Origin of the sequence: Lagierella massiliensis (genome assembly GCF_001407835.1) — a bacterium.
GTDB classification, from domain to species: Bacteria; Bacillota; Clostridia; order Tissierellales; family Peptoniphilaceae; genus Mediannikoviicoccus; species Mediannikoviicoccus massiliensis.
Map to the genome: position 1 here is coordinate 980,414 of NZ_CYUO01000005.1, position 87,648 is coordinate 1,068,061.

The following is an 87,648-nucleotide window of genomic DNA, read 5'->3' on the forward strand; positions in this document are numbered from 1 at the left end:
ACAATTTTTTTGCATCCTTTTTCCCCATTTCATATAATTTTTCAAGTTTTTCATGATCTTGCGTAAGGGTTTTTAAATCTGATATATCTTTTGGAGCTACTATAATTACTTTATTCTTCTTTTCAAGTTCAATAGCTTCCATTAGCGAATTATTGTAAACCCTTGCCCTATTTTTTAGAGCTTCTTCCGATTTTGGATATTGTCTTTTTAAAAATCTTGCCAATTTTTTATCCCTTTTAGACTTTCTAAAGTAATTCTTTGGTCTTGTAAGGATTATAATCACTTTGTCACATCCAGCTTCAAAAGCTTTTCTAAATGGAATTGGATCACTTAGTCCTCCGTCAAAATATGGAGTTTTATTAATAAAATATGGCTTACATATAACTGGTACACAACAAGAGGCTTTAATAGGATCGTAATGGTCTTGTGAAAGATCTTGCTTATTGAAATATACAGGTTTTCCAGTATTTGCATTGGTGGTAACGATTTCAAATTCCATATCACTTTCAATCACTTTTTCATAGTCAAGAGGATATTCTCCATTCTCTTTACTAAGAGTGTAATAAATATAATCAAGGTCTATGTAAGAACCCTTTTTTATAAAATTTTTCATACTCATATACTCTTTCCTAAAGGCATACTCATTATAAAATACAAAATTTCTTCCCATTTGATTTGCGAGATAAGATGCTCCATTTGCAGACCCTGCAGAGACTCCAATAAAATAGTCTCCTACAATCCCTTCTTCCATCAAATAGTCGAAGACACCTGCCCCATAAATTCCTCTTGTTCCTCCACCCACATCAACAAATCCTAATTTCATATTATCATTCCTATCATAGTTATATCCAGTAAAATAAATTCAGTTTTTAGTACTATATGTAATTTAATTATATAACATTATTTATTATTTTCAATTAAGTAAATGCTATTAACAAATTTTTTCAAATTAAAAAGACACCTAAGCGTCTCCACCTAAGTGTCTCTTTAAAATTTTTTATTTTTGACAAACTATAAGTATTCTTTGAGTAAATTCTTCTATCTCTTCTCCTGTATCAAAATCTTTAATAATAATATTTTTAAATCCTATTTCAGCGAGCATCTCTTTTAAGATTTTAGGAGAATAATATTTTTGATGTTGATACTCAGTAATCCTATTATACCTTCCGTCTTCTTCTACAAAGAAGTCAAGAGTCATATCAACTTCTTTACTTTCATAATCGTATTCGTTTTGCCATGTGTAAAAAATATTTTTGTACTCGTACACATAGCTATTGTCTCCAAGAACATTTTCTATTTTGTCCAAAGAGTTTATATCAAAAGAAAAATATGATCCATATTTCAAGGAGTTATAAACATTTTCAAAACTTTTCTTCACAGTACCATAATCTTTTAAATAGTTTATAGTGTCCAATGTTGAAAATGCAAAATCAAAATACTCATTCACTTCCAAATCTTCTATACCAATGTTTAGGTACTTTATATTTGAGTGTTCAATTAGCTTATTGGAAGCAATTTCTAACATCTCTACGCTTGGGTCCAGTCCAAAATACTCTTTTGAATTTTCTATAAAGTACTTTGTCATATTTCCCGTTCCAATTCCTATTTCAAGGATGCTCATGTTCTCTTTAAAATCTACATTTTGTTTTATTATTTCACTATAGTTTTCATAGTCTATGTCAAAAACAAGTCTGTCATAGACATTTGAAAATTCATTATACATCTATATCTTCCCAACTGAAAATATATGGTATATTTCTGTAATTTTTGCCATAATTTAGTCCATATCCAACTATGAACACGTCTTCAATTTCAAATCCTCTAAATTCTGGTTTTATATGAACTTGTCTTCTGCTTGGCTTATCAAGTAGAACACATACATTAAGAGACTTTGGATTTCTTTTACCAAATAGCTCTTTTAAATTCTTAAGTGTATGACCAGAGTCCATAATATCATCAACAATTAAAACATTTTTACCTTCGATGTCTTCTCTAATGTCACTTATTATATTTACCTGTCCTGAGCTTTCCTCTCTTGACTCATATGATGAAGTTATTGCAAAGTCAACCACAACTGGAATCTCAAGTTCTCTTATAAGATCTGCTGCAAAAACAAATCCTCCCCTTAAAACAGGGATTATTATAACCTCTTCACCATTGTAATGTTGTGATATTTCTCTTCCCAGCTCTTTAACTCTCTTTGATATTTCTTCACGACTAAAAAGTACAACTTCTTTTTTGTTTTCCATATTACTCATCCTTTAAATGTTTTTTAAATTCTCCGATTAAATAAAGGGAACCGGTTATGATAATTTTTTCTCCTGGTAAAATTTCATCTCTAATAAAGCTACAAGCCTCTTCAATGCTATTTGTTATTACGATTTCTTTATTATACTCTCCCAGCTTCTTAGCAAACTCTTTTGGCTCCATTGCCCTTTCATAATCAATTTTAGTAATTATAACTCTCTTTGAAAATTTTATTATATCTTCCAGATGGTCGATAATATTTTTATCCTTCATGGATCCAATAACGAGATTAAAATCTTTTAGGTTAAGCCTTTCAACATTTTCTCTTAAAGCTCTTAAACCTTCAAAGTTATGAGCTCCGTCCACTATTATAAGTGAATTCTTTTTCAAAACTTCCATTCTACCTTCAAAGTAAAGCTCTTTGACTGCAGATTTGATTTTTTGAACATCTGGGTTTTTAATTATTTCATTAAGTGCTAAAATAGCGAGGCAAATATTTGATATTTGGTAAGTTCCTAAAACCTTTGTTTCAAAGTCTATACCCATATACTCAAACTTTGAACCGCTATATGAAATTTCTTTTGCAATATAATCTGTATTTTTCAAAAATTTTAGTTCTGCATTTTTATTTTTTGCTTCCTTTAAAATAACTTCATCTACAGAGTCTTCGTGCTCAAATGAAATCACTTTGCCATTTTCTTTTATTATTCCAGCCTTGTGGTAGGCAATCTCTTCCAAAGTATTTCCAAGCCTATCCTGATGGTCGAAGTCAATTGTAGTAATAATACTTAGTAGATTCGAGTCAAAGATATTTGTAATATCAAATCTTCCACCAATGCCAGTTTCAACTACAAAATAGTCAGGCCTTTCATTATCAAATACCTTTAGGGCAAGGAGAAATGAAACTTCAAAATAATTTAAACTCTTTAGGTCTTCGGTTTCTATTTTTTCTAAAATTTCTTCAACATTTTTGATTAAAACCTCTTCTGAAATTGGTTTTGAATCTATTTTTATTCTCTCCTCGTACTTTTCTAAATGAGGAGATGAAAAATGCATTACTTTATGACCCTGCTCTTTTAAAAGAGTTGATAAAAAAGTTCCAACTGAGCCCTTGCCATTTGTACCGGCGATTTGAATTATTTTACTTTCATCTATGTTAAGTTTGAGCTTTCTAAGGACTCTTTTAAAATTAGAAGAGTCCTCACTATGCCCATAATTAACATTTTCTATTAAATCAAGAGCTTGTTTATATTCCATTTACCTTTTCTTTCACCTTTTGTAGTGCTGTGTCAACTTCTTCTTTCATTGAAATATACTTTTCAAGTTTTTCTCTCTCTTCTGAAACAACTTTTTCTGGAGCTTTGTCCACAAAGTTTTTGTTAGAAAGCTTTCCTTCTGCCCTCTTAATTTCTCCTGCAAGTCTGTCTTGTTCCTTTGTAAGTCTGTCAAGTTCTTTGCTATAGTCTATGAGTTCATCAAGAGGTATAAAGCCCTTAAAACCATTTTGTACTATGGATATAGAGTCTTCTGAAGTCAAATCTTTGTCTGCAAAATGAGTCTCAGAAACTGAAGCAACTGTCTTAAAGTGATGAGCAATATTTTCAAGTTTTGTTTTAATTTCGTCATTTTCAACTAAAATAAACAAATCTGCCTTCTTGCTTGGTGCAATATCAAGCTCTGCCCTTGCATTTCTAATTGCCTTTGTAGTTTCAATTAATATTTCTATCTCTTCAACCTCTTCTTCAAAGTTATATGAACTATCATATTCAGGCCAAGTTTCATTTATTAACATATCATTTTTATTCGGCATAATTGAGTAAATCTCCTCTGTGATATATGGCATAAATGGATGAAGTAGTTTTATAACATTGCCTAACACATGGATTAAGGTTGACTGCGCTGCCACTTCAGACTCTTCGTTGCCACCTTCATATAGTCTTGGCTTTACAAGTTCAATATACCAGTCACAGAATTCATTCCAAATAAAATCATATATCTTATCAGCAGCAAGACCTATTTCGTACTTATCTATATTTTGATCAACATTTTTAATCAAACTATTTAATTCAGATATTATCCACTTATCTTCAACTTCTAACTTAACATCTTTAATATCTTTTATCTTTTCTTCTTTTAGATTCATAAAGATAAATCTTGTTGCATTCCAAAGTTTGTTTGCGAAGTTTCTATTAGCTTCTACCCTCTCCATGTAAAATCTCATGTCATTTCCTGGAGAGTTACCAGTTACAAGGGTAAATCTAAGGGCGTCTGCTCCATAGTTGTCGATAACTTCTAATGGGTCAATACCATTGTTCAGCGACTTAGACATCTTTCTTCCTTGAGAGTCACGAATAAGTCCAGTAAAGTATACATCTTTAAAAGGTAGCTCTCCCATGTTGTATATTGATGAAAATACCATTCTAATAACCCAGAAGAAAATTATGTCATATCCTGTTACAAGTACATTTGTCGGGAAGAAATATTCTAAATCTTCAGTCTCTTGTGGCCAACCTAAAGTTGAGAAAGGCCATAGTGCAGATGAAAACCAAGTGTCTAATGTGTCTGGATCTTGAACAACATTTGCACTTCCGCACTTTGGACAAGTATCAACATGTTCTTTGGATACAATCACTTCTCCACAGTCTTTACAATAATAAACTGGGATTCTGTGGCCCCACCAAAGTTGTCTTGAAATACACCAGTCTCTTGTATTTGTAAGCCAGTTTTCATAGGTTTTACCAAGTCTACTTGGAATTAGGTTAAGCTTTCCATCTTCATAGGCCTCAAGAGCTTCCTTGGCAAATTTTCCCATTTTAACAAACCATTGTTTTGATACAACAGGTTCAATAACTGTTCCACATCTTTCACAGTGTCCTACTGCGTGATTATGGTCTTCTATCTTTTCAATTAGACCAAGTTTTTCCAAGTCCTTAATCATTTCTTTTCTTGCTTCAATTCTCTCCATTCCAGAGTATTTTCCGTAGCCTTCAGATATATGTCCTGTTTCATCTATTACGATACATTGCCCAAGATTATGTCGTTCACCAACTTCAAAGTCGTTAGGGTCGTGGGATGGAGTAATTTTTACCATACCTGTACCAAATTCCATTTCTACATATTCGTCTGCGATTATAGGAATCTCTCTTTCTACAAGAGGCAATAATATTTTTTTCCCAACAATATCTTTATATCTTCCATCTTCAGGATTAACAGCAACAGCCAAGTCACCAAGCATTGTTTCAGGTCTTGTAGTGGCAATTACTATATAGTCATCTTCATCCTTAAAAGGATACTTTATATGCCAAAGCTTTCCGTCTTCATCAACATGTTCAACTTCTGCGTCAGATATAGCTGTACCACATGACACACACCAGTTTACAATACGGTCACCTCTATATATAAGACCTTCCTTATACATCTTTATAAATACTTCTAAAACCGCATCTGAAAGATGTTCGTCAAGTGTAAAGGCCTCTCTTGACCAGTCACATGAAACTCCAAGCTTTTGAAGTTGTTTTTTTATATTTCCACCATAAATTTCAGTCCAGTCCCAAGCCTCTTCTAAAAACTTTTCTCTTCCTAAATCCTTTTTACTTTTTCCTTCAGATTCAATCTTTTGAACAACCTTCATTTCAGTTGAAATACTTGCGTGGTCTGTTCCTGGTATCCAAAGGGCACTATAGCCTTGCATTCTCTTTCTTCTTATAAGAATATCTTGTAATGTATTGTTTAGTGCATGTCCCAAGTGTAGTACACCAGTAACATTTGGTGGTGGCATAACAATTGTAAAAGGCTTTTTATCCTTATCCACTTCTGCTCTAAAATATCCATTATCCTTCCATGTTTTGTAAATTTTTTCTTCAAATGATTTGGGATCATAAGTTTTTTCTAAATTTTTCATTTTTCTCCCCTTCTTCTCAATTTCTTTTATTGTCTATGATTATAATAAAAAAACCTTCCATCCACTTAGGACGAAAGGTTCCGTGTTACCACCTAATTTTCATTATTCAATGACACTCAAATGATTATAAAGTAATCAACTTTACTCCAAAGCAACCTTCAATTATAACATTTAGAAGATTTCACCAAACTCTTCCTCTCTGAAAAATATTTTTAATTTACTCCTCTTCTTCAACGTAAATATCAAATTTATAGAAATATTATCATATTTTAATGGAAATATCAAATTAAAAATTGATTGTATTTCTTTTCATCTCCAATGGTACTGCTTGAGTTATGTCCTGGATAAACTATCAAGTCATCATCCAATAATTTTATTTTTTCAAGTGAATTTTTCATATCTTCAGAACTACTTGTAGGAAGGTCTGTTCTTCCTATGGAGTTTCTAAACAAGGTATCGCCTGTAAAAAGATTTTCCCCAATTTTAATACATTGACTTCCTATGGTGTGACCTGGTGTATATATAAATTCTATTTTGTGTTCGTTAAAATAAGCTTCTGTATCTTCATTTACATAAAAATCCGCCTCTAAACTTATATCTCCATACATTGTAGAACTTAAATTCAAATTTGGATTAAGCAATAATTCTTTTTCTTTTTCGTGGGCATAGATAGGTGTGTTGTACTTAGCTCTAAGTTTTTCACAAGAGGCTATATGATCTCCGTGGCCATGAGTTAAAAGAATCTTTTCAAGTTTTAAATCCCTGTTTTCAATCAGATCCACAAGTGCATCAAATTCATATCCTGGGTCAATAATAATTGCACCATCACCTTCGATTAGAATATAAATATTTTCTATAAGTCTTCTTGTTTCAATCTTTAATACTTCCATATTCACTCCTAATATATTTTGCTACTGTCCAGTTGAATTGTAACAGGTCCGTCATTAATAAGCTCCACCTGCATGTCTGCAGCAAACTCCCCAGTTTCAACCTTTAGACCAGTTGCTTCCCTTAATTCTTTAACAAACTCTTCATAGTATTCATTTGCTTTCTCATGTTTGGCAGATTCTATAAAGCTTGGTCTATTTCCACGTCTTGCATCACCGTAGAGGGTAAACTGGGATACAACCAAAAATTCTCCACCAATGTCTTGAATGGAGAGGTTCATCTTACCTTCTTCATCTTCAAACACACGAAGCTTTGAAACTTTTTTGAGAATATAGTCCATATCCTCTTTTGTATCCTCTTCATGGACCGCAAGAAGAATTAAAAACCCCTTGGAAATTTCGGAAATTTTCTCCTCTTCTACAGTTACAGAAGCTCTTTTTACTCTTTGTATAACTGCTCTCATTATGCTGTCACCCTATAAACATCCAATGTTCCCTTTATACTTCTAAGTGCTTGTAGAATGTCCTTCACCTGTTGAGTGTGACTTACTTCCACAATTATATTTATAGTATATGTCTTATCCTTGTTCTTTATAACATTCATTCCCTTTGTATCTGTACCAAGTTCTGATATCTTAGATGTCAAATTCGCCAAGTATCCAAATCTATCAAATGCAATAATCTGAATTTCAACATTATAAGTTGACTCATCATCAGCATCCCAATACACATCTATAAGTCTATTTGGATCTATGTTTGATATATTGGAGCAATCTTTTCTATGAACTGAAACTCCTCTACCTCTTGTAATATATCCTACAATTTCGTCACCTGGAACAGGGTTACAACACTTTGCAATCTTGATTTGAATATTATCTACACCTTTAAGCACTATTCCATGTTCTGAACTTTCAGGAACATTTCTTAATTCTATCTCTGGCTTCTCTTCTTCAGCTTCTTCAGTTTTATAATATTCTCTATGAAGTTCTTTTAATTTAGGAAGTATCTGTGTTAATGGTGTAGTTCCAAATCCTATTGATGCATACATATCATCAAGAGAATTAAATTTCATCCTCTCCATTACATTAATAAGCCAATCTTCTTTTAGAATTTCATTAAAAGTATAACCTTGCTTTCTAACTTCTTTTTCAAGCATATCTCTACCTTTAATGATATTGCTGTCTCTTTCTTTCTTTTTGAAATACTGTTTAATCTTTTGTCTTGCTTGAGATGTTTTTACAATCTTAAGCCAGTCCATGCTCGGTCCCGACGAAGTTGTTGAGGTTAAGATCTCTACAATATTTCCAGTCTTTAATTTATATGTCAAAGGTACAATTCTTCCATCTACTTTAGCACCAACACATTTATTTCCAACTGCAGAGTGGACTCTATAGGCAAAATCTATTGGTGTAGAACCTTCTCTAAGTTCAATTACATCTCCCTTTGGAGAGAATACAAAGACTTCATCAGAAGTGAAGTTCTCTTTAAAGGAATTAATAAACTCCCTTGAGTCAGACATGTCCTTTTGCCATTCCATAAGTTCTCTAATCCAAGCAAGTTTTTCATCAAGAGAAGATTTCTTCCCACTTGTTCCTTCCTTGTACTTCCAATGGGCTGCGATACCATATTCTGCAGTCCTATGCATTTCATAGGTTCTAATCTGCACTTCAAATATCTCTCCACGAGGACCAATAACAGTGGTGTGAAGCGATTGATATAGATTTGGTTTAGGCATAGCTATATAGTCTTTAAATCTACCTGGAATAGGCTTCCACAGAGTATGCACCGCACCAAGAACTCCATAGCAATTCTTAATACTATCAGTTATTACCCTTACTGCAGACAAGTCAAAGATTTCTTCAAAAGCTTTGCCCTGTTGATACATCTTACGATATATACTGTAGATACTTTTAGGTCTTCCACTTATCTCTCCAGTGATTCCAAGTTCTTCCATTGCCAAATTCAAAACAGAAATTATATCTTGAATAAAGGATTCTCTTTCTCTTCGTTTTAGTTTTACCTTTTCAACCAAATCATAATATATTTTTGGTTCTAAGTACCTTAAACTCAAATCTTCCAGTTCCCATTTAACAGTACTAATACCAAGCCTATGAGCTAATGGGGCATAGATTTCTAAAGTTTCTGTCGCCTTTTCTATTTGCTTTGTTCTCTCCATGTATTCAAGAGTTCTCATATTATGAAGTCTATCCGCTAATTTCACAATTATAACTCTGATATCTTTAGACATCGCCAAGACCATTTTACGAAGATTTTCAGCTTGGTTTTCTTGTTTGGACTTATAATATATTTTATTAAGCTTTGTTACACCTTCAACCAAAAGTGTAATCTCTTCGCCAAATATTTCAGACAGTTCTTCGTTCGTTATTGCAGTATCTTCAATTACATCATGTAAAAGTCCTGCAACAATTGTCTCGTCATCCATATTTAAATCCGCTAATATATTTGCAACTGCAACCGGATGTATAAAATAAGGTTCTCCTGAACTTCTAAACTGACCTTCATGTAATTTTTCAGCCAGATCATATGCTCTTGTTATAAGTTCTTTATCTACATCTGGATTATAAGATTCTATTTTTTGAAGCAAATCATCAAGCATTTTACACATCTCCATCGCATTAAATAATACCATAATATTATCATATTTTTATTTAATATTCAATTTAACGAAGATCTAAGATTCTTACTTGAAGATTCTTATTTCCCATAAATTCATTTATGTCAGGATAGTAGATTATATCTATAAAAGGATTTTTATTATTTGCCTTTGAAGAAACATAATCGTATATAACTTTTATCTTTTCCTTGTTTGAAAACATAATACCATCAAGCTTTCTTCCCTTGGCCTTCAGTTGAAGTTTTAAAGTGTTTTCATTTTTGCCAAGAATTTTCATATCAAGCACTTCAATATTTCTATCTCCAAAAACAGGCTTTGGATTACCTGCTCCATAAGGTTCCAATTTGTTAATAAGCTCCACAATTTCAAATGTTATCTTGTCAATATAGAGCTGACTGTCAATGTACTTTTTAGGAATCAAGTCTTCTTGTGTAAGTTTTGAAGACTCTAATAGACTTGAATAGAACAACTCAAAGTTCTCTTCATATATTGAAAGACCACATGCCATTGGGTGTCCACCAAAGGACTTTAGCATCTCTTTATATGGAAATATATTTTTATACATATCGTACTCTGAAATGCTTCTTCCAGAGCCCTTTAATACTCCTTCGTCACTTGCTGAAGTAAATACTATTGTTGGTCTGTTATAAAACTCTTTAACACGTCCTGCAATTATACCTGCCAGGGACTCATGAATCGACTTTTCACACACTAAGATGATGTCTTTTTTATAAAGCTCCTCGCTTTCTACCTTTCCCATAACAAGCTTTACTCCATCTTCTGTCAAAGCTTTTCTCTCGTTGTTTAACTCTACAAGCCTCTTTGCAAGTTCATCAATTCTTTCAAGATTTTCTTCCAAGAATAATTCTATGCCAAGGGTTGCAGTGTCAAGTCTTCCTGCCGCATTAATACATGGACCAAGTATAAATCCTATCTTATATACATCAATGCTCTCTTGTTCAAGCTTTGTCTCTCTAATAAGTGCTTTTATACCATAGTTATTTGTCTTGTGAATTTTTTTAAGTCCTTCCATTACAAAAAATCTATTTTCATCTAAAAGTTCTACAATATCCGCAACAGTACCCATAGCAACATATTCAAGAAGGTCCATTAAGTAGTCCAAATCCCCATCTATTTTTAAGTAGAGTGCATGCATCAACTTAAATGCAACACCTGCACCACAGAGCTTTTTAAATGGATAGTTACAATCACTTCTGTTTGGATTTAATACTGCATTTGCTTCTGGAAGTATATCCATACCATTTTCATCTTTTGTCACTTGATGGTGATCTGTTACGATTATATCCATTCCGAGTTCTCTTGCAAATTTCACTGGTTCAAAGGAACTTATACCATTGTCACAGGTTATAATTAAATCAACCCCATCTTCCTTGGCATTTTCTACAATTCTCTTTGAAATTCCATAGCCATCTTCAATTCTATGGGGTATTGCATAGGATAAATTTTCAGTAAATAATAATAATCCATCCATTAATGTCATAGTAGAAGAGTTCCCATCTTGGTCATAATCTCCAACTATTCTTATATGTTTATTTAAATCTATTGCTTCAATTAATATCTCAACAGCTTTGTCCATATCCTTCATCAAAAAAGGATCATGCATTGAGTTTTCATAAGTTGGATCTAAATACTTTGGTATATCTTCATAGCAAACATTTCTATTTGCAATAATTTTTGCGAGAACTTCATTTATATTAAAATCTTTTGCAATTTTTTTATATTCCTTATTTGCTGCCTTAATTAACCACTTATTCATTTTCCACCAAAAAAAGATAAGTTATTTTAAAAATATCTTATCTTTCCCTTTTTATTTATTTAACTTCTTCTTTTTCTTCTTCAGTTTCATTTTTAACATTAGCATCGCTTGTAATAACAGTACCTATTGCAGATTTTACAAACTCTAATTTAGTCTTTGAGTTTGAACTTTCAATTACTACAAAATCATCTCCGATTTTAATTATTTTACCTTTGATTCCACCGATTGTAATGATATTGTCTCCTACTTTAAGATTTTCTCTCATCTTATTAACTTCTTTTTCCCTCTTTTGAGTAGGTCTAATCATAAAAAAGTACATCGCTGCAAAGACAATTACCATAAATCCTATTGAGCTAATTATTTGTTGTTGTGGCATATTCTCCTCCTTTACTTATGGTATTCATAACCATATTTTTCATAAAATTCATTTTTATACTCAAGGAAGTTATCCTCAAGAATTGAATTTCTAATATTATCCATCATATTTATTAAAAATGATAAGTTGTGAATTGTCAATAGCCTTGCACCTAATATTTCATTTACATTTAACAAATGTCTTATATAGGCCTTAGAATAGTTTCTGCATGTATAACAATCACATTCACTATCAAGTGGACTAAAGTCATTTTTGTATTTTGCATTTTTCATGACAACTCTTCCATGGCTTGTAATTGCTGTGCCGTTTCTTGCAATTCTTGTAGGTAGTACACAGTCTGCCATATCTACACCAGCTTCAACAGCTTCAAAAAGATAATCAGGGCTTCCCACACCCATTAAGTATCTCGGTTTGTTTTCTGGCATAAATGGAGTTGTATAATTTAACATTTCAATCATAAGCTCCCTTGGCTCTCCTACAGATAGCCCCCCGATTGAGTATCCAGGTAAGTCAAGTTTTGCAGATTCTATTGCAGAAAACTTTCTAAGATCCTTGTACATTCCACCTTGAACAATTCCAAAAAGTGATTGCTTTTCGGTGTTTTTGTGATACTCTTTACATCTCTCAAGCCATCTTAAAGTTCTCTCAGTAGAATGTTTTATATAGTCATAGCTTGATGGATATGGTGCACATTCATCAAATGCCATCATTATGTCAGATCCAATGTCATTTTGAATCTCCATGGACTTTTCTGGTGATATAAAGTGTTTTGATCCATCTATATGGGATCGAAATTCTACGCCTTCTTCATTAATAATCCTATTTTTATTTAGACTAAATACTTGAAAGCCACCAGAGTCTGTAAGTATTGGCCTGTCCCAGTTCATAAACTTATGAAGTCCACCAGCCTGTCTTAAAACCTCTTGCCCAGGTCTTAAGTATAGGTGGTATGTGTTTCCAAGTATTATCTGAGCTCCTATGTCCTTTAACTCCTCTGGAGTCATCGTCTTAACTGTCGCCTTAGTCCCAACGGGCATAAACACAGGTGTTTTTATATCACCATGGGGAGTGTGAATTACACCTGCCCTCGCCTTGGTATTTGACGATTTTTTTTCTATTTCATAACTAATCATACTAATCCCTCTTTATAAACATTGCATCGCCAAAGGAGAAAAATCTATATCTTTCCTTTACTGCAATATCATATGCCCTTAAAATATTTTCTTTAGTTGAAAATGCTGACACAAGCATTAAAAGTGTTGACTTTGGCAAGTGAAAGTTTGTAATTAAACTGTCTACAACTTTAAATTCAAATCCAGGATATATAAATATATCAGTCCAACCGCTGTCTTCTCTAATATCGCCATGTTTTTTATAAACCGACTCGAGTGTTCTAATGCATGTCGTTCCAACGGCAATTATTTTTTTGCCATTTTTCTTAGCTTCATTTATCGCATCCGCTGTGTCCTTAGGCATTATATACATTTCAGAGTGCATGTTATGCTTTTCAACATCATCTACTTTAACAGGTCTAAAGGTGCCAAGGCCGACATGAAGAGTGACAAATTTTACAATAACGCCCTTTTCTTCTATTCTTTTCAAAAGTTCCTTCGTAAAGTGTAGACCCGCAGTTGGTGCCGCAGCTGACCCTTCGTGCTTTGCATAGACCGTTTGGTATCTCTCTTTATCTTCAAGTTTTTCAGTGATATATGGTGGAAGAGGCATATTACCAAGTTCATCTAAAATCTCTTCGAAGATTCCTTCATATAAAAACTTTATAAATCTATTCCCTTCATCATTTATATCAACAACTTTACCTTTCAAAAGGCCATCACCAAATGTTATGTTAGAACCAAGTTTCATTTTTTTTCCTGGTTTTACCAAAGTCTCCCACACATCATCTTCTTCTCTTTTTACAAGAAGGACTTCTATCTTCTCATCTTTATCTGGTCTGTTCCCAAAAAGTCTTGCTGGTATAACCCTTGTGTCATTAAGCACAAGTACATCTCCTGGTTCTAAATAATCTACAATATCATAAAATCTCTTGTGTGAAATTTCTCCACTTGTTCTATTCATGACCATAAGCCTGGACTCATCCCTATTTTTCATGGGATGTTGAGCTATAAGATCCTCATCTAAATCAAAATCAAAATCATCTGTTTTCAATAAACCACTACTCCTTGTACTCTATTCCAAAATGTTCGAAAGCTCTCTTCGTAACCATTCTACCCCTACTTGTCCTGTTTAAGAATCCTATTTGAAGTAGATATGGTTCATAAACATCTTCTATGGTTATACTTTCCTCTCCCGTTGATGCGGCAATGGTATCAACTCCAACAGGACCTCCGTTGAAGTTATTTATTATAGTTAAAATTATCTTCTTGTCTACGCTATCAAGTCCTAAGCTGTCCACTTCAAGCATATCAAGTGCAAGGTTTGCAACATTCTTATCTATCTTTCCATCATATAGAACTTGTGCGTAGTCTCTAACTCTTTTTAAAAGTCTATTTGCAATTCTTGGAGTTCCTCTACTTCTTCTTGCAATTTCTAAAGCACCTTCTTCATCAATTTCAACATCCAAAACACCTGCAGAACGTTTAACTATTTTTGCCAAGTCCATATTTGAATAGAGCTCAAAGTTTAATAGGACTCCAAACCTATCTCTTAAAGGAGAAGTCAACTGTCCTGCCCTTGTAGTTGCTCCAATCAATGTAAAGTGTTCCAAGTCTATTCTCAACGATCTTGCTGAAGGTCCCTTGCCAACGATTATATCGAGAGCAAAGTCTTCCATTGCAGGGTATAACACCTCTTCAACGGATCGATTGATTCTGTGAATTTCATCTATAAATAAAACGTCGTCCTTTTGTAAATTGGTTAAAATAGATGCCAAGTCAGAAGGCTTTTCTATTGCCGGTCCACTTGTGATTCTAAGGTTTACTCCCATCTCATTTGCAATTATATTCGCCAATGTGGTCTTCCCAAGTCCTGGTGGTCCATGAAGTAAAACATGATCCAATGCCTCTTCTCTTTCCCTTGCAGCTTTTATAAAAATTTGAAGCTTTTCCTTTGCCTTGTCTTGACCAATATATTCTCCCATCCACTTAGGTCTTAAAGAGTTTTCAATGACTTCATCTTGGGAAATAAAATTTCTCCCAACTATTCTCTCGTTAGAATCTTCCACGGATATCACCTCTTACTCTCTAAATTCTTCATTGCAAGTTTAATCTTATCTTCCAATCTCAAATCTGGATCCATTTTTCTCAATACCTTCTCAACATCATTCTTTACATATCCAAGATTGATTAGTGCTTCAAGTGCAAAATTGTCGTCATCATCAAATCCATTATCAACTTCTTTGGTAACAGGTTTTTTAAAATCTTGTCCAATTTTATCTTTAAGCTCTAAGATAATCCTTCCTGCAGTTTTTTTACCAATTCCTGGTGCTTTTGTTAAAAGCTCTATGTCATTGTTGTGAATAGAGTATTTAATATCATTCGCATTCAAGGTTGAAAGTAGTCCTATTGCAACCTTTGGACCTACAGACGAAACTTTTATAAGAAGTTTAAACAAATCTAACTCTTCCTCAGTTGCAAATCCATAAAGGTAGACCCCATCTTCCCTTACAATATACTCAGTATATAACTTAAAAGTCTCATAGGTATTTAACTCTGCAATTGTACTTGAAGTCGTAAAAATTCTATAACCTATTCCATTGTTTTCAACTATAATCTCATCTTGTAATATAGATTTAACATCTCCAATAATATATGCGTACAATCTTTTACCTCACTTCGTATAAATCTTTGAACTTGTTACTAAAACAGTGACAAATTGCAATAGCAATAGCATCTGCTGCATCATCTGGCTTAGGTATATGATCAAGTCTAAGTAAGTTTTTAACCGACTGCTGAACTTGAAATTTATCCGCTCTTCCATACCCTACAATACCCTGTTTCACTTGAAGAGGCGTATATTCATAAACTGAAAGACCATTATTAATACCAGAAAGAATTTCCACACCTCTTGCCTGTGCCACGGTTATGGCTGTTTTAACATTCTTATTAAAAAAAAGTTCCTCTATAGCCATGTCCTGTGGTTTAAATTCCCTTATAATATTTTCCATCTCCGTATATATAAATTTAAGTCTTTCCGTAAGTGGAGACGTAGATGATGTAGTAACACAACCATATTCAATTAATTTAAATTTATTGTTTTCAAAATCCAAAATAGAATATCCAACTATAGCTATACCTGGATCTATTCCTAAAACTCTCAAAAATAACACCTCATTATAATTTTACCATATAATTATATGACAAAATAAAAAGAGGGTAACCCCTCTTAGTATCTACTTAGAACTCTGTCATTAACTCCATACCATATAGCTTCTTTACTAAGGAATTTGATTGAGCGCATATAAGTTTTTAATAATTTATCAAATAATAATTCCAGTTCTTTTAAAGTTATAAATCTTTCTTCTACGATATATGTGTTAACTCCATCAAAACGAAAGATTAACTGCTTATCTAAGTATTTGTTTAAATAATATATCTTATCCTTAATTATCTTATCAAAAAATTTTCTTACAAGTACTTCCGTATTCTCTTCAAAATCCTTGTACTCATTTAAATTATCTACAATACACTTTTTAACTTGTCTCGTTTCTTTATCCTTGTAAGTATGAAGTAACTTTTTCTTACCTTTGATGTCCTCACCCGGAATTTTAGTTAGTATATAATTCTCCGCCATATTAACAGAATGTAAATCTTCATATCCTAAAGAATACGCTTCAAGATAGATTGCAAATTCAAGTCTGGAAAGGTCATCATTTAATATTTTGACTCCCGCAGCTTTTATTTCATCAACATCTTCTCTGTCAATAAAAAACTTTCCCATAGCATTATAAGCCCTTTTTGTACAGGAATACTTTGGCCTTAACGTGTTACATCTATACTGAGATTCAATGACAGAAAGTAAAAGGTATAAGGAGTCTAAGTCATCTTTATATAGAAATCTCGACTTTAATTCGTCTTTTAACTTGTCTTCTTTTTTTCTAGCAAGATGCATAGTCCCTCCTTTTAATTTTTTCAATTAGAATACAAAAGAGTACCTCAATTCTTTTTCTGTTGCCAAAGCTTCTGCAACTTCCAATATGAAACAAGACATGTTAAAACTTAAATTAAGTGCAAAGTCTAAGTCCTGCCCAAAGGATACCTTCTTTGAATATTCTCTTTCTACCTTATCAATATAATTAATTACCAATTCTTTAAGATTAACCGTTTCAGATTTAAATAAGTCTATCGGCTCCAATTCAATAACATCTTCTGTAAAATAATGAGATTTAGCAAATTTATTTAAATCTTTTTCATATTTACAATGTTCTCTAAAAGAATTATCAAAAGTCATGTTCTCTTTATGTGGCAAACACATATAGTCACTTAAAAAATGGCTAATAACTCCAAGCTTTTTAGAGAAGTATTTTTTCTTAAACCTATCTAACTTTTTAAAGTCAAAAATTTTAGACAGGTAGATAAGACTAACTATTTCATTTACCAAAAAATCTATACTATATTCTTTGTAATGTCTCACAATCTTATACTGTGGCAATATATCTGGAGATATAGCTCCCCAAGCAAGCCATTTTCTATTTAATTTAATATTATAATCCCTTTTTAGATTATCACAAAGTTTATTTGCTATTATAATATGAGTATTAGGTAAAATAGTATTACTTCCTTTCCTTTGTTAATTTTAAATTAACTACTATTAAATAGTACCAAAATCAATTGTAAAAGTCAATTGAACTAAGCAGATAAAAATACTACTAAGTCCTCAAATTTATACTCATCATCCCGTAAAACCCTGTTTAAACATTCTATATAATACTCTCCATATCTCTCCTTAAGATAATTTAAATTTATTGAAATTGACTCTAAATCAAGTTCCTTTGCCAATTGTACAATCTTGTCAAAAGTATTTTTGAATAAAATTTTATTTATTTTAGATTCGATATCTTCAGGAAGAACAGTTAAAAAAATATATAGCTGTTTTAAATCAAATCCAGGAATTACCTTTACATCTCCCGTAGCAACACCTTGAATTTTTGCCAATGGTTTCAGTACTCTATCCCCAGCATTATCTATTAATATATCTGCATTTTCATCTAATAATGCATTATCTGAAAAAAATACAAGTGCATCAGATTCAATTTCAAATATATTTTCAAAAGTAATTCTAATATCCATACAACCACCTTTATTTTTTTTAGTATATAATAAACATAGTAGAAAATCAATAAGGAGTTTTAATGTATACTAATATATTCAAAGGGATTTTTATAAAAAGATATAATCGTTTTTTAGCTCTTGTGTATGTAAATAACCGTTTAGAAACTGTTCACATTAAAAACACTTCAAGATGTAGTGAAATATTTCTTCCAGGAACATTATGTTATTTAGAAAAATCTTTAAATCCAAATAGAAAAACAAAATATTCTTTAATCTCTGCAGAAAAAAATGGTATGTTAATCAATTTAGATTCACAAATACCAAATGAAATAATTTATAATGCAATTGTTGAAGGTAAAATTCTATCTAATCTAAAACCAACAGAAATAAAAAGAGAAGTGAAATATAAATCATCTCGCTTTGATATATCATTTTTTTCCGAAAATGAAAACAAAGAATACTTTCTTGAAGTTAAAGGTGTTTCCCTTGAGAAAAATGGAATTGTAGCTTTTCCAGGATCTCCCACAAGTAGAGGAAAAAAACATATGGATGAACTTGTAGAGGCAGTTAAAGAAGGATATGGAGCTATAGTTGTATTTTTAATACAAATGAAAAATGTTGATTTACTCATACCTAACTACAACATGGACAAAGATTTTACTAACGCACTAATAAATGCTAAGAAAAATAACGTATTAATTATGGCATATGATTCTTTAGTAACTAAAGACAATATTGAACTCAATAAGGAGGTTCCTGTTAGCTTTGAAGAAAAATATCGCAATTATTTCTGAATATAACCCATTTCATAATGGGCATATACATCAGATTAAAGAAATAAAAAAACAATATCCTGATTCAAATATAATCTCTATAATGTCTGGTAACTTTGTACAACGTGGAGAACCTGCTATTATAAATAAATATGAACGATGCAAAAATGCTATAGATTCAGGTGTGGATTTAGTTTTACAAATTCCTACAATTTTTTCCCTGCAGTCAGCTGAAAACTTTGCCCTTGGTTCATATAATATCTTAGAAGACTTAAAGGCAGTAGATATACTTTCTTTTGGAGTTGAAACCGATAATTTTAATAATCTTTTTGAAGTTGCCAAATATCAATATGAAAACAGAGAAAAAATAGAAAAATTGATTTCAGAACATATGAAAAGCGGCAAATCCTATCCTAAGGCATATGAATTAGCAACTAAAATATTTCTTACAGGAGAGCAGGAAGATATTTTTCAATCAAACAATATTTTGGCATTGGAGTACATTAAAGCTAAATTAAAAAATAATTCTTCTATAGAACTACTTCCAATAAAGAGAAAAGGATCTTCCTATTTAAGTGTAGATTATGAAAAAAATCTACAGCCTTCAGCAACCGCAATTAGAAAGATGGCAGTAGAAGGTAGATTTGATAGATTAAAAAAATTCGTTCCCTCTTCAACTTACAATTCATTAAAAGATTTGAGCTACGAATTTAATTACTACAATATCATAAAATATCATTTTCTTATAGAAAATAGAAATCATAGCAACATTACTGGTTACGAAAAGGGAATTGATGATATGCTCATTAAAAATTTAAAATCAGCTAAAACTTACGAGGAGTTTATAGAAAACTCAAAAAGCAAAAGATTTAAAGAAGGAAGAATTAAAAGATTTATTCTAAATAGCTTACTTAATATAGAAAAAAATTTTGTCGATGAAGCTATAATTTCTCGTTCTAAGTTTGTAAATGTGTTGGGATTTAATGAAAATGGAATAAAAATATTAAAACATGTAAACGAAAATTCAAATATTTCTTTAATAGTAAATAAAAAAGATTTCACCATAGAAGATGAACTTTCAAAAAACTTATTTAAACTGGAAGAAAAAGCTACAACTCTTTACAATATAATTAGTGGAGAAACCAAGTCGGAGTATGAGTATCTTCCAGTTGTTAAGAAATAGAAAGTATGGAAATTTTGTACTAAAGGATTAGAGAGATTCTTCTCCGGCACAAGATAACTCCTATCATCTTATACTTAGAAAGCACAAACTAATTAAAACATAACAAGAAAACAATACACTCAAAAAAACGGCCATATAGCCGTTTTTTCTACATTACTTTTCAATTTTTACCAATTTTGCTTGAACTACCATCCTATCATCTATGTCTGAACATGTTGATAAAGTTAAAATTTTATCGTCTTTGTTAGGTAGTTGTCTATCTAAAAAATTCTTTTCCTCTATTCTCGATATGAATTCTTCAAAATCTTCTTCATCATAAGAAGGTAATCTATATTCTTCATACTGATTTGCCTCGTATACTGCAAATATTTCATATGTGAATCTTCCTTCAAGACTATCTATTATAATATATGGATTGTCTTCAACATATTTTTCATCCCTATATTTATTAAGTGGATTAAACACATGTCCAGACTTTACATTATGACCATATAATATGGTGTTTTGATCTTTAAAATCAATAGAGTTTACACAGTCCATAAAAACTGCACCAAAAGGATGATAATTTCCCTTATAGTCATGGTTTAAATAAAAAGAATTATCTTTTCCCTGAACTACAGGAAAGTCCATTTCCAAATTGTCAATTAAAATCCTGGCTTTAATCTGTGGATAGTTTTTATTAAGATCTCTAACAAAGAGGATTGCAGATTTTATTTCAGAATCTTCTTCCTCTTCATTAGATTCTTGAATATTTTCTTTTAAACTATTATCTCGTATCTCTTGATAATCTTTATCCACTTCCTTATAAGATTTATTATCCTGTTGATAAAGATAAATCTTATATCCACTCCATAATAGTACCAGTATAAGAAGGACTTGGATGATACTTATAATTTTTCTCTTCACGTAGTCCTCCCTATAAAGTTTTATTCTTCATCATCCTCTTTTTTCTTTTGTAAGAACGCAAGAGCTGATGCTGCTATAGCTACTGTACTTATATATCCTGCAACTCCTGGATCATAAGTTTGAGGAGCCTTTGACTTAGCATTAGTTTTTGAATTAGTTTTGTTAGAACTTTGATTTCCTGATACTGGCTTGTTTGGTGTTTTATCTCCTGGTTTACCTGGTTCATTTGGCTTATTAGGCTTGTCTTCACCTGGTTTTTCTGGAGTTTTACCTGGTGTGCCTGGTTTATTTGGATCTTTTTCTCCTGGCTTTTCTGGATCCTTTGGATTTTCTCCACCTGGTTGTTCTGGATCCTTTGGTTCAGATGGTTTTGTTGGTTCTGTTGGATCTGTTGGGTCTGTTGGATCTGTTGGATCTGTTGGGTCTGTTGGATCTGTTGGGTCTGTTGGGTCTGTTGGGTCTGTTGGGTCTGTTGGGTCTGTTGGGTCTGTTGGGTCTGTTGGGTCCACTGGTGGGATTTCACAAACATTTTTAGTTCCAACTCTTATTATCTTATCTTGTTTTTCTACAAGAGTTTCTGTATCTCTGGAAACTTCTTTACTGTTTTCTATTTTTACAGTAGTCTCTGTCTTTCCTACAATACCTTCTTGAACAAGTACAGTCTTACCAGCTTCAAGGTCTGGATCTTCTATAACCTTGATATCATAAGCTTCTTCACTTTCAAAAACAAATTCGCCTTCAGTTTTAGAACCATATTCTACAATTTTATCCACTGGTTCAACTCTATCTTCTGTTACTTCAAGTTTACCAGTTTCCTTATTAAAGGTAATAGTATATTTTACAGAACCCTTGGAACCTTCTTCAATGACTTTTTCTTCGCCTTCTTTAAGTTCTGGATTGTGTTTATATATTGTATTATTACCAAGTTCAGTTTCTTTAACAACTGGTTTTACACCAATTCTAACTACTCTATCTTCTTTTTCAATAATGGTTTTTGTAGTTTCTGTTGGATCTCCAACTGGTTTAGAGTCTTTAACTTTTTGAGTAATAGTTACTTCTTCCTTACCTATCTTACCTTCATTTACAATTTCTTGAAAACCAGCTTCAAGATTTTCATCATAGATTATTTTAGTTTCATAAGGAATTTGTCTTTCAACAGTTTTAACAACTTCACCTTCAGTTGGATCAGCAGGTTTTTTACCTACTTTAACAATTCTCTTAACAGGATCCTTTGTTCTTACAGGGTCTCCTTCTTCTGATTTAACAATCTTACCATTTTCTATAGTATGAGTTACTGTTATTTCCTCTTCACCAAGTTTACCTTCTTGAACAACAACTGTTTTACCTGGCTCTAAAGTTTCATCTTCAATATACTCTATTTCAAATTCAACAGCCTTTGTCTTCTTAGTTTCGAAAGTACCTGTAAGATCTTTTTTTCCAACTTTAATAACTGCATTTACCGGATCTTTAGTTACTCTTTCATCAGGTTTTCCTACCACTTTAGAATCTTTAATAGTCCATGTAGTTGTCTTTTCTCCAGGTTCTCCTTCTTTTACAATCTTGTAGTTGTCTTTAGCATCCGGATAATTTGTATAGAAGTCTAGATCATATTCTACAGTATATTCAAATGGTATTTCTTCTGTGTGTTTTACTTCGCCATCAGTTGCTCCAGGTCCTACTTCTATAACTCTTGTTACAGGTTCTTCAGTTATTTTATAATCACCAACAACTAATTCGCCTTTTTCACCATTGGTGTATTTTTGAGTTACCTTTCTTTCTTTAGAACCATTTTTACCTGGAGTTATTTCTTTAATTTCATTTGGTGCAAGCTTTGGATTAATTGTAACCTTTGTTTCATAAGGAATTACTTCCTTATCGGTATATTCAAACTCTCCAGTATAATCTTCAGTACCTACCTCAATTATTTCTGGCTTAGGTTCTTTGGTTCTTTCTGGGTCAGATGTTTTTACTACTTTAGAATTTTCAATAGTAACTGTATATTTTTCTTCTCCTGGTTCACCCTTTTGGATTACCTTGCGTTCATCTTTTTTAAGTTTAGGGTTTACTCTAATTTCAACTCCATAAGGAATTATATTAGTGTATTCGTAAGTTCCTTCAGTTTTTGAACCAACTTTGATTATTTTCTTTTTCGGTGCTTGAGTTTCTTCAAATTTGCCTTCTTCGATATTTGTAACTTCACCATCTTCAATTGTTATTTTATTAGTTCTGGTTTTTTCCCCTGGAACACCTTCTTGAATAACTTCTTGTTCACCTGGTTTTAAAGTGTTGTCAAATTGGATTTCAACTTCAAATGGAACTTCAACTTTTTCTTCAATATTATAAGTGCCATCCTCAGTTCCTTCGCCAACGTGAATTAGGCGTTCTTGAGGTTCCTCTATAACATCTTCATCGGTTTTTGTTACCTTAGAATCCTTTATAGTAAAAGTTACTTCCTTAGATCCCTTTTTACCTTCTGTTATGACTTTGATTTCACCAGGATCAAACTTAGGATCCTTTTCTACCTTAGTTTCAAAAGGAATTTCTTCAATTTTTTTATAAGTTCCTTCGGTACCTGAAGCCACAAATTGGACTTCTGTTTGTCTTGTTCCAACTTCAATTTGTTGTCCGTCTTCAAGTTCATAGTAATGGGCTGTTACTGGTACGTTTAGTAAAGCTCCATCAATTTCTTTGCCTTCTTCTGCATTTGGTACTGTAGCAGTTACTGTACCTGTATCTTCATCAATTGTGACATTCCAAGTATTACCTTCGTCATCAACAAAGGTATTTGAATCAATGGTAAATTTAGTTGGTCTTCTGTTGTATGTGTCTTCTTCGTTTAGGATAACATCTGATGAAAGCACATCTCCAGATTTACCAGCCTTGGCATTATAACGAGCAGTCATGTTTGCTTTTTCTTTTATAACAAAGTAAGCATCAACTTCTTCTGTTATATCTTCATCTGGTCTTTGTTCATCTACATAATGTGCTATAACTGGTACTGTTAGCTTTTCTCCACCGTCAAAGTCATCTGGGTTTACAGGCTTAGCAGTTACCGTACCTGTTTTTTCATCAAGAGATACTGTCCATTTATTTCCATTATCATCTGTAATAAACTTGTTTCCTTCTTCATCAGTTTCTATAGTATCTGGAAGAGTATAGTGGTCTGGTTTTATCCTCTTGTCATCATCTTTAACTGTTGCAGGTGATGTTTGCTCTCTTGTTGGGAAGTTAACCTGTGTTTCATATTCTGGTTTTATATAAGTTGACTCTTGAACAACAAAGTGGAACCAGTGAACATCAGTAGAGCCGTTAGTATAGGTATATTTTGCAGCTATAGCCACAAAGTCTCCTGCCTTGGCCGATGCTGGAGGAGTTACAGTAAACTTAGAAATATCATCAGCATCATAGTCTACCTTCCACTTGTCTTCTTCTTTCTTTCCTTTATTTTCTTTTTCAATAAAGTCTAATATAAGTTCTCCAGAAGCTTCTCCTCTTTCATGAGCACCATTCATATCTTCGGCTGACTTGTCGGTATCTCTTGGATTATCTGGTTGAACGATTTTAATTTCAAAAGGTTCATCTGGTTTTACAGCTGATGAAGTTATCTTTGTAGTATCTTCACCATTGCCGTCTTCAAACCTTTGGTCATAGTACATAGTGTCATCAAGGTTAATCTTAAATTCACCTATTATGTTGTAGTGGTCATAACGGGCAATACCTTGTTTGTCTATTGTTACAGATTCACCCTTGTGATTAATTACTTCTGTGCCGGCACCTGTTGGTGTGTAATAATCTAAGCCTTCATACTGTGCCGCAACAGCAATTTTTCTAAATTCTTGTTCTGTTCTTGGGCGGGTAAAGAATTTAACATCTAAACTTTGAATATTTTTGTATCCAGCTTTGCTAAAGATAGAATCTTCATTGATTATAGTCTTGCCATTTTCGTCCTTCTTTAAGGCGCCTTCTGGCATTTTCACTACAACCATATCATTTTCATCTATATATGCTTCTGCGCCTGGGACAACTTTGCCTGAAACTGGATGGTATACTTGACCTACTAACCTTTCTCTTGCGTTATCATCAAGTTTTTCTACTTTTATTCCAGTATTAATAGTTTGACCTTGGACAAATTCTTTTTTGTCATAATTTCCATTTAGATATATAAGATCAAGCTGGTCATTTTCATTTGGCCATGGGTTGACTGTAAAATTGAAAGCAGCAGAATCTCCCTCGGTAGACTTGAGACCATTAGGATTGTCTTTTGTGTAGTGACCTTCCCATGCCATGACTGTATTCTTGATGTCTATACTATTGATATGCTCAAGATCTTTTTTATCAGTATAAAGATTTAAATTTCTTAACGCACGACCAGATGCAGTAATATCAATCTCTGATTCAGACTTATAATTAACTTCTTTAAAGCTGTCATCAAGTTTTTCTCCTAAATCTTTTGAAGGAATAGTACCAGCTTTAAGTACTGTTCCTAAGTTACCAGTGTTAGTAAAGCTAAAGTCAGTATAGGTTCTTTGACCCTCATCTCTATCAAATTCAATCTCGAATCCCCAAAGTGTTTTATCATCACTTGTAGCAGATGGTTCGAGGGTCTTGTAGCGAAATCCATCTATAAACCTATCCATATCAGTTGGAGGAGTATATATGGCAGCTGGACCATTTCCTCTCTCCAATTGCGTATCTTTATATTCTCCTACATTTTTTTCATCATTTAAATAATTTGGATCGTCTGACTTTTGTGGTGCTTGTAGTGCTTGAAAATCTTTTTCTTCCGAAATTTCTATTCCATCACCAGTAGCTGTACCCATCTCTTTGGCATATGAGCCAACTGATGTCAACAAGATCGAAAGTCCTAAAAACACAGAAACAAATCCAACTTTTAGTTTACGCATGTTGTATTTGGGTTTTGTGTTTGCAGATTTTTTCTTTTTATCATCTATTATCTTCTGTAATTTTTCCATTATCGATTTCCTTTCTTAAGATTTCTTCTATTACTACTAATTATATATGAATTCCTGTGCAAATTCAATTTTATCTTTTTCTAAAATAAATAATTTTTTGATAATTTAATAACCTTGTTATTCTATTTTTAATCAAGGTTTGACTTTTAGTTGTATATGTTTAAGATAACTTCGATAAGTATATCATTTTTAATTATACTGTTTTATGTATGAGTTTATATTTTATGGTGTTTTTTTTGTTACCATTTGAAAATAAAAAAATCCCCAAAGTCAAATGCTAATTTAACTTTAGGGATTAAATTCTATATTTTATATGTCAATTGTTTCGCCATCTTGAATTGTTAAAACTCTTGGTCCGTCCTTTGTAATTGCAAGAGTATGTTCATACTGACATGACAAACTTCCGTCCTTTGTTCTTGCAGTCCAGCCGTCATCATCAATTTTACTCTTCCAGTCACCAGTGTTTATCATAGGCTCTATTGTAATTACCATTCCCTCTTGAAGTCTTTGTCCTCTTCCACTTTGTCCGTAATGTAGAACCATTGGGTCTTCATGCATATCTCTTCCAATTCCATGACCTGTAAACTCCCTTACAACTGAAAATCCATTTTTTTCAGCGTGTTCTTGTATTACATGACCAATATCACCAAGTCGGTTTCCTATAACTGCTTTCTTTATTCCAAGGTAGAGACATTCTTTTGTAATGTCCATAAGTTTATTTACTTCTTCAGACACTTCTCCGACCTTGTAACTCCAAGCGGAGTCACCCATAAATCCATTATATTCAACAACTGTATCAACGGTAATTAAATCTCCGTCTCTTAACACTTGCTTACTTGGAAATCCATGGCAAATTACATCGTTAACCGATGTGCAAGTTGCAAATGGATAGCCTTGGTAGCCTATCTGTGCGGGAATTGCACCTTGACTACGTATAAATTTCTCACAAAATTTATCTATTTCTCCTGTGGTTATTCCAGGCTTTATAAAATCTCTAAGTTCTTTATGCATTTTGGCAACGATTTGCCCTGATAAATACATAGCTTCTATTTCTTTAGAGTTCTTAATATATATCAATCGTCTTCATTCTCCTCTGAGTCTTTATCTGAGTTGAAATCTTCTGTTAGAATAATTTTAACTTGTTCAATCCTCTTATTTTTTACAATTTCAACGTTAAATTTAACACCGTCTATCTCAAGGGTAGGCTTTTCACCGTCTCTTGGAATATATCCTAAATGAAATATTATAAGTCCTGCTACTGTATCATAGTCTTCAGTCTCTTCGTCAAACTTACTTCCAAGTCTATAGTTTAATTCATCAATTTCTAAGTTACCCTTAACTAAGAAAGTATTTTCATTTATAACCTTGAAGTCTGGCTCATCAAAATCATATTCATCATATATTTCTCCCATGATTTCTTCAATTAAGTCTTCCAAGGTAACTATTCCTGAAAATCCACCATATTCATCAATAAGCACAGCAAGATGCACTTTTGCCTCTTGTAGTTCTAAGAAAAGCTCGTTTATATTTTTCCTTTCAGGTACAAAAAATGCAGGTTTTAAAATTTTACGAATATCAACATTTTTAAAGCCATGTGTATAGGCTTCCTTCATAAAATCCTTAATGTATAAAATTCCTATAATATTGTCTATTTCTTCTTCATATACCGGAATTCTACTATATTTCAGTTTCATCATCTCATCAATATATTCATCAATTGGACTTGTAATATCTATACAAAAAGCTTCAGTTCTTGCAGTCATTATATCCTCTGCTAAAGTGTCATCAAAACCTATTACAGAATCAATCATCTCTCTTTCAGCAGGGTCAATAATACCTTGCTCTTGACCTACCTCGACAATTGACTTTATCTCTTCCAAGGTAACTTTTGCTTCCATATTACTTATGTCTTGACCAATTAATCTTAAAACTCCGTTTGTAGTTGCAGATAACAAAAATACGAATGGTCTCATTACTTTATAGAAGAAGTTAATAACTCCTATTGATGCTAAAGAAAATTTTTCAGCATTTTGTAAAGCCACTCTCTTTGGGACAAGTTCTCCAAATACTAAGTTAAAATAAGCTAATAATACTGTAATTAGTATGAAGGAGATTTTACTTGAATAAGGTATTCTAAATTTCAAGAATACTCTTGCAAGTTGTTGTGTAAGTCCTACTGATGCTGAACCTGCACTAAAAAACCCTGCTAAAGTTATGCCAACTTGTATGGTTGATAAAAACCTTGACGGTTCAGCTATTAGCTTTAAAAGTATTTTTGCTTTTTTATTCCCTTCCTCATCGGCTAAGTAATTAATTTTTTTTCTGTCTACGGATACTATCGCCATTTCCGCAGCAGCAAAAAAACCATTAATTGCAGTAAGTAAAATTAATATTGCTATCTGCTTCGAGACGTCCGGTAATGTGTCTTCCATATTTCCTCCTAATTTTTCTAAAAATCTTATATAATTTAATATAACACATTTCAAATATTTTAAAAAGTATTACAAGGGCAATTCTACAACAAAAGTGTTTCCTTTATCTTCAAAATTTCTCCAATAAATTTTACCATTATGACTTTCAGTGATACTTTTTGCAATTGCAAGCCCAAGTCCATATCCACCTTGAGAGTCCCTTGATCTGGATTTTGATTCTCTAACAAATCTATCAAATATTTTTTTTGCACACTCTTCATCTATTGGAGGTCCCATTGAAGTAACTGAAAATTTAATTTTCTTATCTCTATTAACTAATTCTATTGAAATATCACTGTGTGGCTTTGCGTATTTACAAGCGTTATCTATAAATATTATTATAAGCCTTTTTAGTTGATTTCTATCTCCTTCTAATTTTAGTTCCTTATCTTTTTCTTCAAAAACTATATTTAAGTCATTTTCAAAAGCAATTGACTCAAATGTCAAAGCAACTTCTTCTACTAATTCTGAAAAATTTACTTCTTCAAATTTTAGTGTCATATTTCCAGAATCCCTTTTTGCCAAAAATAGCATTTCTTCAACTAAGTCTTTCATTCTCCTTGTTTCAAGTTCAGTGTTGTCAATCCATTTTATCTGGTTTTTGTCATAATTCTCATATTTCTTTAAAATTTTGAGATTCGCCAGTATTACAGTAAGAGGTGTCTTTAATTCATGGGATGCATCTGCTATAAATTGTTTTTGGTCTCTCCAAGTCTCTTCAACTGGTTGTAGCGCTTTATCAATTAAATACTTTGAAATAAATCCTATTATTATCATGGTAAGAACAAAAGAACTTATAAGAGATTTACCCAACAATTTTACCATCTTTATCTGAGGAGAGATGTTAACCAAGAATAAAATATATTTTTCGTCGTTTGTCTTTACCAATTTATATTTAAATTCTTCATGTAAGACATATCCCTCTAATGATTTATCTTTGTCTATTGCATCTTTAACTCTTTTAAAAACATCATCTTTTAATTTCATATTAATATTACTTGCAATAAATTTTGATTCATCATCAAATTCATAAACAAAGGTTGGTTGACTTCTATTATCTCCCCTTAAAAAAAAGGGAATTCCATATATTTCGCCACCAGTCAAAAGTTCTGACACCACATTGTCCAAGTAATCATCTGTACCTGTTTTAATAACCTTATAGGAATATAAAAAAATACCTAAAAATATTATTAACAGAACTGCTCCTACAAGCGATGTGGAAATCAATAAAAACTTTTTCTTTAGTTTATCCAATATATTCAAGTTTGTATCCCAACTTTCTTAAAGTAGTTATTTCCACTCTACTTTTTATAAATTTTAGTTTTTTTCTAATAAAGGAGATATAAACTTCTACATTATTATCTTCTGCATTTGAATCGTAACCCCAAATTTTAGAAATTAAATCATCTTTAGTTACGACAATATTTGCATTTGACATCAAAAGTTTAATAATTTCAAATTCTTTAGCTGTTAGATTAATAGATTTATAGTTTGTAGATATACTATAATTATTTAAATCTAAAGCTAAGTCTTCAAACTTTAATTCATCCAGTATTACTTGTCCTTTTCTCCTTGTAATGGCCCTAATTCGAGCTAAGAGCTCTTCTACATCAAAGGGTTTAGTCATATAGTCATCTGCACCATAATCAAGTCCCTGTACCTTTGATTTCACTTCATCTCTTGCTGTCAACATAAGTATGGGAGTTTGAACTCCTCTTTTTCTAATTTCTTTTAAAACTTCAAATCCATCCATCTCAGGAAGCATTACATCTAATATAATGCAATCATATATGTCAGATGAAGCATAATATAGCCCATCAACACCAGTATGTACCATGTCTGATTCATACTTTTCTTCTTTCACTATTTCAGATATTGCCTCTGCAAGTCTAACTTCATCTTCAACTATCAAAATTCTCATTCTTTTCACCTCATTATATATTATAGTAACAAAGTTTTATTAAAAATTGCTTAAAGAATATTTGTTTAATTTAAATTTTTATTTGTGGATATGTAAAAGAGGAATGCACTTAGGTACACTCCTCTTGTAAATTTTGTTTAAATATTTCTTATTTTCCAAATGTATTAAGAATGATTCCACCATATTGATAGATAAGTGGAGCAAATACAAGTGATACTACAGTCATTAATTTGATAAGGATGTTTAGTGAAGGTCCTGATGTATCTTTGAATGGATCCCCTACTGTATCTCCGTTTACGGCTGCAGCATGTGCTGATGAACCCTTTCCACCATGGTTACCATCTTCAATGTACTTCTTTGCATTGTCCCATGCTCCACCTGCGTTTGACATAAATATTGCCATTAATACACCTGTGATTAATGAACCTGCTAATAGACCACCAAGTGCTTCTGCTCCAAGTAAAAATCCTATAAGAATTGGAGAAACCACTGCTAAAACTCCTGGAACAACCATTTGTTTTAAAGCTGCTGATGTTGAAATGTCAACGCATGTCTTATAATCAGGAGTTGCTTTTCCTTCCATAATTCCCGGAATTTCTTTAAATTGACGTCTAACTTCTATAATCATATCGTTAGCTGCTGTTCCTACTGCATCCATTGTTAGTGATGAGAATAGGAATGGTAACATACCACCAATTAACATACCTGCAACTACTGCTGGTTTTGATACGTCGATAGCACTAAGTTGTACTACTTCGTTATATGATGCGAATAGTGCCAAAGCTGTTAAAGCTGCAGAACCTATTGCAAATCCCTTACCGATAGCTGCTGTAGTATTTCCAACTGCGTCTAACTTATCAGTTATATTTCTAACATCTTCAGGTAGGTTTGACATTTCTGCAATTCCACCTGCGTTATCTGAAATAGGACCATAAGCGTCAACTGCTATAGTCATACCACATGTTGAAAGCATACCAATTGCTGCGATAGCTATACCGTAAAGTCCTTGTTGTGGATTTTGTGCTCCATTAGCTGAAATAAATGCAACAATTATTCCGATTGCAATTATTATGATTGGAGCTGCTGTTGACATCATACCTACTGCAAGACCAGAGATTATATTTGTTGCAGAACCTGTTTCAGATTCTTGTGCAATTTTTTGTACTGGTTTTTTATCTCCTGAAGTGTAGTATTCAGTAAAACGAGAGATTAAAACTCCAACTACAATACCTATAGCTACAGCTATGAATGGTTGTAAGCTTTCAAGTATTATTTTTGATAACACTCCTGCACCTACTATTGCTAATATTGCAGAAAGTAATGTACCACCATTTAATGCCTTTTGAGGATCTTTGTCTCCTCTAACTGATAGAACACCTAAAATTGATGCTATTACACCTATTGCAGCAACTGCAATAGAATAATAAATACCTTGTGCACCGTAAGCTACCATACCAAGTGTAATACCAGATAGAATTGAACCAACATATGATTCAAATAGGTCAGCACCCATACCTGCAACGTCTCCAACGTTATCTCCAACGTTATCTGCAATAACTGCAGGGTTTCTTGGGTCGTCTTCTGGAATACCCGCTTCTACCTTACCTACAAGGTCTGCTCCAACGTCTGCTGCTTTAGTGTAGATACCTCCACCAACTCTCGCAAATAGAGCGATTGATGAAGCACCAAAACTAAATCCTGTTACAATTGTAGCGTCTTTAAAAATTAAGTAACAAGCGGTAATACCTATAATACCAAGTCCTACTACGCACATTCCCATGATAGCTCCACCGGAAAATGCAACGTTTAAAGCCTTTGGCATGCCACCTTCTTTAGCCGCATTTGCTGTTCTTACGTTTGCTTTAGTTGCAGCAACCATTCCTATATAGCCTGCTGTCATTGATAAAAGTCCACCAAGGATAAAGCAAATAGCTGTGCTAATTCCAATAGAAACTCCCAATATAATTGCAACGACAATTAAGAATACAAAGATAGCTTTGTTTTGTCTTTTAAGGTAAGCCATCGCACCTTCATGAATAAAAGAAGATATTTCTTTCATTCTTTCTGTTCCCACAGGCATTGAAGATATTGAGTTAAGTTTGATAAAAGCAAAGATTAAAGCTAATACACCTGCACCTATGGCAACATAACCAAAAATATTTGATTCCATTTTTTCCTCCTATAATTTAATAATAACAAAAATAAAGCGATTCAATTAATCGCTAAATTTACAGTGTTTACTTTGATATCATAGCCAATATCAATGCAGAAAGTAAAAATACAATTGATGCTACTATAACTATTCTATCAATGTAGTAATTTTTTGAAGTTTTTCTGCCATATCCGGCAGTGTTAGAGTTTTCAGTTAAAGAAGCAAGTCCATCTGACTTAGATTCTTGAAACAAAACAGCAACTATAATAACTATACTTGCCAATCCCAATAAAACTTGTAAAAAAGTATTCATTTGCCACCTCCTGTGCATAAGTTCAATTACGATAATATCATAATTATAAGTTCATATCAAGTGAAAAATAAGTCAAGATGTCTATTTTAACACTAATAGACATCTTAGAATTCTACTATAATAATTTATTCATCTTTTAAGATTTCAAGAGATTTTTCTACTATATTTTCAATTGTAAAGCCAAATTTATCAAATAATTTTTCAGCTGGAGCTGATGCCCCAAAGCTTTCCATTCCTATTGTAACTCCATCAAGTCCAACTACTCTATCCCATCCAAAAGTTGAAAGTGCTTCAACGGATATTCTCTTTCTGATTTCGTTTGGTAAAACTTTATCTCTATATGACTTAGGTTGTCTTAAAAATAAATCTAAACTTGGCATAGAAATTACTCTTACTCCATGTCCCAGTTTGTTAAGTCTTTCTGCTGCTTCACAAATAATTTCAACTTCTGAACCAGATGCCATTAGAATAATATCTATTCTATCTCCTAAATCTTTTAATACATATCCTCCATATAATGCATCTTTAGAAGTTTCTTCTAAGTTTTGCAATTTTTGTCTTGAAAGTGCAAAAACTGTAGGTCCTGTTTTATTTGATAGTGCATATTCATATGCTGCAGCTGTTTCAATCCCATCAGCTGGTCTGAATGTGGTTATATTTGGAGTTGCTCTAAGCATGGCTATTTGTTCAATTGGTTGATGGGTTGGTCCATCTTCACCAACTCCTATACTGTCGTGTGTCAAGATATATAGCACCTGTTGATTCATTAGAGCTGAAAGTCTTATTGATGGTTTAAAGTAATCACTAAACACCAAGAAAGTAGCAACGTATGGAAGAAGTCCTCCATGTAGGCTTATTCCATTTGCAATTGCTGCCATCGCCATTTCTCTAACCCCAAAGTTTATATTGGAACCTTGTCTGTTTTCTGGTTTGAAAAATTCAGAATTTTTCATAACAGATTTGTTTGATGGTGACAAGTCTGCTGATCCACCAAATAGATAAGGTACTTTTTCCGAAATCCTATTTAAAACTGTTCCTGAGTATCCTCTTGAAGCATCATCTTTATCAAATTTATAAAAATCTTCATCAAAAATAGTTTCTGAGATTTCCTTATTAAAAGCACACTTTAGTTGAGAAGCTTCATTTGGATATTCTCTTTCATATTTTTCGAAAAGAACATTCCACTCATCTTCTTGAGCTTGTCTTTTTTTATTGCCTTCCCTAATGTTTTCTAAAACTTCACTTGGAACATGGAACTCTTCTTCATAATTCCAGTTTAGTTTTTCTTTTAAAGCTTTCACTCCATCTTCTCCAAGTGCTTCTCCATGAGCCTTTGCCATGCCTTCCCTTGGACTGTCAGCGCCAATTTTAGTTTTAACTTCAATTAAAGATGGTTTTGAAGTTTTTTTAGCTTCGTCTATAGCTCTTAAAATCGCCTCAGTATCTTTACCGTCTTCTACTAAGAAAGTATCCCATCCCAAAGCTTCATATCTATCTCTAACGGATTCTTTAAAAGCTATGTTAGTATCTCCTTCGATGGTAATATTATTTGAATCGTAAAGTACAATAAGTTTAGAAAGTTCATTTGTACCTGCGAAGGATGAAGCTTCGTTTGAAATTCCTTCCATCAGACATCCGTCTCCAACCAATGCATAGGTATAGTGGTCTATAATATCAAATCCTTCTTTGTTATATACAGCTGCCAAATGAGCCTCTGCCATTGCCATTCCAACAGCCATAGAAATTCCTTGTCCAAGTGGTCCTGTTGTGGCTTCTACACCAATAGTATGACCAAATTCTGGATGACCAGGTGTTTTAGAATCCAACTGTCTAAATTGTTTTATGTCTTCAATGCTTAAACCGTATCCAAATAGATGTAAAAGTGAATACAATAGCATTGATCCATGTCCTGCAGATAAGATAAATCTGTCTCTATTTATCCAATTCGGATTGTTTGGATTGTGCTTTAGGACATCATTCCAAAGAGTAAATGCCATTGGCGCTGCTCCTAAAGGAAGTCCTGGGTGTCCTGAATTTGCTTTTTGCACTGCTTCTGCTGATAAAACTTTAATAGTGTTAATTGCTAACTGTTTATTGTCCATAATAAAACTCCTTTGTTTATTCCTATCTATTATTATAACCATAGCTAAAGTTAACTACAAGTTTATGTCAGATATCTATTTATTCAAAGCCAACTCCAATACCTCATCTATAGTTTCAACAAATTTAATTTCAATATTCTTTTTTACATTCTCTGGTATGTCTTCAAGATCTTTTTTGTTCGCATAGGGAAGAATTACTTTTTTCATACCATATCTATTAGCAGCAAGAACTTTTTCTTTAACTCCTCCTATTGGTAAGACTCTTCCTCTCAAAGTTATTTCTCCCGTCATGGCAAGTTCATGATCCACTTTCTTACCACTTAATGCTGATGTTAGTGCAGTCGTTATAGAAATACCTGCTGAAGGACCATCTTTTGGCACTGCACCTTCTGGGAAGTGTAGGTGAATATCTTTGTCTTTATAAAATTCTCCCTTGATTCCTAAAGCTTCCTGATTACTTCTTATATATGAAACAGCTGCTTGTGCCGACTCTTTCATTACATCTCCAAGCATTCCAGTCAATCTTAACTTGCCACTACCACTCATAATATTAGCTTCAATGGTCAATATCTCTCCGCCTACAGAAGTCCATGCCAAACCATTTACAACGCCTACCATGTCCTCTTTAGGTATATCATCGTCAATTATCTTCTCACGACCAATATACTTTTCAAGGTTTCTTCCATCTATTTTTATTGATTCTTTTTCATTTTCAACTATCTCAACAACAGATTTTCTAACTGCTTTAGAAATTATTCTCTCTAAATTTCTAACCCCAGACTCCCTTGTGTAGTTTAAAATAATCTTTCTTATACTTCCATCAGAAATACTAAATTGTTTATCAGTTAGTCCATGTTCTACTATTTGCTTAGGGATTAAATGTCTCTTAGCAATATTAAGTTTTTCAAATTCAGTGTACCCTGCAATCCTAATTATTTCCATTCTGTCTAAAAGGGCATCTGGAATTGTATTAAGTGAATTTGCAGTTGTAATGAACATAACTTTTGATAAGTCAAATGGTATTTCAATATAGTTATCTATAAAGCTATCATTTTGAGCTGGATCTAAAACTTCAAGCAGTGCAGATGCAGGATCTCCTCTAAAGTCAGATGAAAGTTTATCTATCTCATCCAATAGAAATACCGGATTTTTAGTTTCTGCTTTTTCTAATAATTTAATAATCTTTCCTGGCATTGCTCCTATATAGGTTTTTCTATGTCCTCTTATTTCCGCCTCGTCTCTAACTCCACCAAGTCTCATGCTGACAAATTCTCTATTAGTAGCTTTCGCAATTGATTTTACTATTGAAGTCTTACCTACACCTGGAGGTCCAACAAAGCAAAGTATTGGTCCTTTAAGACCTTTAGTAAGTTTTCTTACAGCGATATACTCTAAAACTCTTTCCTTTACATCACTTAAACCATAATGATCTTCATCTAAAACTTCTCTTGCCTTCTTTATATCATAACTTTCTTTTGAAGCTTTATTCCATGGAAGTGAGAGTATTTCGTCTAAGTATGACTGAACAACATTTATTTCAGGACTTCCCATAGACATAGTTTCAAGTTTTTTTGCCTCTTTAAGTAAATGTTTTTGTGAATCCTTATCAAGTTTAAGTCTTTTTATCTTTCTGATATAGCTATCTACGATAGATCCTTCTTCATCTTCTCCAAGTTCTTCTCGAATTGCTGATATCTGTTCTTTTAAAAAATACTCTCTTTGTGACTTGTTTATTTGAAAATTAACCTTTTTGTTAATTTCTTCTTCAATTTTTAAATATTCTATCTCTTTCAAAAATATTTCATGGAGAGATATAAGTCTTTTTTCTATATCCTCTTCTTTTAGCAAAGTGTAATAATCTTCTGGTTTTAAATCCAAATATGAACTAATTGTATCCGATAAAGTAATCGGATCTTTTATTTCCATTAGTGGAAGAACCATTTCTTGAGTTATTAAAGGATTGTTTCTTACAAATTCATGAACATCTTTTAAAAGAATTCTCTTTAAAACATCCATCTCTTCAGTTGGATTTTTTATTTCTTCTTCCTCTATTATTTGAACCTTTGCTTCAATATAACTTTCCTTATTTATAAACTCAATGATTTTACATCTACTTTCCCCTTCAACTAAAACCCTGGTATTACCTCCAGGAAGTTTTAAAGTTTGTTTTATTCCTGAAACAACACCATAGTCATAAAGATCTTTGAACTTTGGATTTTCTTCTGAAGGTTCAATTTGTGGAACAAGTAAAATCTCCTCATCATTCAATAAAGATGTATTTAAAGCGTTTATTGATTTTTCCCTTCCCACATCAAAATGCATAATCGTGTGAGGATAAACCGTAACTCCTCTTAAAGGTATCACCGGAATGTTTTTTTCAAGGGAATTATTTTTCTCTCTATCCATTTCTTACCTCTCATAAATCTATCATAAAAATAGGCTCACTAAAGTGAGCCTTTTATTCATTATATACTAAAGTTGGTTTTTCATCATCAACTACAGTTTTTTCTTCTATTACTATTTTTTCAATACCCTTCATAGATGGTATTTCAAACATTAAGTCAAGTAATAGTTCTTCAATTATTGATCTTAGTCCTCTTGCTCCAGTCTTTCTATCATAGGCCTTTTGAGCTATTGCCTTTAGACTTTCATCGGTAAACTCAAGCTCAACTCCATCCATCTCAAATAGTTTTTTATATTGCTTAACTATTGCATTCTTTGGTTCACAAAGTATTTTTACTAAAGAGTCAACATCAAGTTCATCCAATGTAACTATTAGTGGAATTCTACCAATAAGTTCCGGAATAAGACCATATTTTAGCAAATCTTCCTGTTTAACTTCCTTCAAAAGTTCATTAACTTTTTCGCCATGTTTTCCAAGAATATCCGCGCCAAAACCAATGGACTTAGTTTCTTTTCTCTTTTCTACTATCTTTTCAATACCATCAAATGCACCACCAAAAATGAATAAAATATTTGAAGTGTCAACTTCTATATATTCTTGATTAGGATGCTTTCTTCCGCCTTGTGGTGGAACATTAGCAATGGTGCCTTCTATAATCTTTAGAAGGGCCTGTTGGACTCCTTCTCCGCTTACATCTCTCGTTATTGAAGGATTTGCAGATTTTCTGGATATTTTATCAATTTCATCTACATATATAATACCTCTTTCAGCTCTTTCTATATCATAGTCTGCAGCTTGTACAAGTTTTAGTATTATATTTTCAACATCTTCTCCAACATAACCAGCTTCTGTAAGAGAAGTTGCGTCAGCTATTGCAAATGGCACTTCCAAAGTCTTCGCTAATGTTTGTGCTAAGAGAGTCTTACCTGAACCTGTTGGTCCAATTAATAAGATATTAGACTTTTGTAATTCAACATCTGAATCATCTAAATTGCTGTTAAGTCGTTTATAGTGATTGTATACTGCAACAGCTAAGGCTCTTTTACCCTGGTCTTGTTGAACAACATAATCATCCAAAACATTTTTTATTTCAGCTGGTTTATAAAACTTACTCTCTTTTATTTCTTTTGCCTGTGCAGTTCTAAATTCTTCATCAATTATGTCGTTGCATAATTTAATACACTCATCACATATAAAGACATTCGGACCTGCAATCAATCTATTGACTTCATCGGAGGTTTTTCCACAGAAAGAGCAACTAATTCTATTTTCCTCTTTTTTTGTCATATGACCTCCTTAATTTGACTTTTCTATTACTTTGTCAATTAATCCATATTCCTTAGCTTCTTGTGCTTCTAAGAATTTATCTCTGTCAGTATCTCTTTCTATAACATCAAGTGGTTGACCAGTACGTTCAGATAGAATTTGATTTAATTTTTCTCTAATCTTAATAATCTTTTCAGCGTGTATTCTAATATCTTCTGCTTGTCCTTGAGCTCCTCCAAGTGGTTGATGAATCATTATATCTGAGTTTGGAAGTGCAAATCTCTTTCCCTTCTCTCCAGCAGCAAGTAAAAAAGCTCCCATACTTGCGGCCATTCCTATACATATTGTACTTACATCACATTTTACATATTGCATAGTATCATAAATTGCAAATCCGGCACTAACTGATCCTCCAGGAGAATTAATATACATCTGAATATCTTTATTTGGGTCTTCAGATTCCAAAAAAAGCAATTGCGCAACAATTAAGTCTGCCATCTGATTGTTTATTTCACCACTTATAAAGATGATTCTATCTTTTAAAAGTCTGGAATATATATCGTAAGATCTTTCTCCCCTATTAGTTTGTTCAACTACCATAGGTACTAAAGTCATAAAATACCTCCTATCCTTCTATCGTTTTAGGCTTCTTTATATTTTACCATTTCAACCAATTTTTCTACGGCTTTTCTCCTCTTTACGGTATTTGTTATGAAGTCTAAATCTCCTGATTCTTTTAAGGTTTCCTTAAATGAATCAACATCCTTTAATTCATATTGCTTAGCAAGTTCTGAAATTTCCTTATCTATTTCATCATCAGTTGCTTCAATGTTTTCCTTTACAATAAATTCATCTAAAGCAAGCTCTCCCTTAACCTTCTTTTCTGAAGCAGGTCTAAGTTCTTCTCTTGTTTTTTCTTCATCAGAATTTGCAATTGCAAAGTATTGATCTAATGTAAGTCCCATGCCTTGAACTCTGTAAAGGAAGTTTTGATATTCTCTATCTACTTCCATATCTATCATAGATTCAGGAATATCTACTTTCATAACCTCCATTAAAGCTTCTACTGCCTTGTTTTCCTTTTCAACTTCAGCTTGTTTTTTTAGTTCTTCTTCAAGATCTATTTTTACATTGTTTTTGTATTCTTCTAATGTGTCAAATTCTGAAATATCTTTTACAAATTCATCATCTAACTCTGGTAATTCTTTTTCTTGAATAGAGTTTAATTTAACTTCAAATATAACATTCTTTCCTGCAAGGCTTTCATCATGGTATTCTTCTGGGAATACTACATCAACATCAAACTCTTGTCCAATTTCTTTTCCAATTATCTGTTCTTCAAAACCCGGAATAAATGCACCTGAACCTATAACGAGTTCATAGCCTTCAGCGTCTCCACCAGGGAACTCTTCTCCATCAAGTTTTCCTACAAAGTCTATATTTACAATGTCTCCATCTTTAACGGCTCTGTCTTCAACAGAAATTATTCTTGAATTTTGATCGCGTTCTCTGTCTATAACTCTACTTATATCTTCATCAGTAACTTCATATTTATTTACTTCTGCTTCAAGATTTGAATAATCTCCAAGTTCTACTTCAGGTTTTACATCTACTTCAAACTTAAACTTTACAGGACTTCCCTTTTCAAGTTCATCTACATCAACTTCAGGTTGTGCCACTGGTTCAAGTTCAAGTTCTTCTACAGCTTCTTCGTATGCATCTGGTAATAGCATATTTACAGCGTCTTCAAAGAATATTTCAACTCCATAGTTCATTTCTAAGATTTTTCTTGGAACATGTCCCTTCCTAAAACCAGGAAGTGAAAATCTACTTTTATTTTTTAAATAAGCTTTTTGTATTGCTTCCTCTAATTTTTCACTTGGAAGTTCAACAGTAAAAACCGCTCTATTTTTTTCTTTACTTACTAATACTGCACTCATTATATTCCTCCATTATAATTAAAATATCAACATTGTTTTAGTATATCATATTTTCTTAAAATTTGCATAAAAAAGGCTACCATCGGTAGCCTAAATTAATTTTAATTTAAATTAGCCCAAAATATTTGGCAATAGTTTTTGCAACATTTTTTGCAAGTTGTTCTGCCCTTGCTTCATGCTTTAAAATATCACTCTCATAGTCATGGAAGCAATGTTCTATAAGCATTCCTGCAGTTGCTTCATTTGCTCTTAATACACCATAGTAATTAGCCTTTGGATTAATTCCTAAATCATTATCGCCGTAATATCTGTACTTAACGCCTCTATTTGGAATATCCAAAGTATCTGAAATAACATTTGTTAGGGATGTCGCCAATGTTGTGGCTCTACAATTAACATCTTCATATATTTCTACACCACTGGTTTTACCATTAAAAGCATTTGTATGAAGAGATATAAAAAGATCATGACCTCTTCCCATTTCTCCTCTTGCTTGAAGACTTGGATCCTTCCATACGCTATCTCTTGTTGTATCAACTATAATACCATATTTCCTCAATTCCTTAGCAAGAAGAAGTGAATAATTATAATTTCCATCTCCTTCGTTCTTCCACTTAGGTCCAACATATCCTCTATTATGTCTTGCGCCTGCACCATGGCCTGGGTCTAATAAAATTCTAATTTTACCGTCATTAGACCTGTCTGGAACATTTTGTGTTTGTGAAGTATTGTAAAGTTGATTTAAATATTTTAAGACTTCAGCTTTAAATCCTTCGGACAACCAACTGGTTCCACCATATAAATTCACACTCTTTGACTTAATACTTTGGATGTAACTTTTTATTCCTGAACTTAAAGTATTTCTATCTACAAGTAAAATTGCTTGGTTATTTAATCCACTTACAGGTCCTGAAGTCAAACTGTCCACAAATTCCACTCCTGTTGCAAGTCCCACTGTTGAACTACTATTAAAATAGTTTTTTGCAATTGATAGTGAAGTTTCATATCTTGATCTACCAGACACTCTACTTACAGTCTTTCCCATTGCTTTAATTGAGTTTAAAACACTATTGCTAACTGTTGAATCTCCACCAACAATAATCACATTAGAAATATTTCCACTACCAATAAAATTCTTTGAAACACCGGAAATAGAATTTTGACCTGTGTATATTATAGGGTATCCGTTTTTAGCAGATAGTGCTGAAGCTGATAGTGAATCTGGTAAACTCTTTTCACTTGATAGTATAACTGTATTAGTTGACTTAAATGCCATTGCTTTTTTTGCAACCTTTACAGACATATCAGCATCTGAAGAACCACTTATAACTTCAACTTTCTTTCCCATTCCCTTTAATGAATTAATTACACCTGAAGAAATTTTTGAATTTCCTCCAATAACTATTATATTACTTGCATTAAGTCTTTGTATTTCAGCTTTAGTTGAAGCATTTAACAAATTCTTTTCAGTAATTAGTATTGGAGCTTTTAAATTTCCTGCAAGACTTGAAGCAACCAATATATCATTAGGTGCTTGACCATTTGCAAGTACCACATAGTTTGATCTTGAAAACTTACTCTTTGAAATTGCAACGGCTGTTTCATATCTACTTCTGCCAGAAAATCTATCTACTGTAACTATGGCAGATGTAGAAGATTCACCACTTAATGTGTTTAAACTATCTATATTTGAAGAGTTTGCTAAGTCAGTTTGTGTATTTTCTAAATCTTCTTTGTTACTGTAATCAGACAATAAATTAATTGAAATATCTTTTACAAATGAACCAGCTTGAACTTTTAAATTATATCTACCCGCTGGTAAATAAGTATTTTCTGGTACAGTAATTGAAGAGGATAATCCATTATTAAAAACATTTAATGTAGCATTTGACTGTCCTGAAAAACTTAATTTAACATCAGTATAATTTCCATAACTATCGAATCCCATTAATGTCGAAATCAGTTCTTCCAATTTTTCACCAATTATTGAAGAATTATTTTCTAAAGTTTCTGTTGCAACATATCCATCTGAAAATCCTGTCATCTGACTTAGATTTTCATAAATACTTACAGAAAATTCTTCCAAATTTAAATTGCTGTCAATATTATCATTTAGAAGTTTCCATAGTCCTGAGCTATCGAAATTAAGTTCCAGATAATAAAGACCTAAATCCTCATTGTAATTAGAAGCAAATTCTTTTATAGAACCATCTTGATTTTTGAAAGTTACTTTCGTATTTTCATTGATGATGCCAAGCCTGCTATCTTTTATATATATAGGAATATCTTTTACTCCTTCGATACTACTTATATTAATATCTTCATTAGCTAATGACTTTGAAGCTAATCCATTTCCCAAAAATAAAGTAGTAAGCATCATAGTTATAACCATCAATAAAGAAACATTTTTAATTAGTTTTCTGTTCATTTTTTTCTTCCTTTCTATTTTATCCTCCCAAATCTAATAAAATTATAACTTAAAGATTAAAACTAATCCAATTTATGAGCCGATTTGACACATTTTTTTCTAATTTTGTAACTTTTTTGTAACATTTAAACTTATGTTCGCCTTATTGCTAATATTTTATCATTTTTCAACCATATTTTAAATTAATTATTTTCCACAATCTTTTGTATTTAATCATAATGTTTTTTATTTCGTATTAGCTAAATCACAAAAAATTTAATATGAATAATTATATAGAAAATAAAAAAAACGCCTGACATATCAGACGTTCTTTATGGTCGGGGTGAGAGGATTTGAACCCCCGGCCCCATGGTCCCAAACCACGTGCGCTACCGGACTGCGCTACACCCCGAAACTGTCGCTCCTTATTGACGACTATTTCATTATAGCACCAACAAAAAAAATTTGCAAGCTTTTTTCTAAATTTTTTAAAATATTTAAAAACTCTTAGTATCATAATAAGTTTTTCGATTTTTTGCGCTACATATATTATACTGTATTTTTTAAAATTGCCAAGGCTTAAAAGATTATATATAATAAACTGTAAGAAAGTTGGTGTTGAAAATAAAAAAATTAGGTATTATTGGTGGTATGGGTCCCCTTGCCACTGTTAGATTTTATGAAAGAATAGTTGAAAATACTGATGCTCATAGAGATCAGGATCATATAGATATGGTTATACTAAATCATGCTTCTCTTCCTGATAGAACGAAAATTATTCAGGAAAAAAAATATGATGTATTTTTGGACTCAATAAAAAAAGATTTTGAAATAATGAATTACTTGAATGTAGACAATATTGCTATTCCTTGTAATACAAGCCATTTTTTTATTGATGAATTTAAAAAGATGACAAATATCAATATTATTAATATGGTGGAAGAGACTGTTCTGTATATTGCAAATGAAACTGATTTTAAAAAGATTGCAGTTCTTGGAACTTATGGAACTTTAAATTCTAAAGTCTATGAAAGATATATCAGTAAGTATAAACTTGAATCATATATGCTTGATGAAAAAGAAAAGAGTTTATCAATGGAAACAATTTATAAAGTTAAGGAAGAGGCTTTAACTCAATCAGATGAATTTGAAAATTTTGTAGAAAAATTGAATATGAATGACATTATGCCTATTCTCGCATGCACAGAACTTAGCTGTTTAAAATTTTCAAATCCAAACCTTCACTATATAGATGCAATGGATATATTGACTAATAAATCCATTGAAAAATCTATTGAGTAGGTATCTAAAATGAAATACAAAAAATTTCTTTTAAATACCCTATTTTCTATTGTTGGTGTTTTGATACTCAGTTTTGGTGTTGCCATATTAAATATAGGTAATGTTGGCGTTGATCCTTTTACCGCTTTTAATATTGCAGTAGGTGGAGCTTTTAAAATTACCCTTGGGAATTTTCAGTTGCTTATGAATATTATTATGCTTGTTTTGCTACTTGTTTTTGGAAGACAGTTCTTGGGACTTGGTACTTTAATAAGCATGACCATGATAGGTTATAGTGTTGAGTTCTTTACTCATCTTTTCTATGGATTAACAATATACCAATCAAATTTAATTTTTAAAATAGTGACTTTAATTTTAGGTTCTTCAATATTTTCGCTTGGAATTAGCATCTATATCATTTCAGGCTTAGGAGTTGCTCCCTATGATGGCTTAACATTATTAATTGAAGACAAGACCAGCCTTAAATATAGATTTCTAAGGATAATACAAGACTCCTCTTTTACTCTCATTGCATTTATTTTTAAAGGGCCCATTGGTGTTGGTACAATTATATCAGCCTTCTTCACAGGTCCTCTGATAGATTTTTGGTATAAGATAATTTTAAAATACAAAAAATTTTAACCTCTAACAATTCTTCTCTCTTAGGGAGGAGAATCATTAGAGGTTATTTTATATCTCTTCTATAAATTTTAAAGTCAGCTCTGCAGCTCTTTTACCTGCAATGAATTCAAACTTGTCGTAATCATCATCGCCTGAGCTGTTGGCTAAATCGGAAATGGATCTTATAACTAAAAATTTAGTATCATTTAAATAGCACACATGGGCAATGCTTGCTCCTTCCATCTCAACACATAGAGCATCAAAATTATTTTTCAATTCTTTTTTTATATTATCATCTACCACAAACTTATCTCCAGTTATTATAAGCCCTTCGTAGTATGAACCATCTTTTAAAAGTTCTTCAAATTTTAAAAGTAATTTTTTATCTACTTTAAAGGAATTCACAAATGGAGAATATTTTTTTAAAAGTCTTCTTTCATAGTCATGATAGGTAAGTTCATTTCCTATTACTAAATCAAGATGCTTTAACTTATCATCAAGTGCTCCTGCAATTCCAGAATTGATAACAATATCAGGACTATATCTATCTATTATCCCTTGAGTTAAAATAGCTGCATTTACTTTTCCAACTCCACAGTCAGTAAATACAATATTCTTGTCTTTAAACTTTCCTTCATATATCTTTCTCTTACATATATATGAAACTTCTTCTAATTCTACTTTATCTAAAAAGAATTTTATCTCAGACTCCATAGCACAAATAATCGCTATGTCTTTTTTTTCTAAAAGCATATTATAACTCCACCTAAGTTTGCATATACTGAAGTTAAAAGTCCTGTTTCTACAATATTGATGCTTTTGTTTTTGAAATTCTCATCAATATGATTTTTTATCTTATTTGTCATATCCAAAGATTTGCAATGTGAAATAACAAAATTTCTTTCGCTCAAATTTGACTCCGTAGATATTGCCTCATATAGTTTCTTCAAAGCATTAACATATCCTCTTGTCTTTGCATATACTTCTATCTCTCCATCAACTCCACACATAACTGGCTTAAAGGATAAGAGTTTTGCAATTTTACCTTTAATCATAGATATTCTTCCATTTTTAATCAAATTATCAAAATTATCTAAGATAAAATAGGTCTTCATTCCTGAAATAAATTTTTCAACATTTTCTACAATGTCTTCAAAAAATAATTCTTTCTCTATAAGTTCTTGAATTTTTAGTGCAACGACCGTTTCTCCAGAACCTGCTGACTTTGAATCAAAAACATGTACTTTTGCATTTGAATTTTCAGAAAACATTGCTTTTGCCAAAACCGCATTGTTATAAGTTGCACTAAGTTTCTTTGAAATAGTTATTATAAAAATTTCTTCATAGTCTTTGAATTTTTCTAAGAACTGATTTGGTGACGGAGCTGCAGAACCTATAGGAGATGTTGTCTTTTCCATTTTTTTTAAAAATTTATCTCTATTAACATCTGAGGTATCTAAAATACTCTCACCATCTATATCTATATGAAAAGGAACTAAATCAATATTAAGTCTTTTTTTTATCTTATCATTAAGGTCACACGCCGAATCGGCTAATATCAATCTCTTTGCCATAAAATCTCCTATAAGAACTTTGATTCTATTAGTGAAGCAAGCTTATTTGCCTCTCTTTCTAAAACCTCTAATTCCTTTCCCTCTATCATAACTCTAACTAAGGGCTCAGTTCCTGATGGTCTTATAAGAACTCTTCCCTGACCTTCAAAAATTTCTTCAACTCTCTTTATTTCCTGTTGAATGTCTTTATCTGTCTCATAAGCTCTTTTAAATTCATTTTTAACTTTTGCATTAACTAAAACTTGTGGATAGGTTGTCATTAGGCTATTTAATTGAGACACTTTTACTGACACCTCTTTTACTACCTTCATTAAAAGTAACGAAGATAATACTCCATCTCCTGTAGTTGCATGCTCTTTAAAAATTATATGACCTGATTGTTCTCCTCCAATAGAGTAACCTTCTTGTAACATAGTTTCAAGGACATATCTATCTCCTACAGAAGCTTTTATTAAGTTGATATCTTTAGAATTGCAAAATTCTCCAAGTCCAATGTTAGTCATAACTGTTCCTACAACTCCATTATTTTCCAACTTGCCTTTTTCTTTTAAATACATTGATAAGATAGCTAAAAAGTGATCACCATCTAAAAGATTTCCTTTTTCATCAACAGTTATTAGTCTATCTCCATCTCCATCATATGCAAATCCAATATCACAATTATTTTCTACAACTAACTTTTGCAAGTCTTCTGGATGAGTTGAACCACATTTGTCATTGATGTTTATACCATTCGGCTCGGTATTTATTGCTATAACTTCTGCACCAAGCTCTTTATATATTTCAGAAGCTATTTTGTATGTTGCACCATTTCCACAGTCAAGAACAATCTTGTATCCAGCAAAGTCACTTGCAACACATTTTTTCAAATATTCTTTATATTTTTCAAATCCGTCATTGCTATGGATTACCTTCCCTAAATCTTTTCCAACTGGTCTTTCTTCAATTTTCTTATAATTATCTATTAAATCTTCAATATCATTTTCAACTTTGTCAGGTAATTTATATCCATCACTTCCAAAATATTTTATCCCATTAAATTCAAAAGAATTATGGGAAGCGGAAATTACAATACCAGCTTCTGCTTTATACTCTAAAACTAAATGGGCAACCGCTGGAGTAGGTATTACCCCTAAAAGTTTTACATTAAATCCCATAGAAGTATAACCTGCTACTAATGCAGCTTCAAGCATATCTCCTGAAATTCTGGTATCCTTCCCAATTAATATTAACTTGTTATCATCTTCTTCCAATCTATATGCTGAAGCTCTTGCAAGTTTATATGCTAACTCTGGAGTAAGTTCACTGTTAGCAACCCCTCTTATTCCATCGGTTCCAAAATATCTACCCATTTTCCCTCCATTATTCATTAACTATTTTAATTTTAATTGATGTTGGATATACTAAAGTATTAGTTATCCCTTCTTTGTTCAATTCAATAATTATAGGAACTGAATGTTCCCCATCTGTTAAATCTTTTAAGTCTATTTTTAATTTGAAATCCTTTAGTTTTATCGTTTCAATAACTTTTTCATCTCCAAACACCCTTACGGATATCTCTGATAACTCTGGAGGAAGTATTAATGCTTTTCCTTTTTCTTTATTAATAACTTCTATATTTTCAGTACTTACATTAAATAATTTACTTGGTTTTCCTTCCCCAACATTTGATGAATAAGTTACGTCTATAAATCTATCTTCCCCTGAAAGAGGTGATATACCTTCAGGAAATTCTAACTTAACATTTTTAGTTGTATTATTTACAAATTCCGAAAGATCTACAACTTCTGTATTAATCTCTTTTATCTTATCTAACTTTTCCTTCTGACCTATTATTGTAATCTTGCTTTTACCAAGTTTTAAATCTCCTGAATTAAAATCAAATGGTTGATTTTTATAAGCAATTTTAATCGGTACTTGTTTTGTAGAAGACACAAAAACATTTACAGTTACATCTGTATTTTCTATATTCAAATCTTTTATTTCTGTATCATTTGAATCAAAAACTTGAACTTTTTTAGAAATAGAAGTATCTTGTGTTATAACTGATAAATCAACAGGAACAATAACTTTAGAAATCTTATCTATAAGCTCTTTTTGATCGGTTATCTTAACCTCACCAGGAACAACTTCAATATCTGTAACTGTAGTATTATCAGATGGCAATTCTCCTATTCTCTTCACTTCTATCTTTTTTACAAGTGTCATTATTTCATCTAATTTTAAAGCTATTTTATAATCTGATTTTTCAATTATAGAAGTACCTTGAGGTGTAGAAAAGTTCAAACTCACTTCGCCATTCTCATTAATTTCATTCATGTCTGCATATACTAAGATATCATCCCGGCTTACTCTTGATATAACATTTCTCTTACCCTCAAGAGTGATATTTACAACAGGATCTATAGGATCAACAATTGTCAAATTCTTTTTCTTTAAAACATCCTCATTTTTATACATTACAGGAATAGACTTGTAATCTTTTTTTATGTTTGGATTGGTTTCTGAAACAACATAATACCAAAGTGCTATTGCGAAAATCAAAGAGATTAATTTGAATGGCCAGTTTTCTTTAATCCTCTCCATTTAAAACCCCTTTCTTTCCATCATCATAGTTATAGAACCTGAGTAAAATTTCTTTTAAGGTCTCTTCATCCACATATCTTTTAAGCTCTCCTTTTTCTGCAACAGAAATACTTCCAGTTTCTTCCGATACTACAACGGAAAGAGAATCTGATCTTTCTGACATTCCAAGAGCAGCTCTATGTCTTGTTCCAAGTTCCTTAGAAATAGCTTGACTATCAGACATTGGTAAAAAGCAAGACGCTGCAATTATCTTATCTTTTCTTACTATTACAGCTCCATCATGTAATGGAGTATTAGGAATAAAAATATTTATTAAAAGCTCACTTGATATATCTGAGTTTAACTTTGTTCCAGTTTCAATAACTTCATTTAGTCCAGTTTTATTTTCAAATACGATAAGCGCTCCTATCTTTTGTCTTGATAAGGAACCCATTGCAGAAACCACTTCTGATGCTACTTGGTTAATAGTTTCATATTGCAAATCTATAAATGATTTTCTAAAGATGTTACTTGTACCAATATATTCAAGCATTCTCCTTAGCTCAGGCTGAAATACTACAATAAAAAGGATTAAACCTGCAGTCATTGCCTTACCAAGAATCCATGTTACAGTGTATAGATTAAGAAGCTTACTAATAATTGCAAATGTAAAAATAGCTAAAACGCCCTTCATCAATTGCTCTGCTCTTGTTTGCTTTATTAGAACAAATATTTTATATATCGCTAAAGCTACAATTATTATGTCAATAATATCTCTTATTCTTATAAATGAAAGAGCTTCTAATAATCTACTTGCCCCTTGCCCCATAATGCACCTTTACTTTCTAACCTTTTAAAACTTTATCAACTACACCATTTACAGTCTTACCATCAGTTTTAGAACCAAATTTTCCTAAAACATGTTTAATAATTAGACCTTTGCTCTTAGGAGAAATTTCTAAACTCTCTTCTTCTATAAAAGTCCTAACTTCTTTTTCTATTTCTTCATCTGAAACCTGTTCTGGTAAGTAAGACTCAACAATTTCAATTCTTGCATTTGTTTCATCAATAATATCTTTCCTGTTTTCAGGAGTTTGCGCCAAAGTATCCTTAAGTTGCTTAAGTTCTCTTTGAACAAATTTAATTGCTTCATCATCGCTTAGTACCTTTTTAGATTCTTTTTCTTCCAATGCAATTGATGACATAAGTAAGGTTATAACATTAACCTTTAATTTATCTTTATCCTTTAAAGCTTGCATCTTATCTTTTCTTAATTTGTCTAAAAAACTCATAATTTCCTCCTAATTTTAAAATAATAATTTAATATAATATCCTGTACTGAAAAGAAATATTACCCAATAACAGCAAATGGCACCAAGTAGTAAACCTATAACAACATCTGTAAACCAGTGTACTCCCAGTACAAGCCTTGAAATCCCTATCATTATCCCTAAAAATCCCATTCCAATTACGAAGATGGGGCTACCTCCCGTCATATCGGAGAGTACAAATCCCAGAGTAAGATAGTAACTCATACCAACGGTGGAATGGCCACTTGGAAAAGAATAACCTAAATCATAAAATTCCTTTGCCGTTTCAGGTCTATGAACCCTAAATAGAATCTTTAGACCCTGACTTGCTATAACTGCAGTGATTATTGAAAGAATAATAGCCGATGCCGCCTCGTATTTCTTTTCTGAAGCCAAATAGAACAAAATTGGCAGTGTCATAATCCAAATAGAATCTACATTTGCCAAGTTAGTTATAGTTTCCATAACTTCTCTCATGTTCTTTGAAGTCTTAGCTACCAAAAAATCTCTAACCTTTACATCAAATTTAAATCCATTTGACCTTCTTCCAATTATACCAACTGTAAGTACCGTTAAAATAAGTAGTACCGTAATAGTTGTGGGTAAATTTTTAATCATAATAATTCCTTCTTATATTTGTAATCTACAACCGAAGATATGGAATAGCCTAATAATAATCCTGTTATAACATCTGTCGGCCAATGTACCCCAAGTGCAAGCCTGCTAAAACCTATTAGTAATGGAAAGATGACTAAAAAAACTTTGTAGGGATTATTTCTTAAATCATTTATTCTGTAAATTGTCCAGTATGTTGCAGCAGAAACTATAGAGTGACCACTTGGGAAGCTATAACCACCCTGCTCTATAACAAAAAAATCAATTGGTCTAATTCTTCTTACTGTATTTTTTATAGCCACCATAATCAAAGTTGCAATTAATATAGAAGCTAATATATATATAAATTTCTTACCTTTCTTTTTATAAATCATCCATATTCCCACTGGAATAAAAATGTAGAAGTAGGTAGTGGTGTTTCCAAAAAATGTTATAAACTTATAAAAACTTGTAAGATGTGTATTGCTTCTAATAAAACTTAGAATATTATAGTCATAATTTTCGAAAAAATTTGTATTCATCTTAAAAGAAACAATCAAAGATATTAACCATGCAAAGGCAAATAATATAATAATTTTGTCTCGCTTTTTCATTAAATCCCCTTACCATATTGGCAATTAGGATAATGACAGTTGTCACATCCTAAACAAAATCCACCGTAGCCAAGTTCTGCAATTATTTCTTTAGTTACTTCCGTGTCTGAAAGTATAAATGGAAGTATAACATCAAACACTGTCGTCTTCATAAACATAACACAACCTGGAAGACCCAAAATAGGAATATCTTTCAAATAGGATAATAAAAACATCGACCCGGGTAGCATTGGACTGCCATAGGAAATGATGTTTGCCCCCGTTTCTTTAATTGCTCCAGGAGTTAAGTCATCTGGATCAACAGACATACCCCCAGTGCATGAAACAAAATTACATCCTGAGTCTATAGCTTCCAGTATGGCTTCCTTTATTTGATTTAAATCATCATCACAAGTTTTATGAAATATAACTTTAGAATCAAAAGTTTCTACCTTTTCTTTAATCACAGGTGTAAACTGATCTTTGATTCTACCATGATAAACCTCTGACCCAGTTGTAATAATTCCAACTTTCTTTTTTATAAAGGGTTTTAAATTTAAAATCGGTTCGTTATTCCAGATTGTTTTAGCTTCATTTAAAACGTCTTCATCAACTAATAATGGAATAACCCTCGCGCCTGCTAAGCTATCTCCCTTTTTTACTGGTAAATTCCCATGTCTTGTAGCTATAGCCACATCATCTATAATATTAAGTTTGAATAATCTATCTCTATCAACTTGAAAGAATCCGTTTATATCTGCCTTTACTCCAATCTTTCCTTCTGAAACTTCAGTAAGTATCATATTATCTCCCTTACAAATACTTCCAAGGACTTGTGCAGCTTCAACTTCATGTATCATATTTTCATCTTTTTCAAGTACATAAATATGCTCCTTACCCATATTTAAAAGTACTGGTATATCAGACTCTTCTATTATATGTCCTTTTTTAAATGCCGGACCTTTGAATTCTCCCTTTACAATTTTAGTTAAGTCGTGGGGAATAACATGTCCTATTGCATCTTCAACTCTAATTTTTTTCATTTTTACTCACCTATAATACTATTTTAACACAAACTCACTCTCAAAAATAAAGTTTTCTTAATTTATACATCTCATTGTACTATTTTTTTATATGTAAAAGGAAGCCTATCTATAGACTTCCTTAATCGTTGTAATTATTATTTTGTATTTGCAGTGTGAATTGATGCACCTAACATTGCATGTGAAGCTTCCATGAAAGTTTCAGCAAGTGTTGGGTGTGCAAAAATAGTCTTATTTAGATCAGCTACTGATAAATCATTTGACATAGCTATTGCTCCATAGTGAACTAAGTCATTAGCATGAGGTCCAAATACATGAACTCCAAGAATTTTCTTATGATCTTTTGTAGCTAAAATCTTAACAAATCCATCAGTTTCTCCCATTGATACAGCTTTACCATTTCCTGAGAATAAGAACTTAGACTTATCGTATTCGATTCCTTCTTCTTTTAATTGCTCTTCAGTTTTACCAACTTGAGCTATTTCAGGTAATGTAAATGTAGCTGCTGGAACAACTTCTTCGTTTATATGAGGTTTATTACCCATTATAGTTTCAACAAGGTTAAGTCCTTGATTTGAAGCTACGTGAGCTAATTGAGTATTTCCTGCAACACAGTCACCTATTGCATAGATGTTAGGAACAGATGTCTTACAACCTTCAGATGTAACTATTCCACCTCTGTCAGTTTCTACTCCGATACCTTCAAGGTTTAGACCTTCAGTATAAGGAATTCTTCCTATAGCCATAAGAACAAGTTCTCCTTCTACTTCAAGTTCTTTACCTTTTTTATTTTTAGCAAAAACTTTTAGACCATTTTCTGTCTTTTCAATTTTTTCTGCTCTATATCCTTTGTTAATATTCATTCCCTTTTGTTTGAATAAGGATTGAATTCTCTTAGTTATTTCTCCATCACTTGCACCAAGAACTTCAGAACCTAATACTGTAACTTCAGTACCAAATGAATTATAGATTGAAGCAAATTCCATTCCTATAACTCCAGTTCCTATTACTACAAGACTCTTTGGTAAGTAGTCTAAATCAAGTAATTCAGTAGATGTTAAAACTCCATCTAAAGTTGAACCTTCAAAACCTGGAACTAATGCTATAGATCCAGATGCTATGATAAAGCTATCAGCTGTAACTTCAACTTCTCCATCTTCTTTTTTTACTATAACTGTCTTTTCATCTTTGAAAGAAGCAGTTCCTTGAATATATTCAAGATTTGGATAAGATTCAACTAAGAAATTAACACCTTGGTTCATTCTATCAGCAACATAATCTTTTCTTTCTCTGACAGCTTTCATATCAATACTTGGATTTTCCAAGTTTATACCGAAAGTTGAAGATTCTTTTACTTGATCATATAGTTCAGCAATCTTCCAAAGTGTCTTTGTTGGTATACAACCAATGTTTAAGCAAGTTCCCCCTGCTCTTCCTTTTTCTATTAAAACAACGTCAGCACCAAGCTGAGCAGCCCTAATGGCTGCTTCATATCCACCTGGTCCTGCGCCTATTACTACTATTTTAGGCATTTAAGTCCCCTTCATATTTTAATATTAAATCTTTTGCAGCTTTTGTTTCATCTGGTCTTCTCACAGGTGTGTTGTGAGGAGAATCTTTAAGAATTTCTACATCTTCCTTTAATTCTTCTGCAATTTCTAATAAAGCATCAGTAAATGCATCTAAAGTTTGCTTAGATTCAGTTTCTGTTGGTTCAACCATTATAGCTTCTGGAACAATTAATGGGAAGTATACTGTAGGTGCGTGGAATCCTTTATCAAGAATTCTCTTTGCAACATCTAAAGTTGTTACTGTATGAGTATCATCCTTAATACCAGCTAAAACAAATTCGTGTTTGTAGACTCTATCGATTGGTAAATTGTAAGCACCTTTTAGTCTTTGTGCTAAGTAGTTAGCATTTAAGACTGCCATAGCACTTGCATGTTTAAGTCCGTCAGAACCTAAAGTAAGAATATAAGTGTAAGCTCTTACTAAAATTCCAAAGTGTCCATAGAATCCTTTCATTTGTCCATATGATTTTTCTAAGTCATAATTTAGATAGAATTCTCCATCTTCCTTTTTAGAAATAATTGGAGTTGGTAAAAATTCTTTTAAGAAACTCTTAACTCCAACTGGACCGCCACCTGGACCTCCACCACCATGAGGTGTTGAGAATGTCTTGTGTACGTTATAGTGTAAGATGTCAAATCCCATTTTTCCAGGTTGGCTGTATCCCATGATAGCATTCATATTTGCGCCGTCATAGTAAACAAGTCCACCTGCTTCATGAACTATATCAGTAATTGCTTTGATGTTTTCATCATAGATACCTAATGTGTTAGGATTAGTAATCATAAGACCTGCTGTGTCTTCGCCAACTACTGATTTTAATAAGTCAAGATCAACCATTCCATTTGGCTTAGATTTTATTTCTATAGTTTTATATCCAGCCATCGCAGCTGTTGCAGGGTTTGTACCATGTGCTGAATCAGGGATGATTATCTTATTTCTCTTATCGTCTCCTCTTGACTCATGATATGCTTTAATAAGCATAACCCCGGTGATTTCACCATGAGCTCCTGCGGCAGGTTGTAGAGTCATATAATCCATTCCTGCAACTTCAATAAGTGAATTTGCAAGATTGTACATAAGCTCTAAAGCACCTTGAACAGTGTCTTCAGGTTGATATGGATGGATATTTGAGAAACCGTCCATAGCGATAACATCTTCATTTATCTTAGGATTGTACTTCATTGTACATGATCCTAATGGATAGAATCCTGTATCAATTCCATAGTTTTTAGTTGAAAGAGCTGTGTAATGTCTAATTACATCAACTTCACTAACTTCAGGAAAGTCTAATTCTTTTTCTGCAAGATATTCTTCAGGAATGTATGAAGATAAGTCTGTAGTGTCGAATTCAGATTCTGGAATCATATATCCAGTTTTACCTTCTGAAGATAGGTCAAATATTAATTTATCATAATCTATTAACATTATAGTACCTCCTTCATAACTTCAACGAACTTATCCATTTCTTCCTTAGTTCTCTTTTCTGTAACGGCAATAATTAAACCATTTCCTAATTCTTTATTTATCTTAGAAAGTCTTATTCCACCTAATATTCCATTTTCTTCTAATTTCTTTAATACTTCTTCATCAGAAGCATCAAATCCAATAGTAAATTCTTGGAAGAAAGGTTTGTCAGCTAAAACTTTTACTTTATCCAACTTTTTAAGTTCATCGAATAAATAGTGAGACTTAGCAATACATTGAGCAGAAACTTCCTTCATGCCCTTCTTTCCTAAGATTGACATATATACTGTTGCTGCAAGTACATTAAGTCCTTGGTTAGAACAGATATTTGAAGTAGCTCTTTCTCTCTTAATGTGTTGTTCTCTTGCTGAAAGTGTTAGCACATAAGATCTTTTTCCATCAAGATCTGTAGTTTCTCCTACAATTCTTCCTGGAATCTTTCTAATAAAATCTTTTTTGAAAGCTAAAAGTCCTAAATAAGGTCCTCCAAAACTTAGAGGAATACCTAATCCTTGTCCTTCACCTACAACTACATCTACGTCCATTTCCCCTGGTTTTTTCATGTTTGTAAGTGCATGAGCAGAGGTTGATTGAACGATATATCTTTTTTTCTTTTCGTGAGCAAGCTCAACGAATGAAGGCATGTCTTCAAAATATCCATAGAAGTTTGGACTTTGAATTATAACAGTACCTACTGTATCGTCAACAAGTTCTTTAGCTTTATCTAAATCTGTAACCATATCTTTACAAGGAATAATAACTACTTCATATCCTCTTGCATGTGCATATGTCTTAAGAACTTTAATTGCTTGTGGATCTACTGTTTCAGAGATAGCAATCTTGTTCTTTTTAGACATTGATACGGTCATTATAGCAGCTTCTGCAACTGCTGTTTGTGAGTCATAAAGTGATGCATTTGCATATTCCATACCTGTTAATCTTGTCATTAATGTTTGGAATTCAAATATATATTGAAGAGTTCCTTGACTTATTTCAGGTTGGTAAGGAGTGTAAGCTGTATAGAACTCAGATCTTCCTGTAATATGGTGAACTGCTGTAGGAATATAATGATCGTAAGCTCCTCCTCCAAGGAAACATGTTAAGTCGTTAACTGTTTTATTCTTCTTAGCTAAACGACCTAAATATGAAAACACTTCCCCTTCAGATTTAGCTTTAGGCAAATCCAATTCGCCCTTTACTCTCAATTCACTTGGAATATCTGAAAAAAGATCTTCCAGTGATTCAACACCTATGACATCCAACATTTCCCTAACATCGTTGTCGGTGTTAGGGATATATGGATATTTGGACATATATTATGCCTCCTTAATAAAGTCTTCGTATTCTGCGTCAGACATTAAGTTGTCTAATTCTGCCTTGTCAGCTATTTTAATCTTGCAAATCCAGTTTTCATATGGTGCTTTGTTTAGAAGTGCTGGATCGTCGTCTAAGTCTTCGTTAACTTCAACAACTGTTCCTGCTACTGGAGCCATAACTTCAGAAGCAGCCTTAACTGATTCTACTGATGCAATTTCTTCTTCAGCGTCAAATTCGTCTTCTTCGTCTGGTAGGTCAACATATACGATGTCTCCTAAGTGGTTTTGTGCATAATCACAGATACCGATTTCTGCAACATCTCCGTCAACTCTTACCCATTCATGATCCTTTGTGTATAATAATCCTTTTTCTACTCTAATTTCTGCGTCCATTTTAATCCTCCTATAATTTTGATTTTTATAATTTTAAAAGCTTAAAAAAACTTTTATAATTTAATTTATTTTTTCTTTAAATATCTTCTACTAATTACCTTAGCTGGGTCTTTTTTGTTTCTTACAACAACTTCTAATTCATTGCCCATTTCTGCTTCTTCAATGTCAATTAAAGCATTTGCGATTCTCTTATTTAAAGTAGGTGATAGGTAACCTGTGGTTATAAAACCAATCTTCTTACCATCCTTTTCAACTTCATATCCTTGTCTTGGAGGTCTCTTGCCCAAGACTTCAAGACCTACTAATTTTCTCTTAGGTCCTTCTTCCAATACTTTTTGCATAGCAGCTTTTCCAATAAAGTCATCTTTATCAAATTTAACTGCAAATTTAAGTCCTACTTCTAATGGAGAAATGTCATCTGCCATTTCATTTCCATATAGAGGCATTGAAGCTTCAAATCTTAGAGTATCTCTACATCCAAGTCCACATGGTTGAATATCAAATTCCTTACCAGCTTCTAAAATCGCATCCCAAACAGCAACGATTCCTTCTCTTGTAGTATAAATTTCGAATCCGTCTTCTCCTGTGTATCCTGTTCTGGATACAAGAATTTTGTGACCTTTGAAATCAATATCATCAGCAAAGTGATAATATTCAATTTTGTCAAGATCATAGTCAACGACTTTTTGTAATACTTTTTGAGAGTTAGGACCTTGAATTGCAATTTCTCCAACTTCATCAGAGATATTTGTAATTTCAACATCATACTTTTCAGCAATTGGGCTTAAATGATCCCAATCTTTTTTAGTATTTGCTGCGTTAGGTACAATTAAGAAGTGTTCATTATTGTACTTGTAAACTAATAGGTCGTCAATGATTCCACCATTTTCATTTCCTACAAGTGTATAGGTAATTTGAAAATCATCTGCTTTTGAAAAATCGTTAGTGAAAACGTAATTTAAGAACTTAAGAGCATCTTTTCCCTTAACTTCAAATTCTCCCATATGAGATACGTCAAAAATACCAACATTTTCTCTTACAGCTTTGTGTTCTTCCTTTAGACCTACATAGTCTACAGGTAACATCCAACCTGCATAGTCAACAACATTGCCACCTAATTCAATATGTCTTTCATATAAAGGTGTCTTTTTTGCGCTCATTTAATTCCTCCTTAAGAATAGCATATTAACAAGTTTAGAAACTACCCTCGTTATGATTATAGTTTAAAATCAAGTTTTTTACAACTTAAAAGGTTATCAATATAAATAATTCTTAAATTTCTTTAGAATCATCAATAATCCTCTATTTTGCTATATACCCATTTACTACTTTTTAACTCTAATAGCAAAAAATATTTCTACAATAAAGTAATCTCTATCTAATCTAATTTGAAATTCTCCATTTAAAAGTTCTACAGATGCCTTAGCTATATATAATCCAAGACCAGAGCCTTCAATACTCTCTGTATTAGTTGACCTTATAAATCTATCTTGAAGATTTTTTATATCTTTATCATACTTAATCTTAGATTTATTCTTAACTGCAATTTTGAGTTTATTTTTATTATTTGTTATATCCACATTGACTATACTGTTCTCTTCTGAATACTTGATAATATTTGAAAAAATATTTTCAAATACCCTATTAAGTCTGTCTGCATCAAGTTTTATAAAAATATTGTCTTTAAAGGAATTGTATTCGAGCTTTAAACCATTTTTTTCAAAATCCTTATCAAATTGTCCATAGGTTTGAAGTATTAGCTCATTTAATTCTATAACCTGCATATTAAGATCTACTGAACCAGAACCAGTTTTCGAAGCTTCAATTAAATCCACAATCATCGATTTTAGTCTCTTGGCGTTATAGCTCAAAATCTCAAGATACTCCTCTCTTTTTTCCTCTGTCTTTGCCCTCTTTACAAGGTCTACATAATTTATAATCGATGTAAGAGGTGTCTTGATGTCGTGGCTTACTCCTGTAATGAGCTCAGTTTTTAGCTTTTCACTTCTATACTCTGCATCTATTGAGTTTTTCATTGCTGAATATAAATTATCCATTAAGAAAATCGAATTGTTGAATGTGGTGTCATTTATAAATATATCTTCATATTCTCCATTATATAAAGATTCTATCTTTCTATTCAAAAGCACCTTGCCTAAATAGTTTTTTAAAATTGATATTGCAATTTTATATACTAACATCCCCATAAGCACAAGTCCTATTGGGTCTTCGTTGTCCTTCATTAAGTAGAAAAATAATATAGCTAAAAGCCCCACTAAAATAAAGGCTTCAAAGTAAACATTTATATACTTTATTTTAAAACCATATACTAAGTCTGCAAATAAAAAAGCATGGATACCATGTTTTTTTACAGCCTGAACAACTTTTATCATAACAAGTACAAATGAATAGGCTATAAATAAAAGTTCTACCCAATTTCCATAAATCCCAAAAACAAGAACAATTAAACTATATATAACGTACTGGAAAGCAAGATGAATACCTATTATAACCACTTGTTCTTCTAAATATCCGTCGATACTCATAAATAAATTTTTATAGTATACTAATGCCCTTTTAAAAATATTGTCCTTTTTTTCCATACTATTCAATTTTATATCCCATTCCATATACGGATTTCAAATGATCTGGCTTTTTAGAATCAATTTCTATCTTATCTCTGAGCCTTGATATGTGAACTGAAACTATCTTCTTTACATCATATGGTGGTGCATTCCATACATTTTCATAAATTTCTTCTGAAGAGAATACTCTTCCTTTATTAGAGATTAGAAGATATAATATCCCATATTCGTAAGGGGTTATTGAAATTGTATCTCCATCAATTTGAACTTCTTTTTTTGTGTTATCTAACCTTATTCTTCCAGCACTATGTATTTCATGTCCTGAATTATTTTTAAAATTGTTTTGAAGTTCCACTCTTCTAAGAGCAGACTTAACTCTTGCGAGTAGCTCAACAGAGTCAAAAGGCTTGGTTATGTAGTCATCAGCACCACTTTCCAAGCCATCAACCTTATCTTCCAGTTCTCCTTTAGCTGACAGTATCAAAATTGGTACAGAGGATATTTCTCTGATTCTCCTTGTGAGTTCAATACCGTCCATTACAGGCATCATAACGTCTGCAAGAACTAAATCAAAAATATTATCTTTTAAAATTAAATCTAAAGCCTCTTTTCCATTGTAAGCTTTGTAAACCTTATATCCACTTTCTTCTAAATAAAATTCTATCGCAAGAACTATGTCCTTTTCGTCATCACAAACTAAAATATTATACATATAATCACCCTAAATTTATTATATCAATAATTTTATGATTTAATTCATTGAAATTGCTACAATATGTCAACGATTATCTCAAACTCTCTGCAATCTCATGTATTTTTTTAAGTCTATGATTTACTCCAGACTTTCCTACAGGTGGGTCTATTCTTTCTCCTAACTGCTTCAAAGAGTCCTCTGGGTACGCAAGTCTTGCTACCGCAATTTGTCTTAAGTTATCATTTAGGTAGTCAAGTCCCTTTGCATTTATAATAAATTCTATATCATCCACATGTTTAATAGAAGCGTTGATGGTCTTATCCATATTTGCCGATTCAAAATTCATTACCCTATTTACATTGTTTTTTATTTCTTTAAAAACTCTAATGTCCTCAAATTTAAACATACTTTGGTAGGCTCCTATGAGGGCAAGAAAATCAGCAATAGATTCTCCCTCTTTTAGATATAGAAAATAATCACCTTTTCTTTCTGCTATTTTCGGATATATATTAAAGTGTTCTAAAATTTCATTAAGTTCTTTTCCATAACTCAATTGTCCTACAATTATTTCCATGTGATAGCTCTTATCTGGACTTGTAATAGAACCAGCGCCTAAAAAACTTCCTACAATATAAGCTTTCTTAAAACTTTTTTCTTTTATGAGATTTTTAGGAACCTCTGTAGCTTTTATGGAAAAGGGATCGGGAGTAAGTCCAATATCTTCTAAAAATTTTTTTGAAATTGGACTTTCAATTGAAATCTTATAGAGATTTTTTCTTCTAAAAGCAGATCCTTTAACCACCTCTATGCTACATTCATAGTTATATAATTTCTTTATATCTGCAAATATGCGTCTTGCTATTGCATTTGTCTCCGTAGAAAATTGTACCTTTATATTTTCAAAGTTATATAAAAGAGAACCATTGACTCTGTATAGTCCAGCAAGAAAGGCGAGTAGCTCTCCTTTAGATTCAAAGACGAGTCTACTTACCTCATTTTTTACCTCTGTTGAGAACGACAAGTCTATCCCTTTCTTTCATTTCTATAAAATTCTTTAACTTTGCGAATCATATTCTTTTCCGCATTATGTCTAACCAATCTTATAGCCTTATCAAAAGGCATATAAACTGCATCAGAAAAACCTTCCTCTTTTTGAGGTTTGAGTTTTTGAGTATCGCTTTTCATATAATAATAATGTACAGTTTTTTGTACCTTCTCTCCATTGAAGTTTCGATACCAATACTTCACATATCCAATGTAACGAACTATGGAAGCGTCAGATCCTGCTTCTTCTTTAACTTCTCTAAGAGCAGCTTCTTCTTTGGTTTCTCCTTTCTCTAAACGACCTTTTGGAAGGACCCAATCCCCACGGAATTTTCTTAAAACGACAACTTTACCATTACGGACAATCACTCCGCCGCCACTTGTTTCTTCCATATGTCCTCCTTAAAATATCAAACTATTATTTATTATACCACTTCCTGTAATTAATTATAATTATTAAATCGAAACATGTGCCTTGAGAATATTTATTACTTCCCTCTTTATATTTTAAAGTGTGATAAAATTATATTAGGTGATATTTATGGAGCGTGATTATTGGCCTACAGATGGCTTTAAATATAAAAATTTTGATTTTGATGAAAAAAAGATGGAAAAACTAAATAGGGTACTTCAAAATGAATATAGCAACATAACTGGAATTATGATTGTCAAGGATGGCTATTGTATTTTTGAAGAGTATTATAATGGAATAGATGAAAAGGATAAAAAACCACTTGCCTCTGTCAGCAAGTCCATACTTTCTGCACTTTTTGGAATTGCCTTAGACCAAGGATATATTGAGTCAGTTGATACCCCTATGTATAAATTTTTTCCAGAATATGGAATAGAAGATGAAAATCTAAAAAAAATAACTTTAAAAAATATTTTAAATATGACCGCACCTTTTGATTTTAAAGCTTGGGACGAGCCTTTGGGAGACTTTGTAAGTTCTGATAACTGGACGAAGTACGCTCTAAACTTGCTTTCAAGCGAAAAAAACAAAGAGAGATTTAAATATTCTACTATAGGAACTCACCTACTTGCAGTAATTTTATCCAGAGCTGTAGGAATTCCTCTAAGGCGATATGCAAACAAAAATCTTTTTTCAAAAATAGGAATGGATTTGATTCCATACTATCCAATGACAGGATTTGGCTTTGATAATCTTTTTGGTAGATATGTCAGAGGTTGGATACATGACCCACAGGGCTATTCAATTGGAGGTTTTGGAATAAATATGAGCCTTAGAGATATGACCAAGTTTGGTTTTTTATATCTTAACAAGGGAAACTGGAATGGCACCCAAGTTATTCCAGAAAGTTTTATAGAGGAGTCCTTTACAAAAGAAAAATATGATTATGGTTACCTATGGTGGCTTTATAACTACAAAGAGTATAATGCCTACTGTGCCCTTGGAATAGGTGGTCAATGTATATGTGTTATTCCAAAACTGGACATGGTAGTATCTATAAGTTCAAGTTTTATTAGAGACTCCAGAAATAGATGGATGTTTATAAGAAATATAATTCTACCAATGTTTTTAGAATAATTTTTCGAGAGGGTATTCCCTCTCTATTAATTTGCCAAAACTTACCAATATTATTTAATAAAAAGAAGATAAGGATCATCCCTCATCTTCTTTATTTGTTTTACTTCTATATTCTATAGTTCTGAACTATCTAAACTAAACGTATCCCAACCAGACAAATCTCCAGCCTCATATCCTTTTTTATACCATTTAGCTCTTTGTTCGCTGGTACCATGGGTGTAGGATTCAGGTCTAACCTCTCCAGTAGCCCTTTTTTGAATTGTATCATCGCCAATTACCCAAGCTGTTGAAATTGCTTCATCAAGGTCTCCTGGGTCTAAGTAGCCTTTGTCCTCTTGATACCTTGCCACAACTCCAGCTAAATAATCCGCCTGTAGCTCAAGCCTTACTGTAAGTGCATTTTGTTGTTCTTTCGATAATTGAGCCATTTGCTTTTGATATTCACTCATTATTCCTGTGACATTTTGTACATGATGACCTATCTCATGACTTATGACATATGAAAGGACAAAGTCACCTTCCTTAGCCCCGAATCTTTTTATAAGCTCATCATAAAATGACAAATCCATATAGAGTGCATTATCAACGGAGCAATAAAAAGGACCTGTCCTTGAACTTGCGAGACCACATCCAGACTTTATTGCATCTTTAAATACCTTCATCTCTGCTGGCCTATACTCTATCCCTTCTTTATTTAAAATCTCTTCCCATGCATCTTCTGTATCAGCTAAAACAACTGAAGAATAATCATAAAGCTCCTGTTCTTCAGCACTTAGTCTATATTCTTCTTGATTTTGTGGCTGATTGGAATTACCACCTTGTGAAGCAGTTTCAAGGGCAGCCTGTGGGTCTCCTGTTAAAAGATAAACTAAAAGTGCAAGTATTAAACCTCCACCACCAATTGCTACACCTCTTCCTCCGCTTCCTCTTCCTGCGTTACTAATATTTTTAGATTGTCTTCTACCTTTCCACTTCATAAAAATCTCCTTAACATTTTTAAATTTTTTTCTTTCTCATAAGATATATTTATTATACCCCTTTTTTGAAATTTCAAGAAAATAAATAATTATATTGAGATTCTAAAGTTCACCAATAATAAAAAAGCATAACATTTCAAATACATGTTATGCCTTTAAATTTATTTTACAACTTTCACTCTCTCGTCTATATTTTCTTTTTCTTTTGCTTCAGGTTCACTTACAATGCCACCAAATGGCATTTGAGCAAGTAATTTGTATTCCTTTGGTATATCAAATAATTCTTTTACTTTCTCATCTATAACTGGATTGTAATGTTGTAGGGACGCTCCTACATTTAATTCCCTCAGCAATGACCATATTGAAATTTGTAACATTCCATTTGCTTGGTTTGCCCAAACTGGAAAATTGTCAGCATAGGTGCTGAAGTCTTCTTGCATCTTCTTAACAGTTTTTTCATCATACAAGTATAAAACTGTTCCAGCTCCTGCTTTAAATGAATCTATCTTTTCCCTTGGAACTTTACCTTCAAATACATTGTAAATTTCATCCCAAAGCTTATCATGCTTTTCGCCAAATAAAACTACCACTCTTGCGCTTTTCATATTAAAGGCATCTGGCACAAGCTCTGTAACTTCTTTAATCTTTTCTTCAATTTCACTTTCTGAAACTGGTAAATTCTTATCGATATTGTAATATGTTCTCCTCTTTTCTAATGATTTTATAATGTTCATTTCTGCCTCCTATTTTTATTTAAATCTTATATCAATTAAATTAATAATCTACATTTTCCTTTATAAAAGTTTCATTCCTAAGTTCCAAATATGCCATTTGTAACTCTCTTGGTGTGTTCATTACAATTGGACCTCCCCATGCGATAGGTTCATTTAATGCCTTTGAATTGATATAAAGCACTTGAGATTTTTTATCGCCATTCTTAATCGTAAGGCTTTCACCATCTGTTAATTTAACAGCAGTTTTCTCTTCTATATATTCACCATCAATATAGATGTCACTTAATAGAGTAAATACTATAACAGAGTCGTCTTCCTTTGTATCAATTGTAAATTCAGCATTAGGTTCTAAGTGAATATCGTAATAATTAATTGGAAGGTGTTCTCCTTTGTAGCCTTGGTGGTCTTTGAAACTTCCAGCTAATAGTCTAATCTTTCCACCTTCTATTCCAACCTCTTCTATCTCACTCTTTTTAATACTATTGTAACTTGGCTTGCTCATCTTTTCTTTAGCTGGTAGATTTAGCCACAATTGTACACCTAATAGCCTTTTTGAATCTGGAATCATCTCTTCGTGCATAATACCAGAGCCAGAGTTCATCCATTGAACTTCTCCATCTCTAATCATATCTTCATTACCCAGGCTATCTCTATGAATCATATTTCCACTTGATAAATAACTTATGGTTTCTATTCCCCTATGTGGATGCATTGGAAATCCTGCTCTGTAGTCTTCAGGATTTGTACTGTCAAATGAATCAAGCATTAATATCGGATCAAATTCCTCTGCAGTGTCTTTACCTAAAACCCTAACTAAGCTTACACCTGCACCGTCCCTTGTATTAAATCCTTTAACTTTAGTCTTAACTCTTCTATTCATTTAATCTTCCTCCCATCTTTTTCAAAAGATATAAAAGTTCCTCTTTCTCTTCTTTTGTCAATACCTTCATACTTTCTACTATCATGGCTTCATTTTTTGGTATCACTTTACTAATAACATTCCTTCCCTCTTTAGTTAATCGTAATATACATACACGCCTGTCCCTTTCGTCGGGAAGCCTTTCAATATAATTCATCTTCACTAAATTGTTAACTATGACTGATATGGTGCCAACGCTACTTAAAATCTTTTCCCTAACTTCTCCCACAGTCATGTCTCCCTTGCTATAAAGTGCTTCTAAAACCATAAACTGACTAAAGGTCAAGTCATGTTCAGCTGCTATCTTTAATGTTTTTTTATCTATATCATTTACATTTCTGTGAAGTCCTATTAAAATTTTCATTTCTGTTTTACTCAAGAGTGCCACCTCCATCGAAATTATATCTAATTAGATATTATCTACATAGATATATTACCCCCTTTTTGTTTTATAAACCATTTTCTTTTTTAAAATTAAAAACGGCACCTGATTAAAGTGCCGTCATCTCATTCAAATATTTCATTAGTCGATTTTAAAAACTTTTGCAATTGTCATTACATTTGATTTTGAATTTTCTCCTTTAGAGTCTTCTCCAATCACTTTTCCTACGGATTTGTCAAATATAAATTCACCAGTTACGGAGGCTCTAAAGCTCTTGTCATCTTTTTCATTTATATTAAATCCACCATTTCTAAATTCTATAAATGGACTTTCTCCATAGATGTATTGACAACCAGTGTCTACAATGGAAACTTCATTGTCTGTAATATTTTCAAGTACAATCACTTCAGAGTACATGGTTATATTAACGTCTCCACTTTTCTCCGTTGGAATTGATACATCTTCCTTTAAAGTTCTATAACCTATTTTTATATCCTTGTCCTTGTACTGTGACTTAAGTTCTTCTTCCATTTCGTCCAGATTATCTTTTTCTTCATCAACTTTAAAATCAGGAATAGCTTTAGTTACTTCCTTTGCCTTTAAATATCTTTCTTTTGAATTTTCTTCTAAGGAAATAATTTCAGAAATTCTACTACTTTCTGAAGAATTATTTTTGTTTTGTCCAGCAAAATAATAAATTGCTGCAGCTACTGCCAAAACTAAAATTAATATAATAATATTTTTCTTTTTCATTTTGCACCCCTATGTATAATTAAATTTATCTTATTTGTATTTATAATATACCCCCCCCCATTTTTGTTTAAACAAATATATACTAAAAAAAGGACTAAATTAATAATCCCTTTTCTCATAATCTTCTATTAAATATTTTCCAATTCGATTATAGTCGTGGCGAACCTTGTCTTTATAGTCATTAAAGCATTCCAGTTCTACAATTTCATAATCTTTTAAAAACTCTCTGTCTTCATCTCGTAGATATACAGGAGTGCTCTTATATCTCTTCAAGGTGTTGTCTGGAATTTGTTCCTTGTTCACTATTATTTTATCTATCACTGAATAGTCCATATGTGAATTTATTGCTTTAACATGATCAGAAACAGAATAATTTTTTGTCTCTCCATACTGAGTCATTAAGTTGCACACATAGTACACTGTAGCCTTTGTTTCTTTTAATGCCCTTGCAATATCTTTTACAAGTAGGTTTGGCATTATGGAAGTGTATAGACTTCCTGGACCAATTAATATTATATCCGCACTTAAAATTTCATCTACAGCTTCCTTCATAGGCTTTGGTCCATCTGGCTTTAGATAGACCCTCTCTATTGAAACGTCTTTATCTTTTGTAGAATTTCCAATATTAGATTCGCCTTTAATTGTTGTGCCGTCACTCATCTGAGCATAAAGAGTTACATCTTCTAAGGTCATGGGAAGAACTTTTCCAGTTATGGCAAGTACATTTGAAGCTTCTTTAATAGCTTTGTCAAAATCGCCATATATATCAACCATAGCCGCCAGGAATAGATTTCCAAAGGACTGTCCTTTGAGTACACCTTCTTTAAATCTATAATCCATCAGATCTTTCATCTGTGGTTCTGCATTTGCAAGAGCAAGTAAACAGGCTCTAATGTCTCCAGGAGGAAGAATTCCCATGTCCTTTCTTAAAACTCCAGAGCCTCCTCCATCATCAGCTACAGTTACAATCGTAACGATATCTTTAGTTATCTTTTTTAATCCTTTTAAAATTGTAGAGTTTCCCGTTCCTCCACCAATAGTCACTATTTTCATATTTTACCAATATCTATAATCCCTATGGGACACATAGACAGTTTCTCCTTTTTCTTCAAATTCTCTTCCAAGTTCGTTTGCTATAGCTACAGACCTGTGTCTTCCTCCAGTACAACCGATGCCTATAACAAGGTTTGACTTGCCCTCTTCTTTGTAAAATGGAAGTAGATAATTTACCAAGTCTTTAACCTTCTCCAAAAATATTTTAGTTCTCTCATACTTGAATACAAAATCTCTAACTTCATCATCTTCCCCAGTTTTCTCTTTTAGTTCATCTACATAGTATGGATTTGGAATAAATCTTACGTCAAATACCAAATCTGCATCAAGTAATGTTCCATTTTTAAAACCAAAGGACATAATCGTAATATTTATATTTTCTTTCTTGGAGTCTTCACTTCCATAAAAAGACAAAATTCTACTCTTCAGTTCTCCAAGGGTAAGAGTTGATGTGTCGATAATATAAGTTGCATTATCTTTTAAATGCTTTAGTCTACTTCTCTCTTCTCCAATCTCTGAAAGAATATTTCCCGTGTTTCCCAGTGGATGTGGTCTTCTTAACTGTTTAAATCTTCTAACAAGAATTTCATCTCTTGCATCTAAAAATAGAATGCTTATATCTTCCCCAGCATTTTTAAGGAGTAAAATTTCTTCATATATCTTACTGAACAAAACGCCACTTCTAATATCTACCACTATGGCTGTCTTTGTTATATTGGATTTATTGTTACTTAAGAGTTTGATAAAGTCCTTTATTAAATCTGGAGGAAGATTATCCACTGCATAGTATCCCATATCTTCTAAGGCATTTAACGCTGCAGTTTTACCTGCTCCAGACATTCCTGTTACAATGACTACTTTCATTGATCATTTCTCCTTTTGAAATTTAACACTCTTGAACTATCTATTCCAGCTCTTTCCATCCTTTCAAGGGCGGATTTTAAATTTCCCACATATTTTGGTCTATGGGCATCTGAACCTAAAGTAAAGTTAATATTATAATTTTTAATAAGATTTAACTGTTCAACTGTTAGGTTCCTGTGTGACGAGTTTATTTCAAGAGCAGTACCAGTTTTTTCGCAGGCCTTTGCAAGCATCTCTATGTCCACAGGAACTTTGTCCCCTGGATGTGTAATCGTAAAGATATTCTTTTTTTCAATTATCTTTATTAGTGCTTCTGTATTTTTTTTTGTAACATACTCTTTTATTTTATTTGAAAACTTAATCTTATTTATAAAGCGATAGTGAGCGTAACTATAAAAATCCTTAAATACAACTCCATTATGAAATCCCAAATTTATAATATCAAAATACTTTTCATACTCTTCGGGAATGTCGTATGTTCCATCATAACCTACCACATTGGCCTCAACTCCAAGGAAGATGTCAATTCTATCTTTATATTCTTCTTTAAGTTTATCTACTTCTTCCCTTGCAGTCTTTATTAAATCTTTTTTTATTCCATATAGATAATGTCCTGGACCATGATCTGTAATATAAATCTCCTTTAGTCCAACTTTTATAGCACTTTCGACATTTTCTCTTATGGTTCCTTTTCCATGATTATTTTTACTATATATTGTATGAGTATGGTAGTCTGCAATTACTTTACTCTTCAAATTCTCCAATAATTCTAACCTCCGGTTCTAAATTTACACCGAACTTTTCAAAAACAACATCTTTCACATGATTAATCACATATAGTACCTGCTCACAGTTAGCATCTCCTGCATTTATAACAAATCCACAATGTTTTTGGCTAACCATGGCATCTTTATATCTATATCCCCTTAGCCCACTGTCATCAATTAATTTTCCTGCGTAATAACCTTCCGGTCTCTTAAAAGTAGAGCCTGCTGAAGGATATTCTAATGGCTGCTTAGATTCTCTTTTAAAAGTGAGTTCATCTTGATAAGCTTTAATTTCATTATAATCTCCTTCTTTTAAAGCTATTGTGGCTTCAAGAACGATTAAGTTTTCATCTTGTACTCTCGAATTCCTATATCGCAAATTCATTTCTGACGAATCTATATCAACCACATTTAAGTCTTTGTCAATAACTTTTACACTTTGAAGCACATCTTTCATCTCACCACCATAGGCTCCTGCGTTCATAGTCACAGCTCCACCTAAGTCTCCTGGAATTCCAGAGGCAAATTCAAAACCTGTTAGGCTTTGTTCAAGTGCAAAGTCTGCAATCTCTTTAAGTGTCGCTCCTGCTTGTGAAATAATTTTATTTCCTTCCAAAGTAATTTTAGAAAAGTTCTTATGTAACTTTATAATAACCTTCTTAATACCTTTATCCGATACAAGTAAATTACTTCCATTTCCAATTATCATGTATGCCAAGCCATTTTCTTTTATCACCTTTAAAGCATCTATTATTTGCTCTATTGTACTCGGCATAATAAGAACATCGCAAGGTCCTCCTATTTTGAATGTGGTATGGTTTTTCATAGGTTCATCGTAAAACACTTCCCCTATGTCAACCTTTGAAAAAATATTTTTATAATCAACCTTCATTTGTTACTCCTTTAAAGTATACTGCTGCTTTTGACACCAAAGAAAAGGATCCATATACTACTATGACTTTGTCTTTAAACTCTTTTGTTACAAATTTTAGAGCCTTTTCAACGCATTTCATATCGTAAACCCGACTCACATACTCCCTTGCAACATCATAGAGTTCACTTGATGCAAGGGACCTCTCGCTACCACTGTCACAGCAAATTATTCCATAGGCTATGTCCTTATTTATTTCTATTAACTTCCTATAGTCCTTGTCTTTGTAAAATCCAACAACAAATACAAATTTTTCCATTGGAAAATCTTTTAATAGAGTCTCTTTTAAGGTCTCTACAGCCTGAGGGTTGTGACTTCCATCCACAATTACTATTGGGTCTCTATTTACTACCTCATACCTACCTGGAATAGTTGTTTTATTTATACCCTTGATAGCATCTTCCAAAGATATATCGAAATTTTCTTTTATTTCTTTTAAAACTTCAAAAGAAACTACTGCATTAAACCTTTGTACTTCTGAATGTAGTTTTAAATCAAATCCATATCCATCGTAACTAAATCTATAACTATCAAAGGAAATTTCATTGTCTTTTATATTTTTGAAATCAGGTTTTATAATTTTTGCATCCTTCTTTAAAGCTTCTTGTTCAATTACTCTATTGACAGACTCTTCTTGAGGATAGTAGACCACAGTACCAGACTCTTTTATTATACCAGCCTTTTCGAATGATATCTCTTCTATGGTGTTACCTAAAAGTTCCATATGGTCCATTCCTATCTTTAAAATAACTGAAACAAGCGATTTCTTTATTACATTGGTAGAATCAACACGTCCTCCAATTCCAACTTCTATCACTGCAAAGTCACACTTTTCTTCATAGAAGTACAAAAATGCAATTATAGTTGCAATGTCAAATTCATGAATTGTGAGATTATTTTTTTTCGCTATGCTTTTGATATCCTCGTAATATTTTAATAGTCTTTCTTCATCTATGTTGGCATGGTTTATTTGAAACCTATCGCTATTTGAAAAAATAGCAGGAGAAGTATATAGTCCAACCCTATATCCATTTTCTTCAAGTGCATTTGAAATAAAATTACAAACAGATCCCTTGCCATTTGTTCCTGCAACATGAATTATATTTAATTTATCTTGAGGATTACCTAAGAGCTTCAGAACTTTTTCTATATTTTTAGCTCCATTATATGCTTTTTTATCGTTTGAAATGTCTAAAATATTTTTATCTTTCATAATTCACCTACTAAATTATACCATATGAATTTTAAATGTATTTTATTCCATAAAAAAGGATAGCCAAAAGCTACCCTAATAATTTTAATTTTTCAGTTTGATCGTAGGTTATAAGAGCGTCAATCATCTCTTCAATATCTCCATCAAGAAAATCTTGAAGTTGATAAATTGTCATATTTATTCTATGATCAGTAACTCTTCCTTGAGGAAAGTTATATGTTCTAATTCTTTCAGATCTATCTCCTGAGCCTACTTGTGACTTTCTCGCATCGGCAATGTCTTTATTTTGTTCTTCCAACATCTTGTCATATAGACGTGACTTCAATATCTTCATAGCCTTGTCCTTGTTTTTTAGCTGTGACTTTTCGTCTTGACATGAAACTACAATTCCTGTTGGAATATGAGTAATTCTTACGGCAGAGTCTGTTGTGTTTACAGATTGTCCACCATTACCTGATGACCTAAACACGTCAACCCTTATATCATTTTGGTCTATTTGAACATCAACATCATCCGCCTCTGGTAGAACTGCAACCGTTGCAGCTGATGTGTGGATTCTTCCGCCTGATTCTGTTTCTGGAACCCTTTGTACTCTATGAACACCAGATTCATATTTTAACTTTGAGTAAGCTCCTTCTCCAGTTATCATAACAACAGCCTCCTTTATTCCACCTACTCCCTGTTCTGAAATATCCATTATTTCTGTCTTCCAGTTCTTTGAGTCTGCAAACATCTTATACATTCTTAAAATTTCCCCAGCAAAAAGTCCAGCTTCGTCTCCACCAGCCCCTGCTCTAATTTCTAAAAATACATTCTTGTTGTCATTAGGGTCCTTAGGTAATAAAAGAATCTTAAGTTCTTCTTCAAAACTCTCTATGTCCTCTTCAAGTTGTGAAACTTCATCTTTTAAAAGCTCTTTCATCTCGTCGTCAAGGTTTTCGTTTAACATTTCCTTATCTTCTTCAAGAGTATCTCTTGCCTTTTTAAGTTCATTGTATTTTTCAACAATAGGCTTTAAATCAGCATGTTCTTTTATAAGCTTTTGCCAATGATTCATGTCTTTCATAACTTCAGGATCGGCAATTTCAAATTCAAGCTTTTTATATTTTTCTTCTACTGCTTCTAAATTTTCAAACATTTAAAACACCTCGTTGTTTTTTCTTATAAACTTTTTATAAACTATATTCCAAATTCCAAAACCAAGTATTAATAATATTGGACTTATTTTAAAAATTTCTACCGATGCCGCTATGGCAATTGCTATTATAAATTGTATCACTTTAAATCCAGACTTTTTCCCAAGGCTATAAACAGATGCTGCAATTACTGCAGCTACCGCAGGGATTGCCCCTTTGAAAATCTTCTGAGCTATGTCAAGACTACCCACCATATTATAAAAATGCGCAATTACCGTAACTATTAAAAATGATGGAAGGACTGCTCCCAAGGCACAAAAAAACGCTCCTTTTGCTCCCTTTATCTTTAGTCCTATGTATATGGACATGTTTACTGCTAAGACTCCAGGCATACCCTGTGCCACCATCAAAGCTTCCATAAACTGTTCATTATCCAACCATTTTTTATTATCAACTACTTCTCTTTCTATAATTGGTATCATTGCAACTCCTCCACCAATTGTAAAGGCACCTATTATAAAAAAAGTTTTAAATAATGAAAAATAAAACAAAATACCTCCTAATTAGTGAAAATACCGATTACACCTGCTATAAGTATAACAGGAATTGGATTTACTTTTTTTATTCCAACAGCATAAAAAGATAATATAAAAACTATAATTCCAACTATTGAAGTAAGTCCCTCCTGAGCTAAAGACAAGAATCCTGCGCCAATTAATCCAATAATAACCACTTTTATTCCATCTAAAAACAAATTCAAATACTCATTATCTCTAAATTTTTGTATAAACACATACATTAAGCTTACAAGTATTATGGATGGAAGCACAACTGAAGTTGTCGCTGCAAGAGATCCTAATATACCCTTCAAATTATATCCGATAAATGTAGCAATATTAATGGCTATCGGTCCAGGGGTTATCTGAGATATGGATATTATGTTTATAAAATCCATCTTTTGAATCCAAGAGTGGTTTGTCACAACTTCCTGCATTATCAGAGGTATCATTGCATAACCTCCGCCAAAACTAAACAAACCTACTTTAAAAAATGTAGTAAATAGCTGTAAAAATATCATATCATACTCCTTGCTATAACACATCTATCAAATCTGTTGTAATCTTTTATCAAAGTGATATCTTTATATCCATTAAAACTTAACAACTCTTTTACAGGTTGTCCTTGATTATATCCAATCTCAAATGCAATATATCCATTTTCATTTAAGTAATTATGAGATTTTTTTATGATTTCTCGATAAAAATAGAGTCCGTCCTCTCCACCAAAAAGTGCAAGTTCTGGTTCTTTTTTCACTTTATTATCAAGTTCTTCCATATCCTTGGCATTTATATAGGGTGGATTTGAAACTATTAAATCAAAACTTTCTGCCTCAATGGACTCAAAGAGATTAGAATATTTAAAACGACAATTTTTCACCTTTAAATCATCTTTGTTTTTATTTGAAACAGAGAGTGCCTTAGTTGATATATCAATCCCTAAAACAGTTGAACTTGGTATTTCTAAGGCAAGTGTTAGTGAAATTATACCACTCCCACAGCCTATATCTAAAATCCTTTTAAACTCAATGCCAAGTTTGAGTATTTTTTCAATTAAAATTTCCGTTTCAAATCTTGGTATTAAAACGCCTTCTTCTAAATAAAAATCTCTTCCATAAAAATTCTTTTTCCCGATTAAATAATTTATGGGATAATCATCTAAATACTTTTCATAAATTTCATTTATTTTTATTTCAACCTCTTTTGGTACATCCATTTTGTGATTAAAAAAAATTTCTGTTTTACTTAATCCAAGAAGATTCTCTATAAGAAAACTCCCATCAACTGTACCAAATTTTTCTAATATTTCTTTTAATTTCATTTTTAATTTAATCTATACCCTTTATCCCAATTTTGTTTTCAAGATTATTAGGTTACTTCTACAATAATTTTAAAATCAAAAAGGCAGAACTCCTTTTGTCTGCCCTTTTAACACTATTTAATATTGTATTTTTCTTTAAACTTCTCAACTCTACCACCACGTTCAGCAGTTCTTTGACGGCCTGTGTAGAATGGATGACAGTTGGAGCAAACTTCAACTTTTATATCTTCTTTAGTTGATCCTGTTTCAAACGTATTGCCACAAGTTGTACAAGTTACTGTAGCTTTATGATATTCTGGATGAATTCCTTCTTTCATTTTATTTTCACCTCTTTCAACACAATTAAACATTTAGCCTAATAAGTATACCACAGCATTCTATTCATTTCAACTGTGAAAACTAATTTTATTCATGGCTGTAACAAAATCTTTATTATTTTTAGTATTGCTTAACATTTCAAAGAAATTATCAACTACAATTTGATTTGATTCTCCTGTTAGAGATCTTCTAAGCTTTCTAACTGCATCAAGTTCTTCTTTATTTAAAAGTAGCTCTTCTTTTCTTGTTCCTGAAGATGAAATGTCAATAGCAGGGAATATTCTTAGCTCTGAAAGATTTTTATCAAGCTTAACTTCCATATTACCTGTACCCTTAAACTCTTCAAAGATAACATCGTCCATTCTGCTTCCCGTATTCACAAGTGCAGTGGCAAGTATTGTAAGGGATCCTCCCTCTTCCAAGTTTCTCGCAGCTCCAAAAAATCTCTTTGGATGGTTAAGTGCCATTGGATCGAGTCCCCCAGAAAGAGTCTTCCCAGAGTATGGGCTTGTAATGTTGTAGGCTCTTGAAAGTCTTGTCAAACTGTCCATTAAAATAACAACATCATGTCCATGTTCAACCATCCTCTTTGCCCTCTCAAGAACAATCTCTGCAACTCTTGTATGATTTTGAGGCATCTCATCAAATGTTGACGCTACCACTTCCCCATCGACAGACCTCTTCATATCCGTAACTTCTTCTGGTCTTTCATCAATAAGAAGTACAATAAGATATATATCTGGATTATTTTTCTTTAAAGCCTTCGCTATCATTTTCAATAGAGTTGTCTTCCCAGTTTTCGGTGGAGCAACTATCATACCCCTCTGTCCTTTACCTATAGGACAAATTAAATCGATTACTCTTGTTGCAAGATCTTCTTTATCATGTTCAAGAACAAATCTATCTTTAGGGTAGATTGGGGTAAGATCTTCAAAATTTCTTCTATTTCTTAAATTTTCAGGTGTTTCGTAATTTACTTTATTGATGTAGATAAGTGGAGAAAATTTTTCCTTATCATTTACATCTCTTGTTAAGCCTTCAACAAAATCTCCTGTCTTTAATTTAAATCTTCTCACTTGCACAGGTGGAACATATATATCATCATCACCAGAGTCATATCCATTTGATCTTAAGAATCCAAAACCATCAGGAAGAATATCTAACACACCTTCTATTTCTCTTATGTTTGATGAGGAATTATCCGAATTTTCATTTTTATTTTCTTCCGATTTATCATCTACCTCTACTTCTATCTCTTCTTTTGAGTTCACTCTATCATTAATTTTAACTTGTTTTTCAATTTCCTCTATTAGTTCATTTTTTCTATACTTAGAAATTCCAGCAACTCCTAAAGCTTTAGCTATAACTTTCAAGTCCTCTAATTTTTTTTCCTTTAAAACTGATAAATCCACAGTTTCCTCCTACCTAATAAAAACAAATATCCGCCCTAAGGCAGATATTTACAGATTTATAAATTTTTAACACTTTCCCAGTCCTTTAAGAATTTTTCAATTCCAATATCTGTTAATGGGTGTTTTAACATTTGATTAAATACCTTATAAGGAATAGTTGCAACGTCTGCTCCCGCTTTTGCACATTCCACCAAGTGAATAGGATGTCTTACAGATGCAGCTATTATTTCAGTTTTTATATCATAATTACAAAAAATTTGAGCTATATCATCTATTAAAATCATTCCATTGGAACTAATATCGTCAAGCCTTCCAAGGAATGGACTTACATAAGTGGCTCCAGCTTTTGCAGCAATTAGAGCTTGTGAAGCAGAGAAGATTAAAGTCACATTTGTCTTTATTCCTTCGTCTGATAACTTCTTACACGCCTTTATCCCTTCCTTTGTCATTGGTAGCTTTATTACGATATTTTCATGTATCTTAGCAAGTTCTCTTGCCTCTTCAAGCATACCTTCACATTCAAGACTAACAACTTCTGCAGATATAGGTCCATCTACAATTTCTGTAATCTCTTTAATAACATCTTTAAAAACTCTACCTTCTTTTGCTATTAAAGACGGATTTGTAGTTACTCCATCAACAATTCCCCAAGAAGCTACCTCTTTTATTTCATCAATATTTGCAGTGTCAATAAAAAATTTCATATCTTCTCCTATTATAAGTTCTTTAGCATTACAACTTCTAACTCATCAGCAACGGTTTCGCAAGAATCAAGACATTTTTCCATTAAGTCGTAAACCTTGCTCCATCTTATTATATAATCGCTGTTACCATTTTTATAAAGATCTCTCATAACCTTTATATAAAGTCTATCACCTTTTTCCTCAATTGAGTTAACCTCTACAATTAGATCCTTTAACTTTTTTGATTTTTTATAATTTTGAAACTCCGCTACACATTGAGATAACATATCTACACAACTTAATATTAAATCAACAAATTCCAATGCTTCATCTGTTACAGAATCTAAATTAAGTATGTACATCTTTACAAGTATATCTTCAATGTTGTCAACAACATTATCAAGATAGTGAATGATGTTTGTAATATCTTCTCTTTCAATTGGTGGCAAGAATTCCTTTACTAAGTTTGCCATAATTTCATGTTTAATCAAATCACTGTTGTGTTCAATCTCATGAATTTCTTCAGTTTGCTTTTCAAGACTATTCTTATCATAGGAATTTATTGCCATATTTAAATAATCAGCACATTCTTCCGCCTTTTCAGTCATTTTAATAAATCCATCAAAGTAATTGTAAACAGACATAACTTCTCCTTAAAATAATTTTATAAAAATTTTAGCCATAATAAAGCCAATTAAACCGCATCCTGGGAAAGTCAACACCCAGGTAAGTACCATTTCTTTAACAACTTCTAAGTTTACATTTCTTATTCCCTTAGAAGCTCCTACCCCCATTATAGCAGTCGTTTTAACATGAGTTGTACTTACAGGTATCCCAAACAAAGATGATATAAGCAAACATATTGCAGCTCCCACATCAGCTGAAAAACCTTCATATTTTTCCATCTTAACCATGTCCATACCAACTGATTTAATTATTTTTTTACCACCTATTGATGTACCAATTCCCATAAGAAGAGAACAAAGTATCATAAGCCATATAGGTATATGAAAATTATTTACATGAGCTTGACCCTGAGATAAAAAAACACCCAAAAGAAAAACTCCCATAAATTTTTGTCCATCCTGTGCTCCATGCATAAATGCCATGGCCATTCCGCCAAATATTTGTCCATTTTTAAATAGATTTGCGGTCTTTCTTCTATCTGTTTTCCAGAACAATAATTTGACAATAGATACTACTACGTACCCAAGACCAAATCCAAGTACAGTGGACATAACCAAACCATAAATTACCTTAATCCACTCTGATCCATTAATTCCATCAATAGAACTTTGAATAGCTATAGCAGCTCCAGAAATTCCCGCAATCAAAGCATGAGATTCAGAAGTAGGAATACCAAAATACCATGCGGCAGTTGCCCATAAAACTATAGCAAAAAGTGCTGCAGATAAACCTACAAGGGCCATCTTTGCATCGTCTCCGAAATCAACCATTTTATAAAGTGTCTCAGCTACATTAGCGTTTATCATAGTCATGACTAATACGCCAAAAAAGTTGAAGATAGCAGCCATTATTATCGCCCTATCCACATCCATTGTACGAGTTGAAACCATGGTCGCAATAGCATTAGGTGCATCTGTCCATCCATTTACAAATATAACTGCGCATGTCAAAACCGCAGTAATAAGCAATGGAGTATTTACTGGTAGTTCCTTAATGAATTCTAAAAATGTGATAGTCATAAATGCTCCTTTAAAGTATATTATAATTGAATTTTATAACATTATTATGTTTATGTAAACATATTGTAAGTTTTTGGTAAAATTATCAAATTAAATCAGTAAAACATTTCATAATTCAAATTCTTTTTTAACAATATCTAAAACAATTGGATATGAAAAACTATTTAAAAATTAAAATGATAATCAATAGAAATCTGATTTATTTGATGAAACACTTAAAATATTTTTTGAAAATCTAAACTTTACCATCACATTACAAACTCAATTAATAAACCTAATCCGCAAAAAAAATAACTTGAAACTTAAAATATTTTATCTCTAATACTTAACTACTATTTTACATCATACTATAATTTCTAACAAGAAAAAGAGCCTACTTTTATGTAGACTCTTTAAATAAAATTCAATTAAATTAATCCTGTTATGAATATTATAACTAAAACTATTGGCAATAAATATGCTATAAATTTCATTACTTTTGGAATTTTAAAACTTGTTGCCCCCTCATCAATATCATTTTTAAATCCTTCAAATTTCCAATGGAATAAAACATAAAATATTAAAGCTATTGCACCAAGAGGCATCAAGATATTACCAGATAGAAAGTCTGCAAAGTCAAATAAATTTCTTCCTGCTATTTGTACATTCGCTAAAATATTATGTCCAAAAATTGTGAAAAGTCCTACTACAAAAATTGAAATTAGAGCATATATTACACCTTTTGCTCTGGAAACTTTTAAAAGTTCTGAAAATGATGAACTAACAGGCTCTAAGTATCCAAGTGCAGATGAAAGAGCTGCGAAAAACATCAGCATAAAGAACAATACTCCAAATAATCTTCCGAATGGCATATTCATAAAAACATTACTCATAGTTATAAAAAGTAAATTTGAACCAGAATCAGGTTTAAGTCCTAAGGCAAATACCGCAGGGAAAATTGCAAATCCTGCAATTAAAGCTGCCAAAGTATCAAAACCCACAACCATTAATCCATCCACTGGAATATTCGAATCTTTCTTTAAATATGAACCATATACAAAAGCTCCACCACTTGCTATACCAACAGAGAAGAAGCATTGTCCAAGTGCCAATAGAAACGTTTTCGTATTAACTTTAGAAAAGTCTACTTTAGTATACCATTTAACACCTTCCAAAGCCCCTGGTAGAGTTAGTGACCTAATTACCACCAATATAAGCATTATAAATAGTGCAGGCATCATTACTGAACAAGCTTTTTCAAGTCCAGAACTTAAATCCTTTGCAGATATAATCGCAATTATAACAACACAAATCAAGGTAAATAAAATAAGCATCTTTGGATTCATCATCAAGTCATTAAATGATTGACTATATTCTTCTGCTGTAAATCCTTTCATACTTCCTGTAATCATCTTCAACAAATAAGCAACAATCCATCCCATAATTTGGATATAGTAAGTTAGTATAAAATATGCACTAAGAACTCCTAACCATCCAAAACTTATCCAAGGAATTCCCTTCTTAGTGAGCTTTCTCATTCCAACTATTGGGCTTGCTTGAGCCTTCCTACCAAGAGTTACTTCCATATAAAATAGAGGTACACCAATTAAGATACATATTAATAAGTATATAAGGACAAAAGCCCCTCCTCCATTTGTTCCTACTAAGTAAGGAAATCTCCAAACGTTTCCAAGTCCTATAGAAAATCCTGCCGCCGCCATTATATAACCGAAGCGACTATTCCAACTACTTCTATTTTCATTACTCATGATACCCTCCCATTATTTAAGCAGTTGATATTCTTTTAACATCTCGATTTAAAACCCAGACAGAGCAAAAGCTCTGTCAGATTTTATTTAAATATTGTACTTTCTTTTATGTCTGTTGCCAATGACTTAACAGCTCTTTCTACCATTTCATGTCTAAACTTATCTTCCTTTTCTCCCAAATCTGGATTTCCTACTGGATATGGGATTGCAACTGTTGGAACAATTCTATTGGCGCCAACAGATTGAGATATTGTAGTAATAGTAGCCATGTGTACTATTGGGATACCATATCTTTCAATTTCTTTAACCATAGTTGCACCGCAACGTGTACAAGTACCTCATGTTGAAGTTAAGATAACGCCATCAACACCGGCTTCTTTAAGTTCTTTACCAATTTCTTTACCAAATCTTATAGCGTTCGCAACGGCTGTACCTGTTCCTGTAGTAGTATAGAAGTATTTATATACATTTCCTATAACTCCTTCTTGTTTTAAATCTTCTAACATATCAAGAGGAGCAACTCTATCAGGTTTTGCATTTGCATATACAGGGTCATATCCACCATGGATTGTATAATAATCGTTGTTAAGATCTTCCCTTCCACTTACATCATATTTTCCCCATTTTTGAGCAGATGCAGATTGAATTCTATCAGGGTTACCATTTGGTACAATACCACCTGAAGTAACAAGTGCAATTGTAGCTTTTGATAAATCTTTAATTGCTTCAGCAGGTTCTACTGAATCAAAGACTGGCATAGGTAATTCTGTTTCAAACTCATCCCCATTAAGTCTCTTCATAAGCATTTCAATAGCTCTTTGAGAACCAATTTTCTCAACGATTATAGTACGTCTTTGACCTTGTGGGAAATAATCATCTACAGATGGATCTAATTCTTCATCTAATGCAAGTTTATTAACAAGCTTAACCATCGCAGGCATTGCTTTTCTCATTGCCGCTGCAGAGTTTCCAGTCGCTACTGTATAAGCATATTTTCTTGCTTCATCAAGACCAGGATTTTCCTCATACATACCAGTTATACAAGGTACGCCCTTTTCATTGAAGAACTTACAAACTTCAGCACATGCAACACCATATCTACCAGCATTAAATGCAGGTCCTGCCACAACCATTTCAGGTTTGTGTTCTTCATATGTCTTTTCAAGAAAAGCCATTGTCGCTTCTCTATTTTCATTAAAATAGTTATCACCACATATAATGGTGCCTAAAAGTTCTATCCCCTCAGCTTTTTTCTCGAAAGCAGCTGAAGGACCAACTCCTCCATCTCTATATTCAGGAGCTATATGTGCCATTTCTTCTCCACCAATTTGGCCGAAGAACTGATTTAGATAATAAATAACTTTTTTACTCATATTCTCCCCCTAATATAATTTACAAGTTGCATTATGATAGCCAATTTCAGAAGTAGCCCCAATTACAGCATTAAGTTCACATTTCATAGTTCCAGTTTCAGGGTCATAAGCTCCTGCCCAACCACCTGCTAAATTAGCTATGGCTTCAGGGTCGCCAATTACCTCGTCAGCTTTTTCAAGTTCAACTATGTGACTTACATTTCCAGTAGAAATAACTGCAACAGCTTCTTTAGCAGTATCAGTTAGAGGTTGACTCGTTCCGTCCCATCCTGAACATTCATCAGTTATAAGAACTGTTTTTATACCTTGCTTTTCAAGTCTTGAACAAATCATTACAAGATCTGAGTCTGGATTTCCATAACCTTCTTCAGAAATAATTACACCATTAGCCCCTACCATCTTACATAGTTTCGCAGTGTAATCACAAGATACAAACTTACCATTTAGAGTTGTCATTTCAGGTGTCATTACTACTCCAAGGAAGTTTATTTCCTTGCCATGTTTATTGTAAAGTTCTCTGATAACATTATTATTTTGATGTTGATATGTTGTTATCTTATCACAAGCAGCTACACAGTTACCTGAGATAACAGCATTGTCAAGTTCTTCATTTGGATGTAAGAAAGTTGGTAAAATATGAGCAGAATCTGTACCATATATATATCCTGAATGTAGTAGCCCTTGAGATATTAGCATTTCAACATAAACTACCTTAGGTAAATCAGGATACTTTTCATTTTCTTCACTATGATCACCCATTTCAAAAACTTGAATATCCTTAAATTCCTCAATATCCTTAGCAGCTTCCCCAACAAATTCAGAAGCCTTTAGTCCGACAATTCTACATACCTCTTCATGTTCATGTGGATTTAATCCTTCAACAGGTGTTATATCAACAACAATATTCATTGTCTTTGAAAAAGGAGTCCACTTAGCTCCCTCGCCCCACATATCAATAACGCCTTCTTGGAATCCTACTATATCACCAATTGTGACAATAGCAGTTCCATCAAGTACATTAACCTTTCCATCACCACATGGTCCTACATCTGTAGTAACTCCAGGGAATCCCTTAGTACCCTCAACAGTGTACCTTGGTTCAATAACGTCCTTTACAGGAATTATTCTCTTCTTTTCCCCAGGTCGTGCTAAATCAACCTTAATATCTTTTACCCCAGATATTTTTTTCATCTCTTCAATAAAGGCTTCTTTGTTGATATATAAACATTTATCTTTAACAATAGTTTCATCACCAAAGTTTAAGTCCTCTATTTCGACTTTTCTAAGTTCCAGCTTCAACCTATTCACCCTTTCTTATAAAATTAAACCTATGAGCTTCCTCCAAAGAAGACTTATAAAGTTCAAAGTCAAGTAATTCATAATCATCTTTGTGTCTATATTCAGGTTTTCTCTTTCCCAAAGTAAAGTCGTATTTCAAAATACTATTTTCAATTAATTCTATCGAATGTTCAGAAATACTTCCCCTTTCTTTTGAGATGAGGATAGACTTTACTGGAGAAAAAAACATTTTTATACTGGCATTTAAAGGATAGGAAATAAGTTCATGTCCAATATAAACCATATCTCTTACTTTGATCAGTACATCCCTATAATCACCAGAAACCCTAATAACATTAACATCATCTTCAATTTTACTATTATTAGTTACAGTTAAAATATCCATTTTCTCTCCTTGTGAAAACCTTTTAATATTATCTTCCTCAACTATAGTCTACCATTTAATTTTTCTAAATAAAGTTGTCACTACAACACTTGAATATTTTTTTATGTTAGGAAGACGACAGTTTTAGATATATAACTTTTTATTGATACTTATTAAAATTAAGGAATTGAGAGCATTATAAAAAGGAGAGAATACACCCTCCTTTTTATAAAGTTAATTCATTTTTATTTTTCTCTTGGAACATATCTATCATATGGAAGAGCATATGGTTTTTGTTTTATATATTGACCAGTTCCCTTATCCCCAACGAATTTGCCATTTTCCGCCATAAGTTTTCCTCTTAAGAATACCTTTTCACATATTCCGTCTCTTTCAAATCCTTCAAATGTATCATAGTCACTACCTTCATAGTTGTCTTTGAAGGTAATAGTTCCTTTAACATCAGGATTATATATAACTATATCCGCATCTGAGCCTGGTAGTATTGCTCCTTTTTGTGGATAGAATCCACAAACCTTAGCTGGATTAGTAGAAGTTAATTCTACGAATTTTTGTCTAGTAATTCTATTCTTCATAACCCCTTGAGTCCAAATCATATAAAGTCTGTTTTGCATTCCAGGGCATCCATTAGGTATCTTAGTAAAATCATCAATACCTTTCTTCTTAGCTTCAAATCCACCCTTAACAGCAGCGCTGTCAGAACCTATAGCTTTCAAATATCCTTTGTCTACAGCATCCCATAAAGCCTCTAAGTGATCTTTTGTTCTTAACGCTGGAGCACATACATATTTTCCACCTTCAAAGTTAGGCTTTAAGAAATTTGATTCATCTAGAGTAAGATAATGTGTACAAGTTTCACCATATACACTATATCCTTCTTCTCTAGCTTCTTTAATGAATCTCATTGCATTTTTAGTTGAAACATGCACTACATATAGAGGACAATCAGCTATTTTTGCCATTTGAATCCCCCTAAAAGTTGCTTCATCTTCAACAATTGGTGGTCTAGAGAGAGAGTGTCCTATAGGATCTTTAACTCCTTCATCTTTATATTTTTTAGCCAAAGCTTCAATAAAGTCTCCATTTTCACAATGTAGCATAGATGTAAGACCATATTTTTTAGCCTCTGTCATTCCCTTTATAATCAATTCATCATTGGCATAAAAAGGAGTTCCTTTATAAGCCATAAAGAATTTTAAGTTTGCAACGCCATTTTCTGCAAGCTCAGGAATACTCTTCATGAGTAAGTCTTCATCATTATCCATTACCATAGTATGGAAAGAATAATCACAAGATGCTTTTCCTATTGCATTTTCCTTTTCATGCTCTTTTAAAGATTCTATAAGAGTTTTGCCTTTAAACTGTGGAGCAAAGTCTACGATTGTAGTAGTTCCTCCAATTAGCGCAGCATGAGATGTTTCAAAAGAATAAGATCCGAAAGGTCCCATATGAACATGCTCATCTACTCCGCCTGGAAAAACATATTTTCCAGTTGCATCTATAACTTCACAGCCATCTTCAGGCAAGTTCAATCCAATTTCAACAATTTTTTCTCCATCTATTAATATATCTGCAACATATTCTGAAGTAGCGGAAATAATAGTACCATTCTTAATTAATTTTTTCATAGCATCTCCTTAATAAAAAACGCTGGGCATTTATTGCATAATGCCCTAAATTGCCACAGCGTTTATTTCTATTACTTATCTAATTTTCTTTCATGCTTAGTATAAACAGAGCTATCAATACTTTCTAAGTATTTAACAACTTCATCTACAGGAAGAACGTCAGCAAATTTAGCTTCCATATCGAACATATTCCATTCAATTACTCCAGGAACTCTATCACCAACTGTTCCTTCAGGAATAAGTGTCTTAAATCCATATCCAGTAGAATCCATTACAGTATGTCTAACACATGCGCAAGAAGTTGCACCCATAACTATTACTGTATCTACTCCTAAGAAAGTAAGTGTTTGAGCTAAATGTGTACCAAAGAAGTTAGAAGCGTATTTCTTATGGATAACTGGTTCTTCAGGTTGTGGTTTTAATTTAGGATCTATTTCTAACCAGTCAGTATTAATATCAAGAGCACTCATAGGTATTTTTTCATCCCATCTAGGTAAATCCCATTGTGTTTCCCCTACATAACCTGTAGTAGTATGGAATATTGGAACACCAGCTTTTCTACCAGCTTCTAAAACCTTTAATGCATTTGCACAAACTTCTTCTGACTTATCACATGTAAATGGGTGACCTTCACTCATCCAAGCTTTAGCCATATCTACAGTAGTTATAGCTGGAGCTTTACCTTGACCCATTTCTCTCATGAAGCCTCTTTCCTTATAGATTTTTCTAGCTTCAGCAAATGCTTCCTTAAGTAACTCTTCATTAAATCCATATTTGTCAACAAATTTAAAATCAGGGTTCATTTTTTCAGTCATAATATTCTCCTTTGTTTTTTGTAGTATCGTTTTCATACATTCTAAATATCTTCATTTGAGCTCGTAATAAAGACTGATCATCAAAGCTTAAAATCCAATCGAATTTGTTATCGTTTTCTTTTTCTATTGGATTTGCTTTCTGATTCTATATTAACAGCGTTTTTACTATGTCACAAGTTCGTATTCGAACATGAAAAGGTTTTTTACACATCATTAAGTATATCTTCTAAATATGATTCATCTAAAACCTCAATTTCATTAACATCAATTCTAACCACTTTTAGACTTTCAAGCTTTTTCAATTCCTGATTAAGGCTTGGCCTTGTAACCCTTAAAGTATCAGACAACATCTTTTGAGTCATAGGTATTTTACAAGTGTCCACATATTTTTTCATCAATAGCCAATAGGCAAGTCTTTGCTGAATTTTTTTATATCTTGTGGCATTTAATATAATTTTAGTGTGACAAGTACAGCTTGCAGTAAATCTTAAAACATTGTTAGTAAGGGTTTCACTTGAAGAAATAATTTCTTTTAAATCATTCCAAGGAATAAAATAAATATCACTTTCTGACTCCGCATATATATTATATGGCCAGTGTTTAATTCCTTCATAAAATAAATGTAGTGGATAAACTTCGTTTTCATAGTAGTATGCCACTACCTTTTCACTTCCATCGCTTAAGTACTTTGCCTGTTTTAGCAATCCTGATTTTATAACAAGGAGACTATTAAGTTCATCCCCCCTAGAAACCACTAAATCTCCGGACTCAAAATTCACGTGATCCATGTCAAGACTATAAACTTTATTTATTACTTCATCTTCAAGATATCTAAAAATAAAAATAGAATCAAAATTAACTATATTGTCCATGTTCACACCTCCTATTTTAATTCTATAAAAATAAAAAAAGAATTGCAAATTAAAAGTATATTAAAAATTGTAGCCAATAAAAAAACAATAATAAACATCCCCCGGCATAGCCGGGGGTTTTTCACATGCGGCCCAAAGGGCCTGTATTACAAGCCACGCCGCAAAGGCGTTGTTCGATCTGCCACTTGCAAACTTTACTTGCTACCCTTTAAAAGGGTCAACTACATCAAATGTTAACTGCTCGCTTAATCGGTCTGTCTTAAGTTGATTTCTTATATATTCTTCTATTTTCTTTGCATTCTTTCCTGCTGTATCTACATAATATCCTCTACACCAAAATTGTCTTCCCCTGTATTTGTATTTTAAGTTTCCCCACCTTTCATATATCATTATGCTACTTTTCCCTTTCAAAAAACCCATGAAGCTTGATACTGATATTTTTGGTGGTATCTCCAATAACATATGAATGTGATCGGGACAAACTTCTGCTTCTATGATATTTACTTCTTTCCAACTACATAATTCTCTTAATATTGCTCCTATGTCTAATCTTTGTGATCGTTAAAATTCTTTTCTTCTATAATTTGATGCAAATCCTCCATGATTTCACCATTTCCCTTTAGTATGTGATAAACTATGAGTGTCATTTAACGATGTCATTCAATACCTCCTTGATTTTTTATTTTGCAGTTGGCAGACCGCAATTTTATTATATCACTGAGGTATTTTTGTTTGGCTCGAAA

At 32.4% G+C, this 87,648-nt stretch carries 81 protein-coding genes, 1 tRNA gene, 1 pseudogene and 1 other annotated feature (1 of these 84 running past the window's edge); of the genes and pseudogenes, 5 read left to right on the forward strand and 78 right to left on the reverse strand.

Annotated features, from left to right (window positions below):
* The 18 genes from BN2746_RS08325 to BN2746_RS08410 form a co-directional block, all read right to left on the reverse strand.
* Nucleotides 1-823 carry the 5' portion of a patatin-like phospholipase family protein gene (locus BN2746_RS08325; protein ID WP_055079322.1) on the reverse strand. Its footprint begins 29 nt before the window's first position, so 823 of the gene's 852 nt are visible here — the first part of the coding sequence; its start codon is at nt 821-823; its stop codon lies beyond the left edge, outside the window.
* 174 nt (nt 824-997) lie between these two features.
* A complete protein-coding gene (locus BN2746_RS08330) occupies nt 998-1,723 on the reverse strand; it encodes a class I SAM-dependent DNA methyltransferase (protein ID WP_055079323.1) in 726 nt (241 codons plus the stop codon).
* Nucleotides 1,716-2,249: a hypoxanthine phosphoribosyltransferase gene (hpt, locus tag BN2746_RS08335; protein WP_055079324.1), complete on the reverse strand. Its 534-nt coding sequence runs from the start codon at nt 2,247-2,249 to the stop codon at nt 1,716-1,718. Before hpt ends, BN2746_RS08330 begins: the two co-directional genes overlap by 8 nt.
* Nucleotide 2,250: 1 nt before the next feature.
* Nucleotides 2,251-3,504, reverse strand: coding sequence for a bifunctional folylpolyglutamate synthase/dihydrofolate synthase (locus tag BN2746_RS08340; protein WP_055079325.1), 1,254 nt, complete (start codon nt 3,502-3,504; stop codon nt 2,251-2,253).
* A complete protein-coding gene (locus BN2746_RS08345) occupies nt 3,494-6,148 on the reverse strand; it encodes a valine--tRNA ligase (RefSeq protein WP_055079326.1) in 2,655 nt (884 codons plus the stop codon). Before BN2746_RS08345 ends, BN2746_RS08340 begins: the two co-directional genes overlap by 11 nt.
* 63 nt (nt 6,149-6,211) lie before the next feature.
* Nucleotides 6,212-6,391, reverse strand: a binding site (T-box leader).
* Between the two features lie 38 nt (nt 6,392-6,429).
* Nucleotides 6,430-7,038 (reverse strand): MBL fold metallo-hydrolase, encoded by a 609-nt coding sequence (locus BN2746_RS08350; protein WP_055079327.1) that lies wholly within the window; start codon nt 7,036-7,038, stop codon nt 6,430-6,432.
* A gap of 8 nt (nt 7,039-7,046) precedes the next feature.
* A complete protein-coding gene (gene dtd / locus BN2746_RS08355) occupies nt 7,047-7,499 on the reverse strand; it encodes a D-aminoacyl-tRNA deacylase (RefSeq protein ID WP_055079328.1) in 453 nt (150 codons plus the stop codon).
* On the reverse strand, nt 7,499-9,652 hold the full coding sequence (locus BN2746_RS08360; RefSeq protein ID WP_148445414.1) for a RelA/SpoT family protein: 2,154 nt from the start codon (nt 9,650-9,652) through the stop codon (nt 7,499-7,501). The genes dtd and BN2746_RS08360 overlap by 1 nt, the downstream gene beginning before the upstream one ends.
* 64 nt (nt 9,653-9,716) lie before the next feature.
* Nucleotides 9,717-11,447: a single-stranded-DNA-specific exonuclease RecJ gene (gene recJ / locus BN2746_RS08365; protein WP_055079329.1), complete on the reverse strand. Its 1,731-nt coding sequence runs from the start codon at nt 11,445-11,447 to the stop codon at nt 9,717-9,719.
* Nucleotides 11,448-11,502: 55 nt separating this feature from the next.
* Nucleotides 11,503-11,823, reverse strand: coding sequence for a preprotein translocase subunit YajC (yajC, locus tag BN2746_RS08370; protein WP_055079330.1), 321 nt, complete (start codon nt 11,821-11,823; stop codon nt 11,503-11,505).
* An 11-nt stretch (nt 11,824-11,834) separates the two neighbouring features.
* Complete coding sequence (gene tgt, locus BN2746_RS08375) at nt 11,835-12,956, reverse strand: tRNA guanosine(34) transglycosylase Tgt (protein ID WP_055079331.1); 1,122 nt, start codon at nt 12,954-12,956, stop codon at nt 11,835-11,837.
* A gap of 1 nt (nt 12,957) precedes the next feature.
* Nucleotides 12,958-13,989: a tRNA preQ1(34) S-adenosylmethionine ribosyltransferase-isomerase QueA gene (queA, locus tag BN2746_RS08380; protein ID WP_055079332.1), complete on the reverse strand. Its 1,032-nt coding sequence runs from the start codon at nt 13,987-13,989 to the stop codon at nt 12,958-12,960.
* 7 nt (nt 13,990-13,996) lie between these two features.
* Nucleotides 13,997-15,004 (reverse strand): Holliday junction branch migration DNA helicase RuvB, encoded by a 1,008-nt coding sequence (ruvB, locus tag BN2746_RS08385; RefSeq protein WP_055079333.1) that lies wholly within the window; start codon nt 15,002-15,004, stop codon nt 13,997-13,999.
* Nucleotides 15,005-15,009: 5 nt separating this feature from the next.
* The gene (gene ruvA, locus BN2746_RS08390; protein ID WP_055079334.1) at nt 15,010-15,600 is read right to left on the reverse strand and encodes a Holliday junction branch migration protein RuvA; all 591 of its coding nucleotides are present in this window, start codon (nt 15,598-15,600) and stop codon (nt 15,010-15,012) included.
* A 4-nt stretch (nt 15,601-15,604) separates the two neighbouring features.
* On the reverse strand, nt 15,605-16,099 hold the full coding sequence (gene ruvC / locus BN2746_RS08395; RefSeq protein WP_055079335.1) for a crossover junction endodeoxyribonuclease RuvC: 495 nt from the start codon (nt 16,097-16,099) through the stop codon (nt 15,605-15,607).
* Nucleotides 16,100-16,164: 65 nt separating this feature from the next.
* Nucleotides 16,165-16,890 carry a hypothetical protein gene (locus BN2746_RS08400; protein WP_055079336.1) on the reverse strand — a complete coding sequence of 242 codons (726 nt, stop codon included), beginning with the start codon at nt 16,888-16,890 and terminating at the stop codon, nt 16,165-16,167.
* Nucleotides 16,891-16,914: 24 nt separating this feature from the next.
* A complete protein-coding gene (locus BN2746_RS08405) occupies nt 16,915-17,547 on the reverse strand; it encodes a zinc dependent phospholipase C family protein (RefSeq protein ID WP_077064947.1) in 633 nt (210 codons plus the stop codon).
* 80 nt (nt 17,548-17,627) lie between these two features.
* Nucleotides 17,628-18,068, reverse strand: a complete 441-nt coding sequence (locus BN2746_RS08410; RefSeq protein WP_055079338.1) for a macro domain-containing protein — start codon at nt 18,066-18,068, stop codon at nt 17,628-17,630.
* Nucleotides 18,069-18,130: 62 nt separating this feature from the next.
* Here BN2746_RS08410 and sfsA point away from each other — a divergent pair, with 62 nt between their 5' ends.
* Together sfsA and BN2746_RS08420 are read left to right on the forward strand one after the other, a co-directional pair.
* Entirely contained in the window at nt 18,131-18,844 is a 714-nt protein-coding gene (gene sfsA / locus BN2746_RS08415) for a DNA/RNA nuclease SfsA (protein ID WP_055079339.1), read from the forward strand.
* Nucleotides 18,816-20,006, forward strand: a complete 1,191-nt coding sequence (locus tag BN2746_RS08420) for a tRNA(Met) cytidine acetate ligase (protein ID WP_055079340.1) — start codon at nt 18,816-18,818, stop codon at nt 20,004-20,006. Before sfsA ends, BN2746_RS08420 begins: the two co-directional genes overlap by 29 nt.
* A gap of 153 nt (nt 20,007-20,159) precedes the next feature.
* On the opposite strand, the gene srtB is transcribed toward BN2746_RS08420, so the two are convergent.
* From srtB to BN2746_RS08495, 15 genes are all read right to left on the reverse strand, one after another.
* On the reverse strand, nt 20,160-20,912 hold the full coding sequence (gene srtB / locus BN2746_RS08425; protein WP_055079341.1) for a class B sortase: 753 nt from the start codon (nt 20,910-20,912) through the stop codon (nt 20,160-20,162).
* A gap of 20 nt (nt 20,913-20,932) precedes the next feature.
* Nucleotides 20,933-25,885, reverse strand: a complete 4,953-nt coding sequence (locus BN2746_RS08430; RefSeq protein ID WP_055079342.1) for a G5 domain-containing protein — start codon at nt 25,883-25,885, stop codon at nt 20,933-20,935.
* Nucleotides 25,886-26,194: 309 nt separating this feature from the next.
* The gene (gene map / locus BN2746_RS08435) at nt 26,195-26,962 is read right to left on the reverse strand and encodes a type I methionyl aminopeptidase (RefSeq protein ID WP_055079343.1); all 768 of its coding nucleotides are present in this window, start codon (nt 26,960-26,962) and stop codon (nt 26,195-26,197) included.
* Entirely contained in the window at nt 26,959-28,317 is a 1,359-nt protein-coding gene (locus BN2746_RS08440) for a hemolysin family protein (protein ID WP_055079344.1), read from the reverse strand. The genes map and BN2746_RS08440 overlap by 4 nt, the downstream gene beginning before the upstream one ends.
* Nucleotides 28,318-28,386: 69 nt before the next feature.
* Nucleotides 28,387-29,619, reverse strand: coding sequence for a sensor histidine kinase (locus BN2746_RS08445; RefSeq protein ID WP_055079345.1), 1,233 nt, complete (start codon nt 29,617-29,619; stop codon nt 28,387-28,389).
* Entirely contained in the window at nt 29,603-30,277 is a 675-nt protein-coding gene (locus tag BN2746_RS08450; protein ID WP_055079346.1) for a response regulator transcription factor, read from the reverse strand. The genes BN2746_RS08445 and BN2746_RS08450 overlap by 17 nt, the downstream gene beginning before the upstream one ends.
* A 148-nt stretch (nt 30,278-30,425) precedes the next feature.
* Nucleotides 30,426-32,447, reverse strand: coding sequence for a sodium-translocating pyrophosphatase (locus BN2746_RS08455; protein ID WP_055079347.1), 2,022 nt, complete (start codon nt 32,445-32,447; stop codon nt 30,426-30,428).
* Nucleotides 32,448-32,514: 67 nt separating this feature from the next.
* On the reverse strand, nt 32,515-32,742 hold the full coding sequence (gene secG / locus BN2746_RS08460; RefSeq protein ID WP_055079348.1) for a preprotein translocase subunit SecG: 228 nt from the start codon (nt 32,740-32,742) through the stop codon (nt 32,515-32,517).
* A 125-nt stretch (nt 32,743-32,867) separates the two neighbouring features.
* Entirely contained in the window at nt 32,868-34,844 is a 1,977-nt protein-coding gene (gene tkt / locus BN2746_RS08465) for a transketolase (protein WP_055079349.1), read from the reverse strand.
* A gap of 75 nt (nt 34,845-34,919) precedes the next feature.
* Nucleotides 34,920-37,250: an endopeptidase La gene (lon, locus tag BN2746_RS08470; RefSeq protein WP_055079350.1), complete on the reverse strand. Its 2,331-nt coding sequence runs from the start codon at nt 37,248-37,250 to the stop codon at nt 34,920-34,922.
* A 52-nt stretch (nt 37,251-37,302) separates the two neighbouring features.
* A complete protein-coding gene (gene clpX / locus BN2746_RS08475) occupies nt 37,303-38,535 on the reverse strand; it encodes an ATP-dependent Clp protease ATP-binding subunit ClpX (protein WP_055079351.1) in 1,233 nt (410 codons plus the stop codon).
* Nucleotides 38,536-38,544: 9 nt separating this feature from the next.
* Nucleotides 38,545-39,129, reverse strand: coding sequence for an ATP-dependent Clp endopeptidase proteolytic subunit ClpP (clpP, locus tag BN2746_RS08480; RefSeq protein WP_055079352.1), 585 nt, complete (start codon nt 39,127-39,129; stop codon nt 38,545-38,547).
* Between the two features lie 26 nt (nt 39,130-39,155).
* Entirely contained in the window at nt 39,156-40,454 is a 1,299-nt protein-coding gene (gene tig / locus BN2746_RS08485) for a trigger factor (protein WP_055079353.1), read from the reverse strand.
* 106 nt (nt 40,455-40,560) lie between these two features.
* Entirely contained in the window at nt 40,561-42,882 is a 2,322-nt protein-coding gene (locus tag BN2746_RS08490; RefSeq protein ID WP_055079354.1) for a cell wall-binding repeat-containing protein, read from the reverse strand.
* A gap of 314 nt (nt 42,883-43,196) precedes the next feature.
* Nucleotides 43,197-43,273: transfer RNA gene (locus tag BN2746_RS08495), tRNA-Pro, on the reverse strand.
* Nucleotides 43,274-43,479: 206 nt separating this feature from the next.
* Here BN2746_RS08495 and BN2746_RS08500 point away from each other — a divergent pair.
* Together BN2746_RS08500 and BN2746_RS08505 are read left to right on the forward strand one after the other, a co-directional pair.
* Entirely contained in the window at nt 43,480-44,163 is a 684-nt protein-coding gene (locus BN2746_RS08500; protein ID WP_077064948.1) for an aspartate/glutamate racemase family protein, read from the forward strand.
* Nucleotides 44,164-44,172: 9 nt separating this feature from the next.
* Nucleotides 44,173-44,784 carry a YczE/YyaS/YitT family protein gene (locus tag BN2746_RS08505; protein WP_055079355.1) on the forward strand — a complete coding sequence of 204 codons (612 nt, stop codon included), beginning with the start codon at nt 44,173-44,175 and terminating at the stop codon, nt 44,782-44,784.
* Between the two features lie 48 nt (nt 44,785-44,832).
* Here the strand turns inward: BN2746_RS08505 and BN2746_RS08510 are convergent, their stop codons facing one another.
* The 18 genes from BN2746_RS08510 to BN2746_RS08595 form a co-directional block, all read right to left on the reverse strand.
* On the reverse strand, nt 44,833-45,516 hold the full coding sequence (locus BN2746_RS08510) for a 5'-methylthioadenosine/adenosylhomocysteine nucleosidase (RefSeq protein ID WP_055079356.1): 684 nt from the start codon (nt 45,514-45,516) through the stop codon (nt 44,833-44,835).
* The gene (locus BN2746_RS08515) at nt 45,507-46,337 is read right to left on the reverse strand and encodes a DegV family protein (protein WP_055079357.1); all 831 of its coding nucleotides are present in this window, start codon (nt 46,335-46,337) and stop codon (nt 45,507-45,509) included. The genes BN2746_RS08510 and BN2746_RS08515 overlap by 10 nt, the downstream gene beginning before the upstream one ends.
* A gap of 8 nt (nt 46,338-46,345) precedes the next feature.
* Complete coding sequence (gene glmM / locus BN2746_RS08520; protein ID WP_055079358.1) at nt 46,346-47,689, reverse strand: phosphoglucosamine mutase; 1,344 nt, start codon at nt 47,687-47,689, stop codon at nt 46,346-46,348.
* Between the two features lie 10 nt (nt 47,690-47,699).
* Nucleotides 47,700-48,923, reverse strand: a complete 1,224-nt coding sequence (locus tag BN2746_RS08525; RefSeq protein WP_055079359.1) for a CdaR family protein — start codon at nt 48,921-48,923, stop codon at nt 47,700-47,702.
* Complete coding sequence (gene cdaA / locus BN2746_RS08530; RefSeq protein ID WP_055079360.1) at nt 48,910-49,731, reverse strand: diadenylate cyclase CdaA; 822 nt, start codon at nt 49,729-49,731, stop codon at nt 48,910-48,912. Before cdaA ends, BN2746_RS08525 begins: the two co-directional genes overlap by 14 nt.
* A gap of 16 nt (nt 49,732-49,747) precedes the next feature.
* The gene (locus BN2746_RS08535) at nt 49,748-50,194 is read right to left on the reverse strand and encodes a GatB/YqeY domain-containing protein (protein ID WP_055079361.1); all 447 of its coding nucleotides are present in this window, start codon (nt 50,192-50,194) and stop codon (nt 49,748-49,750) included.
* A gap of 15 nt (nt 50,195-50,209) precedes the next feature.
* Nucleotides 50,210-50,830, reverse strand: a complete 621-nt coding sequence (locus BN2746_RS08540) for a phosphatase PAP2 family protein (protein WP_055079362.1) — start codon at nt 50,828-50,830, stop codon at nt 50,210-50,212.
* A complete protein-coding gene (locus BN2746_RS08545) occupies nt 50,827-51,420 on the reverse strand; it encodes a phosphatase PAP2 family protein (RefSeq protein ID WP_055079363.1) in 594 nt (197 codons plus the stop codon). The genes BN2746_RS08540 and BN2746_RS08545 overlap by 4 nt, the downstream gene beginning before the upstream one ends.
* Nucleotides 51,420-52,442 (reverse strand): molybdopterin-binding protein, encoded by a 1,023-nt coding sequence (locus BN2746_RS08550; RefSeq protein ID WP_055079364.1) that lies wholly within the window; start codon nt 52,440-52,442, stop codon nt 51,420-51,422. Before BN2746_RS08550 ends, BN2746_RS08545 begins: the two co-directional genes overlap by 1 nt.
* Before the next feature lie 137 nt (nt 52,443-52,579).
* Nucleotides 52,580-53,974, reverse strand: coding sequence for a dihydrolipoyl dehydrogenase (lpdA, locus tag BN2746_RS08555; RefSeq protein ID WP_055079365.1), 1,395 nt, complete (start codon nt 53,972-53,974; stop codon nt 52,580-52,582).
* Nucleotides 53,967-55,439: an aminomethyl-transferring glycine dehydrogenase subunit GcvPB gene (gene gcvPB / locus BN2746_RS08560; protein WP_055079366.1), complete on the reverse strand. Its 1,473-nt coding sequence runs from the start codon at nt 55,437-55,439 to the stop codon at nt 53,967-53,969. Before gcvPB ends, lpdA begins: the two co-directional genes overlap by 8 nt.
* Complete coding sequence (gene gcvPA / locus BN2746_RS08565) at nt 55,439-56,791, reverse strand: aminomethyl-transferring glycine dehydrogenase subunit GcvPA (protein ID WP_055079367.1); 1,353 nt, start codon at nt 56,789-56,791, stop codon at nt 55,439-55,441. The genes gcvPB and gcvPA overlap by 1 nt, the downstream gene beginning before the upstream one ends.
* A 3-nt stretch (nt 56,792-56,794) precedes the next feature.
* A complete protein-coding gene (gene gcvH, locus BN2746_RS08570; protein WP_055079368.1) occupies nt 56,795-57,187 on the reverse strand; it encodes a glycine cleavage system protein GcvH in 393 nt (130 codons plus the stop codon).
* Nucleotides 57,188-57,252: 65 nt separating this feature from the next.
* A complete protein-coding gene (gene gcvT / locus BN2746_RS08575) occupies nt 57,253-58,347 on the reverse strand; it encodes a glycine cleavage system aminomethyltransferase GcvT (protein WP_055079369.1) in 1,095 nt (364 codons plus the stop codon).
* A gap of 165 nt (nt 58,348-58,512) precedes the next feature.
* The gene (locus tag BN2746_RS08580; protein WP_077064974.1) at nt 58,513-59,790 is read right to left on the reverse strand and encodes a sensor histidine kinase; all 1,278 of its coding nucleotides are present in this window, start codon (nt 59,788-59,790) and stop codon (nt 58,513-58,515) included.
* A 1-nt stretch (nt 59,791) separates the two neighbouring features.
* Nucleotides 59,792-60,484 carry a response regulator transcription factor gene (locus tag BN2746_RS08585; protein WP_055079371.1) on the reverse strand — a complete coding sequence of 231 codons (693 nt, stop codon included), beginning with the start codon at nt 60,482-60,484 and terminating at the stop codon, nt 59,792-59,794.
* Between the two features lie 73 nt (nt 60,485-60,557).
* Complete coding sequence (gene whiA, locus BN2746_RS08590) at nt 60,558-61,487, reverse strand: DNA-binding protein WhiA (protein WP_055079372.1); 930 nt, start codon at nt 61,485-61,487, stop codon at nt 60,558-60,560.
* 2 nt (nt 61,488-61,489) lie between these two features.
* Nucleotides 61,490-61,903: an NUDIX hydrolase gene (locus BN2746_RS08595; protein ID WP_055079373.1), complete on the reverse strand. Its 414-nt coding sequence runs from the start codon at nt 61,901-61,903 to the stop codon at nt 61,490-61,492.
* Nucleotides 61,904-62,051: 148 nt separating this feature from the next.
* Here BN2746_RS08595 and BN2746_RS08600 point away from each other — a divergent pair, with 148 nt between their 5' ends.
* Nucleotides 62,052-63,059, forward strand: coding sequence for a serine hydrolase domain-containing protein (locus BN2746_RS08600; protein ID WP_055079374.1), 1,008 nt, complete (start codon nt 62,052-62,054; stop codon nt 63,057-63,059).
* 113 nt (nt 63,060-63,172) lie between these two features.
* On the opposite strand, the gene ypfJ is transcribed toward BN2746_RS08600, so the two are convergent.
* The 27 genes and pseudogenes from ypfJ to tnpA form a co-directional block, all read right to left on the reverse strand.
* Nucleotides 63,173-64,036, reverse strand: a complete 864-nt coding sequence (gene ypfJ, locus BN2746_RS08605; RefSeq protein ID WP_055079375.1) for a KPN_02809 family neutral zinc metallopeptidase — start codon at nt 64,034-64,036, stop codon at nt 63,173-63,175.
* 161 nt (nt 64,037-64,197) lie between these two features.
* Nucleotides 64,198-64,770: a nitroreductase family protein gene (locus BN2746_RS08610; RefSeq protein ID WP_055079376.1), complete on the reverse strand. Its 573-nt coding sequence runs from the start codon at nt 64,768-64,770 to the stop codon at nt 64,198-64,200.
* A gap of 40 nt (nt 64,771-64,810) precedes the next feature.
* Complete coding sequence (locus BN2746_RS08615; protein ID WP_055079377.1) at nt 64,811-65,650, reverse strand: pirin family protein; 840 nt, start codon at nt 65,648-65,650, stop codon at nt 64,811-64,813.
* Entirely contained in the window at nt 65,643-66,068 is a 426-nt protein-coding gene (locus tag BN2746_RS08620; RefSeq protein WP_055079378.1) for a MarR family winged helix-turn-helix transcriptional regulator, read from the reverse strand. Before BN2746_RS08620 ends, BN2746_RS08615 begins: the two co-directional genes overlap by 8 nt.
* Before the next feature lie 144 nt (nt 66,069-66,212).
* A complete protein-coding gene (locus tag BN2746_RS08625; RefSeq protein WP_055079379.1) occupies nt 66,213-66,824 on the reverse strand; it encodes a hypothetical protein in 612 nt (203 codons plus the stop codon).
* Nucleotides 66,825-66,923: 99 nt separating this feature from the next.
* Nucleotides 66,924-67,877 (reverse strand): gluconeogenesis factor YvcK family protein, encoded by a 954-nt coding sequence (locus tag BN2746_RS08630; protein ID WP_055079380.1) that lies wholly within the window; start codon nt 67,875-67,877, stop codon nt 66,924-66,926.
* A gap of 3 nt (nt 67,878-67,880) precedes the next feature.
* Complete coding sequence (rapZ, locus tag BN2746_RS08635; protein ID WP_055079381.1) at nt 67,881-68,741, reverse strand: RNase adapter RapZ; 861 nt, start codon at nt 68,739-68,741, stop codon at nt 67,881-67,883.
* Nucleotides 68,738-69,505 (reverse strand): PHP domain-containing protein, encoded by a 768-nt coding sequence (locus BN2746_RS08640; RefSeq protein ID WP_055079382.1) that lies wholly within the window; start codon nt 69,503-69,505, stop codon nt 68,738-68,740. Before BN2746_RS08640 ends, rapZ begins: the two co-directional genes overlap by 4 nt.
* Nucleotides 69,486-70,400, reverse strand: a complete 915-nt coding sequence (murB, locus tag BN2746_RS08645) for a UDP-N-acetylmuramate dehydrogenase (protein WP_055079383.1) — start codon at nt 70,398-70,400, stop codon at nt 69,486-69,488. The genes BN2746_RS08640 and murB overlap by 20 nt, the downstream gene beginning before the upstream one ends.
* Nucleotides 70,390-71,652, reverse strand: coding sequence for a bifunctional folylpolyglutamate synthase/dihydrofolate synthase (locus BN2746_RS08650; protein ID WP_055079384.1), 1,263 nt, complete (start codon nt 71,650-71,652; stop codon nt 70,390-70,392). The genes murB and BN2746_RS08650 overlap by 11 nt, the downstream gene beginning before the upstream one ends.
* Nucleotides 71,653-71,722: 70 nt before the next feature.
* The gene (prfA, locus tag BN2746_RS08655) at nt 71,723-72,790 is read right to left on the reverse strand and encodes a peptide chain release factor 1 (protein WP_055079385.1); all 1,068 of its coding nucleotides are present in this window, start codon (nt 72,788-72,790) and stop codon (nt 71,723-71,725) included.
* Complete coding sequence (locus BN2746_RS08660; protein WP_055079386.1) at nt 72,791-73,339, reverse strand: chromate transporter; 549 nt, start codon at nt 73,337-73,339, stop codon at nt 72,791-72,793. It abuts the gene before it with no gap.
* An 8-nt stretch (nt 73,340-73,347) separates the two neighbouring features.
* Entirely contained in the window at nt 73,348-73,866 is a 519-nt protein-coding gene (locus BN2746_RS08665; RefSeq protein ID WP_055079387.1) for a chromate transporter, read from the reverse strand.
* On the reverse strand, nt 73,863-74,666 hold the full coding sequence (gene prmC, locus BN2746_RS08670; protein WP_055079388.1) for a peptide chain release factor N(5)-glutamine methyltransferase: 804 nt from the start codon (nt 74,664-74,666) through the stop codon (nt 73,863-73,865). Before prmC ends, BN2746_RS08665 begins: the two co-directional genes overlap by 4 nt.
* A 113-nt stretch (nt 74,667-74,779) precedes the next feature.
* The gene (gene rpmE / locus BN2746_RS08675) at nt 74,780-74,983 is read right to left on the reverse strand and encodes a 50S ribosomal protein L31 (protein WP_055079389.1); all 204 of its coding nucleotides are present in this window, start codon (nt 74,981-74,983) and stop codon (nt 74,780-74,782) included.
* Nucleotides 74,984-75,052: 69 nt separating this feature from the next.
* Complete coding sequence (rho, locus tag BN2746_RS08680; protein WP_055079390.1) at nt 75,053-76,396, reverse strand: transcription termination factor Rho; 1,344 nt, start codon at nt 76,394-76,396, stop codon at nt 75,053-75,055.
* Nucleotides 76,397-76,452: 56 nt separating this feature from the next.
* Entirely contained in the window at nt 76,453-77,100 is a 648-nt protein-coding gene (gene fsa, locus BN2746_RS08685; protein WP_055079391.1) for a fructose-6-phosphate aldolase, read from the reverse strand.
* 11 nt (nt 77,101-77,111) lie between these two features.
* Entirely contained in the window at nt 77,112-77,723 is a 612-nt protein-coding gene (locus BN2746_RS08690) for a DUF47 domain-containing protein (RefSeq protein WP_055079392.1), read from the reverse strand.
* 9 nt (nt 77,724-77,732) lie between these two features.
* A complete protein-coding gene (locus tag BN2746_RS08695; protein ID WP_055079393.1) occupies nt 77,733-78,785 on the reverse strand; it encodes an inorganic phosphate transporter in 1,053 nt (350 codons plus the stop codon).
* A 407-nt stretch (nt 78,786-79,192) separates the two neighbouring features.
* Nucleotides 79,193-80,533, reverse strand: a complete 1,341-nt coding sequence (locus BN2746_RS08700; RefSeq protein WP_055079394.1) for a sodium-dependent transporter — start codon at nt 80,531-80,533, stop codon at nt 79,193-79,195.
* An 83-nt stretch (nt 80,534-80,616) separates the two neighbouring features.
* Nucleotides 80,617-81,906, reverse strand: a complete 1,290-nt coding sequence (locus BN2746_RS08710) for a glycine/betaine/sarcosine/D-proline family reductase selenoprotein B (protein ID WP_082420242.1) — start codon at nt 81,904-81,906, stop codon at nt 80,617-80,619.
* 9 nt (nt 81,907-81,915) lie between these two features.
* Nucleotides 81,916-83,205 (reverse strand): glycine/sarcosine/betaine reductase component B subunit, encoded by a 1,290-nt coding sequence (locus BN2746_RS08715; RefSeq protein ID WP_055079397.1) that lies wholly within the window; start codon nt 83,203-83,205, stop codon nt 81,916-81,918.
* Nucleotide 83,206: 1 nt separating this feature from the next.
* The gene (locus BN2746_RS08720) at nt 83,207-83,590 is read right to left on the reverse strand and encodes a GrdX family protein (RefSeq protein ID WP_055079398.1); all 384 of its coding nucleotides are present in this window, start codon (nt 83,588-83,590) and stop codon (nt 83,207-83,209) included.
* A gap of 224 nt (nt 83,591-83,814) precedes the next feature.
* Entirely contained in the window at nt 83,815-85,218 is a 1,404-nt protein-coding gene (gene hydA / locus BN2746_RS08725) for a dihydropyrimidinase (protein ID WP_055079399.1), read from the reverse strand.
* A 71-nt stretch (nt 85,219-85,289) separates the two neighbouring features.
* Nucleotides 85,290-86,033, reverse strand: coding sequence for an isochorismatase family protein (locus BN2746_RS08730; protein WP_055079400.1), 744 nt, complete (start codon nt 86,031-86,033; stop codon nt 85,290-85,292).
* 203 nt (nt 86,034-86,236) lie between these two features.
* Nucleotides 86,237-86,905: a Crp/Fnr family transcriptional regulator gene (locus BN2746_RS08735; protein WP_055079401.1), complete on the reverse strand. Its 669-nt coding sequence runs from the start codon at nt 86,903-86,905 to the stop codon at nt 86,237-86,239.
* Between the two features lie 201 nt (nt 86,906-87,106).
* A pseudogene (gene tnpA, locus BN2746_RS08740) lies at nt 87,107-87,565 on the reverse strand (IS200/IS605 family transposase).
* Nucleotides 87,566-87,648: the final 83 nt, after the last annotated feature.

Coding starts and splice junctions, on each gene's coding strand:
- BN2746_RS08330 (WP_055079323.1), bottom strand. CDS start 1,723: ATGTATAATGAATTTTCAAATGTCTATGACAGACTTGTTTTTGACATA.
- hpt (WP_055079324.1), bottom strand. CDS start 2,249: ATGGAAAACAAAAAAGAAGTTGTACTTTTTAGTCGTGAAGAAATATCA.
- BN2746_RS08340 (WP_055079325.1), bottom strand. CDS start 3,504: ATGGAATATAAACAAGCTCTTGATTTAATAGAAAATGTTAATTATGGG.
- BN2746_RS08345 (WP_055079326.1), bottom strand. CDS start 6,148: ATGAAAAATTTAGAAAAAACTTATGATCCCAAATCATTTGAAGAAAAA.
- BN2746_RS08350 (WP_055079327.1), bottom strand. CDS start 7,038: ATGGAAGTATTAAAGATTGAAACAAGAAGACTTATAGAAAATATTTAT.
- dtd (WP_055079328.1), bottom strand. CDS start 7,499: ATGAGAGCAGTTATACAAAGAGTAAAAAGAGCTTCTGTAACTGTAGAA.
- BN2746_RS08360 (WP_148445414.1), bottom strand. CDS start 9,652: ATGCTTGATGATTTGCTTCAAAAAATAGAATCTTATAATCCAGATGTA.
- recJ (WP_055079329.1), bottom strand. CDS start 11,447: ATGAATAAGTGGTTAATTAAGGCAGCAAATAAGGAATATAAAAAAATT.
- yajC (WP_055079330.1), bottom strand. CDS start 11,823: ATGCCACAACAACAAATAATTAGCTCAATAGGATTTATGGTAATTGTC.
- tgt (WP_055079331.1), bottom strand. CDS start 12,956: ATGATTAGTTATGAAATAGAAAAAAAATCGTCAAATACCAAGGCGAGG.
- BN2746_RS08400 (WP_055079336.1), bottom strand. CDS start 16,890: ATGCATCTTGCTAGAAAAAAAGAAGACAAGTTAAAAGACGAATTAAAG.
- BN2746_RS08410 (WP_055079338.1), bottom strand. CDS start 18,068: ATGGATATTAGAATTACTTTTGAAAATATATTTGAAATTGAATCTGAT.
- sfsA (WP_055079339.1), top strand. CDS start 18,131: ATGTATACTAATATATTCAAAGGGATTTTTATAAAAAGATATAATCGT.
- BN2746_RS08430 (WP_055079342.1), bottom strand. CDS start 25,885: ATGGAAAAATTACAGAAGATAATAGATGATAAAAAGAAAAAATCTGCA.
- BN2746_RS08440 (WP_055079344.1), bottom strand. CDS start 28,317: ATGGAAGACACATTACCGGACGTCTCGAAGCAGATAGCAATATTAATT.
- BN2746_RS08450 (WP_055079346.1), bottom strand. CDS start 30,277: ATGAGAATTTTGATAGTTGAAGATGAAGTTAGACTTGCAGAGGCAATA.
- BN2746_RS08455 (WP_055079347.1), bottom strand. CDS start 32,447: ATGGAATCAAATATTTTTGGTTATGTTGCCATAGGTGCAGGTGTATTA.
- secG (WP_055079348.1), bottom strand. CDS start 32,742: ATGAATACTTTTTTACAAGTTTTATTGGGATTGGCAAGTATAGTTATT.
- tkt (WP_055079349.1), bottom strand. CDS start 34,844: ATGGACAATAAACAGTTAGCAATTAACACTATTAAAGTTTTATCAGCA.
- lon (WP_055079350.1), bottom strand. CDS start 37,250: ATGGATAGAGAGAAAAATAATTCCCTTGAAAAAAACATTCCGGTGATA.
- clpX (WP_055079351.1), bottom strand. CDS start 38,535: ATGACAAAAAAAGAGGAAAATAGAATTAGTTGCTCTTTCTGTGGAAAA.
- clpP (WP_055079352.1), bottom strand. CDS start 39,129: ATGACTTTAGTACCTATGGTAGTTGAACAAACTAATAGGGGAGAAAGA.
- tig (WP_055079353.1), bottom strand. CDS start 40,454: ATGAGTGCAGTATTAGTAAGTAAAGAAAAAAATAGAGCGGTTTTTACT.
- BN2746_RS08490 (WP_055079354.1), bottom strand. CDS start 42,882: ATGAACAGAAAACTAATTAAAAATGTTTCTTTATTGATGGTTATAACT.
- BN2746_RS08505 (WP_055079355.1), top strand. CDS start 44,173: ATGAAATACAAAAAATTTCTTTTAAATACCCTATTTTCTATTGTTGGT.
- BN2746_RS08510 (WP_055079356.1), bottom strand. CDS start 45,516: ATGCTTTTAGAAAAAAAAGACATAGCGATTATTTGTGCTATGGAGTCT.
- BN2746_RS08515 (WP_055079357.1), bottom strand. CDS start 46,337: ATGGCAAAGAGATTGATATTAGCCGATTCGGCGTGTGACCTTAATGAT.
- glmM (WP_055079358.1), bottom strand. CDS start 47,689: ATGGGTAGATATTTTGGAACCGATGGAATAAGAGGGGTTGCTAACAGT.
- BN2746_RS08525 (WP_055079359.1), bottom strand. CDS start 48,923: ATGGAGAGGATTAAAGAAAACTGGCCATTCAAATTAATCTCTTTGATT.
- cdaA (WP_055079360.1), bottom strand. CDS start 49,731: ATGGGGCAAGGGGCAAGTAGATTATTAGAAGCTCTTTCATTTATAAGA.
- BN2746_RS08535 (WP_055079361.1), bottom strand. CDS start 50,194: ATGAGTTTTTTAGACAAATTAAGAAAAGATAAGATGCAAGCTTTAAAG.
- BN2746_RS08540 (WP_055079362.1), bottom strand. CDS start 50,830: ATGATTAAAAATTTACCCACAACTATTACGGTACTACTTATTTTAACG.
- BN2746_RS08545 (WP_055079363.1), bottom strand. CDS start 51,420: ATGAAAAAGCGAGACAAAATTATTATATTATTTGCCTTTGCATGGTTA.
- BN2746_RS08550 (WP_055079364.1), bottom strand. CDS start 52,442: ATGAAAAAAATTAGAGTTGAAGATGCAATAGGACATGTTATTCCCCAC.
- lpdA (WP_055079365.1), bottom strand. CDS start 53,974: ATGCCTAAAATAGTAGTAATAGGCGCAGGACCAGGTGGATATGAAGCA.
- gcvPB (WP_055079366.1), bottom strand. CDS start 55,439: ATGTTAATAGATTATGATAAATTAATATTTGACCTATCTTCAGAAGGT.
- gcvPA (WP_055079367.1), bottom strand. CDS start 56,791: ATGTCCAAATATCCATATATCCCTAACACCGACAACGATGTTAGGGAA.
- gcvH (WP_055079368.1), bottom strand. CDS start 57,187: ATGGACGCAGAAATTAGAGTAGAAAAAGGATTATTATACACAAAGGAT.
- gcvT (WP_055079369.1), bottom strand. CDS start 58,347: ATGAGCGCAAAAAAGACACCTTTATATGAAAGACATATTGAATTAGGT.
- BN2746_RS08580 (WP_077064974.1), bottom strand. CDS start 59,790: ATGGAAAAAAAGGACAATATTTTTAAAAGGGCATTAGTATACTATAAA.
- BN2746_RS08585 (WP_055079371.1), bottom strand. CDS start 60,484: ATGTATAATATTTTAGTTTGTGATGACGAAAAGGACATAGTTCTTGCG.
- BN2746_RS08595 (WP_055079373.1), bottom strand. CDS start 61,903: ATGGAAGAAACAAGTGGCGGCGGAGTGATTGTCCGTAATGGTAAAGTT.
- BN2746_RS08600 (WP_055079374.1), top strand. CDS start 62,052: ATGGAGCGTGATTATTGGCCTACAGATGGCTTTAAATATAAAAATTTT.
- ypfJ (WP_055079375.1), bottom strand. CDS start 64,036: ATGAAGTGGAAAGGTAGAAGACAATCTAAAAATATTAGTAACGCAGGA.
- BN2746_RS08610 (WP_055079376.1), bottom strand. CDS start 64,770: ATGAACATTATAAAATCATTAGAAAAGAGGAGAACATATTACAATATC.
- BN2746_RS08615 (WP_055079377.1), bottom strand. CDS start 65,650: ATGAATAGAAGAGTTAAGACTAAAGTTAAAGGATTTAATACAAGGGAC.
- BN2746_RS08625 (WP_055079379.1), bottom strand. CDS start 66,824: ATGAAAAAGAAAAATATTATTATATTAATTTTAGTTTTGGCAGTAGCT.
- BN2746_RS08630 (WP_055079380.1), bottom strand. CDS start 67,877: ATGAAAATAGTGACTATTGGTGGAGGAACGGGAAACTCTACAATTTTA.
- rapZ (WP_055079381.1), bottom strand. CDS start 68,741: ATGAAAGTAGTCATTGTAACAGGAATGTCTGGAGCAGGTAAAACTGCA.
- murB (WP_055079383.1), bottom strand. CDS start 70,400: ATGAAGGTTGATTATAAAAATATTTTTTCAAAGGTTGACATAGGGGAA.
- BN2746_RS08650 (WP_055079384.1), bottom strand. CDS start 71,652: ATGAAAGATAAAAATATTTTAGACATTTCAAACGATAAAAAAGCATAT.
- prfA (WP_055079385.1), bottom strand. CDS start 72,790: ATGTTTGAAAATTTAGAAGCAGTAGAAGAAAAATATAAAAAGCTTGAA.
- BN2746_RS08665 (WP_055079387.1), bottom strand. CDS start 73,866: ATGATATTTTTACAGCTATTTACTACATTTTTTAAAGTAGGTTTGTTT.
- prmC (WP_055079388.1), bottom strand. CDS start 74,666: ATGAAATTAAAAGAAATATTAGAAAAATTTGGTACAGTTGATGGGAGT.
- rpmE (WP_055079389.1), bottom strand. CDS start 74,983: ATGAAAGAAGGAATTCATCCAGAATATCATAAAGCTACAGTAACTTGT.
- fsa (WP_055079391.1), bottom strand. CDS start 77,100: ATGAAATTTTTTATTGACACTGCAAATATTGATGAAATAAAAGAGGTA.
- BN2746_RS08690 (WP_055079392.1), bottom strand. CDS start 77,723: ATGTCTGTTTACAATTACTTTGATGGATTTATTAAAATGACTGAAAAG.
- BN2746_RS08695 (WP_055079393.1), bottom strand. CDS start 78,785: ATGACTATCACATTTTTAGAATTCATTAAGGAACTACCAGTAAATACT.
- BN2746_RS08700 (WP_055079394.1), bottom strand. CDS start 80,533: ATGAGTAATGAAAATAGAAGTAGTTGGAATAGTCGCTTCGGTTATATA.
- BN2746_RS08720 (WP_055079398.1), bottom strand. CDS start 83,590: ATGGATATTTTAACTGTAACTAATAATAGTAAAATTGAAGATGATGTT.
- hydA (WP_055079399.1), bottom strand. CDS start 85,218: ATGAAAAAATTAATTAAGAATGGTACTATTATTTCCGCTACTTCAGAA.
- BN2746_RS08730 (WP_055079400.1), bottom strand. CDS start 86,033: ATGACTGAAAAAATGAACCCTGATTTTAAATTTGTTGACAAATATGGA.
- BN2746_RS08735 (WP_055079401.1), bottom strand. CDS start 86,905: ATGGACAATATAGTTAATTTTGATTCTATTTTTATTTTTAGATATCTT.